This window comes from Cohnella boryungensis, assembly GCF_042651945.1.
GTDB lineage: Bacteria > Bacillota > Bacilli > Paenibacillales > Paenibacillaceae > Cohnella > Cohnella boryungensis.
Window position 1 is genome coordinate 1 of the sequence record NZ_JBHSED010000004.1, and the last position, 114,459, is coordinate 114,459.

General features: G+C 54.6%; 113 protein-coding genes and 2 pseudogenes (1 of these 115 only partly in view). 26 read left to right on the top strand and 89 right to left on the bottom strand.

Going from position 1 to position 114,459, the window contains the following annotated elements:
• Nucleotides 1-119: 119 nt before the first annotated feature.
• Both ACFO1S_RS03885 and ACFO1S_RS03890 read right to left on the bottom strand, forming a co-directional pair.
• Entirely contained in the window at nt 120-584 is a 465-nt protein-coding gene (locus ACFO1S_RS03885) for a glutathione peroxidase (RefSeq protein ID WP_204604358.1), read from the bottom strand.
• A gap of 45 nt (nt 585-629) precedes the next feature.
• On the bottom strand, nt 630-1,073 hold the full coding sequence (locus ACFO1S_RS03890; RefSeq protein ID WP_204604359.1) for a MarR family winged helix-turn-helix transcriptional regulator: 444 nt from the start codon (nt 1,071-1,073) through the stop codon (nt 630-632).
• A 177-nt stretch (nt 1,074-1,250) separates the two neighbouring features.
• On the opposite strand from ACFO1S_RS03890, the gene ACFO1S_RS03895 reads away from it, so the two are divergent.
• Entirely contained in the window at nt 1,251-1,727 is a 477-nt protein-coding gene (locus tag ACFO1S_RS03895) for a glutathione peroxidase (RefSeq protein ID WP_204604360.1), read from the top strand.
• Nucleotides 1,728-1,795: 68 nt separating this feature from the next.
• Here the strand turns inward: ACFO1S_RS03895 and fur are convergent, their stop codons facing one another.
• The 4 genes from fur to ACFO1S_RS03915 form a co-directional block, all read right to left on the bottom strand.
• Nucleotides 1,796-2,248: a ferric iron uptake transcriptional regulator gene (fur, locus tag ACFO1S_RS03900; protein WP_204604361.1), complete on the bottom strand. Its 453-nt coding sequence runs from the start codon at nt 2,246-2,248 to the stop codon at nt 1,796-1,798.
• Nucleotides 2,249-2,320: 72 nt separating this feature from the next.
• Nucleotides 2,321-3,004: a stage II sporulation protein M gene (gene spoIIM / locus ACFO1S_RS03905; protein ID WP_378126303.1), complete on the bottom strand. Its 684-nt coding sequence runs from the start codon at nt 3,002-3,004 to the stop codon at nt 2,321-2,323.
• A 45-nt stretch (nt 3,005-3,049) separates the two neighbouring features.
• Entirely contained in the window at nt 3,050-4,258 is a 1,209-nt protein-coding gene (locus ACFO1S_RS03910) for an endonuclease Q family protein (protein WP_378126305.1), read from the bottom strand.
• A 1-nt stretch (nt 4,259) separates the two neighbouring features.
• Nucleotides 4,260-4,829 (bottom strand): NUDIX domain-containing protein, encoded by a 570-nt coding sequence (locus tag ACFO1S_RS03915; protein WP_204604363.1) that lies wholly within the window; start codon nt 4,827-4,829, stop codon nt 4,260-4,262.
• 121 nt (nt 4,830-4,950) lie between these two features.
• Between ACFO1S_RS03915 and mciZ the strand changes: the two are divergent.
• Nucleotides 4,951-5,043 (top strand): annotated as a pseudogene (gene mciZ / locus ACFO1S_RS03920) (Z-ring formation inhibitor MciZ); the annotation flags it as partial.
• A 149-nt stretch (nt 5,044-5,192) separates the two neighbouring features.
• Here mciZ and ACFO1S_RS03925 read toward each other — a convergent pair.
• Nucleotides 5,193-6,323 carry a M20/M25/M40 family metallo-hydrolase gene (locus tag ACFO1S_RS03925; protein ID WP_204604365.1) on the bottom strand — a complete coding sequence of 377 codons (1,131 nt, stop codon included), beginning with the start codon at nt 6,321-6,323 and terminating at the stop codon, nt 5,193-5,195.
• 73 nt (nt 6,324-6,396) lie between these two features.
• On the opposite strand from ACFO1S_RS03925, the gene prli42 reads away from it, so the two are divergent.
• Entirely contained in the window at nt 6,397-6,492 is a 96-nt protein-coding gene (gene prli42 / locus ACFO1S_RS03930) for a stressosome-associated protein Prli42 (RefSeq protein ID WP_204604366.1), read from the top strand.
• Here the strand turns inward: prli42 and lipB are convergent.
• The 5 genes from lipB to lpdA all read right to left on the bottom strand — a co-directional run bounded on the left by lipB (nt 6,455) and on the right by lpdA (nt 12,303).
• On the bottom strand, nt 6,455-7,147 hold the full coding sequence (lipB, locus tag ACFO1S_RS03935; protein WP_204604480.1) for a lipoyl(octanoyl) transferase LipB: 693 nt from the start codon (nt 7,145-7,147) through the stop codon (nt 6,455-6,457). The two genes, prli42 and lipB, sit on opposite strands and share 38 nt — an antisense overlap.
• A 115-nt stretch (nt 7,148-7,262) precedes the next feature.
• Nucleotides 7,263-8,633, bottom strand: a complete 1,371-nt coding sequence (locus tag ACFO1S_RS03940; protein WP_204604367.1) for a dihydrolipoamide acetyltransferase family protein — start codon at nt 8,631-8,633, stop codon at nt 7,263-7,265.
• Nucleotides 8,634-8,669: 36 nt separating this feature from the next.
• Entirely contained in the window at nt 8,670-9,656 is a 987-nt protein-coding gene (locus tag ACFO1S_RS03945; RefSeq protein WP_204604368.1) for an alpha-ketoacid dehydrogenase subunit beta, read from the bottom strand.
• Entirely contained in the window at nt 9,647-10,684 is a 1,038-nt protein-coding gene (locus ACFO1S_RS03950; RefSeq protein WP_204604369.1) for a thiamine pyrophosphate-dependent dehydrogenase E1 component subunit alpha, read from the bottom strand. Before ACFO1S_RS03950 ends, ACFO1S_RS03945 begins: the two co-directional genes overlap by 10 nt.
• 188 nt (nt 10,685-10,872) lie before the next feature.
• The gene (lpdA, locus tag ACFO1S_RS03955; protein WP_204604370.1) at nt 10,873-12,303 is read right to left on the bottom strand and encodes a dihydrolipoyl dehydrogenase; all 1,431 of its coding nucleotides are present in this window, start codon (nt 12,301-12,303) and stop codon (nt 10,873-10,875) included.
• 345 nt (nt 12,304-12,648) lie between these two features.
• Here lpdA and ACFO1S_RS03960 point away from each other — a divergent pair, with 345 nt between their 5' ends.
• A complete protein-coding gene (locus tag ACFO1S_RS03960) occupies nt 12,649-13,578 on the top strand; it encodes a transposase (RefSeq protein WP_204604371.1) in 930 nt (309 codons plus the stop codon).
• 338 nt (nt 13,579-13,916) lie between these two features.
• Here the strand turns inward: ACFO1S_RS03960 and ACFO1S_RS03965 are convergent, their stop codons facing one another.
• The gene (locus tag ACFO1S_RS03965) at nt 13,917-15,167 is read right to left on the bottom strand and encodes a DHHW family protein (protein ID WP_204604372.1); all 1,251 of its coding nucleotides are present in this window, start codon (nt 15,165-15,167) and stop codon (nt 13,917-13,919) included.
• Between the two features lie 14 nt (nt 15,168-15,181).
• Complete coding sequence (locus ACFO1S_RS03970) at nt 15,182-16,591, bottom strand: MBOAT family O-acyltransferase (RefSeq protein WP_204604373.1); 1,410 nt, start codon at nt 16,589-16,591, stop codon at nt 15,182-15,184.
• Between the two features lie 158 nt (nt 16,592-16,749).
• Here ACFO1S_RS03970 and ACFO1S_RS03975 point away from each other — a divergent pair, with 158 nt between their 5' ends.
• On the top strand, nt 16,750-17,094 hold the full coding sequence (locus tag ACFO1S_RS03975) for a DUF2627 family protein (RefSeq protein WP_204604374.1): 345 nt from the start codon (nt 16,750-16,752) through the stop codon (nt 17,092-17,094).
• Nucleotides 17,095-17,156: 62 nt separating this feature from the next.
• Here ACFO1S_RS03975 and ACFO1S_RS03980 read toward each other — a convergent pair whose 3' ends face one another.
• The 5 genes from ACFO1S_RS03980 to ACFO1S_RS04000 form a co-directional block, all read right to left on the bottom strand.
• Nucleotides 17,157-17,456: a hypothetical protein gene (locus ACFO1S_RS03980; RefSeq protein WP_204604375.1), complete on the bottom strand. Its 300-nt coding sequence runs from the start codon at nt 17,454-17,456 to the stop codon at nt 17,157-17,159.
• Nucleotides 17,457-17,539: 83 nt separating this feature from the next.
• A complete protein-coding gene (locus ACFO1S_RS03985) occupies nt 17,540-18,652 on the bottom strand; it encodes a sensor histidine kinase (protein WP_378126308.1) in 1,113 nt (370 codons plus the stop codon).
• Nucleotides 18,642-19,340: a response regulator transcription factor gene (locus ACFO1S_RS03990; protein WP_204604377.1), complete on the bottom strand. Its 699-nt coding sequence runs from the start codon at nt 19,338-19,340 to the stop codon at nt 18,642-18,644. The genes ACFO1S_RS03985 and ACFO1S_RS03990 overlap by 11 nt, the downstream gene beginning before the upstream one ends.
• A 210-nt stretch (nt 19,341-19,550) precedes the next feature.
• On the bottom strand, nt 19,551-20,747 hold the full coding sequence (locus ACFO1S_RS03995) for a peptidylprolyl isomerase (protein WP_204604378.1): 1,197 nt from the start codon (nt 20,745-20,747) through the stop codon (nt 19,551-19,553).
• A gap of 73 nt (nt 20,748-20,820) precedes the next feature.
• Complete coding sequence (locus ACFO1S_RS04000; protein ID WP_204604379.1) at nt 20,821-21,702, bottom strand: helix-turn-helix domain-containing protein; 882 nt, start codon at nt 21,700-21,702, stop codon at nt 20,821-20,823.
• Between the two features lie 137 nt (nt 21,703-21,839).
• Between ACFO1S_RS04000 and yicI the strand changes: the two genes are divergently transcribed.
• The 5 genes from yicI (at nt 21,840) to ACFO1S_RS04025 (ending at nt 28,385) form a co-directional block, all read left to right on the top strand.
• A complete protein-coding gene (gene yicI / locus ACFO1S_RS04005) occupies nt 21,840-24,170 on the top strand; it encodes an alpha-xylosidase (protein ID WP_204604380.1) in 2,331 nt (776 codons plus the stop codon).
• 153 nt (nt 24,171-24,323) lie between these two features.
• Nucleotides 24,324-24,560, top strand: a complete 237-nt coding sequence (locus tag ACFO1S_RS04010) for a hypothetical protein (protein WP_204604381.1) — start codon at nt 24,324-24,326, stop codon at nt 24,558-24,560.
• Nucleotides 24,561-24,584: 24 nt separating this feature from the next.
• The gene (locus tag ACFO1S_RS04015; RefSeq protein ID WP_204604382.1) at nt 24,585-25,706 is read left to right on the top strand and encodes a GerAB/ArcD/ProY family transporter; all 1,122 of its coding nucleotides are present in this window, start codon (nt 24,585-24,587) and stop codon (nt 25,704-25,706) included.
• Nucleotides 25,703-27,208, top strand: coding sequence for a spore germination protein (locus ACFO1S_RS04020; RefSeq protein WP_204604383.1), 1,506 nt, complete (start codon nt 25,703-25,705; stop codon nt 27,206-27,208). The genes ACFO1S_RS04015 and ACFO1S_RS04020 overlap by 4 nt, the downstream gene beginning before the upstream one ends.
• Nucleotides 27,209-27,221: 13 nt before the next feature.
• Nucleotides 27,222-28,385 carry a Ger(x)C family spore germination protein gene (locus ACFO1S_RS04025; protein WP_204604384.1) on the top strand — a complete coding sequence of 388 codons (1,164 nt, stop codon included), beginning with the start codon at nt 27,222-27,224 and terminating at the stop codon, nt 28,383-28,385.
• 102 nt (nt 28,386-28,487) lie between these two features.
• On the opposite strand, the gene ACFO1S_RS04030 is transcribed toward ACFO1S_RS04025, so the two are convergent.
• The 13 genes from ACFO1S_RS04030 to ACFO1S_RS04090 all read right to left on the bottom strand — a co-directional run bounded on the left by ACFO1S_RS04030 (nt 28,488) and on the right by ACFO1S_RS04090 (nt 49,904).
• Entirely contained in the window at nt 28,488-31,856 is a 3,369-nt protein-coding gene (locus ACFO1S_RS04030; RefSeq protein ID WP_204604385.1) for a X2-like carbohydrate binding domain-containing protein, read from the bottom strand.
• Between the two features lie 151 nt (nt 31,857-32,007).
• Nucleotides 32,008-33,711 (bottom strand): extracellular solute-binding protein, encoded by a 1,704-nt coding sequence (locus ACFO1S_RS04035; protein ID WP_204604386.1) that lies wholly within the window; start codon nt 33,709-33,711, stop codon nt 32,008-32,010.
• 133 nt (nt 33,712-33,844) lie between these two features.
• Entirely contained in the window at nt 33,845-35,245 is a 1,401-nt protein-coding gene (locus tag ACFO1S_RS04040; protein ID WP_204604387.1) for a response regulator transcription factor, read from the bottom strand.
• Nucleotides 35,238-36,989, bottom strand: coding sequence for a sensor histidine kinase (locus tag ACFO1S_RS04045; RefSeq protein WP_204604388.1), 1,752 nt, complete (start codon nt 36,987-36,989; stop codon nt 35,238-35,240). The genes ACFO1S_RS04040 and ACFO1S_RS04045 overlap by 8 nt, the downstream gene beginning before the upstream one ends.
• 142 nt (nt 36,990-37,131) lie before the next feature.
• Complete coding sequence (locus ACFO1S_RS04050) at nt 37,132-38,958, bottom strand: type 2 periplasmic-binding domain-containing protein (protein WP_204604389.1); 1,827 nt, start codon at nt 38,956-38,958, stop codon at nt 37,132-37,134.
• A gap of 99 nt (nt 38,959-39,057) precedes the next feature.
• Nucleotides 39,058-39,954 (bottom strand): carbohydrate ABC transporter permease, encoded by an 897-nt coding sequence (locus ACFO1S_RS04055; RefSeq protein ID WP_204604390.1) that lies wholly within the window; start codon nt 39,952-39,954, stop codon nt 39,058-39,060.
• A gap of 13 nt (nt 39,955-39,967) precedes the next feature.
• Entirely contained in the window at nt 39,968-40,927 is a 960-nt protein-coding gene (locus ACFO1S_RS04060; protein ID WP_378126311.1) for an ABC transporter permease, read from the bottom strand.
• Between the two features lie 216 nt (nt 40,928-41,143).
• Nucleotides 41,144-42,811: an extracellular solute-binding protein gene (locus ACFO1S_RS04065; protein WP_204604391.1), complete on the bottom strand. Its 1,668-nt coding sequence runs from the start codon at nt 42,809-42,811 to the stop codon at nt 41,144-41,146.
• A gap of 6 nt (nt 42,812-42,817) precedes the next feature.
• Nucleotides 42,818-44,236: a response regulator gene (locus ACFO1S_RS04070; protein WP_204604392.1), complete on the bottom strand. Its 1,419-nt coding sequence runs from the start codon at nt 44,234-44,236 to the stop codon at nt 42,818-42,820.
• Entirely contained in the window at nt 44,214-45,989 is a 1,776-nt protein-coding gene (locus ACFO1S_RS04075; protein ID WP_204604393.1) for a sensor histidine kinase, read from the bottom strand. Before ACFO1S_RS04075 ends, ACFO1S_RS04070 begins: the two co-directional genes overlap by 23 nt.
• A gap of 168 nt (nt 45,990-46,157) precedes the next feature.
• Nucleotides 46,158-47,924 carry an extracellular solute-binding protein gene (locus ACFO1S_RS04080; protein ID WP_204604482.1) on the bottom strand — a complete coding sequence of 589 codons (1,767 nt, stop codon included), beginning with the start codon at nt 47,922-47,924 and terminating at the stop codon, nt 46,158-46,160.
• Nucleotides 47,925-48,037: 113 nt separating this feature from the next.
• A complete protein-coding gene (locus ACFO1S_RS04085) occupies nt 48,038-48,931 on the bottom strand; it encodes a carbohydrate ABC transporter permease (protein ID WP_204604394.1) in 894 nt (297 codons plus the stop codon).
• Between the two features lie 19 nt (nt 48,932-48,950).
• Nucleotides 48,951-49,904: an ABC transporter permease gene (locus ACFO1S_RS04090; protein ID WP_204604395.1), complete on the bottom strand. Its 954-nt coding sequence runs from the start codon at nt 49,902-49,904 to the stop codon at nt 48,951-48,953.
• A gap of 309 nt (nt 49,905-50,213) precedes the next feature.
• Here ACFO1S_RS04090 and ACFO1S_RS04095 point away from each other — a divergent pair, with 309 nt between their 5' ends.
• A complete protein-coding gene (locus ACFO1S_RS04095) occupies nt 50,214-51,530 on the top strand; it encodes an ABC transporter substrate-binding protein (RefSeq protein ID WP_204604396.1) in 1,317 nt (438 codons plus the stop codon).
• An 18-nt stretch (nt 51,531-51,548) separates the two neighbouring features.
• Complete coding sequence (locus ACFO1S_RS04100; RefSeq protein WP_204604397.1) at nt 51,549-53,237, top strand: methyl-accepting chemotaxis protein; 1,689 nt, start codon at nt 51,549-51,551, stop codon at nt 53,235-53,237.
• Between the two features lie 130 nt (nt 53,238-53,367).
• Here ACFO1S_RS04100 and ACFO1S_RS04105 read toward each other — a convergent pair whose 3' ends face one another.
• The 33 genes and pseudogenes from ACFO1S_RS04105 to ACFO1S_RS04265 all read right to left on the bottom strand — a co-directional run bounded on the left by ACFO1S_RS04105 (nt 53,368) and on the right by ACFO1S_RS04265 (nt 81,551).
• Nucleotides 53,368-54,039, bottom strand: coding sequence for a DJ-1/PfpI family protein (locus tag ACFO1S_RS04105; protein ID WP_204604398.1), 672 nt, complete (start codon nt 54,037-54,039; stop codon nt 53,368-53,370).
• Nucleotides 54,040-54,222: 183 nt separating this feature from the next.
• Nucleotides 54,223-54,825 carry a TetR/AcrR family transcriptional regulator gene (locus ACFO1S_RS04110; RefSeq protein WP_204604399.1) on the bottom strand — a complete coding sequence of 201 codons (603 nt, stop codon included), beginning with the start codon at nt 54,823-54,825 and terminating at the stop codon, nt 54,223-54,225.
• A gap of 286 nt (nt 54,826-55,111) precedes the next feature.
• A complete protein-coding gene (locus ACFO1S_RS04115; protein ID WP_204604400.1) occupies nt 55,112-55,765 on the bottom strand; it encodes a lipoprotein in 654 nt (217 codons plus the stop codon).
• 147 nt (nt 55,766-55,912) lie between these two features.
• Nucleotides 55,913-56,005: pseudogene (locus tag ACFO1S_RS04120) on the bottom strand (sporulation transcription factor Spo0A); the annotation flags it as partial.
• 11 nt (nt 56,006-56,016) lie between these two features.
• On the bottom strand, nt 56,017-56,349 hold the full coding sequence (locus ACFO1S_RS04125) for a GNAT family N-acetyltransferase (RefSeq protein WP_378126312.1): 333 nt from the start codon (nt 56,347-56,349) through the stop codon (nt 56,017-56,019).
• Between the two features lie 2 nt (nt 56,350-56,351).
• Nucleotides 56,352-56,867 carry a DUF402 domain-containing protein gene (locus ACFO1S_RS04130; protein WP_204604401.1) on the bottom strand — a complete coding sequence of 172 codons (516 nt, stop codon included), beginning with the start codon at nt 56,865-56,867 and terminating at the stop codon, nt 56,352-56,354.
• Between the two features lie 488 nt (nt 56,868-57,355).
• Entirely contained in the window at nt 57,356-59,227 is a 1,872-nt protein-coding gene (locus ACFO1S_RS04135) for a flagellin N-terminal helical domain-containing protein (protein WP_378126313.1), read from the bottom strand.
• A 257-nt stretch (nt 59,228-59,484) separates the two neighbouring features.
• Complete coding sequence (gene spo0A, locus ACFO1S_RS04140) at nt 59,485-60,294, bottom strand: sporulation transcription factor Spo0A (RefSeq protein WP_204604402.1); 810 nt, start codon at nt 60,292-60,294, stop codon at nt 59,485-59,487.
• A gap of 238 nt (nt 60,295-60,532) precedes the next feature.
• Nucleotides 60,533-61,861, bottom strand: a complete 1,329-nt coding sequence (spoIVB, locus tag ACFO1S_RS04145; protein ID WP_204604403.1) for a SpoIVB peptidase — start codon at nt 61,859-61,861, stop codon at nt 60,533-60,535.
• Between the two features lie 125 nt (nt 61,862-61,986).
• Complete coding sequence (gene recN, locus ACFO1S_RS04150) at nt 61,987-63,675, bottom strand: DNA repair protein RecN (RefSeq protein ID WP_204604404.1); 1,689 nt, start codon at nt 63,673-63,675, stop codon at nt 61,987-61,989.
• 42 nt (nt 63,676-63,717) lie between these two features.
• Complete coding sequence (gene ahrC, locus ACFO1S_RS04155; RefSeq protein ID WP_204604405.1) at nt 63,718-64,167, bottom strand: transcriptional regulator AhrC/ArgR; 450 nt, start codon at nt 64,165-64,167, stop codon at nt 63,718-63,720.
• On the bottom strand, nt 64,164-64,631 hold the full coding sequence (locus ACFO1S_RS04160; protein ID WP_204604406.1) for a hypothetical protein: 468 nt from the start codon (nt 64,629-64,631) through the stop codon (nt 64,164-64,166). Before ACFO1S_RS04160 ends, ahrC begins: the two co-directional genes overlap by 4 nt.
• A gap of 204 nt (nt 64,632-64,835) precedes the next feature.
• Nucleotides 64,836-65,690: a TlyA family RNA methyltransferase gene (locus tag ACFO1S_RS04165; protein WP_204604407.1), complete on the bottom strand. Its 855-nt coding sequence runs from the start codon at nt 65,688-65,690 to the stop codon at nt 64,836-64,838.
• Nucleotides 65,690-67,585, bottom strand: coding sequence for a 1-deoxy-D-xylulose-5-phosphate synthase (dxs, locus tag ACFO1S_RS04170; protein WP_204604408.1), 1,896 nt, complete (start codon nt 67,583-67,585; stop codon nt 65,690-65,692). Before dxs ends, ACFO1S_RS04165 begins: the two co-directional genes overlap by 1 nt.
• 182 nt (nt 67,586-67,767) lie before the next feature.
• Nucleotides 67,768-68,679: a polyprenyl synthetase family protein gene (locus ACFO1S_RS04175; protein ID WP_204604409.1), complete on the bottom strand. Its 912-nt coding sequence runs from the start codon at nt 68,677-68,679 to the stop codon at nt 67,768-67,770.
• Between the two features lie 39 nt (nt 68,680-68,718).
• Nucleotides 68,719-69,003, bottom strand: a complete 285-nt coding sequence (gene xseB / locus ACFO1S_RS04180) for an exodeoxyribonuclease VII small subunit (protein WP_204604410.1) — start codon at nt 69,001-69,003, stop codon at nt 68,719-68,721.
• Between the two features lie 4 nt (nt 69,004-69,007).
• On the bottom strand, nt 69,008-70,357 hold the full coding sequence (gene xseA, locus ACFO1S_RS04185; protein ID WP_204604411.1) for an exodeoxyribonuclease VII large subunit: 1,350 nt from the start codon (nt 70,355-70,357) through the stop codon (nt 69,008-69,010).
• 15 nt (nt 70,358-70,372) lie between these two features.
• Nucleotides 70,373-71,224, bottom strand: a complete 852-nt coding sequence (gene folD, locus ACFO1S_RS04190; RefSeq protein WP_204604412.1) for a bifunctional methylenetetrahydrofolate dehydrogenase/methenyltetrahydrofolate cyclohydrolase FolD — start codon at nt 71,222-71,224, stop codon at nt 70,373-70,375.
• A 6-nt stretch (nt 71,225-71,230) separates the two neighbouring features.
• Nucleotides 71,231-71,683 (bottom strand): transcription antitermination factor NusB, encoded by a 453-nt coding sequence (gene nusB, locus ACFO1S_RS04195; protein ID WP_204604413.1) that lies wholly within the window; start codon nt 71,681-71,683, stop codon nt 71,231-71,233.
• A gap of 119 nt (nt 71,684-71,802) precedes the next feature.
• Nucleotides 71,803-72,033: a DUF2273 domain-containing protein gene (locus ACFO1S_RS04200; protein ID WP_204604414.1), complete on the bottom strand. Its 231-nt coding sequence runs from the start codon at nt 72,031-72,033 to the stop codon at nt 71,803-71,805.
• A 14-nt stretch (nt 72,034-72,047) separates the two neighbouring features.
• On the bottom strand, nt 72,048-72,611 hold the full coding sequence (gene amaP, locus ACFO1S_RS04205; RefSeq protein WP_204604415.1) for an alkaline shock response membrane anchor protein AmaP: 564 nt from the start codon (nt 72,609-72,611) through the stop codon (nt 72,048-72,050).
• A 159-nt stretch (nt 72,612-72,770) separates the two neighbouring features.
• Nucleotides 72,771-73,178 (bottom strand): Asp23/Gls24 family envelope stress response protein, encoded by a 408-nt coding sequence (locus tag ACFO1S_RS04210; protein WP_204604416.1) that lies wholly within the window; start codon nt 73,176-73,178, stop codon nt 72,771-72,773.
• A gap of 142 nt (nt 73,179-73,320) precedes the next feature.
• Nucleotides 73,321-74,673 (bottom strand): acetyl-CoA carboxylase biotin carboxylase subunit, encoded by a 1,353-nt coding sequence (gene accC, locus ACFO1S_RS04215; RefSeq protein WP_204604417.1) that lies wholly within the window; start codon nt 74,671-74,673, stop codon nt 73,321-73,323.
• A gap of 19 nt (nt 74,674-74,692) precedes the next feature.
• A complete protein-coding gene (accB, locus tag ACFO1S_RS04220; protein WP_204604418.1) occupies nt 74,693-75,172 on the bottom strand; it encodes an acetyl-CoA carboxylase biotin carboxyl carrier protein in 480 nt (159 codons plus the stop codon).
• Nucleotides 75,173-75,410: 238 nt separating this feature from the next.
• The gene (locus ACFO1S_RS04225) at nt 75,411-76,094 is read right to left on the bottom strand and encodes a SpoIIIAH-like family protein (RefSeq protein ID WP_204604419.1); all 684 of its coding nucleotides are present in this window, start codon (nt 76,092-76,094) and stop codon (nt 75,411-75,413) included.
• 41 nt (nt 76,095-76,135) lie between these two features.
• Nucleotides 76,136-76,789, bottom strand: coding sequence for a stage III sporulation protein AG (gene spoIIIAG / locus ACFO1S_RS04230; RefSeq protein WP_204604420.1), 654 nt, complete (start codon nt 76,787-76,789; stop codon nt 76,136-76,138).
• A gap of 16 nt (nt 76,790-76,805) precedes the next feature.
• Entirely contained in the window at nt 76,806-77,567 is a 762-nt protein-coding gene (locus ACFO1S_RS04235; RefSeq protein WP_204604421.1) for a stage III sporulation protein AF, read from the bottom strand.
• A 16-nt stretch (nt 77,568-77,583) separates the two neighbouring features.
• Nucleotides 77,584-78,825, bottom strand: coding sequence for a stage III sporulation protein AE (gene spoIIIAE, locus ACFO1S_RS04240; protein WP_378126320.1), 1,242 nt, complete (start codon nt 78,823-78,825; stop codon nt 77,584-77,586).
• A 24-nt stretch (nt 78,826-78,849) separates the two neighbouring features.
• Nucleotides 78,850-79,239: a stage III sporulation protein AD gene (gene spoIIIAD, locus ACFO1S_RS04245; protein ID WP_204604485.1), complete on the bottom strand. Its 390-nt coding sequence runs from the start codon at nt 79,237-79,239 to the stop codon at nt 78,850-78,852.
• Between the two features lie 34 nt (nt 79,240-79,273).
• On the bottom strand, nt 79,274-79,477 hold the full coding sequence (gene spoIIIAC, locus ACFO1S_RS04250) for a stage III sporulation protein AC (protein WP_094050916.1): 204 nt from the start codon (nt 79,475-79,477) through the stop codon (nt 79,274-79,276).
• Between the two features lie 59 nt (nt 79,478-79,536).
• Nucleotides 79,537-80,061 carry a stage III sporulation protein SpoIIIAB gene (gene spoIIIAB, locus ACFO1S_RS04255; RefSeq protein WP_204604422.1) on the bottom strand — a complete coding sequence of 175 codons (525 nt, stop codon included), beginning with the start codon at nt 80,059-80,061 and terminating at the stop codon, nt 79,537-79,539.
• On the bottom strand, nt 80,058-81,200 hold the full coding sequence (gene spoIIIAA / locus ACFO1S_RS04260) for a stage III sporulation protein AA (RefSeq protein ID WP_378126322.1): 1,143 nt from the start codon (nt 81,198-81,200) through the stop codon (nt 80,058-80,060). Before spoIIIAA ends, spoIIIAB begins: the two co-directional genes overlap by 4 nt.
• A gap of 87 nt (nt 81,201-81,287) precedes the next feature.
• Entirely contained in the window at nt 81,288-81,551 is a 264-nt protein-coding gene (locus ACFO1S_RS04265; RefSeq protein WP_204604487.1) for a YqhV family protein, read from the bottom strand.
• A gap of 195 nt (nt 81,552-81,746) precedes the next feature.
• Between ACFO1S_RS04265 and comA the strand changes: the two genes are divergently transcribed.
• Nucleotides 81,747-82,571: a phosphosulfolactate synthase gene (comA, locus tag ACFO1S_RS04270; protein WP_204604423.1), complete on the top strand. Its 825-nt coding sequence runs from the start codon at nt 81,747-81,749 to the stop codon at nt 82,569-82,571.
• Between the two features lie 124 nt (nt 82,572-82,695).
• Nucleotides 82,696-83,154, top strand: coding sequence for a DUF441 domain-containing protein (locus ACFO1S_RS04275; protein WP_204604488.1), 459 nt, complete (start codon nt 82,696-82,698; stop codon nt 83,152-83,154).
• Between the two features lie 455 nt (nt 83,155-83,609).
• Here ACFO1S_RS04275 and ACFO1S_RS04280 read toward each other — a convergent pair whose 3' ends face one another.
• The 5 genes from ACFO1S_RS04280 to ACFO1S_RS04300 all read right to left on the bottom strand — a co-directional run bounded on the left by ACFO1S_RS04280 (nt 83,610) and on the right by ACFO1S_RS04300 (nt 87,912).
• On the bottom strand, nt 83,610-84,863 hold the full coding sequence (locus ACFO1S_RS04280) for an aspartate kinase (RefSeq protein WP_204604424.1): 1,254 nt from the start codon (nt 84,861-84,863) through the stop codon (nt 83,610-83,612).
• Nucleotides 84,864-85,013: 150 nt separating this feature from the next.
• On the bottom strand, nt 85,014-85,571 hold the full coding sequence (gene efp, locus ACFO1S_RS04285; RefSeq protein ID WP_204604425.1) for an elongation factor P: 558 nt from the start codon (nt 85,569-85,571) through the stop codon (nt 85,014-85,016).
• Nucleotides 85,572-85,605: 34 nt separating this feature from the next.
• A complete protein-coding gene (locus ACFO1S_RS04290; RefSeq protein ID WP_204604426.1) occupies nt 85,606-86,679 on the bottom strand; it encodes an aminopeptidase P family protein in 1,074 nt (357 codons plus the stop codon).
• Between the two features lie 53 nt (nt 86,680-86,732).
• Complete coding sequence (gene aroQ, locus ACFO1S_RS04295; protein ID WP_204604427.1) at nt 86,733-87,179, bottom strand: type II 3-dehydroquinate dehydratase; 447 nt, start codon at nt 87,177-87,179, stop codon at nt 86,733-86,735.
• Between the two features lie 151 nt (nt 87,180-87,330).
• Nucleotides 87,331-87,912, bottom strand: a complete 582-nt coding sequence (locus ACFO1S_RS04300; protein ID WP_204604428.1) for a YqhR family membrane protein — start codon at nt 87,910-87,912, stop codon at nt 87,331-87,333.
• A 175-nt stretch (nt 87,913-88,087) separates the two neighbouring features.
• Between ACFO1S_RS04300 and ACFO1S_RS04305 the strand changes: the two genes are divergently transcribed.
• A complete protein-coding gene (locus tag ACFO1S_RS04305; RefSeq protein ID WP_204604429.1) occupies nt 88,088-89,047 on the top strand; it encodes a DUF1385 domain-containing protein in 960 nt (319 codons plus the stop codon).
• 55 nt (nt 89,048-89,102) lie between these two features.
• On the top strand, nt 89,103-89,414 hold the full coding sequence (locus ACFO1S_RS04310) for a hypothetical protein (RefSeq protein ID WP_204604430.1): 312 nt from the start codon (nt 89,103-89,105) through the stop codon (nt 89,412-89,414).
• A gap of 145 nt (nt 89,415-89,559) precedes the next feature.
• Here the strand turns inward: ACFO1S_RS04310 and mntR are convergent, their stop codons facing one another.
• Nucleotides 89,560-89,982, bottom strand: a complete 423-nt coding sequence (gene mntR / locus ACFO1S_RS04315) for a transcriptional regulator MntR (protein WP_204604431.1) — start codon at nt 89,980-89,982, stop codon at nt 89,560-89,562.
• Between the two features lie 148 nt (nt 89,983-90,130).
• Here mntR and splB point away from each other — a divergent pair, with 148 nt between their 5' ends.
• Complete coding sequence (gene splB, locus ACFO1S_RS04320; RefSeq protein WP_204604432.1) at nt 90,131-91,201, top strand: spore photoproduct lyase; 1,071 nt, start codon at nt 90,131-90,133, stop codon at nt 91,199-91,201.
• Here the strand turns inward: splB and ACFO1S_RS04325 are convergent.
• From ACFO1S_RS04325 to metG, 5 genes are all read right to left on the bottom strand, one after another.
• Entirely contained in the window at nt 91,194-91,910 is a 717-nt protein-coding gene (locus tag ACFO1S_RS04325) for a cytochrome c biogenesis CcdA family protein (RefSeq protein WP_204604433.1), read from the bottom strand. The genes splB and ACFO1S_RS04325 overlap by 8 nt on opposite strands.
• Before the next feature lie 21 nt (nt 91,911-91,931).
• Entirely contained in the window at nt 91,932-92,735 is an 804-nt protein-coding gene (locus ACFO1S_RS04330) for a metal ABC transporter permease (protein ID WP_204604434.1), read from the bottom strand.
• Nucleotides 92,736-92,741: 6 nt separating this feature from the next.
• On the bottom strand, nt 92,742-93,512 hold the full coding sequence (locus tag ACFO1S_RS04335; protein WP_204604435.1) for a metal ABC transporter ATP-binding protein: 771 nt from the start codon (nt 93,510-93,512) through the stop codon (nt 92,742-92,744).
• A gap of 53 nt (nt 93,513-93,565) precedes the next feature.
• Nucleotides 93,566-94,597 carry a metal ABC transporter solute-binding protein, Zn/Mn family gene (locus ACFO1S_RS04340; RefSeq protein ID WP_204604436.1) on the bottom strand — a complete coding sequence of 344 codons (1,032 nt, stop codon included), beginning with the start codon at nt 94,595-94,597 and terminating at the stop codon, nt 93,566-93,568.
• A 120-nt stretch (nt 94,598-94,717) separates the two neighbouring features.
• Nucleotides 94,718-96,745 carry a methionine--tRNA ligase gene (gene metG / locus ACFO1S_RS04345; RefSeq protein ID WP_204604437.1) on the bottom strand — a complete coding sequence of 676 codons (2,028 nt, stop codon included), beginning with the start codon at nt 96,743-96,745 and terminating at the stop codon, nt 94,718-94,720.
• Nucleotides 96,746-97,328: 583 nt separating this feature from the next.
• Here metG and ACFO1S_RS04350 point away from each other — a divergent pair.
• Entirely contained in the window at nt 97,329-97,481 is a 153-nt protein-coding gene (locus ACFO1S_RS04350) for a DUF1540 domain-containing protein (protein ID WP_204604438.1), read from the top strand.
• 135 nt (nt 97,482-97,616) lie between these two features.
• On the opposite strand, the gene yidD is transcribed toward ACFO1S_RS04350, so the two are convergent.
• Together yidD and ACFO1S_RS04360 are read right to left on the bottom strand one after the other, a co-directional pair.
• Nucleotides 97,617-97,865, bottom strand: a complete 249-nt coding sequence (yidD, locus tag ACFO1S_RS04355) for a membrane protein insertion efficiency factor YidD (protein ID WP_204604439.1) — start codon at nt 97,863-97,865, stop codon at nt 97,617-97,619.
• Nucleotides 97,862-98,029 carry a hypothetical protein gene (locus ACFO1S_RS04360; protein ID WP_204604440.1) on the bottom strand — a complete coding sequence of 56 codons (168 nt, stop codon included), beginning with the start codon at nt 98,027-98,029 and terminating at the stop codon, nt 97,862-97,864. The genes yidD and ACFO1S_RS04360 overlap by 4 nt, the downstream gene beginning before the upstream one ends.
• Before the next feature lie 160 nt (nt 98,030-98,189).
• Here ACFO1S_RS04360 and ACFO1S_RS04365 point away from each other — a divergent pair, with 160 nt between their 5' ends.
• Nucleotides 98,190-98,426, top strand: a complete 237-nt coding sequence (locus ACFO1S_RS04365) for a hypothetical protein (protein WP_204604441.1) — start codon at nt 98,190-98,192, stop codon at nt 98,424-98,426.
• Nucleotides 98,427-98,554: 128 nt separating this feature from the next.
• On the opposite strand, the gene ACFO1S_RS04370 is transcribed toward ACFO1S_RS04365, so the two are convergent.
• Nucleotides 98,555-98,755: a hypothetical protein gene (locus ACFO1S_RS04370; RefSeq protein WP_204604442.1), complete on the bottom strand. Its 201-nt coding sequence runs from the start codon at nt 98,753-98,755 to the stop codon at nt 98,555-98,557.
• A gap of 73 nt (nt 98,756-98,828) precedes the next feature.
• On the bottom strand, nt 98,829-99,290 hold the full coding sequence (locus ACFO1S_RS04375) for a hypothetical protein (protein WP_204604443.1): 462 nt from the start codon (nt 99,288-99,290) through the stop codon (nt 98,829-98,831).
• Nucleotides 99,291-99,470: 180 nt separating this feature from the next.
• Here ACFO1S_RS04375 and ACFO1S_RS04380 point away from each other — a divergent pair, with 180 nt between their 5' ends.
• Genes ACFO1S_RS04380 through ACFO1S_RS04400 form a run of 5 tightly spaced genes read left to right on the top strand, consistent with a single transcriptional unit; the run spans nt 99,471 to nt 101,216 of the window.
• A complete protein-coding gene (locus ACFO1S_RS04380; RefSeq protein WP_204604444.1) occupies nt 99,471-99,707 on the top strand; it encodes a spore germination protein in 237 nt (78 codons plus the stop codon).
• 1 nt (nt 99,708) lies between these two features.
• Nucleotides 99,709-99,924 (top strand): spore germination protein GerPB, encoded by a 216-nt coding sequence (locus tag ACFO1S_RS04385; protein ID WP_204604445.1) that lies wholly within the window; start codon nt 99,709-99,711, stop codon nt 99,922-99,924.
• Between the two features lie 16 nt (nt 99,925-99,940).
• Nucleotides 99,941-100,633 (top strand): spore germination protein GerPC, encoded by a 693-nt coding sequence (gerPC, locus tag ACFO1S_RS04390; protein WP_204604446.1) that lies wholly within the window; start codon nt 99,941-99,943, stop codon nt 100,631-100,633.
• Nucleotides 100,630-100,836 (top strand): spore gernimation protein GerPD, encoded by a 207-nt coding sequence (locus tag ACFO1S_RS04395; RefSeq protein ID WP_204604447.1) that lies wholly within the window; start codon nt 100,630-100,632, stop codon nt 100,834-100,836. The genes gerPC and ACFO1S_RS04395 overlap by 4 nt, the downstream gene beginning before the upstream one ends.
• Entirely contained in the window at nt 100,833-101,216 is a 384-nt protein-coding gene (locus ACFO1S_RS04400; protein ID WP_204604448.1) for a spore germination protein GerPE, read from the top strand. The genes ACFO1S_RS04395 and ACFO1S_RS04400 overlap by 4 nt, the downstream gene beginning before the upstream one ends.
• A gap of 339 nt (nt 101,217-101,555) precedes the next feature.
• Here ACFO1S_RS04400 and ACFO1S_RS04405 read toward each other — a convergent pair whose 3' ends face one another.
• The 3 genes from ACFO1S_RS04405 to ACFO1S_RS04415 all read right to left on the bottom strand — a co-directional run bounded on the left by ACFO1S_RS04405 (nt 101,556) and on the right by ACFO1S_RS04415 (nt 106,487).
• A complete protein-coding gene (locus tag ACFO1S_RS04405) occupies nt 101,556-103,241 on the bottom strand; it encodes a helix-turn-helix domain-containing protein (protein ID WP_204604449.1) in 1,686 nt (561 codons plus the stop codon).
• A 408-nt stretch (nt 103,242-103,649) separates the two neighbouring features.
• Entirely contained in the window at nt 103,650-104,222 is a 573-nt protein-coding gene (locus tag ACFO1S_RS04410; protein WP_204604450.1) for a zinc-ribbon domain-containing protein, read from the bottom strand.
• 219 nt (nt 104,223-104,441) lie between these two features.
• Nucleotides 104,442-106,487 (bottom strand): beta-galactosidase, encoded by a 2,046-nt coding sequence (locus tag ACFO1S_RS04415; RefSeq protein ID WP_204604451.1) that lies wholly within the window; start codon nt 106,485-106,487, stop codon nt 104,442-104,444.
• Between the two features lie 122 nt (nt 106,488-106,609).
• Here ACFO1S_RS04415 and ACFO1S_RS04420 point away from each other — a divergent pair, with 122 nt between their 5' ends.
• A complete protein-coding gene (locus tag ACFO1S_RS04420; RefSeq protein ID WP_204604452.1) occupies nt 106,610-107,461 on the top strand; it encodes a helix-turn-helix domain-containing protein in 852 nt (283 codons plus the stop codon).
• On the opposite strand, the gene ACFO1S_RS04425 is transcribed toward ACFO1S_RS04420, so the two are convergent.
• Both ACFO1S_RS04425 and ACFO1S_RS04430 read right to left on the bottom strand, forming a co-directional pair.
• Nucleotides 107,425-108,153, bottom strand: coding sequence for a DUF1361 domain-containing protein (locus ACFO1S_RS04425; RefSeq protein ID WP_204604453.1), 729 nt, complete (start codon nt 108,151-108,153; stop codon nt 107,425-107,427). The genes ACFO1S_RS04420 and ACFO1S_RS04425 overlap by 37 nt on opposite strands.
• A complete protein-coding gene (locus ACFO1S_RS04430; protein ID WP_204604454.1) occupies nt 108,146-108,748 on the bottom strand; it encodes a TetR/AcrR family transcriptional regulator in 603 nt (200 codons plus the stop codon). Before ACFO1S_RS04430 ends, ACFO1S_RS04425 begins: the two co-directional genes overlap by 8 nt.
• Nucleotides 108,749-108,943: 195 nt before the next feature.
• Between ACFO1S_RS04430 and ACFO1S_RS04435 the strand changes: the two genes are divergently transcribed.
• Complete coding sequence (locus ACFO1S_RS04435; protein WP_204604455.1) at nt 108,944-110,134, top strand: MFS transporter; 1,191 nt, start codon at nt 108,944-108,946, stop codon at nt 110,132-110,134.
• A gap of 125 nt (nt 110,135-110,259) precedes the next feature.
• Here the strand turns inward: ACFO1S_RS04435 and ACFO1S_RS04440 are convergent, their stop codons facing one another.
• From ACFO1S_RS04440 to glgA, 4 genes are all read right to left on the bottom strand, one after another.
• Nucleotides 110,260-110,748 carry a DinB family protein gene (locus ACFO1S_RS04440; RefSeq protein ID WP_204604456.1) on the bottom strand — a complete coding sequence of 163 codons (489 nt, stop codon included), beginning with the start codon at nt 110,746-110,748 and terminating at the stop codon, nt 110,260-110,262.
• Nucleotides 110,749-110,794: 46 nt separating this feature from the next.
• Nucleotides 110,795-111,733 carry a helix-turn-helix transcriptional regulator gene (locus ACFO1S_RS04445; RefSeq protein ID WP_204604457.1) on the bottom strand — a complete coding sequence of 313 codons (939 nt, stop codon included), beginning with the start codon at nt 111,731-111,733 and terminating at the stop codon, nt 110,795-110,797.
• A gap of 296 nt (nt 111,734-112,029) precedes the next feature.
• A complete protein-coding gene (locus ACFO1S_RS04450) occupies nt 112,030-114,006 on the bottom strand; it encodes a glycoside hydrolase family 15 protein (RefSeq protein ID WP_204604458.1) in 1,977 nt (658 codons plus the stop codon).
• 16 nt (nt 114,007-114,022) lie between these two features.
• Nucleotides 114,023-114,459, bottom strand: partial view of a glycogen synthase GlgA gene (gene glgA, locus ACFO1S_RS04455; protein WP_204604459.1) — the final stretch only. 991 nt of this gene lie beyond the right edge of the window; 437 of the gene's 1,428 nt are visible here — the last part of the coding sequence; its start codon lies off the right edge, out of view — the gene reads right to left on this strand; the stop codon is at nt 114,023-114,025.

Below are 114,459 nucleotides of genomic sequence, written 5' to 3' on the forward strand. Positions count from 1 at the left end.
TAAAAAATGCGACTCTATTCCCATAACTGGAATAGATGTCGCATTTTTTATACTCATAGCTAAGTCTTACTAGAAAATCGTAAGTTCTTCAGTGGCCTCGATGGGGTCTCCCTTCTTTGTTAGGCTAACAGCTGCTCGATATCCGGCGCGATCTCTTGCGGCTTAACCGCGGAATCGTATTGCTTTACCGGCTTGCCTGCCAAATCCACTAAAAACTTAGTGAAGTTCCACTTGATCTCCCCGCCGGTTTCCTTCGTCAAGTACTCGAAAATCGGATCAGCCTGAGATCCCTTCACCTCCAGCTTCTCGAAGATGGGGAACGTAACGCCGTAATTCAAGCTGCAGAACGCCTCGACATCCTGCGAGGTTCCCGGCTCCTGTCCACCGAACTGGTTGCAGGGGAAACCCAGCACGACCAGCCCTTTATCCTTGTATTGCTCATACAAGCTTTGCAGCTCGGCATACTGAGGTGTAAACCCGCATTCGCTGGCGGTGTTGACGATCAGCACAGGCTTGCCCTCGTATTGGCTCAATTTCACTGTCTCTCCGTTAGCTTTACGGGCTGTAAATGAATAAATGGACATGTAGATTTGCCTCCCTGAGCAGGTTTTATTGTCTTCGTATAACTGTTAAGAGGATATCCTCTGCACTTTCTCCAGCATTTCTGCGATTTGTTTCCTCAGCGCCTCCGCTTCCTGCGGGGTCACCCCGGCTTGGCAGAACAGCTTGGCTGGAATATCCCTGGCCTTTTCCTTCAGACGAATGCCGTTCTCCGTCAATGCGATAATTACGCTACGCTCGTCTTGAGGGTCTCTAGCCCTCGTCACCAATAACATATGCTCAAGCTTCTTTAGAAGCGGAGTTAAGGTTCCGGAGTCCAGAAACAGGCGTTGACCCAAATGCTTGACCGTCACTCGATCTTCTTCCCACAGCGCCAGAAGCGTGACGTATTGCGTATAGGTTAGGCCCAGCTCTTTCAGAAGTGGGTGATACAGCTTCGTGATTTCCCTGGCGCACGCATACACTGTAAAACAAAGCTGATTGTCTAATTTTAAGATGGAATCGTTATCCATTTCGAGCCCCCTTTCCTTATGGATAACCCAAGTAAATTGCATGCAATTTAATCGCCTTACTATAGCATTTCCTTGTTATTCTGTCAAAGGATTGACTTTTATTTTATATTGTATACAATTAAATTTATATCGATTCATCAAAGGAAATTAAATTCGCTGTCAAGGAGGCTTCCTTTTATGTCGCTGTATGATATTCCAGTCAAAACAAACCGTGGCGAATCTGCGGACTTGTCCACCTACCAAGGACAAGTGATGCTCATCGTGAACACGGCCAGCAAGTGCGGATTCGCTCCGCAATTCAAAGGCCTGCAGAAGCTGCATGAACAGTATGCGGATCAGGGCTTGGCCGTGCTGGGCTTCCCAAGCAACCAATTCGCCAATCAAGAGCCGCTGGAAGGAGAATCTCTCGCGGAGCATTGTCAGCTCAACCATGGCGTCAGCTTTCCCCTGTATGCCAAGATTGATGTGAAAGGCAGCGAAATCCATCCCCTTTACCGTCATCTGACGAAGGCCGCTCCCGGATTTCTCGGGTCCAAGACAATCAAGTGGAACTTTACGAAATTTCTTGTCGATCGGAACGGCCGAGTCGTTAAGCGCTTTGCCCCAACGGTAACGCCGGAGAAGATTGAGAAGTTCGTTCAGAAGCTGCTATAGTCCTCTCGAAAGCACAAGACAGCTGCGACTCCCTGCCTTAGAGCTAGGGAGTCGCAGCTGTCTTGTCTTTATTCTTCAGACTCTTTCGCTTGGCATTTGGCGCAAACGCCTTGAAAATCCAAGCGATGGTCCAATACGCTGAAGCGGTACTCTTTCTCGAGGCGTTCCTCGAGCGGACCGAGCCAGTCCTCCATGATCTCCGTCATGGAACCGCATTTCACGCAGATCAGATGATGGTGATGATGCTTGTTGCTATCGGTGCGCAGATCGTAACGCGCAACACCGTCGCCGAAATTCATTTTTTCCACGACATGCATTTCGCTGAGCAGCTCAAGTGTACGATAAACGGTCGCTAGACCGATTTCGGGCGCTTTGTCCTTGACGAGCATGAATACATCTTCAGCGCTTAAGTGATCCTCTTCGTTTTCGAGAAGCACCCGAACCGTCGCTTCCCGTTGCGGAGTCAGCTTGTAGCCCTGAGACTGCAACTGCTGTTTAATTTTTTCAATGCGGGCTTCCATAGTTTCCCCTCCGGTAGCTGGTGCACTTCCTTCCATTATAGGATGAGCTGCTAGATGAAGTCAAACTTCATATCAAAAAATAGAAGATAAGGGGAGATTTTCTTGAGTCGCGACGCTCGGTGCGATTTTTTGCAGAAGTGCCGGCGACACGAAAGCCTCATAAAGCGAAACAAAACTCAACAGCAGCAACAAGGCGAGCGTTACCGCCGTGTGCGCAATAAAAGGAGGCAGCAGTTGGCCTTTACGCCGGAACAGCCGCTCCTTCACGACAAAATAAGCGAAGCGTGCTGCGGATAGACTCGCGACCATCAGCGCCGGAATGACGACGGCATTTTGCGGCGCGGCCGCGACAAGGAAGAACCACACGCCTTTCCAGGCCAACTGCTGCGCCATTAGGGCAACCGCGAAGCCGATCAGTACGCCCTTGAGAAAATCGAGCAGAAGCACGAGCGGCGCCCCTATGACCGAGAGACCCAAAAACCAGATCAGCAACAGCCATTTGCCGTAGAACAGAAAACTATCCCGAAATGCCGTTCCGGGCGAGAATTCGCTTGCGTCCTTCATGCTGGCCATATAGACGCCAAGCTCGTCCGCAAGCTCCTGCTGCTGCTCCAGCGTCAATGCATTGACCAGCAGCGTTCCGAAGATCGCCCCGACGACGACCAGAACACCCAAGAACACATAGAGATTAAGATTTTGACGTGTCGACAAATTCCATATCCGGAAGTTCACGGCTTCAACGTCCCCCTTGTCCAACTCACTCTGGCTCCTGTGCCTAAGTGTATGATGGACAAGGCTTGGTTATGATTGACGAATGCTGCCGTAGCTTCCGCCGCTTCCGGAGGTAAATTCGATTCGCCCCGATCTCGCCGCCATAATGAGCTCGGCGATCCTCTCGCCTGTTACGGCGGCTATCGCTTCGGGAGAGATGCGATGAAGCACGTCCATCTCCGTCCCTACCTCTGCAAATAGCCTGTCGCGTTTTGCCGGACCGATGCCCGGAAAGAAAGAGAGCGGTACCTGCGGCCGATAAGGCGGTCGCGCGACATGTCCCGACAATGGAGGCCGATCCGCCAGCTGCCGGATGCGGCCGGCTACGCCTCGCGTAATCCTTTTGCTTCCGCAGTCCGGGCAAGCGGATAAAGCCTCGTCGGCACCCGACAATACGCGATGACAGCTTGCGCAAGAGGTTCCGTGATATTTGCCCAACTCCGGGTGAAGACCGTAATTTGCGAGAATTCCGCGACCCTCCTGCGCCTTGAGCGCTTTGCCAAGCTCCTTGAAGGAAGGCATTCGCAGAACCAATTCGTTGCATTCTCTGCCGATCATCGCGGGGGAATGAGCATCCGAGTTCGTAAGGAACGGATATGCATCGAGCCCGGACAAGCGTCCGGCCATGTCCGTATCGGCACTTAAGCCAAGCTCAATCGCTGCGATTCCAGACGGGTCGAGTCGATCGGCAAGCCGGTCTGCGGAGCAGCCCAGCAGCCCTCTGTGAGGAGTAAACACATGCGCGGGAATCAGCAGCCCCCCACGCGCTGTTAACTCCCGCTGCAGCTCGCGGCCGGTGACGCGGATACGTTGGGAGCTCAGCTGAATGTTGGTCACGCGAGGCGACATCCAGGCAGTCCACTCTTGCATGGCCTGAAGATTAGGCAAGTAGCCCAGCAGATGATAGGGACCGCCCCCCTCCTCCTTGACCTCCATCTCTGCGCCCAGCAGAATCGTCGTGTTCCGATAACGGATACCGCCCTCGGCAACCTCCTCCATCTCGCCGGAGTGCAGGCAGCTCATAATTTCCCGCTGTACCGCTGGTGAGTGGCAATCGATTACCCCAATCAGCTCGATCCCTTTGCGCTCGGAAGCCTCTCGGGCGATCTGACGAAAAGTCAAATTTTTGCTGCCGCTGATTTTGACAGCCTGCCCTTCCTGCGTTCGTCCGATATGCACGTGCAGATCGGCGAAAAACGGTGACAATCCTTCGGCAGGCTGCGGTTCAGACATACGCATCTCAGAACGAGCCTGTCATCGTATACATCCGCCACGCGTAGACGGCCAGCAGCGTTTTGGCGTCGCAAATTCGGCCTTCCGCGATATAAGCCTGCGCCTGCTCAAGCGTAATCGCCTCGCAGGTCAGAAACTCATCGTCGTCCAGGTGCGCCGCCCCCTTCTCCAGGTCGTCGGTGAAATACAGATGCAGCACTTCCTCCGCGAACCCTGGCGAAGTAGAGAACGAATGCAGATGGCGGATGCTGCGCGCCCTGTAACCCGTCTCTTCCTCCAGCTCGCGCAGCGCCGCTGCTTGCGGCTCCTCTCCCGCATCCAGCTTGCCTGCCGGAATCTCTACCTGCATCTTCTCCAACGGCTTGCGGAATTGCTCCACGACCAGCATCTTGCCCTGGACTAGGGCGACAACAGCCACTGCCCCGGGATGGCGGACAATTTCCCTTGTCGCCGTCTCTCCGTTGGGAAGGCGAACCGTATCTACTTGCAGAGAGATGATGCGGCCCTGGAATATCGGCTTGCTTTCCAGCGTTTCTTCATGGAACGGATGGGGTACCGCACCGTTTTTTTCACTCATAACCATTCCTCCAGTGCTATTCTTGTTCTTCCGCGCATACCTTCAACGTAAAAGGGAAGCTTGTCCAGCAGTGGCTACACGCCGCCGCAGGAAGTCGACACTATCGGGAGGCTGATGTCGGATGCTCAAAAAGTATCAATCCCCCAGCAAGCTGCGGTTGGTGGGCAAAGCTTGGGAAATTCGCCATGCTCTTCGTCAAACGAAAAAAAATCACGGGGGACATACGACACTCGCCCGCCTGCTAGCCGCAAAGAATTCTCCTTAAAGCCCTAATCCGTCCTGCTTAATGGGGAAAGAAAAGCGTCCTATGCAAAAGGCAGCTGTCCGCAGCCTAGGCCGCGGCGCTGCCCTCTTGCCGATTCATTAGCGATTCAGCGTCTCGTTTACGATTGCAAGGACAAGCTCTGCCGTCTTCGCCAGATCGTCTGCTTTAATCTGTTCCTTCGTCGTATGGATATGCTCGTAGCCGACAGCCAGGTTTACGGTCGGCACGCCGTTGCCATTGAACATGTTGGCGTCGCTTCCCCCGCCGGACGAGAATGTCCGAGGCGTAAGCCCGATCGCCTCGATCGCCGCTTTCGCGACTTGCACCACTTCATCCCGATCGTCGTGAGAATAGGCCGGGTAGATCGTGGTCGATTCGAACTCGAACTCCGCGCCGTAATCTCGTGCCGCGCTGGCTACCGCTTCGCGCATCGACTCAACCTGGGCGTCCATCTTCTCTTGAACTTGGCTGCGAGCCTCGGCGTAGATACGAATCCTGTCGGTGACAATGTTCACCTCTCCGCCGCCTTCGAATCGACCGATGTTGGCCGTCGTCTCGCTGTCAATACGACCGAGCCTCATCCGGGATACCGCTTTGGATGCAACCTGAATGGCGCTGATTCCGTCCTCCGGATTCACTCCGGCGTGGGCGGCCTTTCCGCGTATCGTAATCGTCTGTCGGGAATTCGTCGGCGCGGATACCGCAATCGCTCCGATCTCTCCGTTGGAATCCAGCGCATAGCCGAACTTCGCACGCAATCGCGAGCCGTCCATCGCACGTGAGCCGATCAGCCCCGATTCTTCGCCGGTCGTAATGACGAACTGAATGCCGCCGTGAGGCAGCTTGTTCTCCCGGATCACGCGCAGCGCCTCGAACATGGCTGCCAATCCGGCTTTGTCGTCCGCGCCGAGAATCGTTGTCCCGTCACTGCGAATGTAGCCGTCCTCATCGAGACGGGGCTTGATGCCTTTGCCCGGAGAGACGGTATCCATGTGAGAAGTGAACAAAATCACAGGCACGGCTTCCTGGCCGGGAGTCGCATCCAGCCACGCAAACAAATTGCCTGCGCCATGGCCGATAGTCTCCGCCACGTCATCCTCCGTGACTTGAAGTCCTAAGGCTTCAAACCTCGCGATCAGCGCCTTGCTGATTTCCGCCTCCATCCTCGTCTCGCTGTCGATCTGAACCAATTCCATAAATTCGGCCAATAGCCGTTCTTTGTCGACCATATTCGCTTTCCTCCTGACGTTGTATTCGTTACAATATGGGTGTAAACAAGCCTATATTGAAAGGATGTTAATCATGAATAAACGCCTTTTTAAGATCGTCGTGTATACCACTCTGGCGGTGATGCTCGTCTCTACCCTGCTGATGAGCCTAGGAAGCTTGATTCAGTAAGGATCGGGTAATCGAATACTTCCGCAAAATGAGGAAGAATGCGTCTTCCGATCTCTGCCACGCCTAACTCGGCTCCGGTCAGCGCTTCCAGCGACGTGATTCCGTATTCCGCTATTCCGCATGGGACAATGCCCGAAAAGCCGTCCGCTTCCACGTTCTTCTTCACGTTAAACGCAAACCCGTGGCTTGTGATGAAGCCGCGCCGGGTTCGCGCTTTATTGAACTTGACGCCGATTGCGGCAACCTTCCTGTCGCCGACCCAAACGCCGGTATATTCGGGCTTCCTGCCGCCTTGTATGCCGTATTCGGCAAGCAGCTTGATAATACTTTCTTCCAGATTCCTTAAGTATTTGTGGAGGTCGAGTCCATCGGCCTCCAAATAGAGCAGCGGATATCCGACCAGTTGTCCAGGACCGTGATAGGTTATGTCCCCTCCGCGATCAATCTCGAAAACCTCGATTCCCCTGCGAGCCAGCTCTTCACTGCCATACAGCAAGTGCTCGGGATGGCGGTCCGTGCCGATGGTGTAAGTCGGCGAATGCTCCAGCAGCAGCAGCGTATCCTCTCGGTCCTGACGATCAATTTCTTTGACGAGCTTCTTCTGGAGCTCCCAGGCTTCCCCGTATTTCAGCCTCGACAGCCATGTGTGTTCCATTTTCCTCACCTATGAGACCCTCCTTCCCGCAAGCTCCTCCATTATTGTAGCTCATCTGTTCGTTCAAGAAAACCCGACGCATCGCCTGGGCGATACGCCGGGTTAACCGCCGACCTCAATAGATTTTCGTATCCAGATTGTACCCTTCCAGGTTTTCCTTGACTCGCTGCAAGAAACGGCCGCAGATTACGCCATCCAGTATACGATGATCAAGAGACAAGCAGAGGTTCACCATGGAGCGAACGCCGATCATATCGTTGACGACGACCGGCCGCTTCACGATCGATTCGAACGTAATGATCGCCGCCTGAGGGTAATTGATGATCGGCTGGGTCAAAATCGAGCCGAAGGACCCCGTATTGTTTACCGTAAACGTTCCGCCTTGAATGTCGTCCAGCTTGAGCTTCTTGTCGCGGGTGCGTCTGGCAAGATCATCGATTTCATGGGCGAGTCCCGAAATGTTTTTCTGATCGGCGTTGCGAATGACCGGCGTGACGACCGAATCCTCCGTTCCGACAGATAGCGAAATATTAATGTCCCGCTTTACGATAATCTTGTCCACAGCCCATACGGAGTTCATGATCGGATAGTCCTTGATCGCGTTAACGACGGCCTTGATCATGAAGGGCATATAGGTCAGATTGATGCCTTCGCGATTATGAAATTCGCCCTTTAGCTTGTTGCGCAGCAGAACGAGATTCGTTACATCGACTTCAATCATCATCCAGCCGTGCGGGATTTCGCTTACGCTTTGGCGCATTCGTGTTGCGATCGTATTGCGAACCGGCGTCACATCGATGAAATACTCGCCGCGACCGGGCAATTCCTGGCCTTCCACTTCGATGGACGGAATTCGCGGGGACTCAGACAGGTGAATCCCCGATGAACGAACGGGAATTTTCGGGTCCATCGGCGTGATCGGTACAGTTGCGGCGGCGGGAACAGATGCAGGGTTGACGGGAGCCGCGGCAGACGGCACATTCCCGGAAGACGCCGCTTCCAGCACGTCCTTGCGTGTAATTCGCCCGCCTTCCCCGGTACCGCGAATCCGGGCAAGGTCGATGCCATGCTCGGCTGCCAGACGCTGCACTGCAGGAGAGTAACGATGCCTCATCGGGGCTCCTGCGTCGAATCCGGCTGCGGGCAGGTTAGTCGTCGCTGGCCGTGCTATGGCGGAATCGGCTATCGGTGCTGCAGGAGAGCCATGATCCTGCGTCTTGGCAGACCCCTCCGACTCCGCTTCGACTTCCGCAAGACAGATCGGTGCGCCCACCTCCACTGTCTCGCCTGCCCCGACAAGATGCTTGACGAGCTTTCCTTTTACCGTGGATGGCAGCTCCGCATTGACTTTATCGGTAATAAGCTCGCAGATCGGCTCATACATGTCTATCGTATCTCCAGGCTGCTTCAGCCACCTGTCGACAGTCGCGGATACCAGGGATTCCGCGAGCTTAGGCATCATAATTTCAACTATTTTTTTAGCCATTTGGTACTATTCCCCTCTCCAAATCCGGTAACCCGCTCAATAACGCGCTAGCTCAAGCATCGCCGACTTCAGCTTTTCCTTGTTCAGCATAAAATGCTTTTCGCCTGGAGGATTGAACGTGGTTGCCGGCGCATCTGGACCGCATAAGCGGCGAATCGGAGCGTCAAGGTCGTAGAGAAGCTCTTCTGCGATGATCGCACTTACCTCGGCTCCAACTCCGCCCGTTTTATTGTCCTCGTGCACAATCAGCACTTTGCCTGTCTTGGACGCCGCCTCTAGAATGGCTTCACGGTCCAACGGCTGAATCGTCCGCAAATCCAGAATATGCGCCTCGATCCCGTGCTCTCTAGACAATTCCTCTGCGGCCTGCATCGCGAAGTGGAGGGGCATGCTGTAGCTTATAACCGTCAAATCCTCGCCCTCGCGCATCACTTTCGCCTTTCCGATCGGCACGACGTACTCTTCCTCCGGCACTTCGTCGGAGATAAGGCGATAACATTTTTTGTTTTCGAAGAAGAGAACGGGATCCGGGTCCCTTATCGCCGCTTTCAGAAGACCCTTCGCATCGTAAGCCGTAGCCGGGGCCACGATCTTCAGGCCGGGAGTTCCGAAAAATACCGATTCCGGGCATTGAGAGTGATAAAGTCCGCCGAAAACGCCCGCGCCGATCGGAGCGCGAATGACGACGGGACACCCCCAGTCGTTATTGGAACGATAGCGGATTTTGGCCGCTTCGCTAATGATCTGATTGGTCGCTGGAAACATAAAATCCGAATACTGCATTTCGGCCACCGGCTTCATCCCGGCCATCGCCGCGCCGATTGCGACGCCGGCGATGGCGGATTCCGCAAGCGGAGTGTCCAAGGCTCGAAGCTCTCCGAACTGCTGCTGCAGCCCTTTGGTCGTACCGAACACTCCGCCCTTGAGGCCGACGTCCTCGCCTAGGATGAATACTTCGCCATCCCGCTCCATTTCTTCCTTCATCGCGAGCCTGATCGCTTCGATATATTCAATTACCGGCATGTTTCGTCCTCCCCGCTCTCCTCCGCATAGACGTAACGGAAGACATCCTCCGTCGTTTGGAAAGGCGCCTTGTCCGCATATTCGGTCGCTTCGTCAAGCATCGCGCGAATTTCCTTCTGGAGCGTCTCTTCTTTTTCATCCGACCAAAGACCAGAATCTATCAAATACTTCCTGAATTCAAACACGCCGTCCTTGCCCTTGTTCCGCTCTACTTCGTCTTTCGTACGATAAGTCATATCGTTGTCCGTGTTCGAATGCCCCGTAACCCGGTATGTCAGTATTTCGACCAACGCCGGCCCCTCGCCCGCCAACGCGCGTTCGCGCGCCTCTTTGAACACCCGATACACTTCCAGAGTATCGCTTCCGTCTACCTGAATGCCCGGAAACCCGTAGCCGAGCGCACGATCGCTGATGCGTCCGCGCGTTTGCTTGGACATCGGCGTCGAAATCGCATATTGATTGTTCTGACACACGAAAATAACCGGAAGCTGGTGAACGCCCGCGAAATTGCATCCTTCGTGAAAATCTCCCTGATTGCTTGAGCCTTCGCCGAACGAGACGACAGCCACGGAAGGCTCCTTCCGCATTTTGGCCGCCAAGGCGAATCCCGCCGCATGCGGAACCTGTGTCGTGACTGGACTCGATCCCGTCACGATTCTCAACCGCTTGCTCCCGAAGTGCCCTGGCAACTGGCGGCCAGCGCTGTTCGGATCCTCGGCTTTGGCGAACAGGGACAGCATCAATTCCTTAACCGTCATGCCGACCGCCAGCACGAACCCGTAGTCCCGGTAATAGGGCAGAAACCAGTCGTGCTCCCGATCCATCGCGAACCCCATCGCGACCTGGGAAGGCTCCTGGGTAATTCCGGAAATATGAAAGTTGATTTTGCCTGCGCGTTGCAGCAACTGCCCGCGTTCATCGAAGCGTCGGGCAAGCATCATCGTCTTGTACATGTCGACTGCGCGTTCGTTCGTAAGCCCAAGCTCGGCGTGACGAAGCGACTGCTGGACGGAACCTCTTTGGGTCATGGGCGCGTCCTCCTGCTTTGGTTTAGTTTTATAACCTGGTCTTAATACTTGAAGATAAGTCCTATTATACTCCCCTCGGAAGCAAAAAGAAACGCCCAACCCCAGTCGCCGACGATTTTTCCCCTCTAGGGATAAAAAGCTGGCGCCTCGGGGATTCCCCCTAGGGTTGAGCATACCTGTCCTATAGATTAGCCATGGTTTGCGTTGCCGTCCAAAGCAAGCATGACCTCCTGCATAACCTCCGAAAGCGTCGGGTGCGGATGAATCGTCCGTCCGATCTCCCACGGCACAGCGTCGAGCAACTTCGCCAACGAAGCCTCGGCGATCAGTTCTGTCGCGTGAGCGCCCGCCAGATGAACGCCAAGCAAATCCCCCGTCGCAGCATCCGCCACAACCTTGGCGAAGCCTTCGCTTTCTCCGTACACCAATGCTTTTCCAAGTATTCGCAGCGGGAGCTTCGCCGTTCTTATCGTATACCCCTCGGCCTTCGCGCCCTCCTCCGTCCATCCGACAGAAGCTGCCTCGGGACGAGAATAGACACAGCGTGGAATGTCCCGGTCAACTGCGCGAGACGGCTTAACGCCTGCAATATGGTCGAGGGCAACGCTTGCCTCATGCATAGCCGCATGCGCCAATTGAACGCCTCCAATGCAGTCGCCAATCGCATAGATGTGAGCTTCGCCGGTTTGCAGCGTGTGCGGGTTCACTTTAATGAATCCATTTTCGGCTTGCACATCCGTATTTTCCAGGCCCAAGCCCTCTACATTGCCGATTCTGCCGATGGACACCAGCATCCTTTCTGCGTGAAGAAGAAGCTCCTCCCCCTTAACGACCACCTTGACCTCTAGCCCGTTATCCGTACGCACGCACTGATCGGCTTGCAATGAAGCGCTCGTATGAATGACGACTCCGCGTTTCCTTAAAGCTTTGGCGATCTCGGACCCGACATCCTTATCCTCCGTCGGAAGCAAACGATCCGCGGTCTCGACGATCGTTACGCTAGTGCCGAAATCGCTGAGCATGGAAGCCCACTCGACTCCGATGACGCCGCCCCCGACGATGAGAATCGAATCAGGTCGACTTGTCCACTCCAACGCCTCGTCGCTCGTTGCAATCGTTTCCCCGTCGTAATCCAGCCCCGGCAGCCTGCGCGGGCGCGAGCCCGTAGCGATAATGACGTTTTTCGGTACAATCGTCTCCGATTCTCCATCCGCCAGCTCCACGGCGATCGCTCCGCTTTTCGGCGAGAAGATGGACGGTCCGATTATTCTTCCGTATCCGTTCACAACCTGAATCTTGTTCTGTCTCATCAGCGCGTTCAGCCCACTGTGCAACTGCTCGACGATGCTATCTTTACGGTTAAGCACCGCTTTCCAATCCACAGAAAGCGCGCCTTCCGGCATTTGTACTCCATAGGACTCGGCTTTCCCAATTGTGGCGTAGACCTCTGCGCTTCTCAACAATGCTTTGCTGGGGATGCAACCCCGGTGAAGACAAGTCCCCCCAAGCTTGTCCCTCTCGATCAGCGCCACGCTGCGGCCAGTCTGCGCCGCTTTTACCGCTGCCGTATAGCCTCCCGGCCCTCCGCCCAGTATGGCGACATCGACTTCGATTGGCATAGTTTCCCCTCCGTATGTAAGCTCACTTTCCCATTGTACCTTTTTTTGAAGACTTGAACAAAGTCCCGCGCGCAAAGCGCCATTCCCCTCTCAGGCGATCCCGCATCCAGTTCGGCGGCGGTTCAGCGCCTCTCCCCCGATTCGCACACTAAAGACATACATTTTTTCTATTTTGCCGATATCCCCTTCGCTCAGAAAAATTCACACCCCCGGATTTTCTGACGATTGGGTTGGTTTAGTGGAGAATTTAGTGGAGAAAATTCCGAATAAACTTGCCAAAGGGAACGTATGTTTGTTAAAATAAAACAAGAACACACGTTCCCTTTTCGAGGAGGCGGAGATGGAATGAGCCTTAGAATCAACAACGATAATTTCGGAGCTTATTGCGCTAAATTTTCGAATGAGAGGGCCTGTTTTCAGGCACTCTTCGACATCAAATGGCCTGACGGATACCGCTGTCCGCAATGCGGCGATCCCCGCTTCTATCTGATCTCCACACGCCGCCTTCCGTTATATGAGTGTCGCGCTTGTCGGGTCCAAACCTCGCTCATTTCCGGTACTATCATGGAGGGAAGCCGCACGCCGCTGCATCGCTGGTTTCAAGCGATTTACTTACATACGCAACTAGGGTGCGTCAACGCGCGCCAACTTTCTGCCGCCATTCAGGTGACCTACAAGACGGCATGGCTTATTTGCCATAAAATCCGTCGGGCCATGACTCATGCGGAATCCGGCAGATTCTTATCGGGCATCGTTCGGGTTTCGGATACCTTATATAGCAAACGATTGACCCCCACTTTCGAGTGGCACAATCAGGAACAGCTTCTACTTGTTGGAGCATCAGGCGATAGCAGCGAGGAGCCCGATCTGATCGTCGTCGAACATCAATCAAAAGCTAACCTCCGAGACAAATACGACTGTACCGATCCTACTCCGTTTATACATAAGCATGTCGCGCCGAAGTTTATTAAGGATACCGTCTTTACGCGTCGTTACGGCAAAAATATGAATCAAACCTTGGCGTGGATGGGCTATCATATTACATGGTGGGCAGGACGCATTTTTCGCGGTATTGGGCCGAAACATCTACAAGCCTATCTCAATCAATTTTGCTATTATTACAATCGACCTAGTCATACCCTATACGATGAGCTGCTTTCGGATTGTGTAGCTTCTCAGCGCATCACCTATAAGGAACTCATAAGATCGACAGTTTCTCGACGTTTAACCAGATGTTCGCCCAGGGCTTCCCGGCCAGCTAGCCAAACCGGATAACCGAGCTAACAACCTGACAATCCGCGCAGGATTACTTCCTTAATCTCCTCTGCCTCAGGCTCTGGGATTAACTTGACTTGCGTGGTTTTGGATTTAAGCTTGCTTCGCACTGCACTTCACTTGCTGCGCTCAGACCGTTGCGGTAAAGTGCCGTTGATTCAATAGGCCGCGTGTACGGAGCAATGACATTCTTCCTGACCGATGGGGATATCGGCAAAAGAAAATCTGTGCAGGACCTTACCAAGCGGAGCCGTCATTCCTGAGCAAAAGGGATACAGCAAAAAAGACCCCCGCAACGACGGGTTATGACACCCTCGTCCGGGGGTTGTTGCGGGCTATTAACGATTCATGCTGTCAATCAAAGTTTGAGCGAGGCCGGTATTTTTCACGACCGTCGAATTGTTCAGGAACAAGACGTCGGTAATTTTCTGTTCTTTCATAAAATCAACCATGTTGCCTTTGTAGTGACGCGGATCCAAGTAATACACCTTCTCGTAATGAGGCAGCAAAAATGGAACGAAAGCATTGGCGTATGAATCCTTAACGACAACAATCCGTTTTCCGTTCTTGTTATCGGTTTTGATTTCGCCCCAAGCGTAGTCCCCGCCTAAGAATACAGCGTAGAACGTACTGCTGTTCTTGGCATAATTCGCATCGACGACTTTTCTTTCGAAGGACTTATCGGTCGACGTATGCATCGTATACGTATATTTCGTGAATGGCGTGTAATAAACCAACGTGTCCGGATGAGCTTTAAGCTTGTCGCTCAAGGTTTGCTTATACGCCGTTCCCAAGAAATCCTTAATCTCGTTTTTCTTGTATTTATCAAGCGGCACCGCTTGCTCCCCTAGCGATTCCATAAACTTGGCATACGCATAATATGCCCCCAACGCAGACCAATGGTGATCTGTACGGAAATAAATGTACTCATCCTTGTGCGCAGCCAAGCCGCCGTAAGCGTCAACTTGACCGATCTTCGGGTCCAGAAGCTTATTCAAGCTTGCAAAAGCTTCTTTCTGGGATTCGGACAGCTTCTGAATGTCCTTGTTGTCCGAAAATTCCACCGAGGATGGAGCGAGCAAGGAGTATACGCGTACATCCGGGCCCACAGCTTTGCGAAACTGGTTCAGCGCGCCTGCATATTTCTCTGCGGCTGCAGCGGAATATTTGAAGGCGATGAAAGCTCGATCCTTCAAGATCAAATATTGGCTGGAATTCGCCGCAGTGACGGTACTGTCTCCCCCGCCGGTTTCGCCCGTTTTATCCGGCGTCGCACCCGCCATGTTGTCGCCGCCCTGTACGACGATGGAAACCCCGTTTTCGTCTGGGAAGCCTTTGAGCTCCTTCAGACTGGAGCCGACTTGAACCAACGAGGTTCTGTAAGCAAAATTATCGGCAAAGTAATTGTCGAAGTCACGCGTATATTGACCGTCAAAAAAACGCTCTACGGTAAATTCAGGCTGCTTCATAATCTCGCGCTGCTCCAGATTGGAGGATTTCTCCGAATGCGGCTTCAGCAGATTCACGATGGCAAACCCGAAGATGAAAACCAAAAACAGGATCAAGTTCAGTTTGACTTGCAGCTTCATTGTCACCCTCCTCGTCAGAAGCGATAGTAAAGAAACGGATTATAGGTGCTGCCGATGAGCAGAATCGTCGCGACGATGAGTATGGCGATGTTTAGCAGCGGCACGCCGACACCCCGGAGTCCGACACCCAGCTTCGGATTGGAATCCGCCAATTGCGTAAACAGCCATTTCATCAGAGGTGTCGACGCAATGATTGCCACGATAAACAGTAATAAGTTTTCCTTGAAATAAATTTGCAGCTCCAGATTGTACAAGTCCCGATCATACAGCCCGAACATGGTAGCCAAAGCTTTAAGCGCAGATTTCAGATCGGTAAAGTAGAACCACACCCACCCGATCAGCATCATTAAGGTTCCGTACACATGCGAGACGACGGCCCCTGCCTTCTCCAGCCATCTTCCTAGGAACATCCGCTCCAGGTAGATTAACAAGCCGAAATAAAGTCCCCATATGATGAAGTTCCAGCTTGCGCCGTGCCAGAAGCCGGTCAGAAACCAGACGACGAACAAGTTCCGCAAGTAGAATCTTCGGTTTCCGCCAAGCGGAATGTAAACATAGTCTCGGAAAAAGCCTCCAAGCGACATATTCCATCGCCGCCAGAATTCACCGGCAGACTTGGATACGTAAGGATAGTTGAAGTTCTCCCTAAGATTAAACCCGAACATTTTGCCCAAACCGATCGCCATGTCGGAGTAGCCGGAGAAGTCAAAGTAGATTTGTAGAGCGAACAAGCATACTCCAAACCAGATGCCCAGTACGGTGGCCGAGCCTGAGCTTGGATTCAGCATTAGCTCCACGCTCTCGCCGAGCAAGTTGGCAATGATAACTTTCTTGCCCAAACCGATCATAAACCTGGTGATTCCTTCGCTGAAGCCGGACATCGACACGCGAGGATTGTCGATCTGATGCTCGATATCCGAATATCGAATGATCGGACCCGCAACCAAGTGCGGGAAGAAGGAAACGTAGAGCAACAGCTTCTTCGGAGACCGCGGCGCCTTGATGGTTCCTTTATATACGTCCGTCAAGTAACAAATAATCTCGAACGTAAAAAACGAAATCCCGATCGGCAGGCTGATCTCCGGACGAGGAATGTCGAACGGCAGCACGGAATTGATATTATCAACGAGAAACCCTGCATATTTGAAGAAGCCTAAAATCCCGATATTAACGGCGATAGCAACTACGAATTGAGCCTTGGCTAACCAGGTTCCTCTATGCTTCTCTATTCCTAATGCGAATAAATAACCGATTATGGATGCGATCAGGAGCAATACGATCCAGACCGGCTCCCCCCAGGCATAGAAGGTAAAGGAAAACAAGATGAGAACCCAATTGCGATAAGTCGTGTTCTTGAATACAAAATAAACGATCAGAAGCACAGGCAAAAACAAGTATAAAAAGAACAGACTGGAAAAAACCACTTCCTGTAATCCCTCTCTTTCTCTCTATTTATCTTGTGTCATAATACCATAGCTTGATGTCGGATCATAGGGGATGACCCAGTCGAATGTTGGCACTCGTGGACAATCTTGCAGAAAATCAGTATGATTAAGAGATTGGAAGGAGGGCCTTTCATCCAATGAAATTGCTCATTCAGCGGCTGATCGCCATTCTATTGCTTGTTATTCCAGGAATTGCGGCGGCCTACGGCTTTTTGCTCATGAAAGATGCATTATACGATTACTTCGCGACCATCGGCGAAGTGAACGCGCCTGCCGTAAGCTTCTCTTGGGGCATGTTTATCGGGGGCGCAATATTGTTCCTCATCGGAATCGGGTTTATCGGAGGCTGGATTTTCTTCCGCGATCGCAAGCACAACTACTTGTCCTCGCGTTTCCGTCCGAAGGTTCCCCGTCCTCCACGCCCAGCTGCACCCGCTTCCGCCAATGTCAACCGTCCGCAAGACGACAAAAAAACGGATTAGCTCTTACCTCTGCACAGAGGACAAAGGCTCTGTCTCCCGCCTTCGAGGGAACAGAGCCTTTGTCAACCCGTAACGGAGACGGAGCCCGTCTTCTTCCTCAACGCCAGCTGCTCCAGCGCTCTGGCGACCGATCTCTGCCGCACCCTTTTCACCCGCTCCTTGTTGTCCAATACCCACAATTGCTCATCTTGAAATAAATCCAACAACGCCAGCTTCGCGGCGCTTAACGCAAGCCTCTCCTCGGTTAACAAATGAATGCAAAACGAGTAGCACAGCACTTCCAAGGATTTAAGCCGGTCTATACGATTCTTATAGTCGCTCATGTCGAGCTCCCCTTCGCGTACTGTGATATTCCGTTCCATAGTTCCCCTCCCGACGAACGATCCCATAGGTTCATTGTAGGGACAACAGCTTAAACAAACGAAAAGCAAATCATAAGATTCCCTTAAGATGGAGCGTCCTTCTCATCGGCAAGCGGCAACCGGACGCGAAAGTTCGTGCTATTCCCGTCGCTTGTCGCCGAGATCGTGCCTCCATGCTTGTCGACCAGCCCTTTGGCGATTGCCAGTCCTAGACCCGATCCCCCTTTGTTCTCGGTTCTTGACTTGTCTACCCGGTAAAAACGATCAAAAAGGTAAGGCAAGTCCGCCGCTGGAATCTCGTCGCCATAATTCACAATTTCTACAACTGCGGATTGCTTCTGTCTGTTCAAATAAATGTCTACCTTCCCGCCTGAAGATCCGTAATAGATCGCATTGGACAGCAGGTTCTCGAATACGCGCACGAGCTTGTCCGGATCTCCCTTGATCTGCAGCTCGGTGACGTTCGTAATCAAATTTCCCTTCATCTTCGCCGACTCCAAGGACAAGCGGTAATGCACAAGAAGCTGGTTCATCATTTCCACGAGGTTAAACGACTTGATGTGCAACGGAATCACATTATGTCTCATGCGCGTATATTCAAACAAATCCTGTATAAGCACGTTCAAGCGTTCTGCTTTGGCATAGGCGACCTGAACATAGTGGCGAAGCTCCACCTCGTCACGATAACGGTCCTGTTCGATTAATCCCAGATAGCCAATAATCGAGGTCAACGGCGTCCGAAGGTCATGAGATACGTTGGTTATCAGCTCGTTTTTCGTCTGCTCCGCTTTGCGCTCTTCATCCAGGGAACGTTTGAGTTCCAAGACAAGCAAATTCATATTCTCCGCAAGCAGAGTCACCTCATTGCGCTGCTTAACCGGGATGGCATCATCGAAATTGCCTTTCAAGGCAATATGCTCGACGGATTGACTCAGCTTCTCGTAATAGTTGAACCTTCTCCAGTTAAGCAAAATCATGTAGATGATGAAGAAGATAAAGCAACTGAGAATAATGAAGGGAGTGTCGCCGAACGTACGATATAGCCCCAGCAATATCGTTCGCTGGCTGTAGTTGTCGCGTGTGATTCTTTCCAATATAATGACCAGCAGATAACTCGTAATGACGGATAGAAGCGAGCTCAGCAAAATTTGCCAGACAAGTCTCCAAATCATGCGAAAGGCAATGCTAGATTTCAATTTTGTAGCCTACCCCCCAGACGGTCGTGACAAGCTTCCGCCCCATCTCTTGCTCCAGCTTATCTCTAAGCTTGCTGATGTGCACCATGACGGTATTATTGGATTCGAAATACTTTTCCTTCCACACCTGCTGAAAAATCTCCTCCGCGCTGAACACTCGTCCCGGATTGCTGGCCAACAAATACAAGATGCCGAATTCTGTGGACGTCAAGTGAATGGAGCGGCCATCCACTTCCGCAGAATGCGTCAATTTGTTGATCGTAAGTTCATTGACTTTAATTATCCCGTCCTCTTCGCCCGAAGTGGCGGATTGATGGCCGTATTGATACGCGCGGCGCAGAAGCGTCTTGACCCGTACGACAAGCTCCAGAGGGTTAAAGGGCTTCACGACATAGTCGTCGGCCCCAGTCATCAGACCCAGAATCTTGTCCATATCCTCGGCTTTAGCGCTGACCATCAAGATCGGTATGGATGCCGTTTCCCTAACGCGCCGGCACACCTCCATTCCGTCCATACGGGGCATCATGACATCCAGTACAAGCAAGTGAAAGGTTTTGTCCGAGAGCAAGCTTAGCGCTTCTTCCCCGTCATGCGCCTGTGCGGTGTCAAAGCCTTCGTTGCGCAAGTAGATATCAATCAGGTTCGCGATCTCGCGATCATCGTCTACGATCAGAATAGATTTGGACATACGGATTGCTCCTTTAGTTGCGGTGTAGTCTCCAAGACAAAGCGGCCGTCTGACGCTATTCTCTCCACTATAACTTATCCATTTGCCTTCTGTCCCACGATCGCCCAACGTTTAACACTTCTTAAGGAAGGCTTAAGGTTTGCTTTAAAAAAGCTTGTCCGCGACCGGCAATTCCGGGCGGACAAGCTGTTGGAACATTGATGTCTTCTCTTATTGCGAAGCCGCGGGCGATGCGGACGGACTGGCCGATGGGCTTGCCGAAGGACTTGCCGACGCAGACGGCTCAGAGCTTGCGGACGCCGAAGCTTCCGCCTTTTTCTTAACCAAATTTTCGTATTTTCTTTCCGTCTTGATCGAATCCAGCCAAGTCTGAGCCTCGGCCGCCATCTTCTCTTCGTAATACGCCTGCTTTACGTCTTCCTTAATCGTATCGTACTCAGGGATGACCGCTTCCTTGACATCGGTGACTTTAATGATATGGAAGCCGCTTTCCGCTTGTACGACGTCGCTCATCTCGCCCTTGGCCAATGAGAAAGCCGCTGTTTCGAAGCCGGAATTCATCATGCCGCGTCCGAAGAAGCCCAGGTCTCCTCCTTGTTCCTTGGAGCCCGGATCAATCGACTTCTCCTTCGCCAGCTCGGCAAAGTCTTTGCCTGCTTTTAATTCCGCAAGCACAGCCTCCGCTTCTTCCTGAGTGCTTAACAAAATGTGCGATGCTTTGATTTCCTTTGGCGTTGTCGCGAAATTTTCCTTGTTGGTCTCGAAATAGGTTTTCACTTGCTCTTCCGAAGCCGGGTGCTTGCTTTCAAACAGCTTCTTCAGCTTAAGGCCGGGCAGGATTTGATTGTCCTTGTACTCCGCCAGCGTTGCGCCGGATTGTGCAAGGGCTGCCTCCAAATCCTCTTCGGAAGCCATGCCGTACATTTTCAGGATGTTCTCCACTTCTTTTTTAACTTCTTCATCCGTTACCGCAATACCGGCCTTCTCAACCTCCATGTCGATAATCTTCGTCTGTGCGATATTATCGATCATCGTGCCCATTTGCTCTTCGCCGACTTGCTTGGCCAACTCATTGTAGATGTCGGACTTCTTGAGCACCAAGCCGTCCATCTCGGCGACCGTTTCGTTGATCGTTCCGCCGGTGGTGTTGCGGAAGAGAACAAAGACCAGCGCGGCAATGGCAATAACTGCGATCGCCCAAGGCACGATTCCCGAGGACGACGATCTTGCGGGCTCGGAGGCCGCAGTGCTGATTACCCGACTCTCTTCTCCGACGGTACTTCCTTGCCCGTTGTTCGCTTCCGCATGGGACGAGCCCGTTTCCCCTTTCTCCAGCCTCTTCTCCAAACTTTCATTCGTCAGGCCTTGTTCCTTATCGTTGAAATCGTTCTCGTTGCGTTCGCTCATCCCAATAATTTCCCCCTTTATTTGTAGACAACCATTACATTCATTCACTATACCAGAATTTCGAAAATAAACCTTAAAGGTTCCTAAATTTTTTGCGATAGGCAGAGGGTGTACAGCCATATACGCTTTTAAAAGTTTTGCTGAAATAGCTGAAGTTGGACAATCCTACTTCAAGGGCGACTTCAGCGACCGAGAAATCGGAATTTTGCAGCATATAAGCCGCTTGTCGAATCCGAAACTGATTTACGTATTCCATCGGCGTCTTGCGCATGAATGTCTTGAACACGCGGCTGAAGTGGCCGGCGCTCATTCCCGCCACGCGAGCCAGTTCCGACACGCTAAGCGGCAGACCGCAGTGCTTCTCGATATGGGCCACGACCGCTTTGAGCCGATCGATCGTATGCGTGTCCATCACGCTCGCAGGATCCTTAAGCTTCCATTGGCCGGCGCTGATCAGGTCCGCGAAGAGCAAATAAAGCTCCGCCTTGACACGGATTTCCTTCGCTTCATCCTCCGACTCGAAGAGCAGATACAGATGGGTTAACCGCTGCAGGGCCAGCTTTCCCCATGGCGTCAACTCGTCATACTCGGAAGGAATGACGGCCTCTCCCCGTTGCAGCGGCTTCAAATACTGCGCCGCAATTCCGTCCCGCGACCCGGTCAGCCACTCGGGATGAAATACGATGGCTCGGTACGAGCAGGATTCCTCCTCCAGCGGATAGCCGCCATGGATTTCCCCGCTGGGGATGAACAGCGCTTCACCCGTGCCGATTCGGTAATTGTGCATCCCGATCTGGAATTGCGCCTGACCGCTGGTCATCCAGATAAATTCAGCCTCTTCATGCCAATGGGTATCCAATACGGTCGCATGGGACATCCGCTCTTGTTCGTAAGTCGCAAACGGAAATTCCGGCGTTCCGTGCCGGCGATCCTCCCGCAGAGGCTTTAAGTCCATTGTTCTCACCACGTTATCATAATTTTGTTAGTATGGAGCACAAAAATGCAAGAAATTTATCATTATTATCATTATAATGTCATTAGCACATAATGCAATCCGTTCCTTAATCGAACAAATCAGAAGGGATGAAAGCAATGAAATTTACTGACGGCTACTGGATGACGCGCAAAGGATACCAGCTCTTGAGCCCTTACGAAGTTCATGACGTAAGACCCGGCAACAATTCAATTACGGTATACGCGACGCATCGCCATCTGGAAACTCGGGGCAATACGCTGAACGAGCCGCTAATGACGCTGGAATTCTCTTCTCCGGCGCCGGACATCATTCGGGCCAAGTTCTACCATCATAAAGGCTCCCCGCGCAAAGGGCCTTCCTCCTTTGATCTGCTCCACACGGGTAACGTACCGGTCGAGATCGAGAACAACGACGAATTCGTCAGCTTGACCAGCGGCGATACGAAGGTCACGATTACGAAGAAGCATCCCGTGCGCATCACCTACACGTACCGGAACCGGAAGCTTACCGGAAGCGGCACGCGCGCCACGGCTTACGTCAAGGGCGAGAACGGCGTTCACCATTTCCGCGAGCAGCTAGGCTTAAGCGTCGGAGAGACAGTCTACGGCCTCGGTGAACGATTTACGCCTTTCGTCAAGAACGGACAAGTCGTGGATATCTGGAATGAGGACGGCGGCACCGCTTCCGAGCAAGCTTATAAAAACATTCCATTCTACGTTACGAACCGCGGCTATGGGGTGTTCGTCAACCACCCGGAACTGGTCTCCTTCGAGGTCGGCTCCGAGATCGTCTCCAAAACCCAATTCAGCGTTCAAGGCGAATCGCTGGAGTATTACCTTATCGGCGGCGAAACGTTGAAGGATGTGCTCGGCAACTATACCTCCTTGACCGGCAAGCCGGCATTGCCTCCTGCTTGGTCTTACGGTCTATGGCTCACGACCTCGTTCACTACCAATTACGACGAGGCAACCGTCACCAGCTTCGTTGAAGGTATGGCCGAGCGGGATTTGCCTCTGGCCGTATTCCACTTCGATTGCTTCTGGATGAAGGAATACGAATGGTGCAACTTCGAATGGGACGAGCGGGTATTCCCCGATCCTGTCGGTATGCTCAAGCGCCTGAAGGCCAAAGGCCTCAAAATCTGCGTCTGGATCAATCCGTACATTGCCCAACGCTCGGCGCTGTTCGACGAAGGCATGGAAAAAGGCTACCTCCTGAAGCGTCCGGACGGAAGCGTCTGGCAATGGGACTTGTGGCAGTACGGAATGGGAATCGTGGACTTCACGAATCCGGCGGCTTGCCAGTGGTTCAAGGATAAGCTCGGCGCTCTGGTCGACATGGGCGTAGACAGCTTCAAGACGGATTTCGGCGAGCGAATCCCGACGGATGTCGCTTATTATGACGGCTCCGATCCTCATCAAATGCACAACTACTACACGCAGCTGTACAACAAGGTCGTCTTCGAATTGTTGGAGGAAAAGCGGGGCAAAGGAGAAGCGGCGCTGTTCGCAAGATCGGCGACTGCGGGCGGCCAGCAGTTCCCTGTTCACTGGGGCGGTGACTGCGAAGCCACCTACGAATCGATGGCCGAGAGTCTTCGCGGCGGACTGTCGCTGGGCCTGTCCGGATTCGGCTACTGGAGCCACGACATCGGCGGCTTCGAGCAAAGCTCTCCGCCGGATCTGTACAAGCGTTGGGTACAGTTCGGCCTGCTGTCCAGCCACAGCCGCCTGCATGGCAGCACCTCCTATCGAGTGCCTTGGCTGTACGACGAAGAAGCCGTCGATGTGCTGCGTTTCTTTACCAAGCTTAAGCTGCGCTTGATGCCTTACCTGTACGGCCAATCTGTAATCTCTTCCAAGCAGGGAATTCCGATGATGCGTGCCATGCTGCTTGAATTCGGCGATGACCCAACAGTGGACCAGTTGGATCGGCAATACATGCTGGGAGACGCTTTGCTGGTCGCGCCGATCTTTAATCCGGAAGGGGAATCGATCTATTACCTTCCGCGCGGCACTTGGACTCATTTCCTTAGCGGAGAACAAGTCCAAGGCGGCGGCTGGCGCAAGGATAGCCACGACTATTACAGCCTGCCTCTCTATGCCCGGGAGAACAGCCTGATTCCAGTCGGCAACGTGGATACTCGCCCGGATTACGACTATTCGGACGGCGTTACCTTCCACTTGTTCGCCCTGCAAGACGGAGCGAGCGCCGCCGCTTCCGTGCCGACCTTGCAAGGAGAATTACAGTTTGCGGTTCAAGCCTCCCGAAGCGGCAGCCAAATCACGCTGACAAAGAAAGGCGATGCGACCAACTGGAGCGTCTTGCTTCGCGGCATTCCTGCAATCCAGTCTGTGGAAGGCGCTCAAGTCTCCGAGACAAAAGAAGGCCTCCTAATCCAGCCGGACGCTAGCGCGTCTTCGATCCGCATTCAATTGGCAGAGTAATCGCAGGATTAATTGCATCGCATAGAAGAAACGGCCCTCAGGCAAACCCGAGGGCCGTTTCTTCTTGCGCTTTTTGCATAATTTTCTTGATTCAAGGGAGGATATAGTAAACGCAACAGGGCGTTTGGTTATCATGGAAAGAAGGAATTCGATATGCTGGAGAAAATCTTCGTTGCCCTTCTCTTCCTCCTATCCGTTCCAATTGCAGACGCTCGAAACTTCAAGCGGATGGACGCCCGAACGGCGAGCTTATACGCCAGTCTTGTGCTGGCCTCTCTTTATTTGAGCTATATTTTCGTTACAGGCGCTTCACTCCCCAATCTGTCGGATCTATACCGCGCTTTGTTCGGCGGAGCGGCCGAGAGTCTCGTCCGCTATCTCGACAAATAACGATGCTCGGAGGCTGTCCGTTCTATGAAGGCCCATAATACGGTTGACGGTATTCAGATCGCAGGCTTGATGATCGCTTATACGACCGGCTCTTCGATTGTATTCATTCCTAACCCCATCTCGGAGGCCGCCGGCAATGTGTCCTGGCTGTCGACGCTGCTCTCCTTCTCCTTCGGCCTTATCGTGCTGTTCTGTACGCTCTACCTTTACAGAGTACATCAAGGCCAGGATCTTATCACCTACAGCCGGATGCTGCTCGGTAGATTCGTCTCCTGTCTCGTTGCGATAACGGTGGCAGGCTTGCTCTTATTCGCATTGCCCGCCGTAGTTGCAGGAATCGGAGACTTCCTGTCCAATGTCATGATGACGGAAACGCCCGTATACGTTTTTAACTCTTTAAGCTTCTTCACCATCGCCTTGACTGCCCGAGCAGGGTTAAAGGATATGGCTCGTGCGTTTGTCCTACTGGTGTTCATCATGCTCGTCATTGCGCTGCTCATTCTGCTGCTGGCTCTGCCTCTGTACAAACCGGCTTTTTTTCTTCCGTTCCTCCCCGATGGCATTCGCCCGGTGCTGCACGGTACCTTCCTCTCCTCCGGCTTTCCATTCGGGGAAATCTTCCTGTTCGCCATGATTTACCCTTTCTTCCGTCCAGACAAGCGGTCGTTCTCCACCAAGCCGATGTATATCGCCTATTGCATTTCGGGAACGCTGCTATTCCTGTGCGTATTGTGCACATCGCTGACATTCGGACCCGCGACCGGCTACTACAAATATTCCTTATACAGCTTGGCCAGCGAGATACACGTGGCTGAGCTGCTGCAGCGAATCGAAGCTATCGTAGGCATCGCCTTGATCATCGGCTCGTACATGAAGGCTTCTATCTTCCTGTTCATGTTGAATCAGGTTGTTATCAAGCTGCTGAAGATCAAGGACGAAGCCGCTCTGATCTATCCCATTACCCTCGTCAGCTTGTTCTTGTCTTTGACCTTGTTCAAGGACCCTTCCGACTTCAACGACCAAATATACGTGCTGTGGCCCTTTGCCATCATCTTCGTCGGCTGTTCATTGATCGTCCTGCTGGCAATAATCAGTTGGTTCAGAATCCGCCTCAGAACTCCGGCGCAAGGGAGAGATAAAGCATGAACGGTTCCGCCAGCCAGGCTTCCACTGCACTATCGCTCGATGGCTTGCGCAATCTTGAACAGCTCAAGAGCATTTTCGACAATTGCAGCGATGTCCTGTTCAATACCTGGGTTTACGGCCAAGATCGGAGATTCACCGCCTATACCGTCTATTGCCGTACTCTGGTCGAGGACTCGAAGGAGCATCACATGAAAGCCACCTTGCTGGATGCCCTGGACAGTCGGCAAGATGTCGCCGCACTTACGCCCGAGCTTGTCGCCCGTTACTTCGAGCAAGCAGGCGTAACCGCCCAGCCATACATGCTGGTCAAGAGCTTGGAAGAGGTCGTCAATCGCGTACTGGAGGGTCAGGTCGTCCTGTTCTTCGACAAGTGGGATCAGGCCGTCTGTTATATTGCCGTCTCCATCGCCAAACGTCCTGTCAGCGAACCCGTAAGCGAGCCCGTTGTCCAAGGTCCCAGAGAGGGCACGAACGAAAATCTGGACATCAACATCGGCATGATTCGCCAACGCGTCAAGAACCCCGGGCTGAAGCTGGAAGCATTGACGGCTGGCAGCAGTATGAGAACGAAAATTGTTTTTATGTACCTGGACCAGGTCGTGAATCCGGATATTCTGCTTGAATTCCGCAGACGACTTGAAGGGATCGAGCAGCATGAGGTGCTGGGAGCTTCATTCGTGGAGGAGTGGATCGAAGATTCCTCCTACACCCCTTTCCCGCAGTACCGCTATACAGAACGGACCGACAATGCCGCCGCAGCGCTGCTGGACGGCAAAATTATCGTGCTGGTCGAAAATACACCGATGATTCTCATCTGTCCGTCGGTCTTCGTCGACTTCTTCGGAACGAGCGAGGACTATTACGTACGGACGGCATTCGCCAGCATGATCAGGCTTCTGCGGTTGTTTGCATTCTTCATCGCCTTGACGCTCCCAAGCATCTATGTCGCCCTCTCCACCTTTCACCCAGAACTGATTCCGACAGTGCTGCTTCTGGCGATTCTGGATACCCGGGAAGGGATACCTTTTCCGGCGCTCGTCGAGGCGCTCATTATGGAAATTACGTTCGAGCTGCTGCGGGAAGCCGGTATTCGTCTGCCCAGACCGGTCGGTTCCGCCGTCAGCATCGTCGGCGCGCTGGTCATCGGACAAGCGGCGATCACCGCCCAGATCGCTTCTCCGATTATGGTCATCGTCGTTGCCCTGACCGGAATCGCGTCGTTCGCCATTCCCCACTACGATATGGCGATTGCGATTCGTGTCATCCGTTTCCCGCTGATGCTCGCTGCCGGCTTTCTCGGAGGCTTTGGGTTGATGATCGGCTTCCTGCTGCTTCTCCTTCATATGACGAGGCTTCACACATTAGGTCAGCCGTACCTCACGACCATCGCGCCGTTAAAGCTTAAGAACTTCAGAGATATTTTCATTCGCGCGCCGCTTGGCTACTTTATGAAGTCGCCGCGAAACCGCAAGCTCATCCAGGCCCGGCGCGGCCGGCCCTAAAGGGGGGAGCAAGATGCGTGCAATCGGGCTCCTTGCTCTAATCGTCGTCTCGTGCCTGGCCTTGTCCGGCTGCTGGAGCAAGACGGAATTGTCGGATTGGGGATTCGTACAGGCTGCATCGATTGACCTAGGTCAAGACGGCAGCATCAAATTGACTGCTCACATCTACAAGCCCGGTGGCGCCATGAATGGAGGCATGCAAGGAGGCGCGAACCCATCCTATGTGGACCTTGAAGCGCAGAACACCACGATTACCGGCGCGTCAAGGAGCATCGCCACCGAGCTCGGAAGACGGCTGCAGTGGAGTCATATGCGGGTTCTGCTGATCAGCGAGGAAACTGCGCGCAGGCACAATCTGTCGACGCTGCTGGATTATTTCGTTCGCAATCAGGAAATGAGAGGCAGCAGCGCGCTTATGTTGACGCATGGCCAGGCCTCGGACTATCTGTTTATTAAGCCCTACATTGAAAGTACGATGGGTCAACAACTGCTGGAGATCGGAAGAACAACGATGGAATCAACGGGGAGAACAGTGGAAACAAGCTTGACCGATATGACGGTAATTTCACGGGAGCCCGTTCCCCTACTTATCCTGCCCTTCCTGAAAATCCGCAAGGAGCCCAGCCCCGGACCGTTCTTGGCAGGCTTGGGCGTCGTGGGCTTCCCGCAAGGCAAGCTGGCCGAAGTTCTTCCCAATGACGCCGCCCCCTATATGCTTATGCTGCTGAACAGATTTCAAAGAGGGCCGCTGAACATCCCTTGCAAGCCGGCCTCGGGACATGCCCGAACGGAGAGGGATTCCTTCGATATCTCCCATCTGTATCTGCACATGAAGCCCGATATTCACGGCGACGAGCTGACAATGAACTATCAGGTCGCCGTGGAGGGAAACATAGGAGAACTCAGCTGCGGCAACGTCAACACCTCCGATGAGGTCGATCAATTCACGAAACGCATATCCGAAGTCATCGAGAGCAAGCTTTCCGACACCATTCGGATGCTGCAGAGCAAGAAGCTCGATACTCTGGGCATCGGCAACTATCTTTATCGGCATCACCATCGCTTATGGCGAGAATGGCAGCCGAGCTGGCCCGATCATTTCGCCGAAAGCCGGTATCGCTTCAAGGTCAAGGTCACGCTGCTTAACACCGGGACGGTAACGGGAAAAACCAGTTAAAACGAACGACAAGGCCGTTCCTCATCCTTGCGAGGAACGGCCTTTCGTGCTACGGCGCAGTAGCGCCGACAAGCTGATTACCTTAATGTAGCTTACGGCAGATTACGGTTCTATGCCCCAGCTTAAAGCACCCGACACATAAGCAGGCGTCTTCAGCCAATCGACGTAGTTCGAATCGACCGCATCGAAAGAATAATCCCCCGTCTGCGTGTAGTTCGTCCAGTCGTTTTTGGAGAAGCGCGTCTGAAGATCGATGCTTTGACCCGCGCCCAAGCTGCCTGCGGCGCTCGTAAAGCTGATTTCCAGATAATAATCCGCCCCGGTCTTCGCTGTCGTCAGCTTGACGAACGAGCCCGTTACGTTAGCGCCGCCCACTTGGGACCAATCGCAGAAGAAGTTCTGCGGCTTCTCCCCGTCGATCGTGTAATAGTACCTGATCTTGACGTTGGCCAGCGATACGGCGCTCGTTCCCGTGTTGACCAGCTTGAAGCGCGGATTGATCGAGTTCAACGATGCTCCGGTGGAGCCGTTGTACATCTGCACCTTCACCGTTCCTCCCGGCAGGGAGGTCGTATCGATGATGCCGATCTGGAGCACCGGATCGACGCCTGCGCTGAAATCGAACGTCAAATTCGTCGTGCCGACGGACTGGGCGGCCAGATAGCTCTTCTTGATCGTCACTGCGCTGCCCGATACGGTATAATCCGTACCTGCTGCCAGGGTCGCCGACCCGTTCTTGATCGCCGTTAGCGTATTCCCGTTCAGCGTCATCGTTACGCTCACGTCTGCTTGGTTCGCCGTTTTCTTGTCGAAGGATGCGGTTGTCGGCGTAATCGTCGAGTTGACGACCACGATCGACGTATCCACTACGGTGACTTGAAGCACCGGATCGACGCCCGCGCTGAAATCGAACGTCAAATTCGTCGTGCCGACGGGCTGAGCGGCCAGATAAGTCTTCTTGATCGTCACCGCGCTGCCCGATACGGTATAATCCGTACCCGCCGTCAAGGTCGTTGACCCGTTCTTGATCGCCGTCAGCGTATTCCCGTTCAGCGTCATCGTTACGCCCACATCCGCCTGATTCGCCGTTTTCTTGTCGAAGGTTGCGGCTGTTGGCGTAATCGTCGAGCTGTTCGTAACGCTGAGCGGGTCTCCGTACAGAATTCCTCGTCCGTTCGAGCCCAGGTATACGCGGCCATAGATTCTCGGATCACCTGTAATCGCCATGTTGATTCTTGCATACTGGTGCTGGTCGTCGTTGATTCTCACCCATGAAGCGCCCGCATCATCCGAGCGGAACACGCCTCGTACGCCGTCAATCTTCGCAACCGTATACAAGGCAACATAGGTTTGACCCGGAGCCGCCTTACCGTAACCGATCAGATCGGCCTCTTGAACGTTGGTCAGCTTGGTGAAGCTGGCTCCGGAGTTCGTGGAATGCCAGATTCCGTACTTGCCCTCTGAGCTGTTGCCGCCCGCGAACCAGATATCCCCCTCGATTCCGGGCACTGCCTTTAAGCTGATCGAGGCTTCGTTCGGAAGCAGCGCCGGTACGATATTCGTAGGCAGACCCGTGGCTGCCGTCTGGGCGAAGCTCACGCCGCCGTCCGTGCTCAAGTAGAACTTGCCTTCGAATACGGCATAGAATTTGTTGGAATTGACGCGGTCGGAAGCGACGACCGCTTTGGCCGGCACTCCGGTGCTGGCGGTCCAGGAGTTGCCGTTCGTCTTGGAATAGTACACGCCGACATCCGATGTGCTCCAGACAAAAGAGCTGCCGTTGGCGGCGACGGCCACCGTACCTCCGCCCTTCGTTCCGGAAGGTTCCCCGTTGCCCTTGTACCAGGTCGAGCCGCCATTGTTGGAAATGCCGACCGATCTGGCTTGCGGATCGTTCGCATAATCGGCCATTCCGACGCGGACGATCAAACTCGGATCGAGCTCCGCAAAATCAATGCCGTAGGTCGTCGCATACGTCGGACTCGTGAACGTCTTCGTAGGCGGCGCATTCAGGTTGTCATGACGGAAGCCCGTTACATCTCCTACGGCGCTCAACAGATGCGCTCCGGAAGGAGGACTGATCAGACCCAGCACCGCCATCTCCTCGACGCCTTTGGCCATGACCGAGATGTTGACCTTGCTGCTCGTTCCCCAAGCCGTCAGGTTGTTCGTGCCGTAGATGGTCGCGCCCGTTCCGTACATTAGTCGGTCCGAGTTAAAGGGATCGATCTCCAGATCCCCGATCATCCACCCCAGCTTCAGCGCCGGCACAGGCGGAATATCCACGCCGTCGGAATTGAGCCACGGAGCGGCGCTGATATCTTGCGTATATTTGAGCGCCCGGTTCGGATAGCCGTTCCACTCCCAGATGCCCGACCAGGTTGCTCCGCCGTCCGTACTGCGATAAATGTTCGCATCCGGCCACCAGGAGTTGAGAGTCGCCACCATGATCGTGTCGGGATGCTGGGCGTCGACAGCCAGGCCTCCATAGCCGAAGTAGTTATCATCGCTCGTGCTTGGATAAGGGCTGATTTTCGTCCAAACCCCTGTCGCGGTATCCAGCTTCCACACGTCGCCCTTCGAACCGTCGTAAGGACCTACGCCGTTGCTATAAGAGATGTACAGCTTGCCCGTAGAGGACAACACGCCATGGTGGGGGATGAAGCCGGTCGGTTGCCCCGGAACGGCCGACCACGTCGCGCCGCCGTCCGTACTGCGGAAGACGCTGTTCCCCAAATCCGCCACGCCGACATAGATGGTCTGCGTCGCGTTGCCCGGCGAGCCCGTCGTCTTGTCGAACGTAATCCATGACAATCCGACAATGCCATTGGCATAATCGTTCGTAGGGTCCTGAATATAAGTACCGGTATTCGTAAAGCTGGTTACCTTGTTCCAGGTTACGCCGGAATCGATGCTTTTCCATAAACCGTTGCCGTTGCGCGCCCCGAAGAACAGCGTGCTGTTCTTGTTGGGGTCGATGACGAGACGCTCGCCCATCGAACGGCCCGGCATGTTGCCGCCGACCTTGAACGGAAGCGGCGTCGATTGCCACGTCGCGCCGTAATCGCTGGACCTCATGATCTGTCCGTTCGTATCCCAATGATTCGTGTAGGTGCCCGTGGCCATATATACCTTATTGGGTTGCACGGGGTCGGTTGCGAGAGCGTCCACGCCGTTTTTATTCCAATCCACCCAGCCTACCGAATCCGTCAGCGGAATCCAGCTTGAGGTCGACTGGTTCCAGCGGTAAGCGCCGCCGATATCGGTTCGCGCATAGATCAGGTTGGGCTGCGTTTCGTTAAAGATAATACCGGGAACGAATCCGCCCCCTGCGCCCGTAACAACGTTAGCCCAGTTGTACGGGTCCGTCCCCGCAGCCTCCGCTTTCTGTGCCGGCAAGGCCAGCGATCCCACGGCGAGAGCGCTCAGCAAAACGAATGCGTTGAACGACTTGAATAGCTTTCCGAACATAAACAAGCCTCCTCGATTCAGTATCAGATGATTTTGTATCCGCTTACATGAAACCTTGGAAATAGCTCGCCATCGGGTCGATTCATGATGCCGCATTGCGTCCGGCTTTCTTCCTTCAAGACATAATCTCACCCCCCTTCATCTGTTCGCTTCAGCCATGGCCGTTCACAATCGCCGATACCTCCTGCGTGATCCGTTCTCCCCCGCCGGCCTTCCATTGCAGCACGAATTCGTCAAAAGCGGTCAAGGGCAGATCTCCTATGATGATTTTCAAAAACGTTTCGTTCTCCAATTGCTGCAGCGAGCTCCAATGCGTCTCCATCGTTTCCGTCGTGCCGTAGAAGATGCCCCGCACCTGCACCATATCCGTGGTGTACAGCGCTCCGCCTCCGTATTCGTAGGCTTTGGCCGCTTTCCAGCCGTCCATGTTTTTCTTCGGCGCTTCCCGCTCCGCAACGGACTGCTCATAAATCAGCTTCATATCCGGATCGAGCGAAGCCGGATCGATCTCGCCGCGCAGCGCCTTCTGAACGTTCACGTAGCGTTGCGTAATGGCGTCGGCGTAATCCAGCAGCAGATCGAACGGGTAGTAGCTGCGCAATTGTACGCCCGTCCGGGCGGAAAAGTCATCCAGCTTCCCGACCTCCTCCGTGTTAGGGTCTTGACGCCGCTCCAGCCGCGTAAAGACATTCAGCAACTTCACCGCAGCCTCGGGATTCTCGTATCCCTTGCGGACGACCAGAAAGCGATCCGTCATCGGCGACATGTGCGTGATGAACTTCCCATCGTGATCCAGCGGGGCGGCATACGCCCGCCATTCGGCTCTCGTGTCGGTCGATACGACTTCCGCGAGGGGCCAATACGGCGCCCACCAAGGTCCGAAGAACATGCCCGCACGATTGGTCGCGATCGGCTCCTGGTCCTCCTTGTACAGCATAAAGCGTTTGTCGATGATTCCCCGCTGATACCAGTCGGCCAGCTTGGCCAGCGCTTCCTTGTTTTCCTTGGCGATAGAGCCGTACAGCACTTGGCCGTTCGCGTCCCGAATCCAGTTTTTCGGATAGGCCCGATAGGCGCTGAACAAGGTGTCGAAGCCGTTCAGTCCCGCTTTCTGCTGACCGTGGACGACCTTCTTCAGACCGGGCAGGCCGATCGTGTTGCGGTTGCCGTCTCCGTCCGGATCCCGATGGATGAAAGCCTCCGCGATCCGCTCGATATCGTCGAATGTCCTGGGCGGCTGCAGTCCCAGCTTGTCCAGCCAGTCCTTGCGAATCCACAGCAGAGAAGGCGCGTCCGCTTCGATCGCCACGTTCGGCAAGCCGTACAGCTTTCCGCCGACGGAAGCGTCCTGCAGCGCGATCCCTTTCGTCGAATCATACATCGCCTTGACCAGATTGGAGGCATATTTGTCGTACACCTCCGTCAGATCGGCAATCATCTCGTTCTCGGCCAGCTTGCGCAATTGATTGCGATCGACGACCATCGCGTCCGGCAAGTCGCGGCTGTCGATGGCCAGATTGACCCGTTGCGTGAAGGGTTCGTCCCGCTTCGCCTCCCAAGTATGAACGACTTTAATGTTCGTCAGCCTTTCAAAATACCGGGATACGGGATTGTTGTCATTCGTATCGCCGGTCGTGTTCTTCTCGTCCGGAATCTTGAAGCCGATGTGGATCGTAATCGGCTCGTCATATCTGCCGTAGGCGGGATCGTCGTTGATCGACGGAATTCCCTCCTCTAGCTGACGCCCTCTGTCCCCGATAAGGCCGTCCGCTCCGTCGCCGCTGCTGCAGGATGCCGCCGCCAGCGCCATAACGGTCAGAACGAGCCCCCGCTGCCCCCATCGCTTGAGCCTCATTGGCGGTCACCGACTTCGACGGCATTCCTGTATTCGCTTTCATTATCGCTTTCCCGAAGTCGAAGCATGGAGAGAAAATGGCTGGATGTTGCCGGATTATCGCACTCGTTTAACGAACCGTTTTCGCCGTCTCTCAAACAAACTTCCCCCTCTCGGCCCGATATTCCGTCGGCAGCTTCCCTACCCGTTCGCGGAACAGCTTGCTGAAATATTTGTCGTCCTCAAAGCCGGCCATCGAAGCGATCTCATAGATCGGGGCGCTCGATTCGAGCAGCAAGGTTTTCGCCTTGTCGATCCTCATATTGCGGAGCACCGTCCCGAATGGCTCCCCCGCCATCCGGGCGAAGCATTGGCTGAAGTAGCTGCGGCTCATATTCGCGTATTCAGAGACGTCGGCCTGATTAATCTTGAGGCCCGCGTTCGCTTTCATGTAGCGAATCGCGCGGATAATGCACAGCATGACCTCCTTCGTCAGCGACAGCTCCACCATGCGCAGCTGGACGAGGTCGGCGAACCGTCTCAGCCAGCTTTTCCAATCCACCCACGTACGGTTCGCTCCCGACTCGGCCAGCATCGCGGCCGCATGCGAGGCGTGAATCAGCATGCCTCCCCAATTGCGGCATAACGCCTCGGCATAGCGATGCAACGCTTCCTTCGTCGGTCGCCGCTCCTCCATCTCGCGCAGGAAGGCGCTCCATTCCGCCGGATAAAGCGTCCACTTGAGGTCCGCTCCCGCATCCAGGTCGCTGCCGCTGGCATTTCGCCGGCTTTCCAGCTCCTTCAATTCCTTATAAGCCAGACGTACGGGGCTCGCTGGGTCGGACGCGTAGAACAGGGCGTTCGTCAGGCTCCCTTCCGCCGTTCTTCGAACCTCTTCAACCGTCAGGCCTTCGAGACCGCTTACAATTCCGACCTGCCAGCTTCGGAACCATTCCTCCCCCAGCTCCGTGCCAAGCTCCTCCAGAGCATTCGGGTGAACGAGCTGCGTCATCCACATTCCTTCCAGCTCTTCCAGAGGATTTCGCCGAACGAACCCGATGCGATAGAGCGGAGCGCTGCTTCTCTCATGGGCAAGCGGCACGAACAGCACCGCCGTCGGGGTCGACATCCGCTTCTGCGCCGAGTCGGCCAGAAGCGAGGCCTGACTGCCGACCTCCCATTCGAAGCGTTCGACGATCCGATTGATAACCTCGTCCGCATTGTCCATCTCGAACAACGTCTTGACAATGTAATCGATGGCGCCCAGGCGCAGCGCCTCCTGAACGAAATCGAACTCGTGGTGACAGGTTAGCACGACCGATTTTAGCCGGGGGAAGCGAACGCGTACCTGGCGAATGACATCGAAGCCGGACATCCCCGGCATCGTAATGTCCACGAACAGCAGATCCGCCTCGGTTTTCTCCAGCAGCTCCAGCGCCGTTTTGCCGTCCCCCGCTTCGCCGACCATCACGATGCCGAAGCGGGACCAATCGATTAAAGAAATAAACCCTTTGCGCACAAGCTTCTCATCATCGATCACGACTGCCCTAATCATCGAACTCCTCCTTCCCCTTGCTCGGAATAATGATGGTCACTTTCGTGCCTTTGCCCAATTCGCTGTGAATGTCCAATTTGACCTGCTGACCGTAAAATTGCTTCAGCATTCGGTTAACGTAGGATAGACCGATGCCAAGCCCCCTGCGCTTGGCCTCCTCGTCGTCCGCCAGAAGCTTGCCGATCCGCTCCGGCTCGATTCCCGCCCCATTGTCCTCCACGCTAAGCTCGACGCAATCGGCGCCGACCCGATTGATACGCACGCCCACGCTGCCGCTGCGTTCGCTGACTCCGTGGTAGATGGCGTTCTCTACGATCGGCTGCAGCAGAAATCTCGGAACGGCGACGTTCAGCACCTCGCGCTGCGCTTCGACATGAAATTCGAACCCGTAATCGTACCGGATGCGCTGCAGCTCCATATAGTGCTGAATCGCTTCCAGCTCGTCGCCGATCGTCACAATCAGGCTTTGCTTGCCCAGGTTGTAATGCAGCACTTTGACGAGAAGCGTCACCAGTCGGTCGATCTCCTTCTGTCCGTTCAGACGGGCAAGCCACTGAACGGTGTTCAGCGTGTTATGCAGAAAATGGGGATTGATCTGGCTGAGCAGCTTCTCGATCTCGAACTGCCCCTTCTGCTTCTCGTTATGGGCGACGGTGTCGATCAGATCGTTGACCTGCGACTTCATGAGCTGGAAATTGTTCAGCACGAGATCGAATTCTTCCACATTCGTAAACGAGACGGGTGTCGTCCGATTTTCCGCCATTCGCACAATCTCCACGTTCAGCTTGCGCAGCGGTCTATAGACCTGCCTCCAGATGAAGTAAGCAAGCAGGACTGCAAACAGAAACGTGGACATCGCCAGCAGGATCATCTTGGCCAGCCACGAGTGAATCTCGCTGTTGAACGTCGACTTCTTGACCGCAGCGATGAGCTGCCAGCCTTGCGGACTTACATATCTGAAAAGGTGATACCCTTTGTATTCTTCATGGTTGCTGGAAGGGTCCTGCCACGTCAGCTTCTCGATTCCGTCCGGAACCTCCCGATCCTCCCGATAGGATAATTGCCCTTCCTCGTTGATCAAGAGATGATTGACCTTCATGCCGTACGATTGCTGGCTCAGGATTTTGCGGAACAGGCTGTAGTTGGTTTCCAGATATACGTATACCGGCTGGCCGCTCGTTGTCTTCACGATGCGCATAGCGGAGAACACGATATTCGCGCTGTCCTTGTAAAGTGTCCTGTGCGGGCCGAAATAAGCGGCTCCACTGTATTCCGCGAATGCGGGAAGCCGCTTCGCATCGAACTGCTGGTCCATGCTGAGATTGGAAAACAAGATCTGCTCCGAAGCGTCCGGGATGACATAAGCGGTTAGCCCGAGATACGGATTCGTGAACGTAACGAGATTGATCTTCTCATTAATCGAAGCCATGATTTGCGATTTACGGTAGATTTGCCTCTCTTGCAGAAAGTCAGACACCTCCTCGGCGATTTGCCCGTCGAGCGCGAATTGCTTGGAGGCGAAGTCGAGGTTGTTGATCGTGTTCTCCAGGCTGACGGCTTCTTGCTGCAGGCTTGCGCTGATGCCGCTCTGGATTTTGTTCATGAGAATGGAATAGATAGAAGAGTAGGTTAGTAGCCCTACGAGCACAAGAGGCAGCAAACAACCGATCATCAGGAAGATGACCAGCCGTTTGCGCAAGGATCGGGTGGAAAACCGCTTGCTCTTTCGCCATAATCCGAGCATGCTTCGCCTCTTCCGCCTCTCGGGACTGTGTAGGATTGTCGGTAGTATACCATAATTTACCGTCCAATGGTCGAACGAAGGCGATCCGGCACGACGGAAGCTGCACTTCCTTTGCCGGACCGCCTTTATTCAATCGGACTGCCTATTTCACGCTCTTACGGGCTTCGAACAGCTCCTCGGCTTTCTTGATAGAGAAAGCCATAAGCTCGTCATAGCCCAAGCCTTTTACCTTGTCCAGCATCTCCTGCTTCAACTTGTTGTATTGCCCTTCGTCCTTGGCGAATACCATCTTCCAGGAATATTGCTGAATGACCGTGCCGATCAGCTTGTTCTTCTGCTCCAGCGTTTTGTCCATCGTGAGCGGCTCTTTGCCCGTAAAGCCTTGCGGCGCAACCGCAATTTTGTTATTCTTGACGAAATATTCCTTGGCCGTCAGCGCGCCGTACTTCTCCCTCCAGCTGCTCTCGATCGGGTTCGGATTGCGCTTGATGGACGACTGCCACAGATTGTGGTCGTATGGCTCGCCCGTCTCAGGGTTGACCTCGGCCGGTATGACGAACGAGAAATTCATCTGATTGGCGCCATAGTAGTAATCTCCGCCCCCGTGCTCCTCGGGAACCTTCGTATTTTGCTGGTCCGCATAAGCCTGGAGGCCGAAGTCCGTAATGAATGGCTTGCCCTCCGCGTCTAAATCCCAAGTCAGCCCCTTCGGTCCGTTCGGAACGGCCGTTCCGCCTCCCGCCGACAGCATGGCGCCTTCCGGCGTGTACATCCAGTTGATGAATTCCATGATGCGCTTCGGCTCCTTGGCCTTGGCGCCGATCGAAATAATGCCGTTGCCTCCGTATACGTTAAATCCTGTCGAGTACATGACTTCTTCCTTAAACGGCACGGTAGCGAACGCTTTGCCTGCGGCGATGTTTTCCGCCGTGTTGTAGTTCTGGGCGCCGAGCCAAGGGAACCAGGAGAACAGCAGGCGGCCGTCCTTGTATTTGGCTACGACGTCTTCGAATTTCTGCGTAATGGAATCCGGATCGACCAGTCCCATTTGGTTCGCATCGAAGTACAGCTTCAAGGATTTCATGTACCAGCTGTCATCGGAGAGGAAATCGTAGTACTTGTCTTCGTCGGCTTTGACGTACAGCGCCGTGTCTACAATTTCGTCGTAGCCGTACATGTTGGCGAACTGCTTGGCCAGCGTCATCTTGTAGTTGCCGTCCCAGTCCGACCAGAGCGAGAACGCATACGTCTTCTTGCCTTGCGCGTTTTTCGGCTCAAGCTCCTGCATCTGCTTCAGCACCGGTAAATAATCCGCTGGCGAATTCATTTCCGGAGCGCCTGCCTTTTGGTACAAATCCCAGCGAAGATCGGGTCCCCATGTCATATCCCGGCCCTCGGAAGGTCCCGACGGATTGCTGGCAACGTTGTTGCCGATACCGTATACCGAGGAGCCTCCGCCGAACGAAATCTTCGCTTTCTCAATCGCTTTCGGATAGGTGGAAATAATATCCTTGCCGTAGGTATCCAGCAGGCCGTCCTTCGTCAGGTCAAGCAGCAGGCCGCCTTTGATCGCGTTCGGGTAATGGTTTTTGTCATCGCCCCAGATGATGACGTCCCCAAGATTGCCTGAAGCCATCAGCGCCGCGATTTTCGTATCACCGCCCGTCAGGTTGGAGGCGACGATGTCCAGCTCGATATTGAATTTATCCTTGATTGCCTTGGCGAACCAACCGATCTGCGGTCCCGCGTAATTCGCAGTCGTCGAGAACACGGTAAGCTTCAGCGTTTGCGAACGATCCAGCCCGTCATCGGACGGGGACGGAGTCGCGGATTCCGCCTCCTTCGTTTGAGCCGGAGCGGTTGCGGACGGCGAGCTTTCCGCGGCATTGCCTCCGTTTTTGCTGCAAGCGGCCGTCACGAATACAACGGCGATTGCGAGCGAGAGAATGAGCCATCTTCTTAATCTCATTTGTGTAAGTGCCTCCCTTTAATGAACCTATATTCGTTAACCCCTGTTGGGGGGACAACCGGTAGCCGTCGTCCGCCTCTCCCGGCTCGTCGTCTCTGCTCAGCCCTTCACGGCGCCGATCAGAATACCCTTCACGAAGAAGCGCTGGAAGAACGGGTAGACGATAAGAATCGGCAGCATGACGATCATCGTTACGGTCATTCTGACCGAGGTCGGCGTCTGCATGTGCTGCAGGCTGGCGGCCATATCCGTCGAATTCCGAATCAGGGCGGCCAGAGACGTCGATTCGTTCAAGTAACGCCAGAGCAGAAATTGCAGCGTATAATACTTCGTGTCTGTCATAAGGAAGGCGGTGTCGATGAACGAATTCCACTGGCTTACCGCCGAGAAGATCGTAATCGTCGCCAGAATCGGCGTAATCAGAGGCACGATAATGCTGACGAATACGCGGGTGTAGCCCGCCCCGTCAAGCGCAGCCGATTCCTCCAGAGAAGGAGGCAGCGCCTCTATGAACGTTTTGACGAGAATGATATTGAAGGGTGCGATGATCGTCGGCAAAATGTAAGCCAAGTAATTGTTCGTCAAGCCAAGGTTATTCATCGTAATGTACCAAGGGATCAGCCCGGCGCTGAAATACATCGTGATAATAATCAAGCGATACCACACCTTGCGCAGCCACATCTCCTGTTTGGTGAACAAATAACCGAGAAAAGCCGACGCTCCGACCGTCAGCAGCGTTCCCGCCACCGTGCGATAGATTGAGACGTAAGCCGCATGAGCCAGCCCGTCTATCTGCAGTACATTCATGTAATTATCGAAGTGAATTTCTTTCGGGAAGAAGGTTACATAGCCGGCCGAGCTCAGATCGTTGGAGCTGATCGTGTTAATGAACAAATAATAGAACGGGAAGACGCAGGTCAACGTGAACAGGGCAAAGAAAGCATAATTGATGACCTGGAAGACGAGCTCCCCGGATTTTGATTTTCTCTTGCGCATGAAATCCCCTCCGTCAGATAATGCTTTCGCCCCGAACGAGCTTCGACATGCCATTGGCCATAAACAGCAGCATGACGCTAATGACCGATTTGAGCATGCTGACTGCGGTAGCGAACGGGAAGTTGTTGGCGAAGGCGATATTGTACACGTACAAATCCAGCACTTCGATCGTGTCCTTGTTCATCGGATTCTGGAAGGCGAAGTACTGCTCCATGCCGTTATTGATGAAGTTGCCGATGGACAGAATCAGCAGAACGAAAAAGGTAGGTAAAATCCCCGGAACGGTTATATGCCAGATTTTGCGGAACCGGCTTGCGCCATCCACGTCCGCCGCCTCGTACAGCTCTTGATCGATTCCGGTAATGGCCGCCAAATATAAAATCGCTCCCCAGCCCAACGATTTCCACCAGTACCAAGCGATCATGGACAGCCATACGTTGTCGTTCGTCGCCAGGAAATTAATGCCTTCTTCAATCAAACCCAGCTTGATCAGAATCGAATTGATGATGCCGTTGTCAACGGAGAACAGCGCGAAGGCAAGGGAAAACACGAGAATCCAGCTGATGAAGTTCGGAATCGTCGTCAACGTCTGCACGATCTTGCGGAACCAGGGCACGCGAATCTCCGACAGCAGAATGGCGAAAGCGACGGGAAACACCGAGGTGACGATCCCCAGCACGCTCATGGCGACCGTATTCTCCATCACGCGTAGCACCTCGTCGAGCTGCGTCGGATTCTGGGCAATCGATTTGAACCATTTGAAGCCTACGAAAGCCGTGTCGCTCAGAGGAATGCCCGGCGTGTAATCGTAGAAGGCGTAAATCCATCCGCTAATCGGCAAGTAGAAAAAAACAAAAGTCAGCACAAGGAACGGGAACGCCATCCAGAATAGCTTGTACTTGTTCGACAATCTCCGCCCCGGCTTTGTTCGGGCTTGCTTCGCGGCAGCATAATCGGCTACGGGTTCATTCATCCATCTGTCTCCTGTCAGTAGGTTCTATCTTTGATTACGCTTTCATTTTAGTTCAGGCCTTCGCCTTCAAGAGAGGGAAAAGCGACTGCCGCTTGTCGACAATCGTCGCGGATCATTAAACGAATTTCTTACCGGTTCGAACCGTTTTCCCGCCGCAGCGCAAAAAGAGCTTGCAGAAGCGGCGATGCCGCGTCTGCAAGCTCCAGACAGCCCGATTTATTTCTCTCCCGCCACAGCCTCGGCCACCTCGCGCGTAATGGCGTCCCCGCCCTCTTGCCGCCACTGACTGACGAATGTGTCGAAAGCGTCGATGGGAAGCTCCCCTGTAATGATTTTTAAATAGGTTTCATGCTCCAGCTGCTGCAAAGCGGCCCACTTGTCCTCCATCGTCGGAGTTCTTCCGTAGAACAGACTCTCCTTTTTGACCTTGGGCAGCTTGCTGACCTCTCCCCCCAGCAAATACGCTTGAGACTTGCTCCAAGCCTCCATGTTCTTCAAGGGAGATTCCTTCTCCATGCGAATATCCTGATAGATGGAAGCCGTCTCCACATCCAGAGCTTCGGGATCTAGCTCGCCTTGCAGCACAAGCATGAGCTTATCGTAGCGCTGCTCGATCGCATCGGGATAATCCAGCAGCAGATCGAACGGATAATAGTTGCGGATCTGCACGCCCAGTTGCGCCGTAATGGAGTGAAGCTTGCGGACCTCGTCCTTGTTCGGGTCCTGATTGCGTTCGATCCGGGTTAGGAAGTTCAGCATCTTGATCGCCGCCTCGGGGTGGGCATAACCCTTGCGCACGACCAGGTAGCGGTCCGTCACCGGAGACCCGTTCGTCACGAACAGGCCGTTGGCGTCGACCGGGGCCGCATACACCTTCCAGTCGGCCTTCGTATCCTTCGCCACCGCTCCCGACAACGGCCAGAAAGGGCTCCACCAAGGCCCGAATACAATCCCCGTGCGGTTCAGCTCGACGATGTCGTAGATATCCTTGCGCAGCACAAAATCGTTATCGATAATGCCCTCCTCGTACCATGACGCGATCCGGGCCAGCGCGTTCTTCGCCTCCGGAAGCACCGAGCCGTAAGCGATTTCGCCATTTCCGTCGCGAATCCAGCTTGTCGGGAAGGCATGATGAGCGGAGAAAACGGAGTTTAGGCCGTGCACCCCGGTTTTGTCGGCATAGACGATCAGGTTGTCGACGGGAATGCCGACCGTATCCGCTTTGCCGTTGCCGTCGGGATCGCGCTCCATGAACGCCTTCGCAACCTTCTCCAGATCGTCCAGCGAACGGGGCGGCGACAAATTCAGCTTGTCCAGCCAATCCTGCCTGATCCACAGGTAAGTCGGCGCATCCGCTTCGATCGCCACGTTCGGAAGACCGTAAAGCTTGTCGTTGACCGAAGCCTCCTTCAGCGCATTTCCTCGCGTCGCATCATAGAACGACCGGACTAACTCAGAAGCGTAAGCCTCATAGTCCTGCTGTAGATCCTGAATCATCTCGCGCTCTATCAGCGTTCGGAACTGCTCCCGGTTGACAATGAAGACGTCGGGAAGATCGTTGCTGCGAATCGCCAGGTCCAGCTTGCTTTTGTATTGCTCGTCTCCGCTGGCCTCCCACTCGTACTTGACGCTGATTCCGGTTTTGTCTTTGACGTATCTCGTGAGAAAATTGTCGTCCTTCAAATCCCCCGCAGGCAGCTGAATGTCCGAATAGGAATAGGCGATTCGCATTTGGATCGGCGGATCATACGGAGCGTAAGGCGCTTCCTCCGTCTCCGCAAGCTCGGCGCGAGGACCGGAATCCATGCAGCTCGCGGCAAGCGAAGAGAGCAGCACTAACGCACAGACGCAAAGACCTAATCGAAGCTTCTTAGCCGTTCTCATGCCCGCCTACCTCCCCGTGTCTCCCCGTAACCGGAACTCCGTCGGATAATACCCGACGCGCTCGCGGAATACTCTGCTGAAGTGCTTGTCGTCCTCGAAGCCGATACGGCTGGAAATCTCGTAGACCGAAAGATCGGTTTGCAGCAGCATCGCTTTCGCTTGCTCGATTCTCATTTGCCTTAGCGTATCGCCGAAGGAAAATCCCGTAAACTTCTTGTAGCACTGACTGAAATAGCTGCGGCTCATGCCGACATGATGGGCGACGGCATTCTGATTAAGCTCTGTGCATGCATTGCGCTTCATGTAGATCATCGCCTGAAGCAGGCACACCGCTACTTCGCGGGACAACGATTGCTCCACCATCCGGCGCTGCACGTCCGCCGCCATGTCAGATAGCCAGCCTTTGACCTGCTTCCAGGACTGGGGATCACGCTCCGGACGCCATCGTTCCAGGCTGTCCGGGTCCCAATCGAAATAATGGCGCCAGTCGTCGGCAATCCTCTCCACCGTATCCAGCAACCGATGCGGCTCCGGCCGCGCTTCTTCGATTCGATCGATCAACCGCTTCCACTCCGTTCCGTAGAACGGCCACCTCATATTTTCCAGTTCGAGCAGAAGCTTGCGCGCCTCCTCGTTATGCGAGCTCCCCGCTTCCTCTTCCGCAAGGAGCGCCTCCAGCTGCACGCCGCCCGGCGGCTCCGGCTTATGCCAATAGAACAGCAAGGAGCTGGCCTCCCGGGAGATTGCCGACTTGGCGTCCGTCATCGCGTATTCCGACGAAGCGAGTACATGCAGCGGCATCCATTCGTCCGTTAGCGTCGCGGGCAGCTCCCTGATCCAACCCTCGGAAGTCCCGCCGCTTAGCGGAGCCATCCAGACCGAATCCGCCAGCGGAACCGGCCTCCAGCCGTCCGGCAATCCTTCCAGCAGCGCCTCCTTGCGCGGCGGCCTGCCGAACGAGCAAAATACCGCTGCTCCGGCAAAGCCCCGCTCCGTTCCTCCGGAAGCCGAATTCTGCACAGGGGATTCGCGCGCGTCCCTCATTTCCCAGGAGAGCCGTTTCATAATTCTTCCAAGCGTTTCATCGACGTTGTTGCGATTAAGCAGCGTCTTTACAATATAATCGATCGCGCCAAGCCGCAGCGCCTCCTGCACGTAGTCGAATTCGTGATGGCAGGTAAGCACGACGGACCGAATCTGAGGATGTCGGGTTCGAACCTGTTCCATCAGCTCGAAGCCCGACATTCCCGGCATGCTGATGTCTACGAATAGAAGATCAACGTCATGCTTGTCCAGCATCGTGAGCGCCGAGTGTCCGTCCTTCGCTTCGCCAACGAACTGAATATCATAGGCTTGCCAATCGGCCATCGCCAGAAATCCTTTGCGGACGAGCTTCTCGTCATCAACCACTAAGGCGTTGATCATAGCGTTCCTCCTTAATGTCGAGCGGAATATCGACAGACAATATCGTTCCTTCTCCCGGCTTGCTGTCGATGATGAGCAAATCCTCGCTGCCGTAATAGCGGGCGAGCAGGCTGCGCACATATTTCAAGCCGATTCCCATGCCCAGAATCGGGCGATCGCCGGCGACGCCGATCAGCCTCTTTACGGTTTCCTCGTCTATTCCGGGACCGTTGTCCTTAACCTGCAGCCTAAGCTTGCCTCGAGGCAGCAGGCGAATCGAAATGCGAATATGTCCGTGCTCCTCGTTCTTGCCGTGATAGATGGCGTTCTCGACAAGCGGCTGGAGCAGAAATCGCGGAATCGGTATATGCAAGGCTTTCTCGTCGACATCGATATGGAAGTCCAGCTCGTCCTCGTAACGGAAGCCCTGCAGCTCTATGTATTTCTTCAGCGCCTCCAGCTCGTCCCGAACCGTTACGATAAGACTTTGCTTGCCCATATTATAGTGCAGCAATTGGACGAGCAGCGTCAGGAGCCTGTCAATATCGTCCTGGTTGTTCGAGCGTGCGAGCCACTGCGCCGTATTGAGCGTGTTGTGCAGGAAGTGAGGATTGATCTGGCTGAGCAGCTTCTCCATCTCCAGCTTGCCTTTCATGCGCTCGTTGTCCGAGACTTCGACGATCAATTCGTTTATCGTGGTCTTCATCACCTGGAAATTGCGCAGGAGCTGGTCGAACTCCTCAACCCGGGTGAGGCTGACAGGAGCCTCGCGCTCCCCCGTCATGCGAACGATCTCGCGATTCACCCTGCGCAGCGATCCGTATACCTTCATCCAGATCAGCATCGCAAGCACGATCGCGAAAGCGAAGGAGACGAGGAAGAGCACGCCCATGCGCCACATCCACACATTGATTTCATGATTGAAGACATCCTTGTCGACCGCCGTGACCAGCCTCCAGCCTTGCGGACTCTCGTAGCCGAACAAATAATACCCTTCATGAAGCTGGTTCCCCGATGCGGCCATCTCCCAGCGAAGCGAGGAGGGGGCGAAGGGCGCCGCTCCGTTATCCGCGAAGAAGGCTTCCCCGCTCTCGTTAATCAAATAATGGGACACTTGCATGCCGTAGAGCTGGCTGTTCATAATCTCCCGAAATAGATTGTAATTCGTTTCGAGATAAATATAGACGGGCTGCTCCCCGTTCGTCCGGACCTCGCGCAGCGAGGAAACGACGATGTTCGTGCTGTTCTTGTATTGGGTCCGATGCGGCCCGAAATAGACCGCTCCGTTATATCGGACGAACGGCGGCAGCTTGGAAACGCCGAAATCCGGAGTTACGGCCAGATTCATGAACAAGATCGGGTTTATCGCTTCGGGATTATAATAAACCGTTAATCCGAGATTCGGATTCGTGAAATTGACGACGTTAAGGCTTGCTTCGATATCTTTCATAATTTCGGCTTTCTCGGACACCTTCGTCGAATTCAAATATTCGTTGACTCTTTCGGCGGTTTGTCCGTCCAACGCGAATTGCTTGGACACGAAGTCCAGATTGTTCAGCACGTTCTCGAACCCCGTCGCTTCCTGCTTCAGGCTGGCGTCGATACCGGCCCGAATTTTGTGCGTAAGAATGGAATGCAATGAGGAATAGGTGAATCCCGAAAACAAAAGCGGCGGAAACAAGCAGGCGATCAACAAATAAATGACCAGAGTGCGCCTCAGCGTACCCTGCTTGAACGGATGAGGCATCTTGTGAATAAATCTCAATATGGACAACGCGGATGCCCCTTTCCGTTAAATCGCTTACACTTTCATGTTACCAGTTCGTTCGCCCTCGCGGAACATGAAAATACGGCGAATTTCGTCCCGATTGCTTAAGCGAACAGAAAGGGCATGGAAGAGCGCCCGGTAACGACGTCTTCCATACCCCTGCTCAGCGTGGAATTAGCTGTTTTTGCGGTACTCGAACACTTTTTTGTTTTGCTCGATATTGAAGGCAAGAACTTCGTCGTAGCCCAGTCCTTTGGCCTTGTCGATCATTTCCTTCTTCAGCTTGTCGAACTCCGCTTGATCCTTGGCGAAGATGATCTTCCAGGAGTACTCGCGAATAACAGGCGCGATCTGGCCTCTCTTCTGCTCCAGGTCATCGGAGATGACCGCTGGCGCCGTACCCGTGAAAATCGGCTTTTGAACCGCCAGCATGTTGTGCTTCTCCAGGTAATCGCGCGGAGAAGTCGCATCCATTGCCTTGCTCCAGCTGTCATCCACCTTATTGGTCGGCTTGGCCAATTCGGAGGACCACAGTTGATAGTCGTAAGGCTCGCCATTGTCCGGGTTAACCGATGTGAACTTGAAGGAGTTCAGCAATTGGTTGCGTCCATCCTTCCAGTTGCCGCCGCCGAATTCGTCCGGAATCGGCGTATCGTTCGCCGGCAAGGCTTGCTGACCGAGCTCGGTCAATACCGGCTTGCCGTCTTTCAGCTCGTACACCATGCCTTCAGGACCGTAGTTGGAAGCCATGTAGCCTGCCGGAGAATACATCCAGTCGATGAATTCCATGACGCGCTCAGGGTGCTTCGTCTTGGAGCCGATCGCCCAGAAGCGGTCTCCGCCGTAAGGGTTGAAGCCGTTGGAGAAGTTGCGCTCTTCCTTGAACGGCACGATCTGGAAGCCTTTTCCTTGCTCCAGACGCTCAGGCGTGCGGTACACGTCGTCCTGCCAGGAGAACATGGAGAACAGCACTTGACCGTCCTTCATTTTGTTCTGCGCGTCATCGAATTTCTGCGTCAGGGAGTCCGGATCGACCAGCCCCATTTGGTTCGCGTCGAAGTACAGCTTCAGCGCCCGCAAGTACAGGCCGTCCTCGTCCAGAATGCCTTGAACCTCATCCTTGTCCGCGGAGATGAGCGTAAATCCGCCAGGGTTGAATCCGTCGCCTTCTTCGAAGCCCATCAGCGTAGCCCAGGCCTTCGTATGCATCATCATGTTGCCGTCCCAATCGCCCCACATCGAGAAAGCGTAGGTCGGACGACCGGAGTCGCTCTTCGGCTCCAGCTCCTGCATTTGCTTGAGGACAGGCAGGTAGTCTTCCATCGTATTGATCTCCGGACGACCCAGCTTTTCGTACAGATCCCAACGCAGGTTCGGGTGCCCGTTAAGCTCCTTCGCCTCGGAAGGACCCTCCTGGTCGGGGCCTACATCGAAGCCGATGCCGTAGACGCTCTTGCCATCGCCGTAATTGACCTTGTTTTTCTCGATCGACTTCGGCGCGTATTTGAGAATGTTCTGACCATATTTGTTGAGCAGGTCGTCTTTCGTCCAATCGAGCAGCATGCCCGCCTTGATGGCGTCCAGCCACTTCTGATCGGCGCCGCCGAAGATGACGATATCGCCCAGGTTGCCCGCAGCCATCTGCGCGCTGAACTTCGCGTCGCTTCCTTCAAGCTGCGGAGAAATAATATTCAGCTTGATGTTGAACTTGTCTTTGACAAGCTTAGCGAACCAGCCCGGTTGCTCGCCGCTGAAGTTGGACGTCAAGGAAAAAGCGTCCAGCGTAATCTCTTCCCGATCCGGAGTCGCCTCCGGGGAGCTTGCGCCGCCGGACGATGCCGGCGCGGAGGAGGATGCCTCCGGTTTATTGTTGTTGGACGAGCATGCCGCCAGCGATACGGCCAGAATGACCGAAAGAAGAATAAATACCGTTTTTCTCATCGATGCCACGCGTTTGTGCCTCCCTTTTAATTATACTGCTGAATGCCATAGATTGGCCTGTCTGTGCCTGAGTGTAGGCACCACCTCCTTAATGGAATATCGAGCTTCTACCATTAGCCTTTGACCGCGCCGATCATAATGCCCTTGACGAAATAACGCTGGAAGAACGGATATACGAACAGAATCGGCAGAACGACAATCATAGAAACCGTCGTTCGTATGGATGTCGGAGTCTGCATATTCGTCAAATCGACGTTCGCGGTGCCTTGAGATCGGATGATCGCCGCAAGGGAATTCGATTCGTTGAGGTATTTCAGCAAGACGTACTGAAGCGTGTGATATTTGGGTTCGGTCATCAAAAAGACGGTATCGATAAAAGAGTTCCATTGCGCGACTGCGGAGAAGATGGCCGTTGTCGCCGCAATCGGAGTGATGAGCGGGAAGACAATCTTCGTGAACAGCGTCATCGTTCCCGCCCCGTCAAGCTCGGCCGACTCCTGCAGCGCTTCGGGCAGGGATTCGATAAAGGTCTTGATCAGAATCACGTAAAACGGCGAAACGATAGAAGGCAGAATATAAGCCAGAAAGTTGTTCGTCATTTGCAGGTTCATCATGATGATGTACCACGGGATAATCCCCGCATTGAAGTACATCGTCACAACGACGAAGCGGTACCAGAAGCTTCTCCCCCACATTTTCTTTTTGGTGAACAGATAGCCGAGGAACGCCGAGCCGACAACGGTCAGCGCCGTCCCGATGACCGTTCTTCCTACAGACACGAGTGCCGCTTGAGACAGGCCTTTGATTTCCAATACCTTGAGATAGTTCGAGAAGTGCAGGTCTCTGGGAAACCAGGTTACGAGCCCGCGGGCGCTCAGATCGTTGTTGCTGATCGTCTGTATGAACAAGTAATAGAATGGAAAGACGCATATGAGAGTGAACAAGATAAAGAACGCGTAGTTGAACACACTGAATACCACATCGCCTTTGGTTCGCTTGAATAGCATCGTTGATTATCCCTCCCGGTCAGATAATGGATTCGCCGCGCACCAGCTTCGACAGTCGGTTCGCGAAGAACAGCAGCGCTACGCTGATGATGGACTTCAGCATGCTGATCGCCGTCGCGAACGAGAAGTTGGAGCCGAGCAACCCGATATTGTACACGTAGAGGTCTAGCACCTCAATCGAATTTTTGTTGATCGGATTCTGGAAGACGTAGTATTGCTCCAGTCCGTTATTAATGAAGTTGGCAATCGACAGAAGCAGCAGAACGAAGTAAGTCGACATGACGCCCGGCACCGTAATGTGCCACATCAACCGGAATCTTCCCGCTCCGTCGACCTTCGCCGCATCGTACAGCTCCTGATCGATCGAGGTGATCGCGGCAATGTACAGAATCGCGCCCCATCCGAGCCCTTTCCAAAGAGCCCATAGTGTCATCTTGAGCCAGATGTGACTATCCGAGGCCAGGAAGTTAATGCCCTTGTCCTGGAAGCCGAAGTCGATCAGCAGCTTGTTAATGATTCCGTTGTCAACGGACAACAGCATGAACGCAATCGAGAACACGAGAACCCAGCTGATGAAGTTCGGCAGCGTGGTTAGAATCTGAACCCACTTCTTGAACTTGACCGATCTGAGCTCGGACAGCAGAATGGCGAAGATGACCGGGAAAACCGAGGTAACAATTCCCAGCAAGCTCATCGCCATCGTATTCTTCATGACGCGCATGACTTCCGTCGTCTGGGTCGGATTGGCGACCAGCGATCGGAACCACTTTAGCCCCACGAACTCCGAGCTGAACAGCGAAAACCCTGGACGCACATTAAAGAAGGCATAGATCCATCCGTAAAGAGGCAAGTAACTGAACACGAAAATAAGCAACAGCAGCGGCGACGCATACCAGAACAATCGATACCGCTCCGATAATCGGCTGCGTTTGATCGCCGCATAGCCTGGTCGATCTTGAATAACCGGCTTCATGAAATCCCCCCTGTGATGTCAGTCCGCTCAATCGCGAACCTGGAAAACGCTTACCGAGCCTGTTCTTCTATTGTACGGGTTCGTCTTCTTCCGTTGGGATGGATGAGCGTTTCCCTAATCGCCTCTGCTGTTCGTCAATCCGAAACCGAAATCTAACCTTATGAAACCGTTCTCTAATTTCTTTTTTTGAAAATATCCCCTTTTTTCGCCTATTAGGTACCAAAATACCTATTTAAAATAGGAAAAAGGTACCGATAAGTAAATAAGTGCCAAACATAAGGTCGCCTTACAACAACAGGAGGGAAAACAGTGAAAGCATCATGGAGAGTCACAATATCGCTATTAAGCTTAATCTCCGCTTTGCTGCTGGTCGGCACCGCGTGCAGCAAGCAAGAGGCCGCGGTCAGCCAGGACGAAGCCGAGGTTACGCAGAAAGTGCTCAAAGTCGCTTGGTGGGGCAATGACGGAAGAAGGGAGAGAACGCTGGAAGTTATCCGAATGTTCGAACAGCAATATCCGCACATCAAAATCGAGCCGACGGATGCGCCTAACAGCGATTACTGGACGCAACTGGCTATGAATGCGGCCGATCAAAATATGCCCGACGTGTACCAAATGGACTACAAGTTTATCGACGAATACGCCAAACGCCGACTGCTTCTGCCTCTGGACGAGTTGGCGGCTTCCGGCAAGCTCGATATCAGCAATCTGGATGAGAGCTCGCTCGCTTCCGGGCAAATCGACAACCGGCTGTACGGCATCGTCACGGGTATTAACGCGCCCAGCATGGTGTACAACCCGGAAATTTTCGCCCAGACTGGAGTCGCCCTGCCGGCTGAGGGTTATACCTACGAGGATTTTGTCCGGACGGCGCGCGAGCTGAAGCAGAAGATCGGAAATCCGGAATTTATTCCGCTGGGCTCAGGGGCGCTCGATTTCTCCTATTATCTGAGACAACGCGGCGCAAGCTTCTACTCGGTCGACGGCCAATCGCTCGGCTACGACGACAACCAGATTTTGAGCGATTTCTTCAAGCTGGAGAAGCGGCTGATCGACGAGGGTCTGATGGCAAGTCCGGATTCGCTGAAAACACGCTCGTCAGACAAGGATTCTCTTCTGGTCAATAAGCTGGCGGCGTTCCAGACTATGGCCAGCAACAACGTGGTGAGCTCAAGCAAGCTGATGAACCAGCCCCTTCGTCTCATCCCGCTCCCGGCATTCAAAGGAGGAAAGGAAGGGAATTACGTTAAGCCTTCCATGTACTTCACCATATCCGCTTATACCAAAGTTGCGGATGAAGCTGCGTTGTTCGTTGACTTCTTCTTCAACAATCTGGAGGCGAACGGTGTTCTGATGGGGGAGCGCGGCGTGCCCGCCTCGGCGAAGGTTCGCGAGCACCTTCTAGGCGCAATGGAGGAAAACGATAAAGAGCAGTACAAATACATGGAATACGTGGAGAAGCACGCAAGCCCGATCGATCCCCCCGTTCCATTAACGTCAACAAGCGTGAATACGCTGTTCACCAAGGTTAGGAATCAAATGCTGAGCGGGCAGATCACGCCGGACGAGGCAGCACAACAATTTCGGGACGGCGCGGAAGAGATTTTCGCAGAAGCCCTCTCCTAGGCGGAAGGACTAACGCTCATGAAACTGACGATCAGCAAAAAACTATACGGCGGGTTCGCCTCGATTCTATTGCTGCTGCTGATTATTGCAGCGATCAATTACAACCAGATCAGCACCATGCGGAACACCTATCAGAGCCTTCTTCAGGATCGCGCATTTGCGGTCAGTCAGGTCAAGGATCTGAGCCTGGCTATCAAAAGCGAGAATCTGAGCATCTCCAACTTCTTGTTCTTGAACGATGAAGCCGAGATCGAGACCTATCGGCAAGCCGTCCGAGACTACAGGAATGTCAGCCGGCAATTGCAAGCGGCGACGACGGACCGCGACGATTGGCTGCTGCTGCAAGGACTCGATCTGCTCCAGCAAAGCTATACAAGCAACGTCGAACAAATGATCGAGTTCAAGAAACTGAACAAAACGGACGATTATATGGGCTTGGCCTCCAAAAACGAGCCGATTATCGAGAAGTTCATGCAGACGGCCGACCGTTATATCGAGATGCAGGAGCAGCTCTTGATGACAAGCTCCGAATCTACAGCCGCCAGTGCCGAGCAAGCGCTTCGTACCGTGCTGATTATTGCTGCAATCGCGATTGTCGCGGGAATTCTGATCGCTGCCGTTATTAGCAGGAAGCTCAGTTCGCCGATTAGAAAAATAACGGCCTTCGCCGAGCGGATCGCGCAAGGCGATTTGACCGGTGAGCATGTTCAGGTGAAAAGCCGCGACGAAATCGGCAGCCTGGCGAATTCCTTCATGCTGATGACCGACAATCTGCGCAAAATCATCCGGCAGGTATCGCAAAATGCGCTCCAGGTCGCCGCCTCCTCCGAGCAGCTAACCGCCGGAGCGGAGCAGACGACCAAAGCCACCGAGCAGGTTGTAGAGATTATCGAGCAGGTTGCAGGCGGCTCCGAACAGCAGATCAATGCCGTTCGGGAGAGCATCTCGTTCGTCAACAACATGTCTCTGGAGGCGAGCCACATCGCGCAAAGCGCGCTGCAAGTCTCGGAGCAATCGCTTGCCGCGTCGCAGACGGCGGAAGCCGGCACAACCGCTGTTCAGTCGGTCGTGAGGCAAATGGGTGAAATTCAGGCAACCGTCCAGACGATTGAAGACAGCGTTAACGTTCTTGGCTCCCGCTCCAACGAAATCGGCAATATTGTCGAGATTATTGCCGACATTGCTCAACAAACCAATCTTCTCGCATTGAACGCCGCTATCGAAGCCGCACGCGCAGGCGAGGCCGGACGCGGATTCGCCGTCGTCTCCTCGGAGGTTCGCAAGCTGGCTGAGCAATCCACGAATTCCAGCCAGCAGATTGCCGTGCTGGTCAAGGCTATTCAGGAAGACACCCGGCGCACGGTGCGATCCGTACATGAAGGAAATGCTGTCGTGCATGAAGGGATCATTGCCGTGTCCGCCGCAGGCGAGTCCTTCACCAGCATCCAACAAGCCGTCGATGCCGTTACTCTCCAGATTCAATCCGTCTCCACGGCCTCCCAGCAAATGTCCGACGATACGAACAGGCTGGCCGAATCCCTTCAAGGGGTATGGGAGGTCGCCGAGGAAACAGCCTCTGGAGCCGTCAGCGTATCAGCCGCAACCGAGCAACAGCTCGCCACGATGGAGGAAATTACGTCGTCCTCCCAAGCTCTCGCAATCATGGCGGAGGAATTGCTGCACCACGTCAAAGATATTAAGGTTTAATAGGGCCAACGGCGGACCGCTCCTCAAGACATCGGAGGAGCGGTCCTCTGCTGTATGCACCTTTTCATTCAAGAAGCATGCCGCATGAAAAAGCCGTGAAGGCTTTTGCCCTCACGGCTCCTACTGGCTGCTACCGATCTCCTGAGGCAAGTGGTAGACCTGCAACCGACCTTGCCTCTTCCCTCTTCCAAACGGTGCCTCGACGTTCGTGCTCAAAGACGCTTTCCAATTCGGTGGAAATAGGGGAGCCCCAAATTCGTTCCGCCAAGTACATTGCAAGATCGATCCCCGAGGTAACGCCGCCGCTTGACACCAAATTTCCATCATCTACGACTCGAGCGCGAACGGGAATGGCTCCCAAGGCAGGAAGGGTATCGATTCCAAGATGGTGGGTGACCGCGTGTCTGCCCTGCAGAAGACCCATCATGCCAAGAACCGTCGAACCGCCGCACACCGTCGCCACGATAACTTCGGGGTTGTCCATCGCTTGTTGCATCAAGGGCTTCAGCGCTGATTCCGAAGCTTGTTTCAGATACGCAAGGATAGAACCGGGTCCGTCCCCTTGCATATCTCCGGCTCCTCCCGGAATCACGATAATTCCCGCTTCATTCGGATCCAGCTGTCCCGTAGCTTCAAGCTCCACCCTATACATCCCGCTTTGTACTTTTCCTCTACCTTCCGCGGATACGAATTGGACGGAAGCTTCCCCGAGGGCCAGTATCGAGGCACCTCCCAACACTTCGAACGGCGCGATCACATCCAACATATCGAAACCGTCAAACAATACCACTTGGATTTTCAAGCTCTCCATCTCCTGACTGTAAAATTTAGGACCGGACCGTCCGGTCCGTTCCTTGTAAATGATTGTACCTTAGATTATTTCCCTTCGCCAGTCACTTTTTTGTGGATGTTTTGTGAACCTATGAAAATGAAAAAGCAACATCCTTTAAGTGGGATGCTGCTCGTCGCTTCATCATAAACTCTTTTAATCAATTTGCTGGATCATACAGCTTCTCAGCAATCTCTCCATATACTTCATATTCCGATGAATGGGATCGTTACTACCCGTTAGACGGCTCGCCATGATGGCTCCCTCCATTGAATCGATCAGGAAGGACGCCATATCGGAGGCGTCCGTGTCCGAACGAAACTCCCCATTTCGAATGCCCTGCTCGATGATGGACTGCACGAACAGGACCATGCCGCCGTAAGCAATAGCCGCCTTCTGTTGAAGTTCGGGAAATACTCCATCACTCTCCACCGCCATATTCAGCAATGGACAACCGCCAGGAATCGGAGGATTGTCTACAGCATCCTGATAAATCGCCGAGATTTTCAGGAGCTTGCCAAGAGCGGTCGTCCCTTCTCGCTCCGCCTGAACGAAAAACTCCTGCAAAATTTGTCCCGCTCTCTCGAAGGTGGCCAGTACAATCGCTTCCTTGGTCTCGAATCGGCGGTATATCGCCCCTTTGGGTAATCCGGTAGCCTGCATGATATCCTGAATCGATGTCTGCGCGATGCCCCGTGTATTAAACAGATGCAAGGCATGGACTATGATCTTTTCCCGTATTTCGTCAGGTTTCCTCATATTTATTCTCCTCGTCATTAGTTCGTCGTCAACGGATATCTATTGTCACAACTGTCCCAAAGAGTTCTATTTAAAATGAACAGGGAGTATCGCACAATATGCATAGCTGGACCGGACGGTTCGGTCCCGTTTTGAATTTCTGTTATACATGATTTTAACACAATGCTGGGGGCCGTAGTAAAACCGAATCAAATTCCGGCTGCAATAAAGTCATTCCAGTCAAAGCCTATAAAAAACGAACGGACACTAGCCACCGTACGAGCGATGAGTGTCCGATATTTATCCGTTATAGGTTGTTACTCTTCGGCAAGTCAAATTCGGGCAACTTATCGTACAGATCCGTTTGAATCGAATACTTCCGCGCTAGTTGGTACGGAATCGTATAGTCTTCGAACAAATTGTCGAGTACTGCGTCGTAATCGATGTCTTTCGCCTGTTCACGTTGCCACGATAGATAAACGCCTTCGTTTTCGCCCCCTCCGACATTATCGATCAGCACGTTAACAGAAACTTCATACACTTCGGGGTTAGAGTAGAGTATTTTCGAATACGCGAGAAGTGATCCGCCTGCGCGCCTAACGAAATCCTTTTCGTCCGCGAACATTCCCGGATTGACCGTGATCTCTATGTACGCTCCCTTCGTGTCGGAGGACATTGCAATTTCTCGGAACGTTTCGTCTTTGACTGAAATGGCGTATGCGGCCCCAACGTTGCCCTCCAGCGCCTTCCTCACGCGCTCCTCCGTTACCTCGACGGTCGACCAGTCGTACGACTCGGACGGTTCCGTAGATTCCTGCGCTTCTTCCGAAGGCGACGCAGATTTCTCTGGTTCGGCTACGACTTTTGTGGCGGATGGCTTCGGCGCGGGCTCCGCTTCTTTATCGTTACTACACGCGGTCAGGACGAGTAATGCCGCAATTACAATTATGTAGCGTCTCACAATCGAACCCCCTCAACATTGCTGTTAAGTATAACGATACAATACGGCGCAAAGTTACAAAAAAACGCCTCCTCCGAAGAGAAAACGTCTCCTTTGACCACTTACTTGCGCTATACTGAACCCGGAAAACCCGCACCACGCTTACGTTCAACTCGCCCTACGATCAATACGCAGCTTACCCGCCGCCATCGCGATAAACTCCGAGTTCGTCGGCTCCGACCTCGTGATGTTAATCGTGTAGATCTTAACGATCAAAAACTACAAATGAAGTTCCATTGGATCGTTACATAACTTGTATCCGTTACGCGAATAGAATTCTCTGCTCTCATCGCTTGGCCATACAATAATGAATTCGAACTTATTCTCAGCGGTTGAATATAGACATGCGAAACTATGATGCCGTTTACTTCAGCAACCCAAAGATGCCAACGGTCACTACGGATTGCCTCATCGAGAAATGCTTGGCATTCCGATGCAAATCGTTCGTATTCTTGATTTACTTCTGGTTGATGCTCCAGCGTAGATTCGTACCTCATCCTGATTAACGATTCAATATCTTCTGCTCTTGCTTTCCTTATTATCATGTTCATCCTCCCGGTGGAAGAACATTGATAAATCGATCAATGGCTCCGTCAAAAGGAAATCGCTTTTGTTCGATTCGTTGCTCAAGGCTCTGCTGCTCATGAATAACCCTCCTGACTAGGTCCGACGGATACGAAAACTTAGTTGCGTTAACGGAGAATTCGTCTTCATCAACAACATTCCAACTGCCGTTTTTATAGACTAAGTCGATATCCATATCAAGAAACGTCACTATATTATTATCGAGCTGTGCCGGTTGGCAAATATTGCAGTAATACTGGGTGATTTTTCCATCGATGATATCCGCACTTACAGTAAACCAAGCGTCGAAAGGAAAGAACTCAATCGTCCAGTTCTCTACGGTGAACACTTGTCCTTTGGTGTAATGCTTCAGTTTTCTTCCACGGTGGCCGAGAACGAAGATATGGGCATCAGCCCTTTCAAGAAGTGTGGTATCCCATTCATAATGAAGTTGATTGTCGTATTTCAGTGCTTGAATCTTGATTAGTCGATTATTCATTCTCAATATTCCTTTCGATATATGCCAGCGCTGGACGATGTCACGCAAAGTACAAAGTATAAATCATAAGAACTGCCGCTGAATCAATTCTTTTACCCAATTCTCTGGTTCACCATTGCCTTCAATGACGAATTCTTGTCTGCTTTCCTGACTTACTGAATAATTCTTTATGATAACTCATCGTTGTTCCCATGCCAGGATGAAAATAGCGCGGCAACCTCCATATGGATCGTTTCCACCCAATGGATTCGATTAATGTGTTGAGGTCTCTATCTGCCCCGAATCGACGAGTGTACACTGGTCGTCATGATTTTTGCATGACGCTTGTTCTAATGGCCCGCGGGTATCACCGCACACCTTAAGACACTATATGGCTGTCAAATATTTGCGAGAAGGAGGCGATCCAATGTCTCTGGCTCATATTTGACGCAATTGAAAGCCGTGCGGAGATATTCCTTCACGGCTTCCAATTACTGTTCATTATCAGCCTATCCAAGCAACTTCAAAACACTTTGTGGTGTTGTATTAGCTTGGGCTAACATTGCCTGTCCCGCTTCCGTAAGGATTTGACTACGTGTTAACTCCATCATTTCCTTCGCCATGTCTGTATCTCTGATCCTTGATTCTGCTGCCGTTAAATTCTCTGAGTAATTCGTAACGTTGTTCATCGTGTGTTCTAGCCGATTTTGATACGCACCGTAAACAGAACGATAGGTTAGAACCGTATTTAGGGCGCTATCAAGCTTTACTAGTGATTGCTTGGCATTCTCGTAAGACGACACGCCCATTGAAGATATTCCCAACGCCGAACTTCTTGCATCGAACAAAGGAATTTTAATCATATCACCTGTTTTATCACCGGTCTGGATACTAACTGCTGCTGCGGCATAATCAATGTCCTTAATATCCGTTGTAACAGTTACATCAATTTGATCAATCGTTTCTGTTGTCATATCCGTATCACGATAAACATCCATTTTGAAGATGAAATTACTTAATCGAATACCGAACTCCATCGTTTCTCCGTTATTTAAGCCTACACGACTCCAGGAAGGTACGATTGGATGCGTAAGGGAGCTATCGCTTGTCAATTGAGAACCTTTCGTCACAACAGTATCTGGCTTTAAGTAGTTCGCTCCAGTAAGGAAAGAAAACTCATAATCAACCAGATCATTTGTGATCTCGAATGCAGTCCCAGAATCAGGAATCTGAGCACTTGATGCAGTTCCATCAGTTGGAACCCCTGCACTTGAAGCCAATGAATAATTACCATCGTATTGTGGCTTAAAAGCTGTACCAATTCGTATATCTCTATTGTCTATTCCCGAATTATTATGAATCGTAAATTGTGCTGTGAAGGATATGGAATCGGCAATGAAACTCTTCTCAATCTCAATACCATCTTTTTGATAAGTAGCCCTGACACCGTTTGCAGTTTCACTAAAACCCATTAACGTGAAGTCTGCAAGCGTATAGTTCGCACCTTCTATTTCGATGTATGTAAAGCGGTCTTCCGCCCCTCCAAAATCGGGGTATTGTCCAACAAACGTCCCATTTGGAATAAGTTTTGTTTGAAAAAATACGTTATCGGGCGTGTTATATTTTACATCAGGTTCTTTGTATCGTGGGTCGGTCACAAGAACCTGTTCATGTGTAGATTCAGTTGTTATCGTTGTTTCTGTATGAACCTGTTCGGACTCCGAATATAAATTATAACCCCCTTCTCCGTTAGGCAATATTATCGATGTGATCGTACTTGTAATATTACTATCGTCTTTAATGGTTGTAACTGTAGAAGAGGCTGTAACCGTTTTAGGAGTTTCAGGCGATCCTATTGGCCAAAAATGTGTCTTACTTTCATAATTAGTTGTCGTTGGAGAAAATGGTCCTGATGTTGTATGTTCGACATTCTGACTAGAACGATCTGCGAATATTTGATAATCATCTCTCGCTAATAGGTTGATCGTATTAAACGATGTGCCTTCTGCAATCGATTCAATTGCATCATTAAGCTGGCTAATTTCTAAATCAATAGCTTTTCTATCATTATCTGAATATGTACCGTTCATGCCTTTAATAATAAGTTCCTTTTGACGTTGGATAATGTCAGTAATTCCTTGAAAGCCACTCTCAGCCGTTTGAACAAGTGAAATTCCGTCTTGGATATTTCTAGATGCTTGATGTAGTCCTCTTATTTGTCCCCTCATCTTTTCTGAGATCGTCAAGCCAGCCGCATCATCAGCCGCTCTATTGATTCTTAATCCAGACGATAGCTTTTCCATCGACTTAGATTTCTTATCGTTGTTTATTCGCAGGTTATTGCCTGCATTCATAGCTAAAACATTCGTATTAATAATCATCACATGACCTCGATAGGGAAATACTTCCGTTCCATACAGTCTCTATCGGATAATTATGAGTAGTTCTTTAGGCTTATCGTCATATTTATGAAGTTGTGCGCTCCAAAATCAGTCATAGAAAACGTCACTCCTCTATTGGTAGTTTTGCAACCAATAGATTTGTGACGTTTGTTGGTTTAATGATAATAATTCAGTAGCAATCTAATCCACTAATTAGTTGGCTTCCAATAAACAACATTACCTTTTAACAGTATGGTTCAGCTCACCTTATGCTCAATCCGAAGCTTGTCCGCCACCATCGCGATGAACTCCGAGTTCGTCGGCTTCGACTTCGCGATGTTGATCGTGTAACCGAACAGATGGCTGATGCTATCGATATTGCCGCGCGTCCAGGCAACCTCGATCGCGTGACGGATTGCGCGTTCGACGCGGCTTGGCGTCGTTTTGAACTTCTCGGCAATCGCGGGATACAGAGTCTTGGTGATGGCGCCCAGAATTTCGATGTTGTTGTACACCATCGTGATGGCCTCGCGCAAATATTGGTAGCCTTTAATATGTGCAGGTACGCCGATCTCGTGGATAATGCTCGTTATGTTGGCATCCAGATTTTTTGGCTTGCCAATCTGTACGACATTGGAACGGCTGCCGCCGACCAGCGAGGAAGTCGTAACGGCCGCAGCGGCGGGGTTGCCCGCAAGCTGGCGAATCCGATTAGCCAGAACATCCATATCGAACGGCTTGAGTATGTAATAAGAAGCGCCTAGTTGTACCGCACGCTGCGTAATGTTCTCTTGTCCGAAAGCTGTGAGCATAATGATTTTGGGCATGGGCGATAAGTTCATATCCCGCAGCTTCTCCAGGACGCCAAGTCCGTCCAGATGCGGCATAATAATATCAAGGATCATGACATCGGGTACCCTGCGTGTTTCTTCCAGCTGACGGATGACCTCTTCTCCGTTGTACGCCACACCGATGACCGTCATATCATCCTGCTCTTGGATGTACTCTGATAACAAATTCGTGAATTCTCGGTTGTCGTCTGCTAAGAACACTTCAATACGTGGCAATGTCTGGTCCTCCCTTTCTCTGTGCGAGAATAATTTGACGAAAAACGCTCACCGTTTCTCTGCTTAACCGTTTTCGACATCTCCGTAGCGAATTCCTTCTCAGGAATAAAAAAATCTTTATTTTTTATTGAAAATCGAATATAATAAAATATTTGTGTCACAACACGTCAAATGTTGATCGAATTCGTATATTTTCGACAAAGGCGTCTCTTCGACCGAATAAACAAAATCTAAGGCGTTAAACCGCCTTAGAAGTCGTTTGTTCGGGATTTAGCATAATTCCCGCATCCTGCAGCATCCATTCAATAAAGCAGCCATAGCCGGACGAAGGATCGTTAACGAATACATGAGTGACGGCGCCGACCAGTTTTCCGTTCTGAATAATCGGACTGCCGCTCATTCCCTGCACAATTCCGCCGGTTCGTTCTAGAAGCTTGGGATCGGTAATTTTAATGACCATGCCTTTAGTTGCGGGCGAGGATTGCTTGGACACATGCACAATTTCGATATCGAACTTCTCGACCTTTTGCTTATCTACGACTGTCAGGATATGCGCCGGTCCTTCCTTGACTTCCTCCGCGAATGCAACCGACATCGGTTCTGAACGAAAGGAATGCTCCGGGAGCTGGCTCATCTTGCCGAAGATGCCGAATGAAGTATTGCGCTCTACACTGCCCAACGTACGTCCTTCTTTAAGAAAATGGGCCCGTTTCTCCCCTGGCTCGCCGCTTTGACTTTTGTTGATCGAGGATACGCTTGATTGCAGAATTTCACCGCTGCCGACGACGATCGGCGTTTGCGTGTCCATATCGGTAATGACGTGCCCTAAAGCTCCGTACACGCCCTGATCGGGAGCATAGAAGGTTAACGTCCCTACACCGGCAGCCGAATCGCGAATATAGAGCCCCAATCTCCACGCATTATCTTCCGAATCGTAAGCGGGACGAATGATCGTTTTGAATCTTGTCTTGCCCCGCTGCACCGTCAGCTTCAAGGTTTCTCCGTTGCGGCCGGCCGTTTCGGAATACGTCGCGATTTTTGAAATATCGTCGCACCTTTTTCCGTTGATCTCCACAATAAGGTCCCCCAGTCGGAGCTTGGCCTCTTCACCTGGAGATACCTTGGCGTTATCCTTCGTTTGTACCAGATGATGCCCAACGACCATAATCCCTGCGGATTTGACTTTGACGCCGATCGTCTGCCCGCCGGGAATCACCCGCAAATCCGGGATCACCTGAAGGCGAACCGTCTTGAAGGGAATTTTCCCGAACAGCTTGAGCTTCAGATTCGTCACGCCGCTGGCTTTGGGTTGAATGGATAACGGCCGTCTCAGATCCACCTGCACGGAGGCATCGTCGCTGCCGTTCACCGCCGCCACCTGTGGATTCAAGCTTGCGCGGGCATGAACCGGCATCGCGTAATGCAAGGATACCGATTGTCCCTGGAATACGCGGAGCCGGTTCGGGAATTCCGCGAAGTGCTGAAACGGCGCCGAACAGACGGCGATAATCAGCATAAGAACGACTAAGAGACCAATACGGCGTTTCGTGGAGTGCTGCTGGTACAAGTTCTCACGCTCCCTTACAGTCTGAATCGGCTTTCTTGGTCGCCGATAACGTACCTATAAGGTAACCGTGGCTTGCTACTTTTATGTTCCCGAAAAGCTTCCTACTCGGTTGATTTTTCGCGCCGTTACGCGTTTTTTCGGATCTCGGCCAAACTAAGCATTTCTTGCGCATGGTGGCGAGTTTTTTCCGTTACTTCCACCCCTCCAAGCATACGAGCGAGCTCCTCGATTCTTTGCTCTGCGGACAGCTCGGTAACCGATGTCTGCGTACGCGATTTATCCGTCACCTGCTTGTATATTTCATACTGATGATCCGCCATGCATGCGACCTGCGGAAGATGCGTAATGGCGAATACCTGGCAACTGCGCGATAGACGGCTCAGCTTCTCGGCAATCGCCTGGGCCGCCCGGCCGCTGACGCCTGTATCCACCTCGTCAAAGACGAGCACCGGGATTTCATCGATGCGCGCGAAAATCGCTTTAAGCGCCAACATAACACGTGACATCTCGCCGCCAGAGGCGATTTTGGCAAGCGGCTTCGGAGGCTCCCCCGGATTTGTGGAGAGCACGAATTCCGCCGTGTCCGTTCCGGACGAGGAAAGCTCTGCGGCAACTCCCAGCTTAACCTCGAAGACGGAACGCTCCATTTGGAGATCCGTCAGCTCCTGCTCGATCTGCTTGGCCAGTACCCGGGCAGCGGCTCTGCGAATTGCGCTCAGCCGCTCGGCCCTTGCCTGCAAATCAAGGCGCAAGCTCTCTTCCTGGGCGGCGAGCTGTTCAAGCAGTTCCTCCCGATTGTCAAGCTGATCCGCTTCGGCTTTGATCTTATCCCTGTAGTTTATAATTTCTTCGAGGGTCTCCCCGTACTTGCGCTTGAGGCTATGGAGCACGTCCAATCTTTGCTCAATCTGCGCAAGACGCTCAGGATTGAATTCGATGTTATCCTTATAATCGCGCAGCTGATAAACTGCGTCTTCGGCTCCGTAATAAGCGTTCTGAAGCTGATCGACCGCAGGCTGCAGTGGCGCAGGATCGAATTTGACGATATCCTGCAGGCGGGTGAGCGCCCGCGAGATGGCGGAAAGGCCTTTCGTTCCGTAAAGCAGATCGTAAGCCTCCGTTACTGCTTCCGCAAGCTTCTCCGCATGGGTTAGTTTGCGTCGTTCGTCGGCAAGAGATTCATCTTCTCCCGGCTTTAGTCGGGCAGAGGCGATCTCATCCAGCTGGAACCGATACAGATCCAGCATCTGCATGCCTTGGCGGGACTTCTCTTCCAGTTCCCTGCGCTCTTTGCTGACGCTCTGATACTGCTGGTATACAGCCCTGTAGGCAGTCTTGTCTTCGCGGATATCCTCGCCTGCGAACAAGTCGAGCCATTCCAAATGCTTGTCGGTTTTGAGAAGCGACTGATGCTCGTGCTGCCCGTGAATGTTGACGAGATGCTCTCCCACCTCCTTGAGCATCGTCAAGGTCACGCTTTGTCCGTTGATTCGCGCGGAAGACTTGCCGTGCGCCAGAAGCTCGCGCCGAATCAGCAGCGTCTCATCGCGGTCGGCCTCGATGCCCAGCCGCTGCAGCGTATCCCACACCGGATGGCCGATGCCCAGATCGAATACCGCTTCAATATCCGCCTTATCGCAGCCATGGCGAATCATATCCGCCGAGCCCCGGCCTCCTGCGGCAAGCGTCAACGCATCGATGACGATTGATTTGCCGGCTCCGGTCTCTCCGGTAAGAACGTGAAAGCCTGGATGAAAGGTCACGCCAACCTTTTCGATTACTGCCAGATTATGAATGGATAACTCCCGAAGCATAGTCAGCCTCCTGATCCTCGACCAAGTCTCGTCAATGCCGTGTCACTGCATCATTTCGTTAATTTTCTTCAACACATTTTCTCCGTGGCTTTTGGTCCTGCAGATAATCAATGTCGTATCGTCGCCTCCGATGGTGCCGATAATTTCGGACCAGTCCATCCCGTCAATCAGCGCCGCTATCGTGCCCGCCGTTCCGGGCAGGCATTTCAGCACGACGAGATTTTCCGCCGACTCCGCCCCCAGATAATGATCCAGCAGCGCCCGCTTCAGCTTGTGGGCGGGATTGTAACGTTGATCCTGAGGCATCGAGTACTTGTAATGTCCGTCCTCCAACGGGACTTTAATCAACTGCATCTCCTTAATATCGCGCGATACCGTCGCTTGGGTCACTTGCATTCCCTCCAGGCCGAGCGCCTCGACAAGGTCCTCCTGTGTCTCGATTTCCCGCGCGCTGATTAACTCACGGATTTTGCGTTGACGTTGACCCTTCATTCCTCGCCATCCTCCACTTTGAAACGCACAATTTTTATTTGTTGCTCTTGCGGGAGAACCATCAAGATTCCCTCGCAATCCGGGAACATTAGCGCATAGACGAGCAGACGTTCGCGCAATGCGCTTGCCGTCCATTCCATGCGCTGTCTCGCCCGATCAAGCTTCACCAAGTAATACTTGCTTTCCTTCGCAGCCAGATAATCGAAATAAAGCCGCGTAGGCATAGACGGCTGGCCGTCCACTGCGACGCGAAGGGGTATCCGATGCTTTCCGGACAGCACCTCGTAATCGAATTCGCGAAGCAAGCGCACGATATCGTCCTCTTCCACGCCTCCCGCGGCCGCCAGCTGGCGCAATCTCGAACCCGGGGGCTCATGAAGCCATCGATCGAGCCGCCTCAACACCCACCAGCCCATAATGCTCGCCGCCGCTAGCATAATGATCCAATCTCCTACCCTGTCCATCACTGGCCTCCCGAACCTTGTCGTTACGGAATACACGCGGGTCGGACATGCTGTTCGTTCTTTTAACTTTCGAGATCGGCGGCCGTTATTCCTCTTTGACAGCTAAAAACCCGAAGCGCCCGAGCCCGCCCGGTTCGATTTCTCCGGCCGTTCTTCGGCAGCTCCGGGTCAACCGGCGATAGGGTATGTCCTTCCTGCTCCTCGCTATGACGGCGAACGGCGGAAGGTTTGATTGGCCTCTTGCACGACTTGCTCAGCCAGGCTTTCCAGCTTCTGAGCTGTAAGCTCCGACAAGGAATCCTTGGAATGCGCAAGCTGCCAGCAAGCCAGAAACTCGATGTTTCCTTCTCCGCCGGTAATCGGAGAGTATGTCAGTCCCCGCAGCTCAAAGCCAAGCTCTTGCGCGGCACTCAACACCTCTCTTAACACCTGGGCGTGCACCGCCGGATCGCGGATAACGCCCGACTTGCCGACGTGGTCCCGCCCGGCCTCGAATTGAGGCTTGATCAGGGCAACCGTCGTTCCTCCGGAGGCAAGCATCGTAGCCAATACGGGCAAAATCAGCTTAAGCGATATAAAGGAAACATCGATCGTCGCGAAGCTGGGCTGCGGGCCTTCTAGACGCTCGGGAGTCATATGGCGAAAATTCGTGCGCTCCATTACCTGCACGCGCTCGTCCTGCCGCAATGACCAATCCAATTGGTTGTAGCCGACGTCGACCGCGTAGACGCGCTTCGCCCCATGCTGCAGAGCGCAATCCGTGAATCCGCCCGTCGATGCGCCGATATCCAGCACCGTAGCCTCTTTCAGCTCCAATTCAAAATGCTTGATCGCCTTCTCCAGCTTTAACCCGCCTCGGCTGACATAAGGGTGTACCGAGCCCTTAACGACAATCGCGGCATCGCGGGGCACCTTCGTTCCCGCTTTCTCTACGCGCTCGGCGCCGATGAACACAAGGCCGGCCATAATAGCGGCTTTGGCCTTCTCCCTGCTTTCGAAGTAGCCTTGCTCAAGAAGCAGTACATCCAGGCGCTCTTTAGTTACGGTCGTCTTCTCCATCAGGTCGCCTTTTGCCTCTTGCGCACGGTAAGGGAAGCCAGGCGCTTGGCGATTTCCTCGGCGGTCAAGCCGACTTGCTCGCGCTGCTCCTTGATTGTGGCATGCTCCACGAAAATATCCGGTACGCCCGCAAGATGCACCGACGCAGGCTGTACGCCCTGCAAGGCGTAAAATTCCAGAATCGCGCTGCCCAGACCGCCCTCAATTGCTCCTTCCTCCAGAACCATAAGCGGAATGCGCTCTTTGGCAAGGGACAGCAGCATCTGCTTATCCAACGGCTTTACAAAGCGGGCATTCACGACTCGCACGTTAATGCCCTCGCGCTTCAACAACTCGGCGGCCTCTTCTGCCACCTGCACCATCGGACCAATCGCCAGAACTGCGGCGTAGTCTCCTTCGCGCACGATGTCCCAGGTGCCGATCTCGACGGCGGACATCCGCTCGTCGAACGGGACGCCCGTTCCCGCAATTCTCGGGTAGCGCACGGCAATCGGACCCTTCTCGTATTCGATTGCCGTTTTCATCATATTCCGCAGCTCATTCTCATCCTTAGGCATCATGATCACCATGTTCGGAATGTGCCGCAGGAACGCAATGTCGTATACGCCTTGATGGGTTTCGCCGTCAGCTCCTACGAAGCCCGCCCTGTCGATAGCGAATACCACGTTCAGGTTTTGTCGGCAAATATCATGCACCACCTGATCGTATGCACGCTGCAGGAAGGTCGAATACACCGCAAACACCGGCTTCAATCCCTCCATCGCCGCAGCTGCAGAGAAGGTAGCCGCATGCTGCTCCGCGATGCCGACGTCAAACATCCGATCCGGAAAATGCTCGGCGAATTTCAGCAAGCCGGAGCCCCCGGGCATCGCCGGCGTGACCGCCACGATACGGCGATCCTGCTCAGCAAGCTCAATCAGCGTATTGCCGAATACCTCCGTGTACATCGGAGGTCCGACAGGCTTAACGACCTGACCGGATTCAATCTTATACGAGCCCGTAACCCCATGCCACTTGTGCGAATCGGCCTCCGCGGGGGAATAGCCCTTGCCCTTGGTCGTCAGTATGTGCACAAGCACGGGTCCGTCGATCTGATCCGCCTGCTTGAAGGCCTCCATCAGCTTGCCGATGTCATGCCCGTCGACCGGTCCGAAGTATTTCAGCCCGAATTCCTCGAACAGCATCCCGTCCGGCGCGACCAAGTATTTCAAGCTGTCCTTGACCCGATCCGCCGTGCGGGCCAGCTTTCCGCCAATGGCCGGCACCTTGCGCAGCAGCCAGTCCAGCTCGTCCTTGGCCTTGCGATAGATTTTCTCTGTCCGAACCTTGCCCAGATAGTTATGGATCGCGCCTACGTTCGGAGCGATGGACATCTCATTGTCGTTGAGCACTACCATCAGCTTGCGTTTCTCATGGCCGATGTGGTTGAGCGCTTCCAAAGCCATTCCTCCGGTAAGGGCGCCGTCTCCGATGACGGCGATCACGCGATTGGAATCGCCTTTCAGATCGCGCGCCACAGCCATGCCTGCCGCCGCGGACAAGGACGTGCTGCTATGGCCGGCTTCCCATACGTCGTGCTCGCTTTCGTTGCGTTTGATGAAGCCGCACAGCCCATCCTTCTGCCGCAGCGTATCGAAACGATTTTGCCGTCCGGTCAGCATTTTGTGCACGTAAGCCTGATGACCGACGTCAAAAATGAATTTGTCGCGCGGACTGTCAAACAAATAATGCAAAGCCAGCGTCAGCTCCACGACTCCCAGATTCGGCGCCAGATGCCCCCCCGTCGAAGACAGCTTTTGAATGAGAAAATGTCGAATTTCTTCAGCAAGCTGAGGAAGCTCGGGCAGCGATAGTTTTTTTAAGTCGGTTGGACTGTCGATTTGCTTGAGAAGCAAGTCATGTTCCCCGCTTTCCCCACTTAGATATTACGGCTATTATACCATATCCCGAAAACAATGCCCAAATGCGCTCCCGTTAACGGCTCGCCGGATACGGGCACATAAAAAGTCCCGTTCAAAGCCGCACGCGCCAGCCGCGCGCGACCCGAATCGGGACTTTCTTTTCAGGAAGCCGCGAATTAATGATCCCTGTCCAGCAAATATTTCGCAATCTCCAGCAGCCGATCCGGCTTGACGAAGCCCGCCTCCAGCAGCGTTGCCGCAGCTTTGTCGGTAAGAGCGGATACGCGGCTGCGGCTTTCGTCCAAGCCAAGAAGATAAGGATAAGTGACCTTCTGCTGCCGCTCGTCACTCTTGACCGGCTTGCCCAGCTTGTCCTCGGTTCCCGTCAAGTCGAGAATGTCATCCTGAATTTGGAAGGCAAGACCGACATAATGCCCGAAGCGGCCAAGCGCCTCCAGCTGCCGGTCGTCCGCTTCAGCGGCGTGTCCGCCCGAACGAAGCGAGAACGCAATCAGATCGCCCGTCTTATGCAGATGAATAGCTTCCAGCTGCTCCAGCGAAGTTGTGCCCTGCTCTCCGAGCATATCCAGCACCTGCCCGCCGACCATCCCCTGCAAGCCCGCATACTGCGACAGCTCGCGGACAACCGCCAGCACCCGCTCCGCAGGCACGCCCGATTTCGCAGCTTCCGATACGACATGAAAGGCATGGGTCAGCAAGCCGTCTCCCGCCAGAATCGCCATCGCGTCGCCGTACACCTTGTGGTTGGTCAACCGTCCGCGGCGATAATCGTCATTGTCCATTGCGGGAAGATCGTCGTGAACCAACGAATAGGTATGGATCATTTCGACCGCGCAGGCAAAATGCAGCGCCCGATCCGACGCCTCCGCCTGTCCCGCGACGGCTTCCGCCGCCGCCAACGCCAGAATCGGCCTAAGCCGCTTTCCTCCTGCCAGCAGCGAGTAGTTCATCGCTTCGCGAAGCTTGTCGGGAATGATCCAATCAGGCGAAAATACGCTCTGGAGCGCAGTTTCAACTTTAAGCCTCTGTTGCTCTAAGTAAGTATGTACATCCACCGAAGTCTTCACGTCATTACCCCTCTGCCTGATCGAAATCCAAAGCCGGTCTTATGCTTCTTCCTTCCCCGCGGCGAACGGCTTGCGCTGAAGTCCGGCTTCGCCCTCCACCAGCATCTCGATGCGACGCTCCACCTGCTCCAGCTTCTGTCCGCACAGGCGGGAGAGAGACATTCCCTCCTGGAAAAGCTCAATCGCCGTTTCCAGCGGCACGTCCCCGCTTTCCAGCTTGGCGACAATGACCTCCAGCTTCTCCATCGCCAGCTCAAACGTCATCGTCGAAGCGGACTCGTCGGCTGCGGCGCTTTCGGTGCCGTTCGTCTCTTTTTTAGCCATTGTCCTATCCCTCCTCCTGGATTCCCCATACCTGGCAATCCAATTTGCCATCGGTCAGCCGCACATGGATGCGGTCGCCCGGCTGAACCTCGTTAATCGAACGAATTAACGCCTTCTCCTGCTCGTCATAAGCCAGACTATAGCCGCGAGCCATGACCTTAAGCGGGCTGAGGGCGTCCAGCTGCCGAACGAGCGAACCGAAGCGGCCGCTCTTGTCCCGCGCGATCCCCTTCATCGCCAGCTCCAAGCCTCGCGAAGCGGTCGTGATCCGCTGGCGGGCATGAATGGCTTGCTGACGGGGATTGACGGCGAGCAGACGTCCCTCCAGGCGCGATAATCGCTCCCGGGCTTTGGCTTGCTCCGTCTTCATCCGATAGTGCAGCGTCTCCGTCAGACGGTCCAATCTCTCCGCCTGCGCAAGCAAGCTCCGGCGCGGCTGCGTGAAATAGGACGAGCGGGCGGCATGCTGCCAGCGCTCTCTGGCCTTGCCAAGCAATGCGCGCAGGGAGCCGGCCATTCGTTGCTCCAGATGGGCCAAGCCCTGCTGAAGCTCCCCGATATGCCTTACCGCAATTTCCGCCGCTGCGGTCGGGGTCGCCGCCCGCAGATCGGCCGCGAAATCCGCGATCGTAAAGTCCGTCTCATGCCCGACAGCGGATATAATCGGGATAACCGAGCCTCGGATAGCCCTCGCCACCATTTCCTCGTTGAAGGCCCAAAGCTCCTCCAGCGAGCCGCCGCCGCGCCCGACGATTAGCACGTCCGCAGCGCCAAGCTCATTCATCGTTCGAATCGCTCTCACGATGGAGGGTGCCGCTCCGGTTCCCTGCACGGAAACGGGATACAGCAGCACATGAACGCCGGGGTTCCGGCGTTCAAGCGTAATCATAATATCGCGAACAGCCGCTCCGGTCGGGGACGTAATGATGCCGACGGTGCGAGGATAACGAGGCAGCTGCCGCTTCGCTTCCGGCAGGAAGAGTCCTTCCGCTTCCAGCTTCCGCTTCAATTGCTCGAAAGCGAGATAGAGGCTTCCGATTCCGTCCGGCTGCATGGACGTTGCGTAAAATTGATATTGGCCGTCTCGCTCGTAGACCGAGATTCCCCCGCGCGCCAGCACCTTCATTCCGTTTTTCGGGGAGAACGGCAATCGCTGATTGTAGGATGCGAACATAATACACTTCAGCTTCGCATTCTCGTCCTTCAAGGTAAAGTACATGTGGCCGCTGGAGTGAAACGTAAAGTTCGAGATTTCGCCTCTCAACCAAATATCCTGAAGTCCGCTGTCGCCCTCCAGCTTGGCTTTGATGAGGCGGTTAATCTCGCGTATGGATAACGCCCGCGCCGGTTCCATCGCAAGGCTCCCTTCCTAGCTCAGAGAACGTTGCGCGGATTTCAGCGTGTTGGCCATTAGCATCGTGATAGTCATTGGGCCTACGCCACCGGGTACCGGCGTAACCCAGCCGGCTACGTTCAGAACGTCGTCGAAATCGACATCTCCGCATAGCTTGCCGTCAGGCAGCCGGTTCATGCCGACATCGATGACAACCGCTCCCGGCTTCACCCATTCCTTCTTCACAAGCTTGGCGACTCCGACGGCCACCACGAGGATGTCGGCCTGACTCGCCATCTCCGGCAAGTTCGGCGTACGGGAATGACAGATCGTGACGGTCGCGTTCTCGCGCAGCAGCAGCATAGACACCGGCTTGCCAACGATGTTGCTTCGGCCGATGACAACCGCGTGCTTGCCCGCAGGATCGTTGCCCGTTCTCTTCAGCAGCTCGATGACACCGGAAGGCGTGCATGGAAGCAAGGCATCGTCCCCGATCATCAGGTTGCCGACGCTCTCCGGGTGAAACCCGTCCACGTCCTTGTGCACCGAAATCGCGTCGATGATCGCCTTTTCGTGGATATGCTTGGGCAACGGAAGCTGCACGAGAATCCCGTGAACGTTATCCTGTCCGTTATAACGCTCGATCAGCTGCAGAAGCTCCTGCTCGGTCGACTCCGCCGGCAGCCGCACGACCTCCGAGTAATAGCCCAACTGTTCGCACGCCTTGGCTTTATTGCGTACATATACTTGCGATGCAGGGTCCTCACCGACCAGAATGACGACCAGGCCGGGAGTGACTCCCTTTTGCTTCAGCTTTTCAACTTCCAGAATGATCTCCTCGCGAATCGAATCGGAGATTTTCTTTCCTTCAATTAATTGTGCGCTCACAGACGTTCACTCTCCCGAGGTTGGTTTTTCTTCTCTTTCTTTCAACATTCGTCCGAGAACGCCGTTGACGAATTTGCCGTTCTCATCTTGGCCGAAATGCTTGGCCAGCTCGATCGCCTCGTTAATGACCACCTTCGGCGGAACATCCGGTCGATACAGCAGCTCGTAAGCGGCCAGCCGCAAAATTTGCCGATCCACCCTCGAAAGTCGATCGACCTGCCATCCGGTCAGGTAGGCGACTAGCTGCTGATCAAGAAGCTCTTGCTTCTCCTGCACGCCTTGAACCAGCTCGCGCGTAAAGGCGTCAATCCCTGCCAATTCGGCGACATCGGTCCCAATCTCATTTTCTTGGCGAGCCTCGTCCATCAGCGTATTCACCGCTTCAAGAGCGGTAACGCCGTTCATCTCGATCAGGTACAAGCTCTGTACCGCAATTTCTCTTGCCATTCTGCGCTTCATGAGTCCCCCCGCGTTTCTTGTCGTAGAAGCAAAAAAACCCATGAGCATCTTTTCCTTGGGAAACCGCGGAGCTAACGCACGCTCCGCCGCACCTGTCCGGGCAAGAACATTCACAGGGATTATCGCGACCAAGGCCAACGGTCCGTTACCCATTCCGTCAATCTATCCAACGGAAATAGCGGTCCCCGCCGTTCGTCCTTGTGTTTGCCAATCCAATAACCGATGCCAATGAGCAAAGCGAAGAACAGCATATCCCAAAATCCGAATATCAAATAAACGATGCCGAACAGGAAACCTGCCGCGATCCCCGCGATTCTGCCGCCGTAGGATTCCAGCCATAACTTCCACACAGGCGGTTCCCTCCCTATTCTACACGGCTCTTAAAGGTAGTAGGCGCTTGCGTGACATTCGCGATAAATACCGACACTTCGGCAACCGGAATACCCGTCGCTTCCTCGACCTGCTGCGAAACCGTGCGCTGCATCTCTTCGGACATTGCCGGAATGGAGCCTTCTCCTTCGACGAAAGCCCGAATCAGAATGCCGAGTCCAGCCTCCGACACTCTCACGCGCGCGCGCAAATCCTTGACGCCTCGTGTACGCGAAGCCGCTTTAAGCGCAAGATTCTCCACCGTTTCCACCGATATGCGAATGTCGCCGTGCTCCGTCCGCTGATTGATCGAGGGCGAGGAATTGCCGTCTCTGCGAATGGAGACCACGAACAAGCGAAGACTGATCAGCAGCAGCACAATCGCCGCTCCGATGACAGACGCTTGCACGGCGCGCACATCGCCGGTGAAATCGGCAACGACTTCCATCAGCCACTTCTCGGAGAAGCCTCCGCTCGCAGCCACGATCGCAACGATGGAAGCCGCCGCGATTGCCAAGCTATATAGAAATAGCAGCAGCCTGTCCAACACTTTAATCACGTTAGCCCCTCCTGTTTCCCGATTGGAAATGAAAATGTCCTCCATGATCGCGAAAAGGCCTCTGCGAGAGACATCCCGAAGGATACTCTCGCCAGAGGGCCGCCATCCGCTGACCGGAGCTATTGCCGTTTACCGCAGAAAACCGAGGGCGGTTGCGCCTTATCGGACGCGTGCGTGGGATTCGTCCTCTTCGGGCTTATCGCCCGACTTGAAGTGAACGTCGTGAATATGAACGTTAACCTCCACCACGTGAAGTCCGGTCATCGATTCGATCGAGCGTTTGACGTTGCGTTGAATTTCAGTTGAAATTTCCGGAATTTTCCGGCCGTACTGAACGATTACGGACACATCCACCGCAGCTTCCCGCTGTCCGACCTCTACCTTGACGCCTTTAGACAGATTTTTGCGTCCGAGCAGCTCGGCGATTCCTGAGGAAAGGCCGCCGCTCATGCCGGCCACGCCGTCCACCTCAACGGTGGCGAGTCCCGCGATCACTTCAATGACCTCCGGCGCGATCTCGATAGTGCCCAAATCCGTTCTTTCGTAATCCGGGGCTACCAATTCCATTGCGCAGTTCCACCTCCATATCCCGGACCTATTCATGTAAGTCCGAGCATTCGCCTTCACTACTTATAAATATAGCATTCCCGGATTATTATGACAAACGCTTGGCCTGATTTCATCCGGGAACGTGAATTGTCGAGCGTTGCTATTCGTTGAAGATGTCGTTCTCCTCAAGGAACTTGATATCGAACGTCCCCTTGTTGAACAACGGATGATTCATCAGCTTGAGATGGAAGGGAATCGTCGTCTTCACGCCCTCGACCATAAACTCGCTGAGCGCCCGGCGAGTCCGTGCAATCGCTTCTTCGCGGGTAGGAGCCCACACGATCAGCTTCGCTACCATGGAATCATAGTGCGGAGAAATCGTGTATTGCGGATACACGGCGCTGTCCACGCGCACGCCAGGACCTCCCGGCGGCAGATAAAATCCGACGCGTCCGGCAGAAGGCATAAAGTTGCGCTCCGGATCCTCCGCATTGATCCGGCATTCGATCGCCCATCCGTCGAATCTGACATCCTCCTGCTTGAATGAGAGAGGAGCCCCTTCGGCAATGGACACCATTTCCCGGATCAGATCGATTCCTGTAATCATTTCGGTTACCGGATGCTCTACCTGAATACGGGTATTCATCTCCATGAAATAAAAGTTATTGTCGGGTCCGAGCAAATATTCAATCGTCCCGGCGCCCGAGTAGTCGACCGCGCGCGCGGCCCTGACGGAAGCCTGGCCCATTCGCTCGCGCAGCTCGGGGGTCATAATCGCGCAAGGCGCTTCCTCTACGAGCTTCTGACGGCGGCGTTGGACGGAGCAGTCCCGCTCGCCCAGATGGACGACATTGCCGTGCTTGTCGGCAATAATCTGAATTTCTACGTGCTTCATGCCCGTCAGGTATTTCTCCAGGTATACGCCGGCGTTGCCGAAAGCCTTCTCCGCTTCCTGCTGCGCAGTCGTGATTTCCCGGACGAGCATCTCCTCGTTGTCTGCGATGCGGATGCCGCGCCCGCCGCCGCCGGCCGTAGCCTTGATAATGACCGGATATCCGATCTCGCGGGCGACGCGGATCGCATCGTCAAGGTCCTCAAGCAAGCCGTCGGAGCCCGGAATAACGGGAACGTCGGCGTCCTTCATCGTCTGCTTGGCAACCGCTTTGTCCCCCATCCGGCTGATGGCCTCGGAGGAAGGACCGATAAACGTTATATTGCAAGATTCGCAGATTTCCGCGAAATCGGCGTTTTCGGAAAGGAAGCCGTAGCCCGGATGAATCGCGTCGCACTCCGTCAAGGTCGCAACGCTCATAATATTCGTCAGGTTGAGATAGCTGTCCTTCGTCGCGGTAGGACCGATGCAATAAGCCTCATCGGCCAGACGCACGTGCAGCGCCTCTTTGTCCGCTTCGGAATAGACCGCCACGGCGGTAATCCCCAGCTCGCGGCAAGCGCGTATAATCCGCACCGCGATCTCGCCTCGATTGGCGATGAGTATCTTGTTAAATTTCAAAGCGTAGTCCTCCTCGGGCTTATTCCGGCTTTACTAGGAATAGCGGTTGGCCGAATTCGACAAGCTGTCCGTTCTCCACGAGAATGTCCACGATCTCTCCCTTGATTTCCGCCTCCAGCGGGTTCATCAGCTTCATCGCTTCCAGAATGCACACGACCGTCTTATCGGATACCTTGTCGCCGATGTTCACGAATGCAGGAGCTTCCGGGGACGGCGAGCGGTAGAACGTGCCCACCATCGGCGACACGATGCGATGCAGATTGGACGTGTCGGCTGCAGGTGCTTTCGCCGGCGCGGCCGGCGCTTCCGGAGCAGGTACGGCCGGTTGCGCTTGCGGCAAGTATGTAGTAGAAAAGGAAGGCGTTTGCACATTGACAACTTCTGTGCGGCCCGGCTTGCGAATCGACAATCGCATGCCCTCGTTCTCAATCTCTAATTCGTGCACGGTGGTTTGGTCTACCAATTTGATCAATTCTTTGATTTCGCTTAACTTAAACATCTCGGTCACTCCTTGATTCGGGATTCCCCGTCTGAGGAAAGCACGCGTTCGAAGATGAGGCTTGTTCGAACCCACAACGAAGTTATTATACCATAATCGGTTGAAATGGAAAGAGTTACGCTTTCTCGGCCTTTCGCGTCCTCCCGAAGACGCGCGAAGGAGGCTTCCCGGAAGCGAACATATCGCTTCTGCTTCCGAGAGAGCCCCCGACGGGTTTGTTCGTCGCCAAGCATGAGCCTTACTGCACGTACTGCACCGTTACCCGGTCAGGCGTGACATTCAGTTCCTTCGTCGCCATGTCGAGAATGCCGATCGCTTGTTTTTTCTCCAGCTTGTCGCTCAGCACGATCACCTTGAAGTTCGTATCCACTTCGGATACGACGGCGTTATCGAAGTCCTGAAGCAGCTTTTCCTGAAGGCTGGTGATTCTGGAATCGATGTCCTCCAGACGATTCAATTCCTCTGCCGCCGAGGCGGCCTCTTCCTGGCTTACCTTCGTGTTTCCGATAATGGCGCTCAGCTCTTCGGCATGCTTGCTGACCTTTGTTTGCTGCTCCAGCGCGAGCTGATCTAGCAGCTCGTTGCCCTTGGCGTTGGCAATGCCCTTAAGCACCTCCTGATCCTCCGGCGACAGACTTGCGTCGCCCCCCGTGCCCTGTACGCCTTCGGCAGCCTGCTGGCCGGACTTCCCGCCAGTCTCCACGCCAGTCAGCTCATCCGTCATCTGATCGACCTCCGTTACGCTGATGCCTTCCTCGTTCGAGGCCGAAACCTTGCCCGCGTTATCGATAAGCTGAGATGCCTCCGAGCCGCCGACGCCGTTCGTTGAAGGCGCATCCTCCGTAAACAAGTAATAGGCCGACAAAATCACCATCAGGCTAAGCATCGATACGAGCCATATCGTTTGGCGTTTGTTGTTCATTGTTCCATTCCTCCCGAAAATATCATTATTTGAGCCACGGTTCATGCTTTACGCGGCACGACCGAGATGCGGTGAATCGGAACGTCCAGCCCGCCGGATACGGCCTCCGCCACAAGCTTGCGCACCGTGGCGTTCTCCGCGCCTTTGGCGACGATCATCACGCCGCGAATTCGCGGCTTCAGCTTCTTGACGATGATCGGCGACTGAACCCCGGAGGAAATCTCATAAAGCACGACCTGCCCATCCTTGGATATGTCCGTGATGTGCCGTTTCGCCCCATTGCGGTCTGTCTCATCCGTAATGGTCTGCATCTGCTTTTCGTTAAGCTGAACGACCGTTTCTTCCGTGGAATCGACCGTGACGAGAACATCTACCGTGCCCACGCCGACGATTCGCTCCAGCATCTCCTTTAGTCGGCCCTCGAATTCCGCTTCTATGTCCGAGAAGGGAGAAGAGGCTTTGTCGTCCCCGCCGCCGAGGAACGCTTCCTGCTGCGGAGCATCCTGGTCATGGGGCGGGGAAAGATCCGGAGACTTGGCGGGGTCCACCGTTTTGACGTTCATCAGGGAGGCCGCCAGCAGCATGGCTGCGCCAAGCAGCCCGATCAGCACCAGCCACCGGAAAGCCTTTACCCTTCTCTGTCCCCCGGAGCCTCCGCCGATGAAGCTCTCAAGACGCTGCAGCCAATTCGCCATGACACACCTCCCCGCCTTATTTTTTGCGCTCTTCGCCAGATACGCTCCCGTCTGGCAGGCGCACGTCCACAGCGCCAACCGAAAGTCCGAAGCGGCTAGCGATCAGAGCCGATATCCTCGACCGCGTCTCCCGGTCAAGCTCCAGCTTCTCCGAGCCCTCCTTCGACGAGAAGGCTTGCTCTGCTTCTGCCTCCGAAGGCGCATCTCCTGCCTGCTTGCTCTCCCAGCCAACGTCCTCGATGCGAATATCGACATCCGCGACGGCCTCCACCGCAAGCGATTCGGGCCCGGATCGCCTCTCCTCCGGCTTTCCCGCAGCGGATGCCGGCTCAAGCTCAACCGTCACGCCGGCAACCGTCAACGCGCCGTCCATATCCCGCTCCAGGCCTACAACCACCTTGCGCACGGAGCGCTGCTCCGATCGCTCCACTTCGTTCTTGATCTCCGCTTCGAGCCTCGCCGCCGCAAGCCGTTCAGCCTGCAAACGATGCCCGTCGCGAAGCTTCTCGCCTTCGGCTTCTATGAGCGCCAGCTCGTCTGCCGATCGTCCCGGCGTCTTCCCGACCGACTGCAGCCCTTCCGCCAATCGATCGCCGATATCGCCTTTGATCCAGTTCATGATCGGGGTCGCCACGGTCATGAGAATGAACAGCCCGGCCACCAATCGCACGTAGCGCTGCATCGTCCGGTTCGGCAGAAGCAAATCGATCAGCGCGGCCAGCAGGATAACCGCGATGACCTGGCGAAGCCAACCCGAAAGTCCGTCCATTAAGCCCATCCCGAGCTCCTCCTCGTCAGCGGATCATCAGGGCGGCATTGCCTGCGGTCAGGATAATCGTGACGGCCAGGAAGAACATCAGCCCGACCGAAGCCAGCGCGGCGAACACATAGATCAGCGTCTTGCCGATCGTCTGCAGGCAATGCACGATCGGCGTGTTGCCCAAGGGCTGCATGACCGCGCCCGCCACGTTGTAGATCAGCGCCAGCGTCAAAATCTTCAGGGCCGGAAAGGCGCACAGGAACAGCAGAACGATGACTCCGGCGAGACCGACCGCATTTTTGACAAGCAAGCTGGCCGACATCACGGTGTCCGTAGCATCCGAGAACATCTTGCCGACCACCGGCACGAAATTTCCCGTGACGAACTTGGCCGTCCTTAACGCCACCCCGTCCGTCACCGCCCCGGTCGCGCCCTGCACCGACAGCACGCCGAGAAAGACCGTCAGCAGCACTCCGAGCAAGCCAACGCCTACGTTGCGAAGCAGATTGGCGAGCTGCGTCGCCTTGTAGCGTTCCGTGATCGCGCTAACCAGATGAAGCACAGCCGAGAAGAACAGCAGCGGGAACACCACGAGATGGACAATCGTCCCCACCGTGTGGATCATGAACACGATCAGGGGGTGGAGCACCGCAACCGAGGTTACGCCCCCCGTTCCCGCCAGGAGCGTGAGCAGCAGAGGCACCATCGCCATCATGAACTGCACCATGCCGGCGATGGCTTCTCCCGCGTAAGAGGTCGCCGCGCGAAAGCTGTTGACGGCCAGAATAATCAACACCATGTAGGCGATGCCGTAGGCCACCTTGCTGACGGCGTTGCGTTCAAACGCGCTCTGCATCGTTTCAAGCAGCATTGTAAAAACCGTCAGCAGAACGATCGTCACGAGCAGCTTGCCGCTATACAGCACCTCGTGGAGGAAAAACTTAGCAAGCCCAACCAACGCCTGCTGCGCGCTCCAGCCTTCTCCATCGGGGAACATCAGCTGCCGAAGCTCCGGAAGCTTGCCCTCGGGGAAATAGCCGCCATACTCCGCCTTTAGGTCGTTCCAGTACTGCTGGATCCGTCCCAGCTCGACTTCCTCGCTTTGCTGCTTCGCAAGGTCGTCCGATATGCGACTTGAATCGGGAGAGCTCGGGCTTGCGAAGGCGGTTGCGGCTCCTCCGAGCGCGACTCCTGCCAGCAAGAGCAACAGAAGGATGAACCGGCTTTTCCAGCTCCCGCCAACCTCCGCACCCATCCGTATTTTCCCCGCCGTCATAAGCCGCCTCCTCATCCCGCATCCTCAGGCCGGCAGCAAATTCAGCACCGTTTCGACGATGACGCTGATGATAGGCACCGCCATGACGAGAATGAGCATTTTTCCGGCAAACTCGATTTTCGTCGCAACGCTTTCCAGACCCGCATCCCGCACGATCTGCGCCCCGAACTCCGCGATGTAGGCAATTCCGATAATTTTCAGCATCGTTTTCAGATAGACCGAGGGGATGCCCGAGCGATCGGCCAGCTCCTCCAGCACCGAAACGACGTCATCGATCTTGCCGACGAATGCGAGGAATATCGCTACCCCGACGAATGCGGCAAGCAAGTAGGCGAACATCGGCTTTTGCTCCCGAATGACGAGGATCAGCACGGTTGCCAGGAACCCGATTCCGACTATCTGGAGAATATCCACCCGCTTCACCTGCTTGCTCCGTATGAATGAGCCCTTACTGGAACAGGAAAATTGTCTTGATCTCCTGGAACAGGTCATTCAGCATGCGAACGACCATGAACAGCACGACAACGAACCCGATCAACGTCACCCAATGCGCCATATCTTCCTTGCCCATCTGCTTCAACACCGTATGAATCATCGCCACGATGATGCCGATGCCGGCGATTTGGAAAATGGTGCTGATGTCGATGTTCATCGCTATGGCCTCCTAAATGATTCGCCGAACTCCCGTCACGCCGCCGTGTTCGCACGCTGTCAAATCATCAGAATGACGATAAGCGCGGCTGCGAGCATCCCCAAGCTGCGGCTCAGCTTCTCGTATTTGCGTTGATCCTCGCGAGCCGCCGCCTCTTCCGCCTGAAGCTGGAGCGCGGCGAGCCGAAGATGCTTAAGCTGGTCCTCCCTGCCGCTCCCTCCAAGGATAGCTCCCAGCCTTAGCGCGGCCTCTTTCTCGGGAAGCTTCATCGCCGTCGAAGGCCAGCCCGAATGAATCGCCCTTTCCCAGCATTCGCGCACCGTGGCCCCGGAATCCGCCGATTCGCCCTCCAATGCAGCCGCGATGTCCGCGAACATCCGGGACAGAGGAGGCGCAGCGATCGATGCCAGTCGGCGAAGCGCTTCGGGCAGCGGGGTCTGTCCGTAGCCGATCTCGGTTTCCAGACGCTGGAGCGCATGAAGCAGCTCGCGAATCTGCCTGGGCCTTGCGGCGTAACGAGCGGATTGAACAAGACCGAGCATTGTTCCAGCGAACAATACAAGAAGCACCCCGATGAACTTCATCCTCCTCCGCCTCCTTCGCCGCAAGCCCCGTTAGGCGAGCGAATGACCGGCATCGGCCTGGATTTGCTTCTCGCCGGCTCGCAAGCGTCCGGCCGGACGCTCGCTCCCGTGAGAGACGCCTCTTCGCCGGGCGCGTCTCTCGGCAGGGCGCCGAAAGCTCTGGCCGCATACGGCGACAGAGCCTGCCCGGCTTCTTTCCCTGACACGATACGATGCTCTACGCGCTCCTCTCGCTTAGACAGAAACACATAAGCGCTGAATACGCCTTCTGCGGCCAACCGGGCCAATACCGGCCTCGCCAGCACATCCGCCAGATCCGACGCATGCGCAGTGGCAAGCACGCGGACGCCGGCATGAATGGCCTCTCGAATCGCTTCGGCATCCTCCGGCCGGCCGATCTCGTCGACTACAAGCACTTCGGGAGACATCGACCTGAGCATCATCATCATGCCTTCCGCCTTCGGACATGCATCCAGCACATCGCAGCGAGGGCCCAGATCGAAGCTCGGCACGCCGTTCTGGCAGGCGGCGATTTCCGACCGCTCGTCGATAATTCCGACCTTGCGGCTGCCCCAGCCCCTTGCGGCCGAATGATGCCATTGCCCTGTACTGATGCATCGCGCAAGATCGCGAATCAGCGTCGTCTTGCCTTGCTGCGGCGCGGAGACGACCAAGGTATGACGGAGGGTCCTGGCCTGATAATCCAGCAAACCCGGCAGCACCTGAGCGCCGAAGCCGGGGCGTTCCCTCGCGATTCTTACGTTAAAGCCGGCAATATCCCGCAAGTGCGACACAGCGCCTCTGTCCAGCACGGCTCTGCCCACCAGTCCGATTCGATGACCCCCTGATACCGTAACATAACCTCTGCGAAGCTCTTCCTCCATCGCATAGATGGAGTGATTGGTAATTCTCTCTAGGAGCGCTCGGCAATGCTCCTTCGTCGGAACGTAAGCCTCCCGGAATTGCTCCGTTAACGATCCGTCCTCCCGAAGAAACGAGTAACGGCTGCCGTAGCCGATCTCCAGCGGACGGTTTTCGCGGATGCGGATTTCTTCCAAATTGTCCTTTGCGACAGGAGGCATCCGTTCGAGCACAAGACGCAAGGAGGTCGGAAACAGCTCCAAGACAGGTTGCGGCAACTGAGCTCCCCCTTTCCGCCGGAAGATGATGATTGCTTTCTCATATGTATGCTTGGACAGCGTATTTATGCCTGCTTGGCCTACCGGCTATTTACGTAGAATCCCGATCAGCAGGCAGCCGACGCCGGCGAGAATCCAGATGAACTTGGAAGGCGAAAGCTTGTCCGCCATGCCGACCAAGCCGACCGTCGTCGTCGCGATAAGTATGAGCGGTCCCACCAAGGCTAGCATCGAATTGACGGCCAACGCCTTCTGAACGTCGTTTAGCCGGAGCATTACGATTGCCGCGGTTAGCTCGATACTTCCCGACATCATCCTGAGCATCGCCATGCTGAAAGCGGCTTTATCCATCGTGTACGCAACCTCCCTCATAGCGTAATAACCGTTCCTTTTTATCTTTATGCGGCTTTCGGCGATAACTTGTCTCCTTCATGCGGCGACGCTTTATTCAAGCTTCACGGGCGAACCGTCGCTCACAATAAGCTGGGCGAATGCATATATTGAATTCGTGAGTTCCACCTTGAAAACAATCGAGGAGAGTTGAATATGCCAACAGTATCTTTGCGTAACGAATGGCCGGAAGCGCTGGCCGATCCGAGCGGACGGAGGCAAGCCAAGCCGCGAACCAAAGGCAGAACGATGATCTTAGACAAGGGCGTCGGCCTGCATGCATTCGAGGACTTACTGGATTTGTCGGGGGAATACATCGATATCGTCAAGCTCGGCTTCGGCACCTCTCCTCTCTATCCGCTGCCGGTCATCCGCGGCAAAATCGATCGGGCCGTCAGGCGGGGGATTACGATTGTTCCCGGCGGCACGCTGCTGGAAGCCGCCGTCCGACTGGACGTCGTGCCCGGGTTTTTCCGTCAGGCGCTTGAGCTGGGCTTCACCGGCATCGAAGTGTCGGACGGTACGATTCAATTGGATCGGAATCTTAGGAGCGAATTGATCGGCGAGGCGAAAAGCTTGGGGCTGCAGGTGTTTACGGAATACGGGAAAAAGCTGTTCGGCTCTCGCATCGACATTGACGATTTTGCCGCAACCGTGCAGCAGGATCTTGCTTGCGGCGCCGATCTCGTCATCGTCGAGGCCAGGGAGTCCGGCAAGGGCATCGGCCTGTTCGACGAACGCGGCGATTGCCGCGACGAGGATCTGGCCCGGATTCGGAGCGCCGTTCCGAATTTGGGACGACTGCTGTGGGAGGCGCCGCTCAAGGATCAGCAGGTTGCGCTGATTCGGGCTCTTGGCCCCGACGTTCATCTCGGCAACATCCCGATGCAAGATGTCATAGCGCTGGAGAGCATGCGCCGCGGCTTGCGCTCGGACACGTTCAGCCTGCAGCGGGTGCCTCATATCGATTACATGATCTAACCGGGCCGTTTGGAGTCCCTCCCTCTCCTTTCCCCATGCCAACAAGCCTCGCGTTCTAAAACGCGAGGCTTGTTCCATATTCTATTTCTATAGCACGGCCTTATCGGGAGTGTGACGTCTTTTGATCTATGGGGAACTGGTGTTGGTCACGCTGATTGTCATTGGACTAGTCGGAAGATCTTCCATCATCACAACTGCAGCCTGCATTTTGCTGATTGTCAAGCTCACGCATCTCGACCGCTACCTGCCCTCCATCGAGCGAAGGGGCATTGAATTGGGGCTGTTATTTCTGACGCTGGCTATTCTCGTGCCATTCGCCTCGGGACGAATCCAGCCCAAGGACATTATAGAAGCCTTCTCCGGCTGGGTCGGCTGGATCGCCTTGATCGGCGGCGCAATCGGCGCTTATCTGAACAGCAAAGGGCTGGAGACGCTCAAGATGGACCCCCAGCTTATCGTCGGGATTGTGATCGGCTCGATTGCCGGCGTCGTCTTGCTGCGCGGAATTCCTGTCGGCCCGTTGATGGCCGCCGGACTGACCGCCATTCTGATCAAGATCGTCCAGCTATTTATCGGCAAATAGAAGGAGGAGCCGCAGGAGGGTTGAATGACTCCCAGGATCCCGCTTGGCGCGCTATTTATAGTTCCGGATTAGTTGTATAACCTGCAATTAATCGCAGGTTGCCCGGCATCTTACTAGATTAGTTACATTTTTACAATTAAATCCGGCGTATTCGCCCGCTTCCGCACAATTCGCACTGAATTTGTTGTAGAAAATACAACTAACATGTCCTCCCCGCCCTGACGCTATTGAATTAGATGTACCTTTTACAATTAGTGAACCCCCAAGCTGCCGAAAACTTCGCTAATGCAGGCGACAACGTCATCGACGGCTTGGACAGAAGATCGCATAGTTCTGCCAAAGGTATGGCCTCTATGGCCTCAATAAAAATAAGCCGGCCGGAAGTCTCTGGCCGACCTGATCTTGCTCACAGCCATCCGGCGAAGCTTCCTTCGCGGACGGTCGAATCTGCACTCCTAGCGGCGTTCGGAAGGTCCGCCGACGAAGGCCGTATCCGCCGTGTCCAGGCCATAGGCGGTATGAAGCGCCTGAATGACCTCCTGCACCGGCCCGGCGGCGATCACGCACGAAACTTTGATTTCCGAAGTGCTGACCATCTTGATGCTCACGCCAACCTCCGAGATCGCTTGGAACATTTTTGCCGCGACGCCGGGGTTCGACACCATGCCGGCTCCCACGATGGAAACCTTGACCAGGCCTTCCTCATAGGTTGTATCGTGATAAGGCACCTCGCTGCGAATGCCGGACAGCACATCCAGCGCGCGTTGACGGTCGTTGAGCGATACCGTGAACGAGAAATCGGCCTTGCCGTCCTGCACGCCGCTCTGAACGATAATGTCGACGTCGATGCCGTTGTCCGCAAGCGCTCCAAACATTTTTGCCAATACGCCCGGTACGTCCGCAACGCCCAACACGCTGATGCGGGCTACGTTTTTGTCCGATGCAATCCCTCTTACGACCATTCCTTGCTCCATTTGCGCATCCTCCCTTACCAACGTGCCTTCATTATTGTTAAAGCTCGACCGTACGACCAAATTCACCTTGTAGTGCTTCGCGTATTCAACAGCTCTTGGATGAAGCACGGCCGCTCCCAGATGAGCCAGCTCAAGCATCTCGTCGTATGAAATTTCGTTAAGCTTCCTCGCGCATTTAACGACGCGGGGGTCTGTGGAGTAGATTCCGTCTACGTCGGTATAAATTTCGCACACATCCGCATGGATCGCCGCAGCCAGCGCAACCGCCGTCGTATCCGATCCGCCGCGTCCAAGCGTCGTGATTTCGCCGTTGTCGGTCATTCCCTGGAAGCCCGCAACGATGACGATATTGCCCTCGTCGAGCGCAGCGAAGATTCGATCCGGAGAGATATCGGTAATTCTGGCCTTGGCGTGCACGGATTCCGTAACGATGCCGGCCTGCCACCCTGTGTAAGATTTCGCTTCATGTCCCAGCTTGTGAATGGCCATGGACAGCAAAGCCACGGAAATCTGCTCGCCCGTCGTCAGAAGCATATCCATCTCGCGCGCAGGCGGATTGTCGTTGATTTCGTTCGCTTTGTCAATCAGATCGTCCGTTGTATCTCCCATCGCCGACACGACGACGACGACCCGGTCGCCTTGCAGCTTCTTGTCGATAATCCGCTGCGCCACCCGACTCATTCGTTCCGTCGACCCGACGGAACTTCCGCCGAATTTCATTACTATCAATGACACCGGTAGTCACTCCCCCAGTCATACTTTCCTAGCCATAAACAAATAACTGCATACAGCATTATATTATAGCATAAGTCTATTGGCCCAAAAATATAAAAAATCCCCGAGTCCGCAAGTTTTTTTTGCGGAGCCCGGAGATTCGAAAAGACATTAAGCGCGCGAGACGTATTTGCCTTCTCTCGTATCGATCGTGAGCACATCGCCTTCGTTGATGAACAGCGGCACCTGCACGTTGAAGCCCGTTTCGAGCTTCGCGCTTTTCGTTGCGCCAGTCGCGGTGTTGCCCTTGATGCCGGGCTCGGTTTCTACGACCTTCAGATCGACGCTGTTCGGAATCGTGATGCCGATCATTTCGCCCTGGTAGCTGGAGATGTTCACGGTCATGTTCTCGATGAGGAAGTTGAGCTCCCACTCCAATTGATCCTTGGTCAGCTCGAATTGATCGAACGTTTCGTTGTCCATGAACGTGTATTCGTTGCCCGAATTGTACAAGTACTGCACGCCGCGGTTTTCTACGTGAGCGCGGACGACGTTCTCGCCTGCGCGGAACGTTTTCTCGACTACGTTGCCGTTGCGCAGGTTTTTGAGCTTGGAGCGCACGAAGGCTGCGCCTTTGCCCGGTTTAACATGCTGGAAGTCCAATACGGAATACAATCCGCCGTCCACTTCGATCGTCAAGCCTGTCTTGAATTCGTTAACAGAAATCACTTAAATACTCCTCCTGTAGAGACACTGCTCCTGATTAGTCCAATTCGATTAACTGCTTGGGCGAGTGCGTGATTACCCGGATGCCCTCGTCGGTCACGACAACGTCGTCCTCGATCCGGACACCGCCGAAGCCGGGGAGATAGATGCCGGGCTCGACCGTTACGACCATGCCGGGTTCCAGCACGTAATCGCCGACCGGCGAAAGTCGCGGCGATTCATGAATCTCCAATCCGATTCCGTGGCCCGTCCCATGGCCGAAATATTCTCCATAACCATACCTTGCGATGATATCTCTCGTCAAGGCATCGCCTTCCTTGCCGGTCATTCCCGGACGAAGATGATCCAAGGCATACTGCTGGGCTTCCCGCACGATTTCGTAGATTTCCTTGTGCTTGTCGTCCGCCTTGCCGACAACCAACGTACGCGTAATGTCGGAGCAATAGCCCTTGTAATAAGCGCCGAAATCAAGCGTCACGAATTCGTTCCTTCCGATTACGCGCTCGCTCGCCACGCCGTGGGGCAGGGCCGAACGTTCACCGGACGCGACGATCGTATCGAACGAGGAGCTTGCTGCGCCGTTGGCCCGCAAGAACACTTCCAGCTCAAGCGCAACCGCGCTTTCGCGGATTCCCGGCTTGATATAGCCCAGAATGTGGTCGAAAGCGCGATCGGCCAGATCGGCCGCCTCCTGCAGGATCGCGAGCTCTCCCTCGTCCTTGATCCCCCTCAGCTTGTCGACGATTCCTTCCGCCGGCAGAAGCCGTGTCGGTTGAAACGTCCGCTCCATTTTCAGGTACGTTCCATAAGCGACATCCTGCTCCTCGAACAGCAACGTCTTCACGTCCCATTCCCGGAGCAGCTCGGACACGGTTGCGTGGATATCCGCTCCGTGCTTGACGATCCGGAAGCCTTGCACCTGCGCGGACGCTTGCTCGGTATAACGAAAATCCGTAATGAAGACGGCTTGATCGGATGAGATTAACGCGACCCCGGAGCTACCGGTAAAGCCTGTCAGATAACGCCGATTGTGCGCCTGAGTAATAAGTATCGCCGCAGCTTCCGTCTTGGCGAGTGCGGCTCTCAGACGCTGAACCCGCTCATTGGGCATCTGATCTTCTCCTCTCTTGCTTGAAACGGCCTATAGTTTCCGCTGTTGTTGTTCTAGTCTTGCAATTGTCCGATATGCCGGCAGAGCGCCTGCAATCCAAGCTCATAGCTCACCGGTCCGAAGCCCGCGATCTGACCGAGCGCGACAGCCGCCGTCACGGATACGTGGCGAAAGGCTTCGCGCTTGTGAATATTCGACAGGTGCACCTCCACGACGGGAAGACCGACAGCGGAGAGCCCGTCGCGAAGCGCATAGCTGGTGTGCGTCAGCGCGCCCGGGTTGATCAGTATGCCGTCATGCTTCCCGTAGGCGGCATGGATGACATCCAGGAGCGCGCCTTCATGGTTGGATTGGAAGAAGGTCAACTCCGCATCCAGCGTACCGGCAAGCTCTCTCAGCCTTTCTTCGATCTGAGCCAGCGTTACGGCTCCATACACGCCGGGCTCGCGAATGCCGAGCATGTTCAGGTTAGGCCCGTTCAGTACCAAGATGCTTGTCATCAAGCTTCGCCTCCCGCATTCCGATCGGCATCGGCCGCAGGGCTGGCCGAGCCAAGTTCATCAGCCATTGTAACATAACGGAGCGTCCAAGAAAATGCTCCTTTGCCAACTTGGAATAACGAGCCCCATGCGCGATCGCGGCGGCAGGCGGCTATACCGCTGGCTGAGGAGAGCCGGTTCCCGACGGCTTCGTCGGCTCCCGATTGGCTTCGTCGTGAAGCTCGAACGCAATACTGTAGCCGATGAACAGCCCCCACATGAGAAACAGGCATAAATCCGTAGCCATGCTATTCCCTCCGATTCGTTTAAGCGGCGGCAAAGCGCCTATATAAGGACCCGCCCAAGCGTATAGAAGCCCCCACCAGCCAGCCCCGAACCAGAGCCCCGGCCAAGGGCCGCGCAGCCGGCGTAGAATTCCAAGATAGATCAGCGCCGCCAGCATGGACATGACAATAAAAGCGACCAGTCCGGCCGCCTGCCAGTAGAGCCCGCCAAGCAGTTTGCGCGGAACGAACGGGTCGAGAAGAAACGCCTGGGATACGTTGGTCAGATGAAGACCCGCAGCCAGCCATCTGGCCAGTCCCCAGATCAGACCGGCGAAGAAGCCGATCTTGATGCTGAACGGCACCGGACGCGTCGGAGCCGGCTCGTTCGCATGTGCGCTGCCCCTCTGCTCCGAGGCGGCGGAATGAGAATGGCGGGCGGCGGCGTTACCTGTATTCTCGGTCGTCATGTTATCCCTCCATTTCCTGCTCTTCTGAATCCCGTGTAGTATTTCCGCGCTCGCGGCAAACTAGTCCAAGGCCGTTCCATTGCCAGTGGCTTTCTAGTGCTATTTCCTGTAAAATAGAACTACTTGGGCGTAGCTAGCGCACACCCAGAGTTATGAGCAAAGCAGGTGACCCGTTATGTCCAATCCATCCCCATCCGTCTACGGCGGACAGGCTGTAATAGAAGGAGTCATGTTCGCCGGGAAGCACGTTCACGTCACGGCCGTGCGGCGCAAGGATCGCCAGATTACATTCCTCGAGGTGCCGAAGAAGCCGACGCCCGTGCTGAATGCCATTAAGAAAATCCCTTTCGTTCGGGGCATTATCGGAATTGTCGAATCCGCCGCCAAAGGCTCGCAGCACTTGACCTATTCCGCAGAAGCTTACGCCGAGGACGAGGCCGGCCCGGAGGAGGCCGCGAAGCCCAAGGAGAAGGAGCGCTGGAATCTGACCATGATTTTAGGCGTAGCCGTTGTGGGCATCCTATCCTTCGTTGTAGGCAAATTAATTTTCACTCTGGTGCCCGCTTTCGTAGAAGATCTGATCTTTAGTCAAGCCTTCGAGAATAAAATAATGCACAACCTGCTGGAGGGCGGTATCAAAATCGTCCTGCTGCTCGTCTACCTCTGGTTCATTTCCCAGACTCCTCTCATCAAGAGGCTGTTTCAATATCATGGAGCCGAGCACAAGGTGATCAGCGCCTACGAGGCCGGTTCCGAGCTGACGGTCGATGCCGTGCAGAAGTTCAGCAGACTTCATTATCGTTGCGGAAGCAGCTTTATTATTTTTACCGTTATCGTCGGGGTCATCGTCTATTCCTTCTTCTCTTGGGATTCGATGGCCGAAAGGATCATTCAGCGCATTATTTTGTTGCCGGTTGTGCTCGGCGTCTCGTATGAGGTGCTCAGATGGACGAACGCGCTTCGCGATGTGCCGGTGCTGAAATGGCTGGGAGCCCCCGGTCTTTGGCTGCAGCTGTTGACGACCAAGGAGCCGAACGACGATCAGGTGGCCGTCTCCATCGCCTCGTTCAACCGGATGAGAGAGCTGGACAGCGAGATCGCCGCGCCGCGCGTCACCCTGGCCAAGCAGGCTTAACGTTGTCCTTACGCAAGCCGCGGAGTTATTCGTTTCATATCGAAGGAGGATGCGCATGAGAAGACGAATCCAGCCTTGGTTCGCCGTTGTGCTTGTATTCATGGCGATCGGAGTGGCCACGCGTTTATTCCAGGGCTCCGTCGATTCCTGGCTTATTCCGCTGGTGCTGGTCGCAATCGTGTTTCTGCTTTACAAATTTCCTCCTGATCGGTGGAAAAATCCGCAGAAACGCAAAGCCTCTTCAAGCAAAGGCCCTCGGCCCGACTTTCGCCGGGCCAGCGCCAAATCGGAACGCCGCCGCTCTTCCCCCTTCACGGTCATTGAAGGCCGCAAGAGCAAGGATGACGAACCGCCGCGTTATCACTGACGAGAACCGCCTGAAGCCAGGAGCATAAGCTCTTGTCTCAGGCGGTTTTTCGCAATCGACGCTTTCATGCCGTACTTGCCGATCTAATGAAAAAGCCGCCCTCCCCGCATGTATGCTGCGGAAGGGCGGCTTCTTCATATGCAATTCAGTCGGTGTCCATCTCGGATCGGATTCTGCCGAGCTCCTGTATTCGTGCAGGATCGCGATTGAAATATTCGACCAACGATTCGATGCAGGTGATGGAATCCCAGCTCAGATGATGCTCGATTCCTTCAACGTCGCCGTAAATTTTGTCTTCTTGAACCCCGATCACGGTTAGGAAAGTTTCCAGAAGATGATGGCGATCGACCAGCCGCTTGCCGATCTTCTTGCCCTTATTCGTCAGGACGAGACCGCGGTACTTCTCGTAAATCAGGTAATTGTCCTTGTCGAGCTTCTGGATCATCTTCGTGACGGATGAAGGATGCACCTCCAGGCCCTCGGCGATATCCGAGACGCGGGCGTAACCTTTCTCGTCGATCAAGCGGTAAATCCGTTCCAAATAATCCTCCATGCTTGGGGTAGGCAACGCTAATCCCCCTTTCCTTCCATATCATACACTGTCGCAAGGGGACCGGGCAAGTCCGACTGTCGAAAAGAATCGCAGCCGTCCGTGTTTCGCATACTACCCTTGCAGCCCTGTCTGCATTCCAATCGACACAAGGAGGTCGACCCGAATGAGCGTCAAAGCAACGGATTCCCCGGCGCGCCAAGCAAAAGAAACCGGCCTATTCATTCCCGAGCTCGTCTACTTCGAGCCTGCCGCCCTCGATTATCCGAAGGGTCAACGTATTCTATCCTGGGTCAAGGAGCGCGGCCTGCCCTATCAAATGACCACTTCCCATAACCGGATTACGAATCTGCCCGGAGAGACGGAGCTGGAGCAATACAAAGTCGCCAAGCGCACCCTGGTCGTCGGCATTCGCAAGACGCTCAAGTTCGATACGTCCAAGCCTTCGGCGGAGTATGCGCTGCCTTTGGCTACCGGGTGCATGGGCCATTGCCATTATTGCTACCTGCAGACGACGCTGGGAGCCAAGCCGTACATCCGGGTCTATGTGAATACCGACGATATCTGGGAAGCGACGCGCAAGTATATTGAAGAACGCGCTCCCGAGATCACCCGGTTCGAAGCCGCCTGCACCTCCGACCCGATCGGCCTGGAGCATCTGACGGGCTCTCTGGCGGAGGCGATCTGGTTCATGGCCGACCAGCCGCTGGGCCGATTGCGATTCGTCACCAAATATCATCATGTCGATTCGTTGCTGCCGCTTCGTCATAACGGTCATACGCGAATTAGATTCAGCGTTAACGCGGATTACGTCATTCGCAGCTTCGAGCCCGCAACCTCCCGCTTCCACGAACGCATCGAAGCCGCCGGTAAAATCGGTCGCGCAGGTTACCCTCTCGGCTTCATCATCGCACCGATTATTTGGTACGACGGCTGGCAGGATGGATATGCCGAGCTTCTCGCCAGGCTCGCGAACGCGCTTCCCGAGGAGGCCACGCGGGATTTGACCTTCGAGCTTATCCAGCATCGTTACACGAAAACGGCCAAGGCCGTCATCGAGAAAAGGTATCCCAAATCCAAGCTGGAGATGGACGAAGCCAAACGAAAGAAAAAATGGGGCCGCTGGGGCCAGCACAAGTATGTCTATCCCGACGAACAAGCGGAAGCGCTCCGCGAGTATATCACGGAGCGCATCTTCGAGCATTTTCCGGCAGCCCGGCTGGAATATTTCACATAATATCGAACAGCCACTTCGGAGTAACGCTTTGCAGCCAGATCGTAATCTGCGTCATCTTGTCGGTGAACAGAAGCAAGCCCATGACAATCATCAACGCGCCGCCGATCTTCATGAGCGCATTGGAATACTTCAGAATCCATCTCGCGGTGCCGAGGAAAAAGGCCAGCACGAAAAACGGAACCGCAAACCCCAGCGAATAGGCCGTCGTCAACCCCGCCCATGTGCCGGGGTTGCTTGCCGACAGAAGCAAGATCGAGCCGAGAATCGGACCTACGCAAGGAGACCAGCCTGCGGAAAAGCCGATTCCGAAGATGAAGGAGCCCAGGTACCCTCCGGGCTTCCACTTCATGTTAAGCTTGCGCTCCTTCATCAATAGCTGCGGCTGGAAGACGCCCATCAGGAACAAGCCCATCAACACGATAAAAATGGCCGATATTTTACGAATCGTATCCTGGTAATCCCGGAAAACGTCGGTGAAGACGTTCGTCCCGTAAGCCAAAGCAAAGAAAACGGAGGAAAAGCCGAGAATGAAGAAGAAAGTATGGCTCATTGTTTTGACGCGCATGCTGCGGCTCGTATCCGTCTTGATCTGATTGACGGAGACGCCCGTTATGTAAGACAAGTAAGCCGGATACAAGGGCAGGCAGCAAGGCGAGATGAAGGAAACGAGTCCCGCCGTGAAGGCAATGCCCACGTTTAGATCTGCCATATCATTGGAACCTCCTTTTCCCTAAGTCCGCACGAATCGGGTCGAGGCGAGCGCCACGACCAGAATGCCGATCAGCAGCAGCACAATCGTCCCGCCCGGCGCCAGGTTGGCGATGCCTGCGATCCATAGCCCCGCCATCACAGCAATCTCCCCGATCACCACAACAAGAATGACTGCCTGCTTGAAGCTTCTGGACAAGGCAAGGCTGCAAGCTGCGGGAATCGTCAGCAGCGCCGACACAAGCAGCGCGCCGACGATTTTGATTGCCACACTGATGACTAGCGCCGTAAGTATACTAAGCATAATATTAAAATACTTCATAGGCAAACCGCTGACAGCCGCCGCATCCTCATCGAAGGTGACGAGAAACAGCTCCTTCTTGTGGATGAGCACTATCGACAGCACGATGACCGTCACACCGGCAATCACGTAAATATCCTGATAATCCAGCGTATAGATGCTTCCGAACAAATAGGAGGTTACGCTCTGATTAAAGCCTTTGCCCAGCGTAAACAGCAAAGAAGCCAGCGCAATGCCTCCCGACATGATAATGGCAAGCGACAGCTCGGCATACGTGCGGTACGTGCGGCGCAGCGCCTCAATGGCGAAGGATGCGGCAATGGCGAACACTAGGCCGACAGCCACCGGATAGACGTGCATCAGGAATCCGAGCGCCACTCCGGCAATGCTCACATGAGCCAGTGTGTCGCCGATCATGGCTAACCGTCTCAAGACGAGAAACAGCCCCATCAGGGGAGCGGTAATCGCGATAAGGGCGCCTCCAATGAGCGCCCGTTGAAAAAATTCCATCGATAACAATTCCAAGCCCCTTTAACCTTCCTTCCGCAGCGAGTGCAGCAAATCCGTTCCCCGGCAATCTTCCAAATCGTGCGAGTGACGGACGTAGAAGCTGAGCTTGCCGACCTTCTCCTTAGGCTCCTCGCCCAAATAAGAACGCACCATATCCATGTCGTGGGACACCATGAGGAACGTAATGTTGTGTCTCTGATGCATATGCTGGATCATTTGAAAAAAATTGTGCTGCGTCTCGATATCGATGCCTGTCAGGGGCTCGTCCAGAATAAGCAGCTTCGGATTGTTGATCAGCGCCCTTGCCAGGAATACACGCTGCTGCTGACCGCCGGACAGCGCGCCGATCCGCTTGTTGCCCAGATCCTCGATTTTCAACGCGGCGAGCGCGTCCTCGCATCGTTCGACATCTTCTCTGGACAGGCGGCGGAACAGCTTTTTCCGTCCGTAAAGTCCGGACAAGACCACCTCTCTGACCGTAGCCGGGAACAGCGGATTGAAATGGCTTCGCTGCGGAACATATCCGATCAGGTTCCAATCCTTGAATTGTCCGGCAGGCGTTCCGAACAGCGTCACGGAGCCCTTCTGCGGACGAGCCAAGCCGACGATCATGCGAAGCAGCGTTGTTTTGCCCGCCCCGTTGGAGCCGATCAGGCCCACGAAGTCCCGCTCCATAATCGTAAACGATACGCCTTGAAGAATGCTCTGGGAGTCGTAGGAGAACGACACCCCATCCAGCTTGACGATTTCCTGATGGCATCCCGCCTGAATCGCGCTTGCCGCACCGCTCATTAAGGGCTCTCCTTTCGCGGGGATAATCAATCTCCCAATCCTTCTATGTTAGTTCACTGCAGCGCCTTCTGCAAGTTTTCCAAATTCCGCTCCATCAGCGTGAAATAATCGTCCCCCGCTTTTTCCTGCTCCGAGGTGAGTCCCTCAAGCGGATTAAGCACAAGCGTGTCCACCCGGGCCTCTCGCGCCAACGTATCCGCCAGCTGCGGGGAGACCAGCTCTTCAAAAAAGATATAGGGAATTTGATGCTCCTTAACGAAGTTCGCGATTCCCAGCAGATCCTGTGCTCTCGGCTCCGCTTCGGGAGACAGCCCCATAATCGCAATTTGATTCAGATTATAGTCCCGGCACAGGTACCCGAACGCTTGGTGGGACACGACGATATCGCGGCGCTCATAGCCGGACAGCTGCTGCGTGAACTTGGAATCCAACTCCTTAAGCCGCTCCTCCAAAGACGCGAAGCTCTTCTCGTAATCGGCTTGATGCTCCGGATCGGCCTTTACGTAAGCGTCGCGGATATTGGCAGCCATGATGAGCGCAGACCGCGGGCTCGTCCAGGTGTGCGGGTCGACATCCAGGTCGGAGTGGCTATGCCCCTCCTCTTCATGCGCTCCCCCTTCTTCTTCGGCAGGCTGATCCTCAGCTTTGTGTCCGTGTTCGCCTTCGGCCTCATGCCCATGCTCCTCTTCGAGCGCATGCTCATGATTGCCTTGAATTAAGGTAATGCCTTTGCTGGCTTCGATGGCAAGCACCTGGCTATCGGAGCCCAGTCCGTTCAGAAAATGATCGACCCAGCCCTCTAGGCCGGCTCCGTGATAGAGAAAGAGCTGCGCTTTGGACGCGGCTTCCAGGTCGCGGCTCTTCGGCGTCCAGTCGTGCGGCTCGACGCCTGTCGCGACCAGATTTACGACATGCGCATGATCTCCGCCGATTTCCTTCGCAAAATAATACAGAGGGTAGAAGCTCGTCACGACGTTGACTTTGCCCTCCGCTTGATTGGACGAATTATTTTTGCCGCAACCGGCCAAAGCCGCCATCGCGAGGATCAGCATTAGGATGAGCAGCTTCTTGGATGATGGTTTCATAGTCGACTCCTTAATCGTAATAATTTTTATTAACAATCCGATTATAGGTTCCGTGACGACGGCTGTCAACTATGAACTTAAGACGCCCTCCGCGAGCGGAGGGCGTGCATACAGACCGATCTATTTTACTAGCGCTCCGTTCGGCATGTTCTCCGGCACGGTAGCCAGCGTCAGTTGCTCTCCTTGAGAAGCCGCGAGGATCATCCCCTGCGACATCTCGCCGCGCAGCTTCACCGGCTTCAGATTGGTTACGCAGATAACCTTGCGGCCGATCAGCTCTTCCGGCTTGTAGAACTTGGCGATGCCGGATACGACCTGCCGCTTCTCGAAGCCAAGATCAAGCTGAAGCTTGAGCAGCTTGTCGGCCTTCGGAATCGGCTCGCATGCGAGCACCTGCGCCACGCGCAGCTCGACCTTCATGAAGTCGTCGATAGTAATTTCCGGCGCGAGCTCAGGAACCTCCGCCGCCGCTTGTACGGATTCCGCGCCGGCTCCGTCAGACTGCGGCTGCTCCGCATCCGCGGCCGCTTTTCCGCCCATAGAGCCGGAGATCCACGCCACTTCGTCCTTCAGCTCCAGACGAGGGAAAATGGGATCGCTCTTGGCGATCTTCGCGCCGGATAGCTTTGCGCCGAATTCGCTAACGCTCGCCCAAGAGGTAAGCTCCCCTTCCTCAATGCCAAGCTGCTCCCAGATACGGCGCGGCGTATGCGTAAGGAACGGCTGGATCAAGATCGAGACGATGCGGAGGCTCTCCGCCAGATGCCCCATCACGGATGCCAATGCAGGGCGGTCTCCCTCTTCCTTCGCCAATGCCCACGGCTTTGTCTCGTCAATGTACTTGTTCGTACGGCCGACAAGCGCCCAGATCGCCGCCAGCGCCACGGAAAACTCCATATTCTCCAGCGCCGCTTCCGCTTTCTCGACCGTAGACGACGCCATTCGTTCAAGCTCGATGTCGAACTCGGTTGTCCCTAGAGCGAACTCGGGCAGGACGCCTTCGAAATACTTGTCGATCATGGCGACCGTTCGGTTCAACAGATTGCCGAGATCGTTCGCCAGATCGTAATTGATTCGCTCGACGAAATTTTCCGGCGTGAAGGCGCCGTCCGCGCCGAACGGCACCTCGCGAAGCAGGTAATACCGAACGGCGTCCAGGCCGTAGCGGTCGATCAGCTTGAGCGGATCAACGACATTGCCTTTGGACTTGGACATCTTGCCGTCCTTCATCAGCAGCCAGCCGTGGGCGAACACCTTTTCCGGCAACGGAAGGCCCAGAGCCATCAGCATAATCGGCCAATAAATCGTATGGAACCTGACGATTTCCTTGCCCACCAGATGAACGCTGGCCGGCCAGAATTGGCGATAAGCCTCGTCCTTGTCCGTACCGTAGCCGAGCGCCGTAATGTAATTGGACAACGCGTCGATCCACACATAGATCACATGCTTGGGATCTCCGGGTACCGGAATGCCCCAGCTGAAGGTCGTGCGCGACACGGCCAGGTCCTCCAGCCCGGGCTTGATGAAATTGTTAATCATCTCCGTCTTGCGGGATTCCGGCTGAATAAAGTCGGGATGCTCCTCATAATAGGCAAGAAGCCTATCCGCATACTTGCTCATGCGGAAGAAATACGACTCCTCCTTGACGAGCTCTACGGCATGGCCGCTTTCCGGACTTTTGCCCCCTATGACCTCGCCGTTCTCCCCCCGCACGATGTCCGTCAATTGCGATTCCGTATAGTAGGTTTCATCCGGGATGCTGTACCAGCCTTCGTATTCTCCCTTGTAGATATCTCCCTGCTCCAGCAGCTTCGCGAAAATTTCCTGAACAACCTTCGTATGCCTCGGCTCCGTCGTGCGAATGAAATCGTCATTCGACACTTCCAGCTTGCCCCAAAGCTCCTTGATGCCCACGACAATATCGTCGACGAATTGCTGCGGCGTTTTGCCCGCTTCCTGCGCTTTTCTCTCGATCTTCTGCCCGTGCTCGTCCGTTCCGGTTAAATAGCGCACGCTGTACCCGCGAAGCCTCTTGTAGCGGGCCATGGCATCTCCGGCCACCGTCGTGTAAGCATGTCCGATATGCAGCTTGTCGCTCGGATAGTAAATCGGCGTCGTAATATAAAACGTTTTGTTCGCTTCCGTCATTCCTGCTCATCTCCTTCTCGCGTCAAAAAAATACAAAAAGCCCCCGTCCGTATGGGACGAGAGCTGTAACTCACGCGGTACCACCCAATTTCCTTCCGCAGGCTGCTCGCCGACGAAAGCTCATGAAGACGATCGTTAACGCCGATCGCGCGTCGCCCCTCAAGAAAAAACGCTGCGCTGCGCGTCTTTCCGCTCAGGATCGAATCCTCCGGGACCATCTTCCAAAGTCGCTCTATACCGGTTCGCAGCTTCCCCGGCTCTCTGCGATAGCGCGTTCCCTTGTACTTATCCGTTCACAGGAAATGGATATAAGGTTCTCACCGCAAAATATAACCGAACGAGAGAGGTCATGTCAAGTGCGCGTAGTCCTTATTTCCTATACACGAAATCTCGCCTACCGTATTTTTTTGTTTCGGACAAGGTAATGTCGTTTGCCTGCGGAGGAAAAATCTGATATGCTTAACCTGAATCTATTAAACCGCAGACAAACAACCTCTTCCATTAGAAGAGGTAACCTTCAGGACAAGCTGCAACTTCTCCTGATTGTGTTGTTTTCTCGGTATCGAAAGCGAGGTGAAACCCCATGGCTAAAGATGTTCGTTGCGAAGTTAATTCTTGCCGGTACTGGGCCGATGAGAACCAATGCAGAGCCGAAACGATCTTTATTACGAAGCACATCGCAAGCGAGGCTGCTAATTCCGTAGAAACAGACTGCGGAACTTTCGAAACCAAGTAGGCCGAAGCCTGTAAGACGCATGAAGGAGGAACGTTTACGTTCCTTCTTTTCTTTTTGTATTATAACAATAATGATAATTATTATCAAGATTTTTGTTAAAAGTCTCTCTTCTCCGCGCGTAACGCCGGTTCCGCTCTACTCTCGCATGGGTTTCGCAGGCTTCGCTTCCGGCACGGGATCGAAGCCTCCCGGATGAAACGGATGGCATTTGCATATTCTCCTCACAGCCAGGTACGAGCCTTTGGCGGGCCCGTGCACCTCGATCGCTTCAAGCGCATATGCCGAGCAGGTCGGCAAAAACCGGCAGGTAGGGGGCTTAAGCGGCGAAATAAACTTGCGATAGAATCGGATCGGCGCCTGCAGCGCCTTGCGCGCCATACTCATTGGAGCCCCGCTTCCGGCGCCGCAGTCGGGGAACCCTCGCCGCAACCGCTCACCTCGAAATCGTCTGAGATTTCACGACCTAATCGAACCCGCAGTTCCCGCCGCTTCGTCCTTCGCAGCCCACTCCGGAGCATTCGCCGCATCGCTTCTTCCGTCATTCTCATGATAAACCCTCCCGCCGAGCCATCCTTTCTTCTTAATATGCCGGAAACGCGCACCCTCGTCAAACAACCCGCAATGTGGGCGAGCCCGTAGGCCTCTGAACAGTCAACCGCCAATCTCCGCCGTATAATGTACAACACCCCAAGGAAGGAGCAAGTTCCTATGTCCGATTGTCCGAAATGCAACAGCAAGGCGGTCTACGATCCGCCGCAAACCGTATTTGAAGACTACTATCACCCGCAGCATGTAGATGTCGTTCACCAGGTTCAGGTAATTCGGCGCCATCACTGTGTTCCGGTCTATCACCATACGACAACCGTGTCCGTCAAGGACGTGTTCTGCGGCGATTTCGAGGGCCAGAACGCCCGCACCGCCAGTCTGAGAGGAAAACGGAGATAACGCCGACGTCCAATCCGACAAAAATGCCCCGAGCGCGCGAGCCATTCCTCTGCGCCGGGGCATTGTCGCATCTCAAAAAAAAGAGCCGCTCCACGAACGTCAGTCGCGAACCGCCTCTCTTGTTCCGCTCAGGAAAACCACGTATTTACGACAAGCACCATCGTCACGAACGAAAGCCCGGAGAGCCCCAGGTAGATGCCTCCCTGCCTTTTCTTCAATTGGAAAAAACGCAGAACGCCCAAGCTCAAGAACGACCCGATCAGCATTATGAAAATAACCCCGGAAATAAACAATCCCGCCGACACCTCAGACACATTCACCAAATCCACTGCCTTGCCTCCTTCGAGCATCCCGACTCCGCCGACGCCGTTTCTTTGCTTTCTCTAAAAGCATTATAACGGTTTAATTCTGGATAAACAATTCATATTCCGACTTTTCAAGAGGCTTGCGCTTAAAGCGGACAAGCAGCTCCCGCTCCTTCTTCATCACGGCTTTGCCCGACCTGGCATAGACCAGATAAGGAAAACGCACCACCCGCTTCTTGTCCCCCGGCAAGCCGCTCAATCGGAGATGCTCCGAAGTCGCAAACAATCGCAATTGCTTGATATCGGTATCGGGGAGCAAGCCGATCTTGACATCGACATATTTGGCCCCTTGCTTCAATTCCACCTGCACAGGGCTTCGCGCCTGAATGCGCGCGGCCGATTTGGACTGTCGCATCATCTTCTGAATGTAATCGTTCAGCCAACCGGAATCCTCTCTCCGATCCCAATTTTCCGCGAGCTCCCAAGGAATATCCTTGCCGAGCCACTGCTGAATATCCTTCCAGTCCGGAAGCGGCCCGCTGTCGAAAAAAGAACTCATCTCCGTCCCTCCCCGCTCAAGTCGCCCGCGCCGGAGCTCGCTCCGAACGCCGTTTTCTCCAGCATATGTAGAGCGTTCGCCCCCCGTGCCCAAAGCCCCGTGCTAAAACCTCGCAGAACCTCTGGGCATCCGCCTTCATACATTGTTTGGAGAGCCCACAGCGAAGGAGTCGTTATGCCCATGCCATGCATCATCGGCAATGTCAAAATCCTGAGCATAGGCGGAAGCGGCGTCGTTCAGTTTGGGGACGCCCTCCAGATCTCCCCTTCCAGCATTTCCAAAACCTATGCCGGCTCCGGTTCCTTCTTGACCGGCGATTTGTCCAGAAGCAACAACGCCATCAGCGCAACGAACACGAATGACCCGGATGTACAGGATTCTTCCGAAAATAACATCGGGAACTCGGGGGTTGTTTAGATTGAACTGGAACATTAACCAGACGATATCCATCGGACAACTTCGAATAGAAGGCATCACCAATTCATCCGTCCTGCAAATCGGAAGCGCGGGAAGCATCCAATCGCTATCGCAGCTCTACAATACGGGCGGCTTCACAGAGCCCGCGCCGGAGCTAAGCGAGATTGGCATGGCCAACAGCGCCCTGTCGCTCGTCCCTCTGCCGAATCCGACATAAGCGAGGTGCAGCAATCATGCAGCCGAATTCCCGCAACGGAGTTCCCCCGAGCTTTCAGCCTCCTCCATATCCCGCGCCCTCGCAGGTCTACGCATCCGCGAATGGTTGGGGAGACTGGATGCAGCGCATCTGTAATCTGGAATTCAAGGTCCAGCAGCTGACAGAGCAGTTGGCCAGCCAGCAGAGGCAATTGGATGACCTCAAGGGCAAACCGCCCGTCCATGTCGAATACCATTTCGACCAGCTCAAGGTTAATCGGCTGGAGGGCACGCTTAACGTCGGCATTACGCCGCAAGGCATTCAAGGGATCGAATCCTTCGAAGCGCCCGACCCTTCCTGCTGGAAGGTCACGAACGACACCCCTGACGCCGCGCTCGTCCCCCTGCAACAGCTCCAAGGGGAGATGGCGAACTATATGGATACCGAATCTCGCGCCTTGCTGATGGAGCTGGAGAAGCAATATTCCGTCACGCTGGACGATGCTCACCGACGCCGAATTACGGACGACGTAAAGCACCAGTTGAACGAACGCGTTCATTACTACGCCAGAAAAGAAGCCTATCCGGCCAATGGCTCGGAGGAGGAGCAGCTTAAGTGGCGGGACAGCATCCGGCAAAAAACGATCCACGATATTCAAGGAGCTTTCTCAGCGTATCTAAGCAAGCAGCAAAAGCAGGAACAAGCCGAACAAAGGAGGTCGAAGCCATGACGACACCGATATCGCTGCATGTCACCAACGGTCCCGTATGTGTAGATTGCATCCGCCTGCTGGGTATATCCAGCTCGTCGGCCCTGCTCCTCGGGGATACGGAATCGATATCGCTTTATTCCTATTTCGACACGCCGCCGGAATCCGTTATCGTCTCTCCGCTGGCTCCTTTGCCTGCTCCGCAAGCGGAGGCGTCCGAATGAGCCTGTCCTGCAGAAGCGTAACGATAGCGACCCTTTATGTGAACACGGTCAGCTCTTCGGGTATTGTGCATCTCGGCGACGGCGAAGGAACGGATATGGACTCCAAGGCTTTAGCCGTACAGCAGGCGATCACCAATTACACAGAGGACGAATTCTATCTGGAATCCTATCCTCTCTTCTACTTGCCGAAGCTCACTTTGAAGCCCTGCTCCCCCGTGCGCTTTAGCAGCGTCTCTCCCTGGCCTACCCTCCGGGTCGGAGCTCTCTATTCGCTCGGCGTATCCAGCTCCTCGATTCTGCGAGCGGGATGCAGCGGCCCCGTGCAAGGCGAATCCCGCATCAAGCATTTCCGCTACTTCAATCAGCTGAATCCGCGCTGATCAGGATTATTCGCCCTGCCGGTACAAACGTACAGGAGTCCTTTGGCCTCCCGTCATATGCTGTCATTGTGATTCGCCATCACAACCACAACCACACGGGAGGTTATCAACGATGGGTTATCCGGTTGCAGGTGTAGGTACGGGCTGCGGTTGCGGTCCAGTGACAGGCGGCATGAGTGCGGCCGCATTCGTCCTGGTTCTCTTTATTCTTCTGGTTATCATCCTTCGCGCTGGCTGGTGCTGATCACTCCCGTTTCGGAATGATCAACCCCATCGCAACGAGAAAGAGCGAGGACGACGGCTTGATGCCTGTCATCCTCGCTCTTTCTCTGCCGACGCTCAGCCGGGCGTCCCGCCTGGCGTGATCTGACCCAGCTTTAGCGCCAGATGAAGCTGCAGACGATCCTCGGGATCGTCAAGAGATACGTTCAGAATCGCCTGAATTTTCTCCAGCCGGTAGACGATCGTATTATAATGGGCAAATAGCCTTTCGGATGTCAGCTTAATGTTGCCGTTGCATCGGAAGAACATTTCCAGCGTTTCCATCAGCCGGCCTCCGCCCTTGCGATCCGCCAACTGGAGCGGCAATGCGTAGCGGTTCAGGAATTGCTCCCGCTCCTCGCCGGAAGGAATCAGATATAGCAGCGAGTACACGCCCAGCTTATCGTATAGCACCGTCTCGCCCGTCAAGCCGCACACTTCGGCGACCTGCCGAGCCCTCTTGGCCTGCGCCCAGCTTGCTTGCAGCCCCTCGGAGCGATGGGCGATCCGGCCGGCATACAGCCGAGCTTCGGGTTCGCCGAGCAGCGCCTTCAGCTTCTCCAGCAGCTCGGTCAGGAGGCTGGCGAACGCCTCCTCGCCGTCGTTCTCGCCCGGCTTCTCCTGTGCTATCGGCAGCACCAACGCCAGATCCTCACCCATTGAGGCCGCAAGCAGCTCGCCAGTCTCTCGGAGCGTCTCCAGACGCAATCGACGGGACATTTCGCGCAGCCGCTCCCCCGAGTCGGCCGATTGCACGCCGATCAGAACCGCGCAGACCGGCGTTCCTTCGGGGATCGGACAACCGCTCACTTCGGCCCGAAGCTTCCAGTCCGTCTCCGATACGATCTTGCCCGAGAGCCAATCTTGCAGGAAATGATCCAGATATTTGCCCTCGACTTCCCGAACCGCCTCGACATTGGCAAGCTCCAGCCCGACAAGCGAAGCCATGCGATCTATGCTTAACGTATCCAATAATTCCAGGCTGCGATTGCGCTCCAGAACCGCCAAGCTTGCCTGCTTCCCTCTCTGAGCAGGCACTGGCTTGACATAGATGCGACAAGCGTTCGGCAGCAACGCATAGCCGTCGTTGGAGGCTTTGCCAATCTGCCGATAGGTCAACGATTGCAGAAGTGGCCACATTTCAACCGATTCGGCCTCTCTCAGCTCCTGAGACAACCAGGTCTTATCCTGCTCCCGAACGACAACGACGGGGTTGCCGAGCATCGTTTCCATGGCATCCAGAAAAGCGTGGAAGCCGTTCCCTTCGAGAAGCAGCCTCGTCATTCGCTGCAGACGTTCATTGAGTTCGACCAGCAGATCGGCTCCTTGGGACACTATCCTTTCCGCGACGACTCCCGGCAGATCCGCCAATTCCAGATTGGCGGGCAGCTGCAGCAGAGGCATCCCGTATTTATCCGCCCATTCGCAGATTTCCGCCGACCTTGCGCCAAGGCTGCAGTTGTCCGCCAGACCGATAGCTGAAATCCCCCGTTTGGCGAGCTCCGGTATATAGCTTCGCAGCCAGTCGGCGCCATTGTGCCCCGAATAACCGGATAGCACCAGCAATTCCCTGGAGCCCGCCCATGCCACTGCATCCGCCGCTTCCGCCACATTAACGCGGGAGATAGGGCGATAGACGTTCCGCTCTCCCGCCAGCACCCCCGTCCCTCTCATGAAGGGCAGGGATATCAGTTCCCTTAAAGTAAATCTCGTTTCATCCGAACGGCTTCCTTCAATAATCTTCTGGTGCGGCATCATGGCCATATGACTGCCTCCTTCTTTGAAGCCCCATCCTCAGGAATGGCGCTGTCCGCAATCTGCTACACGCTATAACATCAACATCTTATCGGTCAGGTAATATAACGCAAATCAAGCTCTAAAAACGACTTTTAATTCATATGTTATATAATATAACATAAATGAGCGAATGTTTTTATCTACTTTCCCAGTTTATTTTCAAATTTTCTTGCCCATACTTTCCAGACCTGATCATTCGCTGCGTTTCAATAAGTGAATTAACGTTACACCGCTATCGGAATTCCCAATCGCATAAGAGCCGAGGGGACTGCTTTTGATTGGAGAATATGACGGCCGAGCGGTTTATGAGCGCAGCAAAAAAAGATCAGCTCCGCCATTTCACGGCAGAGCTGATCTTGATTGTAGAGCAACACTTTATCGAGTCGACTGACCGCACGCAGGACAATAATGACTATCCCCGTAAAGCGGCGTTCCGCAGTTGACGCACACCTGGCGCTGATCCGCGCGCGAAGCTTCGGATTTCTCCAGCTCCACCGCCGTTGCGCCCGCCTCCTCTGCTGCCTCTTCATCCGCCGGTTGCGGTTCGGCCTGAATCGGCTCCTCCTCCGGAACGACCGGCTCCGGAGCCGGAAACGGATGTCCGCAGGATGGGCAGAACCGCGTATCCTCGCTCACCCGTTTCCCGCACACGCAATCCTTCTCGTTGCGGATCGATTTGATGCGCGCGTCCAGAGCGACGATCTCCTCTTGAATTCGGGAAATCTCCTCGCATCGCGGCATTACCTTGGCTTCCGCGGTGGATAGATCGTGCGCCAAAAACCCCTCATATACCGATTCGCCGATCATGGCGTATAATTTGTCGATTTCCTTGCGCTTGCCGGAGATTTGAGAATTCAGCTTTGTAATCTCCACGGTCTGCTGGGCCTTCTCCGTCGCCGTCGTTACCCCTTTACTAACCGAATCCGTAATTTTCTTGAAAAAGCTCATCCTGCCCTCTCCTCTCTATGCCTATATTATCTCATACGGGGATGGATTAAACATGGTTCCATAAGCCTTAATATCTATGAAGAGCCTATGATAAGGAATGCTCATTTCATTCGCAAAGAGCAGCAATTCCCTTCCGCACAGCGACCCGTCCGCAAAAAAAACTCCTTGCGCGCGGTCAACCGCGCGCAAGGAGTCGTGAACGCCCGTCCGGCGCTCGCCTTACTGGTCCAACTTGATGATCCACAGATCTCGGCCCGGAAGCTCCGCAGAGCCGCTTATGCGCCGCCCCGTAAGCATATCCACGCCCGTCCGCGCGCCCAGCGCTACGGACGCCGTCTCGGCATCATGGTTCAAGACGAACAGGTAGCCGGTTCCGTCTTTTTCCCGCAATGACGTTTCGATGCCGGCCGCAGCTCCCGCGAGGAGCGGCTCGACCCCGCGAGCCTCGCATAGCTTGGGCAGCCAATCCTGCAGGAACGCATCGTCCGGACTGGTGGCCACATACCAGGCTTCGCCCTTGCCGAATCGATTCACCGTTAACGCCGGCATTCCCCGGTAGAAATCCTCGCCGTATTCGGCAACGACTTCCGCGCCTTCGGAGTGGATGAGATCGCACAGCATGCCGCAGCCGTAAGCGGTCTGCAAGCCCTCTTGCGGGGACTTCAGCACGATCCTGTTGCTCTGGGTAGGCAGCAGCGCGTCGATTTCTTCCGCCCAGATGCCAAGCAGCTTGCGAAGCTCTCCCGGATACCCTCCGAGCGTAACGAGATCGCTCTCGTTCACAATGCCGCTGAAATACGTGCTCACGAGCGCCCCGCCCGCCTCCACGTAGCTCTCCAGACGTTTGGCCACGCCCGGCTTCAGCATGTAAAGCACCGGAGCGATGACCAGATCGTAGCCGCTCAGATCGGTTTCCACGGAAACGACATCCACGGCGATGTTCGCCCGATACAGCGCATCGTAGTATTTGTGAAGCTCGTTCACGTATTTCAACGCGACGGTCGGTCCGCTCGACAACTCAACCGCCCACCAGTTGTCCCAGTCGAACAGCAGAGCCACCTTCGATTTGACACGCGCGTCCAGCACGGCATCGCCCAGGCCGAACAGCTCCTTGCCCAGCTCGGCGCATTCGCGGAATACGCGCGTATGCTCATGGCCGACATGCTCAATGACCGCGCCGTGATATTTCTCGCAAGCGCCGATCGAACGCCGCAGTTGGAAGAACAGCACCGTATCCGCGCCTCTGGCGACCGCTTGATAGCTCCATAAACGCATGACACCCGGACGCTTGAGCGAATTGTAAGGCTGCCAGTTCTGCTGGCTCGGCGTTTGCTCCATCAGCATGAACGGCTGCCCGTCCTTCAGGCCGCGCATCAAATCGTGCATCATCGCCGTGTAGCTGTGCGGAGTATCGAACGAAGGGTAGTTATCCCAGGAAACGACATCAAGATGCTTGGCCCACTTGTGGTAGTCAAGGTCCTTGAAGGCGCCCATCAGATTGGTCGTGACCGGAATATCGGGCGTATGCTTCTTGACCGCCTCATACTCCAGCTTGTAGCATTCCAGCATGCTGTCCGATTGAAATCTGCAATAATCCAGCGAGATTCCTTGAAAATTCGTAGACAGCCGGCCGCTCGTGCTGATCCATTCCTCGCTCAGGCGGCTTGGCAGGACAATTTCGTCCCATTCGTAGAACGTATGTCCCCAGAAGCCCGTGTTCCATGCCCGGTTGACCGCCTCAATCGAGCCGTAGCGATCGCGCAGCCAATCCCGAAACGCTTCCTCGCAATGGTCGCAATAGCAATAGCCGCCATACTCGTTGGAGATATGCCAGACCAGCAGCGCCGGATGATCCTTATAACGATCGGCCAGCTTCTCCGCCATGCGCACGGCATATTTCCGATAAGACGGACTGTTCGGACAGGAGTTGTGACGACCGCCGAATTTGCGCTTGCGCCCGTCAAAATCGACTCTGAGCACATCGGGATATTTCTTTGCCATCCAAGCCGGATGCGCAGCCGTGCTCGTCGCCAGGCAGACGCCCACGCCGTCGGCATGAAGCTTATCCATCATCTCGTCGAGCCAACCGAATTCGTAGGTGTCTTCGTCCGGCTGGTTCCGCGCCCACGCAAATACGTTCAGGGTGGCGACGTCGATCCCCGCCAGCTTGAACATCCTCAAATCCTCATCCCATACCGGCTTCTCCCATTGATCGGGATTGTAGTCGCCGCCGTACCATATTTTCGCCTTTTTCGAGTTGATCATGCTGTCACCTCATTGACCTGATATAGTAAAATGTCACCTATTTCATGATTATATATGCAACGCTTAGCTAACTCCTATATAATATAAGAGCCTACAGATATAAAAATATGGAGGAAACAAGAATGCAACGCAGAGTCGTCTACCCCACCCCGTCGGAATCGCTCCCCCTGCAGTTGGAGACGATCGGCATGAACCCGGATCAAGAGTTGATCCAACGCCCCGAGGGATATCCTTGCTTCCACTGGCTGCAGACGATAGAGGGCGAGGGCGAGCTTCGCACGCTGGAGACTAGCTTTAAGCTGGGGGAGCGCTCCGGCGTTCTGCTTCCTCCTCGCGTCATTCATGAATACGCGGCCAGAAGCCCCGTCTGGAAAACCTATTACGTCACCTTTACAGGCACGATGGCGACCCAGCTCGTCTCCGAGCTGATCGGCGTCATCCCCGACAAGATTCAGTGGGATTTGCACCACGACGAGCTTTCCCGCCAGTTGGAGAGCATGCTTTCCTTGGCCGAGGTCGGCTCGGACGCTTCCGGCTGGAAAGGCTCGGCCGAGCTGTACCGCCTGCTCACCTTGTTGAAAACAAACGGGAGGCGCAACCACCTGCCGTCCCTCACCAGGCGGCTGGAGCGCATTCAGCGCCTGCTCGATTGGCTGGAGCGCGAATACGCCAATCCCGATCTGGGGCTGCCCGCCATGGCTGCGCAGCTGGACATCGGCCAAAGACAATTAAACGAGCGTTTCCGCCAGCTCTTCGGACAGACGGCTTACGCCTATTTGATTCAGCTTCGCTTGCGCAAGGCCAAGGAATGGCTGCCTTCCAGGCCGGACTGGACCGTACGGCGAATCGGGGAGGCGGTCGGCTTTCGCGACGCCAGCCACTTCGTCGCCACGTTCCGGCAGAAGGAAGGCATGACGCCGGAGCAGTATCGCCGCCTTCACGGTCCTTCGCCCGCCGTCCGGGATGAGACCTGAGCACGGGATACCGTCAATAAATAAAGCGTGACATACACGATCAATATAAGCATGCCGAAGAGGAGACTGAACACCGCCGCCCGAGGGTTGATCCCTTCCAGCACCCCCTCGATCAAGCGGAAGGGGTTAAACAGCACGTCCCAGCTGTTCAGGCGGACGACTCTCCCCAAATAGACGCCGAAGCCCCCCAAGAAGGAAACGACCAGAATAAACGCCCATCCCTGAAGCACGCCGACAGCGTACGCGATGAGATCGTGAAAATGCCTCATGGACAGATAGCCGAGCAGCAGCCCGCACCAGGCGAACAGAAAGAACAGCACCAGATCGTACCACAGGAGTAAGCCTTCCTTATCATACCCCGCGTAGAGGGGATTAAAGATCAGGTGGATGAAGTCCGTCGTCAAATAGGGAGCATTCGGATATAGAAGCAGCCAGGCCGCTCCCAGCACCAGAAGTCCGGGCGTCGAATTGCGCCCCTTCATGATGCGCATGTACTTCAGGGAGGTCATCGATACGATAAGCGGAAGCCAGGCGAGGAAGAAGTTCCACAGCAGGAATTGATACTGTACGAATTGCAGCTGGAACGCCCGGATCACCCAGAGGACAAGACACAGAGCCGTTGTCGCGGCCAGGGCATAGAACAGCGGGCTCACGAGGGTCGGCGCGAAGGTGCGGGAGCTTCGATTAACCATGCTCGGACGCCTCCCTCTTCTCCGTTTGAATGCCTTCGAAAGCCGCAACCGCCAGCTGCGTTATTTCATCGCCGTCCAGCTTGTCGCCCGTCACCAGCAAGCGGTAAAAAATCGGCCCATAGAGGAGATCGGTCGTAAGTTCGCTGTCAAGCCCCGCCTTCAGCTCTCCGCGTTGAATGCCGCGCTCGATCAATTGACGAGCCTCCAAGCGGCGAGGGCGGAAGTATCCGTTCCGATACGCCTCCGCCAATCCGGGATCGAATTGCCCTTCGCCGATTAATTCCGTGATCACCTTCCCCTCGCCGCTCTGCAAGAAACGGGCCAGGTTAGACGCATGAACGACGATATCCCGGAAGGCCGAGCCCGTGTCGGGGACAGGCATTCTGTCCGCAGCGGCAGACAAATACCCGTCGACGACAACAGCCGCCTTGTTCGGCCACCACTTATAGATCGTCGCTTTGCTTACACCCGCCCGCTCGGCGATTTTCTCCACGGTTACCGCAGCAAAGCCGTTCTCCAGCAGCAACTCATAGGAAGCGGCCAGAATCGCCTTTTGCGTTTCAACGTTACGCGGTCGCCCTCTTTGCGCACTCATTCAAATCCACCCTTTCGGCTCGAAATCTCCATCTAAACGTTACGTTCAGTATATCAAAAGTTGGACAGAAAAGAATCCTCTTCCGCCTATTTACAAAACGATACGTTCAGTATATTATATTCTCATGATTTAATAAACGATACGTTCAGTTTTGTTTTTATGAAAAGTATCCCTACATTCAAGGAGGAAACAATCATGCACAAACCCCAAGCTCCGGCAGGCGCTCGCCTGTCAAACCGATTAACCTTTCTGCTTGCAGCCTCATGCGGACTTATTGTCGCCAACCTTTATTACGCCCAGACCCTGGTCGGACCGATCAGCGCGGCAATGGGACTGTCCTCGGCGGTCGCGGGATTCATCGTCACCCTGACCCAGATCGGGTATGTCGCGGGATTAATATTCATCGTGCCGCTTAGCGATGTGCTTGAAAACCGCCGTCTTACGACAGCTTCCTTGGCAATTACCTCAGCCGCTTTGGCCGCGGCCGCCTTTTCTCCGAATGCGGCGATCTTCCTCGGCTCGTCTCTCTTCATCGGAATGGGAGCCGTTGCCGCGCAAATCCTGGTTCCCTATGCCGCTTATTTGGCAACGGAGGAACAACGCGGACGCGCCGTAGGAAACGTGATGAGCGGCCTTCTGCTCGGAATCATGTTCGCTCGTCCAGCGGCAAGCTTGATGACCAGCCTGTGGGGCTGGCAAGCCGTATTTGCCGTTTCGTCCGTCTTGATCGCTCTCCTTGCCGTTCTGTTGACCCGAATACTGCCCGTGCGCGCCCCCTCGCCTACGGTCGCCTACGGGAAGCTAATCCTCTCGTTGGGCACGCTGCTCAGGCGCACCCCCGTGCTCCGCCGCCGGGCCTTCTATCAGGCTTGCTTATTCGGAGCATTCAGCCTTTTCTGGACGACGGTTCCATTACGCTTGGCGGAGGACTTCGGCATGTCCCAGCAAAGAATCGCCTGGTTTGCATTAGTCGGCGTGAGCGGCGCGATCGCCGCCCCGATTGCCGGCAGGCTGGCGGATAAGGGCTGGAGCAGAAAAATGTCCGGAGCCGCGATGGCTATCGCATCCTTGTCCTTCCTGTTGATCTATCTCGTTCGCGGCCAGTCCGCGACAGCGCTTGTCCTGCTCTTTATCTCGGCGATCACGCTGGATATGGCCGTCTCCGGCAATCTCGTGCTGGGGCAGCGTTCGATTTACGCCTTGGGGAGTGAAGCCAGAGGACGTCTGAACGGGCTGTTCATCTCGATTTTTTTCATCGGGGGAGCTGTCGGATCGGCACTTGGGGCCTGGTCCTACGCTTACGGAGGCTGGGCGGTTACCGCCCTAGTCGGAGTGTTCATGCCGCTCGTTGCTTTGCTGGCCTTCTTTACCGAGAGGGAAGCTTAAACGCCGTTCGCTTCAAGGAAGTAAAAACGGCTTCGCCGGTCTTGGGCACGGCGGCGAAGACGCAAAAACCTCCAGCCTGCGGAAGGCCGGAGGATGCTGCGCTATGTTCTGTTTGGCCTTAAAGGCTATGCATACAGAATAAAAAACTGCACATCATGCCCGTTCTGCTTGAGATAGTTGTACAGCTGGGAACGGTGATGGAACATATGGGTAACGACCTCGATCAACCACTTCGCCTGCACCGCGCCATGGTCCAGATAATAGGCTTTCGTCGATTTGTGAAGCAGCTCATCCTCGCTCAACGAAAGAATATACCGCTTGAACAGCTCGCAATTGTCCTCCAGACGCCGAACCAACAGCTCCCGGTCGGCAATGCCCGCAGACGCGTTCTCGATCGCGGCTACCTCCGGCTCCGACTTTTCCTGCAGAATAGCCAGATCCGAAGCCGGAATGGCGACAAGATGGTGAACCAGCTCCAGCAGGGAACGCATATTGGCCTGCGGGCGATACGCCCACTCCCCTTCTCCGATTCGGGCAATTAACGAACCAGTTGTCCTCACGACCAAATCCAGCTCCTGCAATAAATGGTCTCGCATCTGCAACGTTCCGTTCATGCTTCATTTCTCCTTTTTTAGCCAAATCAGTTTGTACGCATCCCGATCACTCGGGCTTATACCGTTCGGCGAGCCGACACGCCCGCTCGTAAATTCCCGCTCTGAGCGCCGGCGGCTCCAATACGTCCGCATCCGTGCCCAGTTGGGTAAAAAAATCCAGCGCCCACTCCCATTCGGACGAGGGACAATCGAAGGCAAGCTCCCATTGCGACTGGTCTAGTTGACGCACGAGCCCGCCGATATGAGGGTCCTGCTCGGCAAGCAAAGCGCCCCGGTAAGAAAGCTCGACCCGAATGCGGATCGACCCGGCTTTCGCTTCGTCCCGCTCCCGATTGCGGTCTATCTGAACTTGCCCCGCAAACGGCGGCTCCATCGGCTGGACCTCGACGAACCGATCGATGCGAAATGTCCGTTGCTCCCGATGGAACGCGGAGTAGGCATCGCAGTACCAGAAGCCGTGCGCGGAATATATGCGCTGGGGCAGCAGCTCCAGCCATCTTTCCTGCCGCTCGGAACGATAATAGGCGCGAACCCAGACGGAGGCCCCTGCCCAGACCAACAGCTTTTCAAGCCAAGGCGTCGTGTAGCTGCGACTGGGAATTTCCATCTCGAAGCGAGAAAGCAAAGGCTCCACCTGCTGCAGAACGTTCTCCGGCATCGTTGCCCTAAGCTTGTCAATCGCCGTCCAGCGCGCTTGATTAAACGGCGTGTCGGCCATTTTCGTCATCGCGTTCAGCGAGAACAAAATCGCAAGCGCCTCCTGGGAATCGAATTGCAGCGGAGGCAGCTTGAAGCCGTCCATCAAGCGAAACCCGCCTGCAGGTCCCGATACGGCATAGAGGGGTATGCCGATCTCGGCGAGCGCCTCCATATCGCGGAGAATCGTTCTTTTGGACACCTCCAGCTTGTCCGCCAGAGCTTGAGCCGTTTCCGGCCGTTGCTGCAAAGCGATTACGATGGCAATGAGACGGTCGTTTCTTTTCAAGCCAGCCCCTCCCTTGATCTGAATTCAGTATAGCATGTCATCAGTGACACCATGAATGTCACCAATAGAGGCAGAGCCAATCGACAATTATTCTTGCTTCATCTTTCTAAAAGACGAAAAAAAGCAGGCAGGATCGTTCATCCCGCCCGCCTTTTCATCCTTTACGAAAGTCAATCTACCTACAGCCGCTTCGGGAAGGGAGATCCGCAGTCAATCCTGCGCCCAGAGGAGCAGTAATTAGCCGACATCGCTCCTTGTCGCTTGGTATCGGATACCGGCACCCATTCGCTCCCCGATCACGCGCCGTTGCCGCCCGCCGCAAGCTGCTCCAGCTTCTTGACGTATTTGCACACCGTAGAGACATAGGTCGCATGGGACCAGGTAAGCGGAGCGACCGAGAGCGGCTCGCCCGTCTCGGGATGCAGCTGCTCCGGCAGATTGCCGCCCGGCAGCGCAAATCCGGCGACCTTCTCCAGCGTTCTGCGCGGCTCCTCCAGTCCCTCTGCGGTGCGGGCGGTTTCGATCTGGAAGCCCGCCACCCACAGCGTGCAGATGATCCAGGGATTGCCGGGCACCCGGTCTATGTCGTCGGATTGGCGGAAATAGTAATCGTTCGTATACCGCGCAATGCCTCCAACCTCCGTCCGGATGCGAAGCTTCTCGGAGATCGCCTCCATCGTCTTCGATACCTTCTCGTCTTCGGCGGGAAACACTCCGAATTCGAACAGGGCGAACAAGCTGCTCTCCACCGTCATATCCTTGACCCACTGACCGTTCTCCAGAACGAGACCGCGAGCATAACGCCCGGACTCTTCGTCCCACAGCCGATCTACGATGCCTTGCTTCATGCGTTCGGCGACCTCGCGGTACTGATCGCTGCGGTCGTAGTCGCCGAACAGATCGGCGAAATACGCAGCGGCCATCAAGCCGCCGTAGACGGAAGCCACCGTATAGGTCCAGATGCCGTAGCGCTCCTCCCATAGATCGTAGCTCGGCTTGGGCAGATTCAAGTCCGTCTCCATATAGTCGCACAGGAACGCCGATGCCTTGCGAATGAGCGTGCCGTATAAGGACTGTGCCAGCTCGATCTCCCCGTGGCGGGCATAATCCTTCCATAGGGCATACAGCACCAGAGCCGTCTCGTCCTCCTGGATCGGGAGCCTCGGAACGCCGTTCACGACGTACGGATGCCAGCTGGAGCCGACCGTGCCGTCGGGATTGTATTTATGGTGCAAGTAACCTTCCGGCGACAGGTTGCGACCGCAAAATTGGAAGAAAGACGCGATCGTCCCGTGATAGCCCGCAAGCGACATCGCATCCGCGATAAGCGCTCCGTCCCTCGGCCACATATAGCTGTAGTGATCCCGGTTGTATTGCAGAATATCGGTATCGTTGGCGGCGATAATCGCGCCGCGCTCGTCAATCTGAGTCTTGACGATAAGCAGGCTGTGCTTGAATTGGCGCACGACGCCAGAGGGCAGATCCCCGGTTCGGCCGCCGGCTCTGGACAGCCAGTTGTTCCAATAGATGACGATCCGGCTGAGCAGCTTCTCGGGATGGCTGTCCTGCACGTATTGGTCCAGCCGTTTGACCTCCTCCATGTTCTGCCCGATGGACATCCAGTAGTAGATCGTCCGTTCCCCGCCTTGCGGGACGAACGTCCGGAAGCTGATCGTGCTGTCCACCGACCCCTGAGAAATGCTGTTTCCCATGAGCTCCCCGTCCTCGGCGTCCCGCCAGGTGCCCTCCGCGGAGTGGAATCGCTTGATTCCCGTGGAGAACTGGTAGATTCCGCCCTGGTCGGACTTCCCGTTAAACATGAAGTACGAGGATCGCTTATAGTGGAATACCGTTCGATTCCCCGGGTAAAAAGCCGCCGTGTCCCCTACCTCATTGCCGTCGATCATCAGGTCATGGTGGAAAAACACCCGGACGTCCCGTTCGTGATCCCGCAGATTGCGTACGACGACGCGCTTCAGATAGATGCTCTCCCGCTGATGAATGCCGTCGTTCAGTTGCAGCTCCAGTCCCATGCGCTCATGGCGTGCCGTCACGTTCGTAACGAGCGAATCCTCGATATACCCGAGCTCTATCGCCCATTCCGGGTCGTCCAGCCAAGCGAATGAGCCGTCGCACCATACGCCGAACCGGCAGGCGTGCCCGCCCACATGATTCTGCTGCCCCACGTACGGATAATAGACGTCCCGAATGTAACCCTTGCCGTCCAAGTTGACGAGCGTTTTTCCATTGCCGATGACCAGATGTCGTGCCATGCCAATCCTCTCCTTCTTAGCTGACGAGTTCGCGATATAGTTTGCAATAAAGTCTGGCAGAAGTCTCCCATCCGTAATCCTTCTTGGCGCCGTTGGCCACGATTCTGGCCCAGTGCTCTTCTTCTCTGTAGTAAGCAAGCGCGCGTCGAACGGTGAACAGCAGATCATGCGCCGAAGGGGGACCGAACGTAAATCCGGTACCTGTACCGTTATATTCGTTGTAAGGCTCCACCGTGTCTTTCAGCCCTCCCGTCTCGCGCACAATCGGCACCGTCCGATAACGCAAGGCGATGAGCTGGCTTAGCCCGCAAGGCTCGAAGCGGGAAGGCATCAAGTACAGATCCGAGGCGGCGTAGACCCGACGGGCCAAGCCCTCGTTGAAGCCGAACCAGAGCGCGATCTTGTCGCGGTGCGCATGCAAGGCGTCGCGCAGCATCGCCTCGATGGCGGGCT

Excerpts from the sequence above, each read along its gene's own strand:
- ACFO1S_RS04435 (WP_204604455.1), top strand. The coding sequence starts at position 108,944 with ATGCACAAACCCCAAGCTCCGGCAGGCGCTCGCCTGTCAAACCGATTA.
- ACFO1S_RS03980 (WP_204604375.1), bottom strand. The coding sequence starts at position 17,456 with ATGGAACGGAATATCACAGTACGCGAAGGGGAGCTCGACATGAGCGAC.
- gerPC (WP_204604446.1), top strand. The coding sequence starts at position 99,941 with ATGCAGCCGAATTCCCGCAACGGAGTTCCCCCGAGCTTTCAGCCTCCT.
- ACFO1S_RS04100 (WP_204604397.1), top strand. The coding sequence starts at position 51,549 with ATGAAACTGACGATCAGCAAAAAACTATACGGCGGGTTCGCCTCGATT.
- splB (WP_204604432.1), top strand. The coding sequence starts at position 90,131 with ATGAGCGTCAAAGCAACGGATTCCCCGGCGCGCCAAGCAAAAGAAACC.
- ACFO1S_RS04450 (WP_204604458.1), bottom strand. The coding sequence starts at position 114,006 with ATGGCACGACATCTGGTCATCGGCAATGGAAAAACGCTCGTCAACTTG.
- ACFO1S_RS04130 (WP_204604401.1), bottom strand. The coding sequence starts at position 56,867 with ATGAATAATCGACTAATCAAGATTCAAGCACTGAAATACGACAATCAA.
- ACFO1S_RS04365 (WP_204604441.1), top strand. The coding sequence starts at position 98,190 with ATGTCCGATTGTCCGAAATGCAACAGCAAGGCGGTCTACGATCCGCCG.
- ACFO1S_RS04010 (WP_204604381.1), top strand. The coding sequence starts at position 24,324 with ATGCTGGAGAAAATCTTCGTTGCCCTTCTCTTCCTCCTATCCGTTCCA.
- ACFO1S_RS03915 (WP_204604363.1), bottom strand. The coding sequence starts at position 4,829 with ATGAGTGAAAAAAACGGTGCGGTACCCCATCCGTTCCATGAAGAAACG.
- ACFO1S_RS04430 (WP_204604454.1), bottom strand. The coding sequence starts at position 108,748 with ATGAGTGCGCAAAGAGGGCGACCGCGTAACGTTGAAACGCAAAAGGCG.
- ACFO1S_RS04035 (WP_204604386.1), bottom strand. The coding sequence starts at position 33,711 with ATGAGGCTCAAGCGATGGGGGCAGCGGGGGCTCGTTCTGACCGTTATG.
- ACFO1S_RS04080 (WP_204604482.1), bottom strand. The coding sequence starts at position 47,924 with ATGAGAAAAACGGTATTTATTCTTCTTTCGGTCATTCTGGCCGTATCG.
- ACFO1S_RS04025 (WP_204604384.1), top strand. The coding sequence starts at position 27,222 with ATGCGTGCAATCGGGCTCCTTGCTCTAATCGTCGTCTCGTGCCTGGCC.
- yicI (WP_204604380.1), top strand. The coding sequence starts at position 21,840 with ATGAAATTTACTGACGGCTACTGGATGACGCGCAAAGGATACCAGCTC.
- ACFO1S_RS04060 (WP_378126311.1), bottom strand. The coding sequence starts at position 40,927 with ATGAATGAACCCGTAGCCGATTATGCTGCCGCGAAGCAAGCCCGAACA.
- ACFO1S_RS04015 (WP_204604382.1), top strand. The coding sequence starts at position 24,585 with ATGAAGGCCCATAATACGGTTGACGGTATTCAGATCGCAGGCTTGATG.
- ACFO1S_RS04425 (WP_204604453.1), bottom strand. The coding sequence starts at position 108,153 with ATGGTTAATCGAAGCTCCCGCACCTTCGCGCCGACCCTCGTGAGCCCG.
- ACFO1S_RS04395 (WP_204604447.1), top strand. The coding sequence starts at position 100,630 with ATGACGACACCGATATCGCTGCATGTCACCAACGGTCCCGTATGTGTA.
- aroQ (WP_204604427.1), bottom strand. The coding sequence starts at position 87,179 with ATGACAAGCATCTTGGTACTGAACGGGCCTAACCTGAACATGCTCGGC.
- ACFO1S_RS04160 (WP_204604406.1), bottom strand. The coding sequence starts at position 64,631 with ATGGACAGGGTAGGAGATTGGATCATTATGCTAGCGGCGGCGAGCATT.
- ACFO1S_RS03890 (WP_204604359.1), bottom strand. The coding sequence starts at position 1,073 with ATGGATAACGATTCCATCTTAAAATTAGACAATCAGCTTTGTTTTACA.
- ACFO1S_RS03990 (WP_204604377.1), bottom strand. The coding sequence starts at position 19,340 with ATGTCCAAATCTATTCTGATCGTAGACGATGATCGCGAGATCGCGAAC.
- lpdA (WP_204604370.1), bottom strand. The coding sequence starts at position 12,303 with ATGCCAATCGAAGTCGATGTCGCCATACTGGGCGGAGGGCCGGGAGGC.
- ACFO1S_RS03910 (WP_378126305.1), bottom strand. The coding sequence starts at position 4,258 with ATGCGTATGTCTGAACCGCAGCCTGCCGAAGGATTGTCACCGTTTTTC.
- ACFO1S_RS03995 (WP_204604378.1), bottom strand. The coding sequence starts at position 20,747 with ATGAGCGAACGCAACGAGAACGATTTCAACGATAAGGAACAAGGCCTG.
- ACFO1S_RS04165 (WP_204604407.1), bottom strand. The coding sequence starts at position 65,690 with ATGGAGAAGACGACCGTAACTAAAGAGCGCCTGGATGTACTGCTTCTT.
- ACFO1S_RS04020 (WP_204604383.1), top strand. The coding sequence starts at position 25,703 with ATGAACGGTTCCGCCAGCCAGGCTTCCACTGCACTATCGCTCGATGGC.
- ACFO1S_RS04085 (WP_204604394.1), bottom strand. The coding sequence starts at position 48,931 with ATGCTATTCAAGCGAACCAAAGGCGATGTGGTATTCAGTGTGTTCAAC.
- yidD (WP_204604439.1), bottom strand. The coding sequence starts at position 97,865 with ATGAGTATGGCGCGCAAGGCGCTGCAGGCGCCGATCCGATTCTATCGC.
- ACFO1S_RS03895 (WP_204604360.1), top strand. The coding sequence starts at position 1,251 with ATGTCGCTGTATGATATTCCAGTCAAAACAAACCGTGGCGAATCTGCG.
- ACFO1S_RS03975 (WP_204604374.1), top strand. The coding sequence starts at position 16,750 with ATGAAATTGCTCATTCAGCGGCTGATCGCCATTCTATTGCTTGTTATT.
- ACFO1S_RS04350 (WP_204604438.1), top strand. The coding sequence starts at position 97,329 with ATGGCTAAAGATGTTCGTTGCGAAGTTAATTCTTGCCGGTACTGGGCC.
- ACFO1S_RS04360 (WP_204604440.1), bottom strand. The coding sequence starts at position 98,029 with ATGAGAATGACGGAAGAAGCGATGCGGCGAATGCTCCGGAGTGGGCTG.
- ACFO1S_RS04265 (WP_204604487.1), bottom strand. The coding sequence starts at position 81,551 with ATGGATAAAGCCGCTTTCAGCATGGCGATGCTCAGGATGATGTCGGGA.
- ACFO1S_RS04405 (WP_204604449.1), bottom strand. The coding sequence starts at position 103,241 with ATGGCCATGATGCCGCACCAGAAGATTATTGAAGGAAGCCGTTCGGAT.
- ACFO1S_RS04290 (WP_204604426.1), bottom strand. The coding sequence starts at position 86,679 with ATGCCCAATGAGCGGGTTCAGCGTCTGAGAGCCGCACTCGCCAAGACG.
- ACFO1S_RS04440 (WP_204604456.1), bottom strand. The coding sequence starts at position 110,748 with ATGAACGGAACGTTGCAGATGCGAGACCATTTATTGCAGGAGCTGGAT.
- ahrC (WP_204604405.1), bottom strand. The coding sequence starts at position 64,167 with ATGAAGGGTCAACGTCAACGCAAAATCCGTGAGTTAATCAGCGCGCGG.
- ACFO1S_RS04305 (WP_204604429.1), top strand. The coding sequence starts at position 88,088 with ATGTCCAATCCATCCCCATCCGTCTACGGCGGACAGGCTGTAATAGAA.
- ACFO1S_RS04400 (WP_204604448.1), top strand. The coding sequence starts at position 100,833 with ATGAGCCTGTCCTGCAGAAGCGTAACGATAGCGACCCTTTATGTGAAC.
- spoIIIAC (WP_094050916.1), bottom strand. The coding sequence starts at position 79,477 with ATGAACATCGACATCAGCACCATTTTCCAAATCGCCGGCATCGGCATC.
- ACFO1S_RS04030 (WP_204604385.1), bottom strand. The coding sequence starts at position 31,856 with ATGTTCGGAAAGCTATTCAAGTCGTTCAACGCATTCGTTTTGCTGAGC.
- ACFO1S_RS04375 (WP_204604443.1), bottom strand. The coding sequence starts at position 99,290 with ATGAGTTCTTTTTTCGACAGCGGGCCGCTTCCGGACTGGAAGGATATT.
- fur (WP_204604361.1), bottom strand. The coding sequence starts at position 2,248 with ATGGAAGCCCGCATTGAAAAAATTAAACAGCAGTTGCAGTCTCAGGGC.
- ACFO1S_RS04065 (WP_204604391.1), bottom strand. The coding sequence starts at position 42,811 with ATGAGAACGGCTAAGAAGCTTCGATTAGGTCTTTGCGTCTGTGCGTTA.
- ACFO1S_RS04135 (WP_378126313.1), bottom strand. The coding sequence starts at position 59,227 with ATGATTATTAATACGAATGTTTTAGCTATGAATGCAGGCAATAACCTG.
- ACFO1S_RS03965 (WP_204604372.1), bottom strand. The coding sequence starts at position 15,167 with ATGAAGCTGCAAGTCAAACTGAACTTGATCCTGTTTTTGGTTTTCATC.
- ACFO1S_RS03945 (WP_204604368.1), bottom strand. The coding sequence starts at position 9,656 with ATGCCGGTAATTGAATATATCGAAGCGATCAGGCTCGCGATGAAGGAA.
- ACFO1S_RS04045 (WP_204604388.1), bottom strand. The coding sequence starts at position 36,989 with ATGCTCGGATTATGGCGAAAGAGCAAGCGGTTTTCCACCCGATCCTTG.
- ACFO1S_RS04420 (WP_204604452.1), top strand. The coding sequence starts at position 106,610 with ATGCAACGCAGAGTCGTCTACCCCACCCCGTCGGAATCGCTCCCCCTG.
- ACFO1S_RS04300 (WP_204604428.1), bottom strand. The coding sequence starts at position 87,912 with ATGACGACCGAGAATACAGGTAACGCCGCCGCCCGCCATTCTCATTCC.
- ACFO1S_RS03940 (WP_204604367.1), bottom strand. The coding sequence starts at position 8,633 with ATGGCTAAAAAAATAGTTGAAATTATGATGCCTAAGCTCGCGGAATCC.
- ACFO1S_RS04310 (WP_204604430.1), top strand. The coding sequence starts at position 89,103 with ATGAGAAGACGAATCCAGCCTTGGTTCGCCGTTGTGCTTGTATTCATG.
- ACFO1S_RS04380 (WP_204604444.1), top strand. The coding sequence starts at position 99,471 with ATGCCATGCATCATCGGCAATGTCAAAATCCTGAGCATAGGCGGAAGC.
- ACFO1S_RS04410 (WP_204604450.1), bottom strand. The coding sequence starts at position 104,222 with ATGAGCTTTTTCAAGAAAATTACGGATTCGGTTAGTAAAGGGGTAACG.
- ACFO1S_RS03950 (WP_204604369.1), bottom strand. The coding sequence starts at position 10,684 with ATGACCCAAAGAGGTTCCGTCCAGCAGTCGCTTCGTCACGCCGAGCTT.
- xseA (WP_204604411.1), bottom strand. The coding sequence starts at position 70,357 with ATGGAACCGGCGCGGGCGTTATCCATACGCGAGATTAACCGCCTCATC.
- ACFO1S_RS04090 (WP_204604395.1), bottom strand. The coding sequence starts at position 49,904 with ATGAAGCCGGTTATTCAAGATCGACCAGGCTATGCGGCGATCAAACGC.
- spoIIIAB (WP_204604422.1), bottom strand. The coding sequence starts at position 80,061 with ATGAAGTTCATCGGGGTGCTTCTTGTATTGTTCGCTGGAACAATGCTC.
- ACFO1S_RS03885 (WP_204604358.1), bottom strand. The coding sequence starts at position 584 with ATGTCCATTTATTCATTTACAGCCCGTAAAGCTAACGGAGAGACAGTG.
- ACFO1S_RS04325 (WP_204604433.1), bottom strand. The coding sequence starts at position 91,910 with ATGGCAGATCTAAACGTGGGCATTGCCTTCACGGCGGGACTCGTTTCC.
- accB (WP_204604418.1), bottom strand. The coding sequence starts at position 75,172 with ATGTTTAAGTTAAGCGAAATCAAAGAATTGATCAAATTGGTAGACCAA.
- ACFO1S_RS04110 (WP_204604399.1), bottom strand. The coding sequence starts at position 54,825 with ATGAGGAAACCTGACGAAATACGGGAAAAGATCATAGTCCATGCCTTG.
- ACFO1S_RS04055 (WP_204604390.1), bottom strand. The coding sequence starts at position 39,954 with ATGCGCAAGAGAAAATCAAAATCCGGGGAGCTCGTCTTCCAGGTCATC.
- nusB (WP_204604413.1), bottom strand. The coding sequence starts at position 71,683 with ATGAAGCGCAGAATGGCAAGAGAAATTGCGGTACAGAGCTTGTACCTG.
- ACFO1S_RS04335 (WP_204604435.1), bottom strand. The coding sequence starts at position 93,512 with ATGAGCGGTGCGGCAAGCGCGATTCAGGCGGGATGCCATCAGGAAATC.
- ACFO1S_RS04070 (WP_204604392.1), bottom strand. The coding sequence starts at position 44,236 with ATGATCAACGCCTTAGTGGTTGATGACGAGAAGCTCGTCCGCAAAGGA.
- spoIIIAE (WP_378126320.1), bottom strand. The coding sequence starts at position 78,825 with ATGACGGCGGGGAAAATACGGATGGGTGCGGAGGTTGGCGGGAGCTGG.
- ACFO1S_RS04125 (WP_378126312.1), bottom strand. The coding sequence starts at position 56,349 with ATGATAATAAGGAAAGCAAGAGCAGAAGATATTGAATCGTTAATCAGG.
- ACFO1S_RS04235 (WP_204604421.1), bottom strand. The coding sequence starts at position 77,567 with ATGGGCTTAATGGACGGACTTTCGGGTTGGCTTCGCCAGGTCATCGCG.
- spoIIIAG (WP_204604420.1), bottom strand. The coding sequence starts at position 76,789 with ATGGCGAATTGGCTGCAGCGTCTTGAGAGCTTCATCGGCGGAGGCTCC.
- lipB (WP_204604480.1), bottom strand. The coding sequence starts at position 7,147 with ATGGAACACACATGGCTGTCGAGGCTGAAATACGGGGAAGCCTGGGAG.
- recN (WP_204604404.1), bottom strand. The coding sequence starts at position 63,675 with ATGCTTCGGGAGTTATCCATTCATAATCTGGCAGTAATCGAAAAGGTT.
- ACFO1S_RS04050 (WP_204604389.1), bottom strand. The coding sequence starts at position 38,958 with ATGAGATTAAGAAGATGGCTCATTCTCTCGCTCGCAATCGCCGTTGTA.
- metG (WP_204604437.1), bottom strand. The coding sequence starts at position 96,745 with ATGACGGAAGCGAACAAAACGTTTTATATTACGACGCCGATTTACTAT.
- ACFO1S_RS03960 (WP_204604371.1), top strand. The coding sequence starts at position 12,649 with ATGAGCCTTAGAATCAACAACGATAATTTCGGAGCTTATTGCGCTAAA.
- xseB (WP_204604410.1), bottom strand. The coding sequence starts at position 69,003 with ATGGCTAAAAAAGAGACGAACGGCACCGAAAGCGCCGCAGCCGACGAG.
- ACFO1S_RS04210 (WP_204604416.1), bottom strand. The coding sequence starts at position 73,178 with ATGGAATTGGTAGCCCCGGATTACGAAAGAACGGATTTGGGCACTATC.
- prli42 (WP_204604366.1), top strand. The coding sequence starts at position 6,397 with ATGAATAAACGCCTTTTTAAGATCGTCGTGTATACCACTCTGGCGGTG.
- ACFO1S_RS04340 (WP_204604436.1), bottom strand. The coding sequence starts at position 94,597 with ATGAAACCATCATCCAAGAAGCTGCTCATCCTAATGCTGATCCTCGCG.
- ACFO1S_RS04000 (WP_204604379.1), bottom strand. The coding sequence starts at position 21,702 with ATGGACTTAAAGCCTCTGCGGGAGGATCGCCGGCACGGAACGCCGGAA.
- ACFO1S_RS04040 (WP_204604387.1), bottom strand. The coding sequence starts at position 35,245 with ATGATTAGGGCAGTCGTGATCGATGATGAGAAGCTTGTGCGCAAAGGG.
- ACFO1S_RS04415 (WP_204604451.1), bottom strand. The coding sequence starts at position 106,487 with ATGATCAACTCGAAAAAGGCGAAAATATGGTACGGCGGCGACTACAAT.
- comA (WP_204604423.1), top strand. The coding sequence starts at position 81,747 with ATGCCAACAGTATCTTTGCGTAACGAATGGCCGGAAGCGCTGGCCGAT.
- ACFO1S_RS03925 (WP_204604365.1), bottom strand. The coding sequence starts at position 6,323 with ATGGTCGACAAAGAACGGCTATTGGCCGAATTTATGGAATTGGTTCAG.
- ACFO1S_RS04225 (WP_204604419.1), bottom strand. The coding sequence starts at position 76,094 with ATGAACAACAAACGCCAAACGATATGGCTCGTATCGATGCTTAGCCTG.